This is a genomic window from Streptomyces odontotermitis, from assembly GCF_050510915.1.
Lineage (GTDB): Bacteria > Actinomycetota > Actinomycetes > Streptomycetales > Streptomycetaceae > Streptomyces.
Genome location: NZ_JBNJLS010000029.1, coordinates 1 through 103,082 on the forward strand (window position 1 = coordinate 1; position 103,082 = coordinate 103,082).

Annotated in this window: 83 protein-coding genes, 11 tRNA genes, 1 other RNA gene and 1 riboswitch; of the genes, 49 read left to right on the forward strand and 46 right to left on the reverse strand. The window is 71.9% G+C overall.

Annotated features, from left to right (window positions below):
• Positions 1-582: 582 nt before the first annotated feature.
• A complete protein-coding gene (locus tag ACQB60_RS42160; protein WP_496931403.1) occupies positions 583-795 on the forward strand; it encodes a hypothetical protein in 213 nt (70 codons plus the stop codon).
• 57 nt (positions 796-852) lie between these two features.
• Here ACQB60_RS42160 and ACQB60_RS42165 read toward each other — a convergent pair whose 3' ends face one another.
• The 9 genes from ACQB60_RS42165 to ACQB60_RS42205 form a co-directional block, all read right to left on the reverse strand.
• Positions 853-1,152 (reverse strand): hypothetical protein, encoded by a 300-nt coding sequence (locus ACQB60_RS42165; RefSeq protein WP_384828972.1) that lies wholly within the window; start codon positions 1,150-1,152, stop codon positions 853-855.
• Positions 1,153-1,806: 654 nt separating this feature from the next.
• The gene (locus ACQB60_RS42170) at positions 1,807-2,685 is read right to left on the reverse strand and encodes an RNA polymerase sigma factor SigF (RefSeq protein ID WP_384828970.1); all 879 of its coding nucleotides are present in this window, start codon (positions 2,683-2,685) and stop codon (positions 1,807-1,809) included.
• 244 nt (positions 2,686-2,929) lie between these two features.
• Positions 2,930-3,766, reverse strand: coding sequence for an RNA polymerase sigma factor SigF (locus tag ACQB60_RS42175; RefSeq protein WP_496931404.1), 837 nt, complete (start codon positions 3,764-3,766; stop codon positions 2,930-2,932).
• A 214-nt stretch (positions 3,767-3,980) separates the two neighbouring features.
• Entirely contained in the window at positions 3,981-4,274 is a 294-nt protein-coding gene (locus ACQB60_RS42180; RefSeq protein WP_384828966.1) for a Dabb family protein, read from the reverse strand.
• 53 nt (positions 4,275-4,327) lie between these two features.
• Positions 4,328-4,513, reverse strand: a complete 186-nt coding sequence (locus ACQB60_RS42185; protein WP_384828964.1) for a hypothetical protein — start codon at positions 4,511-4,513, stop codon at positions 4,328-4,330.
• Positions 4,514-4,986: 473 nt separating this feature from the next.
• Positions 4,987-5,071: transfer RNA gene (locus ACQB60_RS42190), tRNA-Ser, on the reverse strand.
• Between the two features lie 10 nt (positions 5,072-5,081).
• Entirely contained in the window at positions 5,082-5,540 is a 459-nt protein-coding gene (gene tadA, locus ACQB60_RS42195) for a tRNA adenosine(34) deaminase TadA (RefSeq protein WP_496931471.1), read from the reverse strand.
• Positions 5,541-5,597: 57 nt separating this feature from the next.
• The gene (locus ACQB60_RS42200; RefSeq protein WP_496931405.1) at positions 5,598-6,149 is read right to left on the reverse strand and encodes a tRNA adenosine deaminase-associated protein; all 552 of its coding nucleotides are present in this window, start codon (positions 6,147-6,149) and stop codon (positions 5,598-5,600) included.
• A 204-nt stretch (positions 6,150-6,353) separates the two neighbouring features.
• Positions 6,354-6,533, reverse strand: coding sequence for a hypothetical protein (locus ACQB60_RS42205; RefSeq protein WP_496931406.1), 180 nt, complete (start codon positions 6,531-6,533; stop codon positions 6,354-6,356).
• A gap of 102 nt (positions 6,534-6,635) precedes the next feature.
• Here ACQB60_RS42205 and upp point away from each other — a divergent pair, with 102 nt between their 5' ends.
• Positions 6,636-7,271: a uracil phosphoribosyltransferase gene (gene upp / locus ACQB60_RS42210; protein ID WP_384828958.1), complete on the forward strand. Its 636-nt coding sequence runs from the start codon at positions 6,636-6,638 to the stop codon at positions 7,269-7,271.
• A gap of 2 nt (positions 7,272-7,273) precedes the next feature.
• On the opposite strand, the gene ACQB60_RS42215 is transcribed toward upp, so the two are convergent.
• The gene (locus ACQB60_RS42215; RefSeq protein ID WP_496931407.1) at positions 7,274-7,933 is read right to left on the reverse strand and encodes a LytR C-terminal domain-containing protein; all 660 of its coding nucleotides are present in this window, start codon (positions 7,931-7,933) and stop codon (positions 7,274-7,276) included.
• 159 nt (positions 7,934-8,092) lie between these two features.
• The gene (locus tag ACQB60_RS42220) at positions 8,093-8,389 is read right to left on the reverse strand and encodes a type II toxin-antitoxin system VapB family antitoxin (RefSeq protein ID WP_003955420.1); all 297 of its coding nucleotides are present in this window, start codon (positions 8,387-8,389) and stop codon (positions 8,093-8,095) included.
• Positions 8,390-8,794: 405 nt separating this feature from the next.
• Between ACQB60_RS42220 and ACQB60_RS42225 the strand changes: the two genes are divergently transcribed.
• Entirely contained in the window at positions 8,795-10,333 is a 1,539-nt protein-coding gene (locus ACQB60_RS42225) for a helicase HerA-like domain-containing protein (RefSeq protein WP_496931472.1), read from the forward strand.
• A gap of 63 nt (positions 10,334-10,396) precedes the next feature.
• On the opposite strand, the gene ACQB60_RS42230 is transcribed toward ACQB60_RS42225, so the two are convergent.
• The 3 genes from ACQB60_RS42230 to ACQB60_RS42240 form a co-directional block, all read right to left on the reverse strand.
• Positions 10,397-10,546 carry a hypothetical protein gene (locus ACQB60_RS42230; protein WP_496931408.1) on the reverse strand — a complete coding sequence of 50 codons (150 nt, stop codon included), beginning with the start codon at positions 10,544-10,546 and terminating at the stop codon, positions 10,397-10,399.
• 56 nt (positions 10,547-10,602) lie between these two features.
• A complete protein-coding gene (locus ACQB60_RS42235) occupies positions 10,603-10,944 on the reverse strand; it encodes a hypothetical protein (RefSeq protein WP_496931409.1) in 342 nt (113 codons plus the stop codon).
• 269 nt (positions 10,945-11,213) lie between these two features.
• Positions 11,214-11,810 (reverse strand): HhH-GPD-type base excision DNA repair protein, encoded by a 597-nt coding sequence (locus ACQB60_RS42240; RefSeq protein WP_496931410.1) that lies wholly within the window; start codon positions 11,808-11,810, stop codon positions 11,214-11,216.
• 177 nt (positions 11,811-11,987) lie between these two features.
• On the opposite strand from ACQB60_RS42240, the gene ACQB60_RS42245 reads away from it, so the two are divergent.
• A complete protein-coding gene (locus ACQB60_RS42245) occupies positions 11,988-13,589 on the forward strand; it encodes an ABC-F family ATP-binding cassette domain-containing protein (protein WP_496931411.1) in 1,602 nt (533 codons plus the stop codon).
• Between the two features lie 38 nt (positions 13,590-13,627).
• Here the strand turns inward: ACQB60_RS42245 and ACQB60_RS42250 are convergent, their stop codons facing one another.
• Positions 13,628-14,842 (reverse strand): cation:proton antiporter, encoded by a 1,215-nt coding sequence (locus ACQB60_RS42250; protein ID WP_496931412.1) that lies wholly within the window; start codon positions 14,840-14,842, stop codon positions 13,628-13,630.
• Positions 14,843-14,908: 66 nt separating this feature from the next.
• On the opposite strand from ACQB60_RS42250, the gene ACQB60_RS42255 reads away from it, so the two are divergent.
• Positions 14,909-15,886, forward strand: coding sequence for a PrsW family intramembrane metalloprotease (locus ACQB60_RS42255; protein ID WP_496931413.1), 978 nt, complete (start codon positions 14,909-14,911; stop codon positions 15,884-15,886).
• A gap of 338 nt (positions 15,887-16,224) precedes the next feature.
• Positions 16,225-17,499, forward strand: coding sequence for a PucR family transcriptional regulator (locus ACQB60_RS42260; protein WP_496931414.1), 1,275 nt, complete (start codon positions 16,225-16,227; stop codon positions 17,497-17,499).
• Between the two features lie 116 nt (positions 17,500-17,615).
• Here the strand turns inward: ACQB60_RS42260 and ACQB60_RS42265 are convergent, their stop codons facing one another.
• Together ACQB60_RS42265 and ACQB60_RS42270 are read right to left on the reverse strand one after the other, a co-directional pair.
• The gene (locus ACQB60_RS42265; protein ID WP_496931415.1) at positions 17,616-18,821 is read right to left on the reverse strand and encodes an SPFH domain-containing protein; all 1,206 of its coding nucleotides are present in this window, start codon (positions 18,819-18,821) and stop codon (positions 17,616-17,618) included.
• Between the two features lie 11 nt (positions 18,822-18,832).
• Positions 18,833-19,084, reverse strand: a complete 252-nt coding sequence (locus ACQB60_RS42270; RefSeq protein WP_496931416.1) for an NfeD C-terminal domain-containing protein — start codon at positions 19,082-19,084, stop codon at positions 18,833-18,835.
• A 194-nt stretch (positions 19,085-19,278) separates the two neighbouring features.
• Between ACQB60_RS42270 and ACQB60_RS42275 the strand changes: the two genes are divergently transcribed.
• Positions 19,279-19,653, forward strand: coding sequence for a hypothetical protein (locus tag ACQB60_RS42275; protein ID WP_496931417.1), 375 nt, complete (start codon positions 19,279-19,281; stop codon positions 19,651-19,653).
• Here ACQB60_RS42275 and ACQB60_RS42280 read toward each other — a convergent pair.
• Positions 19,628-20,584, reverse strand: coding sequence for a hypothetical protein (locus ACQB60_RS42280; protein WP_496931418.1), 957 nt, complete (start codon positions 20,582-20,584; stop codon positions 19,628-19,630). The genes ACQB60_RS42275 and ACQB60_RS42280 overlap by 26 nt on opposite strands.
• Positions 20,572-21,240: a TetR/AcrR family transcriptional regulator gene (locus ACQB60_RS42285; RefSeq protein ID WP_496931419.1), complete on the reverse strand. Its 669-nt coding sequence runs from the start codon at positions 21,238-21,240 to the stop codon at positions 20,572-20,574. Before ACQB60_RS42285 ends, ACQB60_RS42280 begins: the two co-directional genes overlap by 13 nt.
• 159 nt (positions 21,241-21,399) lie before the next feature.
• Between ACQB60_RS42285 and ACQB60_RS42290 the strand changes: the two genes are divergently transcribed.
• Positions 21,400-22,968, forward strand: a complete 1,569-nt coding sequence (locus ACQB60_RS42290) for an MDR family MFS transporter (protein WP_496931420.1) — start codon at positions 21,400-21,402, stop codon at positions 22,966-22,968.
• A gap of 142 nt (positions 22,969-23,110) precedes the next feature.
• On the forward strand, positions 23,111-24,847 hold the full coding sequence (locus ACQB60_RS42295) for an ABC-F family ATP-binding cassette domain-containing protein (RefSeq protein ID WP_496931421.1): 1,737 nt from the start codon (positions 23,111-23,113) through the stop codon (positions 24,845-24,847).
• Between the two features lie 108 nt (positions 24,848-24,955).
• Here ACQB60_RS42295 and ACQB60_RS42300 read toward each other — a convergent pair.
• Positions 24,956-25,040 (reverse strand) — tRNA-Ser (locus tag ACQB60_RS42300).
• Positions 25,041-25,160: 120 nt separating this feature from the next.
• On the opposite strand from ACQB60_RS42300, the gene ffs reads away from it, so the two are divergent.
• The 6 genes from ffs (at position 25,161) to ACQB60_RS42330 (ending at position 34,360) form a co-directional block, all read left to right on the forward strand.
• Positions 25,161-25,259, forward strand: an RNA gene (gene ffs, locus ACQB60_RS42305) — signal recognition particle sRNA small type.
• A gap of 66 nt (positions 25,260-25,325) precedes the next feature.
• A complete protein-coding gene (locus ACQB60_RS42310) occupies positions 25,326-27,815 on the forward strand; it encodes a DNA polymerase III subunit gamma and tau (protein ID WP_496931422.1) in 2,490 nt (829 codons plus the stop codon).
• A gap of 429 nt (positions 27,816-28,244) precedes the next feature.
• On the forward strand, positions 28,245-29,498 hold the full coding sequence (gene purD, locus ACQB60_RS42315) for a phosphoribosylamine--glycine ligase (protein ID WP_496931423.1): 1,254 nt from the start codon (positions 28,245-28,247) through the stop codon (positions 29,496-29,498).
• A 334-nt stretch (positions 29,499-29,832) separates the two neighbouring features.
• On the forward strand, positions 29,833-31,656 hold the full coding sequence (locus tag ACQB60_RS42320) for a hypothetical protein (RefSeq protein ID WP_496931473.1): 1,824 nt from the start codon (positions 29,833-29,835) through the stop codon (positions 31,654-31,656).
• A 194-nt stretch (positions 31,657-31,850) separates the two neighbouring features.
• Positions 31,851-33,344, forward strand: a complete 1,494-nt coding sequence (locus tag ACQB60_RS42325; RefSeq protein ID WP_496931424.1) for a N,N-dimethylformamidase beta subunit family domain-containing protein — start codon at positions 31,851-31,853, stop codon at positions 33,342-33,344.
• A 119-nt stretch (positions 33,345-33,463) separates the two neighbouring features.
• Positions 33,464-34,360, forward strand: coding sequence for a phosphoribosylaminoimidazolesuccinocarboxamide synthase (locus tag ACQB60_RS42330; protein WP_496931425.1), 897 nt, complete (start codon positions 33,464-33,466; stop codon positions 34,358-34,360).
• A gap of 47 nt (positions 34,361-34,407) precedes the next feature.
• Here the strand turns inward: ACQB60_RS42330 and ACQB60_RS42335 are convergent.
• The 8 genes from ACQB60_RS42335 to ACQB60_RS42370 all read right to left on the reverse strand — a co-directional run bounded on the left by ACQB60_RS42335 (position 34,408) and on the right by ACQB60_RS42370 (position 39,098).
• A tRNA-Gly gene (locus ACQB60_RS42335) sits at positions 34,408-34,483 on the reverse strand.
• Positions 34,484-34,507: 24 nt separating this feature from the next.
• The gene (locus tag ACQB60_RS42340) at positions 34,508-35,116 is read right to left on the reverse strand and encodes a response regulator (RefSeq protein WP_496931426.1); all 609 of its coding nucleotides are present in this window, start codon (positions 35,114-35,116) and stop codon (positions 34,508-34,510) included.
• Positions 35,113-36,489 carry a sensor histidine kinase gene (locus ACQB60_RS42345; protein ID WP_496931427.1) on the reverse strand — a complete coding sequence of 459 codons (1,377 nt, stop codon included), beginning with the start codon at positions 36,487-36,489 and terminating at the stop codon, positions 35,113-35,115. The genes ACQB60_RS42340 and ACQB60_RS42345 overlap by 4 nt, the downstream gene beginning before the upstream one ends.
• A 17-nt stretch (positions 36,490-36,506) precedes the next feature.
• A complete protein-coding gene (locus ACQB60_RS42350) occupies positions 36,507-37,310 on the reverse strand; it encodes an ABC transporter permease (RefSeq protein ID WP_496931428.1) in 804 nt (267 codons plus the stop codon).
• Positions 37,307-38,281, reverse strand: coding sequence for an ABC transporter ATP-binding protein (locus ACQB60_RS42355; protein WP_496931429.1), 975 nt, complete (start codon positions 38,279-38,281; stop codon positions 37,307-37,309). Before ACQB60_RS42355 ends, ACQB60_RS42350 begins: the two co-directional genes overlap by 4 nt.
• A gap of 138 nt (positions 38,282-38,419) precedes the next feature.
• Positions 38,420-38,495 (reverse strand) — tRNA-Gly (locus ACQB60_RS42360).
• Between the two features lie 79 nt (positions 38,496-38,574).
• Positions 38,575-38,646 (reverse strand) — tRNA-Gly (locus ACQB60_RS42365).
• A 134-nt stretch (positions 38,647-38,780) separates the two neighbouring features.
• Positions 38,781-39,098 carry a histone-like nucleoid-structuring protein Lsr2 gene (locus tag ACQB60_RS42370; RefSeq protein ID WP_384828908.1) on the reverse strand — a complete coding sequence of 106 codons (318 nt, stop codon included), beginning with the start codon at positions 39,096-39,098 and terminating at the stop codon, positions 38,781-38,783.
• Positions 39,099-39,454: 356 nt separating this feature from the next.
• Here ACQB60_RS42370 and purS point away from each other — a divergent pair, with 356 nt between their 5' ends.
• The 5 genes from purS to ACQB60_RS42395 all read left to right on the forward strand — a co-directional run bounded on the left by purS (position 39,455) and on the right by ACQB60_RS42395 (position 44,171).
• Positions 39,455-39,727 carry a phosphoribosylformylglycinamidine synthase subunit PurS gene (gene purS, locus ACQB60_RS42375; protein ID WP_496931430.1) on the forward strand — a complete coding sequence of 91 codons (273 nt, stop codon included), beginning with the start codon at positions 39,455-39,457 and terminating at the stop codon, positions 39,725-39,727.
• Positions 39,724-40,404 carry a phosphoribosylformylglycinamidine synthase subunit PurQ gene (gene purQ, locus ACQB60_RS42380; RefSeq protein WP_496931431.1) on the forward strand — a complete coding sequence of 227 codons (681 nt, stop codon included), beginning with the start codon at positions 39,724-39,726 and terminating at the stop codon, positions 40,402-40,404. The genes purS and purQ overlap by 4 nt, the downstream gene beginning before the upstream one ends.
• Positions 40,401-42,680 (forward strand): phosphoribosylformylglycinamidine synthase subunit PurL, encoded by a 2,280-nt coding sequence (gene purL / locus ACQB60_RS42385; protein WP_496931432.1) that lies wholly within the window; start codon positions 40,401-40,403, stop codon positions 42,678-42,680. The genes purQ and purL overlap by 4 nt, the downstream gene beginning before the upstream one ends.
• 97 nt (positions 42,681-42,777) lie before the next feature.
• The gene (locus ACQB60_RS42390) at positions 42,778-43,284 is read left to right on the forward strand and encodes an ArsR/SmtB family transcription factor (protein ID WP_496931433.1); all 507 of its coding nucleotides are present in this window, start codon (positions 42,778-42,780) and stop codon (positions 43,282-43,284) included.
• A gap of 26 nt (positions 43,285-43,310) precedes the next feature.
• Complete coding sequence (locus ACQB60_RS42395) at positions 43,311-44,171, forward strand: M23 family metallopeptidase (RefSeq protein ID WP_496931434.1); 861 nt, start codon at positions 43,311-43,313, stop codon at positions 44,169-44,171.
• On the opposite strand, the gene ACQB60_RS42400 is transcribed toward ACQB60_RS42395, so the two are convergent.
• Positions 44,116-45,612: an MFS transporter gene (locus ACQB60_RS42400; protein ID WP_496931435.1), complete on the reverse strand. Its 1,497-nt coding sequence runs from the start codon at positions 45,610-45,612 to the stop codon at positions 44,116-44,118. The genes ACQB60_RS42395 and ACQB60_RS42400 overlap by 56 nt on opposite strands.
• Positions 45,613-45,729: 117 nt before the next feature.
• Here ACQB60_RS42400 and ACQB60_RS42405 point away from each other — a divergent pair, with 117 nt between their 5' ends.
• From ACQB60_RS42405 to ACQB60_RS42415, 3 genes are all read left to right on the forward strand, one after another.
• A complete protein-coding gene (locus tag ACQB60_RS42405) occupies positions 45,730-46,368 on the forward strand; it encodes a TetR/AcrR family transcriptional regulator (RefSeq protein ID WP_496931436.1) in 639 nt (212 codons plus the stop codon).
• Positions 46,369-46,378: 10 nt separating this feature from the next.
• Positions 46,379-47,173 (forward strand): maleylpyruvate isomerase family mycothiol-dependent enzyme, encoded by a 795-nt coding sequence (locus ACQB60_RS42410; RefSeq protein WP_496931437.1) that lies wholly within the window; start codon positions 46,379-46,381, stop codon positions 47,171-47,173.
• A 154-nt stretch (positions 47,174-47,327) separates the two neighbouring features.
• Positions 47,328-48,179: an META domain-containing protein gene (locus ACQB60_RS42415; protein WP_496931438.1), complete on the forward strand. Its 852-nt coding sequence runs from the start codon at positions 47,328-47,330 to the stop codon at positions 48,177-48,179.
• Here the strand turns inward: ACQB60_RS42415 and ACQB60_RS42420 are convergent.
• Entirely contained in the window at positions 48,139-49,497 is a 1,359-nt protein-coding gene (locus ACQB60_RS42420) for an LPXTG cell wall anchor domain-containing protein (protein WP_496931439.1), read from the reverse strand. The genes ACQB60_RS42415 and ACQB60_RS42420 overlap by 41 nt on opposite strands.
• A gap of 214 nt (positions 49,498-49,711) precedes the next feature.
• The gene (locus ACQB60_RS42425) at positions 49,712-51,148 is read right to left on the reverse strand and encodes a sulfatase family protein (protein WP_496931440.1); all 1,437 of its coding nucleotides are present in this window, start codon (positions 51,146-51,148) and stop codon (positions 49,712-49,714) included.
• A 228-nt stretch (positions 51,149-51,376) separates the two neighbouring features.
• On the opposite strand from ACQB60_RS42425, the gene ACQB60_RS42430 reads away from it, so the two are divergent.
• From ACQB60_RS42430 to purM, 3 genes are all read left to right on the forward strand, one after another.
• On the forward strand, positions 51,377-52,147 hold the full coding sequence (locus tag ACQB60_RS42430) for a hypothetical protein (protein WP_496931441.1): 771 nt from the start codon (positions 51,377-51,379) through the stop codon (positions 52,145-52,147).
• Positions 52,148-52,257: 110 nt separating this feature from the next.
• Positions 52,258-53,784, forward strand: coding sequence for an amidophosphoribosyltransferase (gene purF, locus ACQB60_RS42435; RefSeq protein ID WP_496931442.1), 1,527 nt, complete (start codon positions 52,258-52,260; stop codon positions 53,782-53,784).
• Between the two features lie 36 nt (positions 53,785-53,820).
• Positions 53,821-54,894 carry a phosphoribosylformylglycinamidine cyclo-ligase gene (gene purM, locus ACQB60_RS42440; RefSeq protein ID WP_496931443.1) on the forward strand — a complete coding sequence of 358 codons (1,074 nt, stop codon included), beginning with the start codon at positions 53,821-53,823 and terminating at the stop codon, positions 54,892-54,894.
• A gap of 113 nt (positions 54,895-55,007) precedes the next feature.
• On the opposite strand, the gene ACQB60_RS42445 is transcribed toward purM, so the two are convergent.
• Positions 55,008-55,265 carry a DUF3073 domain-containing protein gene (locus ACQB60_RS42445; protein WP_496931444.1) on the reverse strand — a complete coding sequence of 86 codons (258 nt, stop codon included), beginning with the start codon at positions 55,263-55,265 and terminating at the stop codon, positions 55,008-55,010.
• Positions 55,266-55,596: 331 nt separating this feature from the next.
• Positions 55,597-56,694, reverse strand: coding sequence for a Leu/Phe/Val dehydrogenase (locus ACQB60_RS42450; protein WP_496931445.1), 1,098 nt, complete (start codon positions 56,692-56,694; stop codon positions 55,597-55,599).
• A 233-nt stretch (positions 56,695-56,927) separates the two neighbouring features.
• On the opposite strand from ACQB60_RS42450, the gene ACQB60_RS42455 reads away from it, so the two are divergent.
• Positions 56,928-57,803: a DUF8083 family protein gene (locus tag ACQB60_RS42455; protein ID WP_496931446.1), complete on the forward strand. Its 876-nt coding sequence runs from the start codon at positions 56,928-56,930 to the stop codon at positions 57,801-57,803.
• 538 nt (positions 57,804-58,341) lie between these two features.
• Positions 58,342-58,548 (forward strand): developmental transcriptional regulator BldC, encoded by a 207-nt coding sequence (gene bldC / locus ACQB60_RS42460; protein ID WP_003949541.1) that lies wholly within the window; start codon positions 58,342-58,344, stop codon positions 58,546-58,548.
• A gap of 548 nt (positions 58,549-59,096) precedes the next feature.
• Here the strand turns inward: bldC and ACQB60_RS42465 are convergent.
• The 3 genes from ACQB60_RS42465 to hrpA form a co-directional block, all read right to left on the reverse strand.
• Complete coding sequence (locus ACQB60_RS42465; protein WP_384828876.1) at positions 59,097-59,285, reverse strand: DUF6274 family protein; 189 nt, start codon at positions 59,283-59,285, stop codon at positions 59,097-59,099.
• Between the two features lie 127 nt (positions 59,286-59,412).
• Positions 59,413-59,487: transfer RNA gene (locus ACQB60_RS42470), tRNA-Asp, on the reverse strand.
• Positions 59,488-59,604: 117 nt separating this feature from the next.
• On the reverse strand, positions 59,605-63,594 hold the full coding sequence (hrpA, locus tag ACQB60_RS42475; RefSeq protein WP_496931447.1) for an ATP-dependent RNA helicase HrpA: 3,990 nt from the start codon (positions 63,592-63,594) through the stop codon (positions 59,605-59,607).
• 121 nt (positions 63,595-63,715) lie between these two features.
• Here hrpA and ACQB60_RS42480 point away from each other — a divergent pair, with 121 nt between their 5' ends.
• On the forward strand, positions 63,716-64,807 hold the full coding sequence (locus ACQB60_RS42480; protein WP_496931448.1) for an ABC-2 transporter permease: 1,092 nt from the start codon (positions 63,716-63,718) through the stop codon (positions 64,805-64,807).
• A 101-nt stretch (positions 64,808-64,908) separates the two neighbouring features.
• Here the strand turns inward: ACQB60_RS42480 and ACQB60_RS42485 are convergent.
• From ACQB60_RS42485 to ACQB60_RS42500, 4 genes are all read right to left on the reverse strand, one after another.
• Positions 64,909-64,982 (reverse strand) — tRNA-Phe (locus tag ACQB60_RS42485).
• Positions 64,983-65,008: 26 nt separating this feature from the next.
• Positions 65,009-65,083: transfer RNA gene (locus ACQB60_RS42490), tRNA-Asp, on the reverse strand.
• A 39-nt stretch (positions 65,084-65,122) separates the two neighbouring features.
• A tRNA-Glu gene (locus ACQB60_RS42495) sits at positions 65,123-65,195 on the reverse strand.
• A gap of 81 nt (positions 65,196-65,276) precedes the next feature.
• Positions 65,277-66,914, reverse strand: a complete 1,638-nt coding sequence (locus ACQB60_RS42500) for a metallophosphoesterase family protein (RefSeq protein ID WP_496931449.1) — start codon at positions 66,912-66,914, stop codon at positions 65,277-65,279.
• Between the two features lie 59 nt (positions 66,915-66,973).
• On the opposite strand from ACQB60_RS42500, the gene ACQB60_RS42505 reads away from it, so the two are divergent.
• From ACQB60_RS42505 to ACQB60_RS42570, 14 genes are all read left to right on the forward strand, one after another.
• The gene (locus ACQB60_RS42505; RefSeq protein WP_384829408.1) at positions 66,974-67,324 is read left to right on the forward strand and encodes a metallopeptidase family protein; all 351 of its coding nucleotides are present in this window, start codon (positions 66,974-66,976) and stop codon (positions 67,322-67,324) included.
• 84 nt (positions 67,325-67,408) lie between these two features.
• Entirely contained in the window at positions 67,409-67,939 is a 531-nt protein-coding gene (locus ACQB60_RS42510; RefSeq protein WP_496931450.1) for a hypothetical protein, read from the forward strand.
• Between the two features lie 219 nt (positions 67,940-68,158).
• Positions 68,159-70,426 carry a DEAD/DEAH box helicase gene (locus tag ACQB60_RS42515; RefSeq protein ID WP_496931451.1) on the forward strand — a complete coding sequence of 756 codons (2,268 nt, stop codon included), beginning with the start codon at positions 68,159-68,161 and terminating at the stop codon, positions 70,424-70,426.
• 135 nt (positions 70,427-70,561) lie between these two features.
• Positions 70,562-72,151, forward strand: coding sequence for an amino acid permease (locus ACQB60_RS42520; RefSeq protein WP_496931452.1), 1,590 nt, complete (start codon positions 70,562-70,564; stop codon positions 72,149-72,151).
• Positions 72,152-72,240: 89 nt separating this feature from the next.
• Positions 72,241-72,313, forward strand: a tRNA-Lys gene (locus tag ACQB60_RS42525).
• Positions 72,314-72,404: 91 nt separating this feature from the next.
• Positions 72,405-73,304, forward strand: coding sequence for a glycosyltransferase family 2 protein (locus tag ACQB60_RS42530; RefSeq protein ID WP_496931453.1), 900 nt, complete (start codon positions 72,405-72,407; stop codon positions 73,302-73,304).
• Positions 73,305-73,399: 95 nt separating this feature from the next.
• On the forward strand, positions 73,400-74,638 hold the full coding sequence (locus ACQB60_RS42535; RefSeq protein ID WP_496931454.1) for an alginate lyase family protein: 1,239 nt from the start codon (positions 73,400-73,402) through the stop codon (positions 74,636-74,638).
• Between the two features lie 54 nt (positions 74,639-74,692).
• Positions 74,693-74,766 (forward strand) — tRNA-Met (locus ACQB60_RS42540).
• A 176-nt stretch (positions 74,767-74,942) separates the two neighbouring features.
• Positions 74,943-75,272 carry a hypothetical protein gene (locus ACQB60_RS42545; protein ID WP_496931455.1) on the forward strand — a complete coding sequence of 110 codons (330 nt, stop codon included), beginning with the start codon at positions 74,943-74,945 and terminating at the stop codon, positions 75,270-75,272.
• A gap of 69 nt (positions 75,273-75,341) precedes the next feature.
• The gene (locus ACQB60_RS42550; protein ID WP_496931456.1) at positions 75,342-76,565 is read left to right on the forward strand and encodes a PLP-dependent cysteine synthase family protein; all 1,224 of its coding nucleotides are present in this window, start codon (positions 75,342-75,344) and stop codon (positions 76,563-76,565) included.
• Positions 76,562-77,827, forward strand: coding sequence for an MFS transporter (locus ACQB60_RS42555; protein ID WP_496931457.1), 1,266 nt, complete (start codon positions 76,562-76,564; stop codon positions 77,825-77,827). Before ACQB60_RS42550 ends, ACQB60_RS42555 begins: the two co-directional genes overlap by 4 nt.
• A 276-nt stretch (positions 77,828-78,103) precedes the next feature.
• Positions 78,104-79,387: a PP2C family protein-serine/threonine phosphatase gene (locus ACQB60_RS42560; RefSeq protein ID WP_496931458.1), complete on the forward strand. Its 1,284-nt coding sequence runs from the start codon at positions 78,104-78,106 to the stop codon at positions 79,385-79,387.
• Positions 79,388-79,608: 221 nt separating this feature from the next.
• A riboswitch (cyclic di-AMP (ydaO/yuaA leader) is annotated at positions 79,609-79,756 on the forward strand.
• Positions 79,757-79,767: 11 nt separating this feature from the next.
• Positions 79,768-80,853, forward strand: coding sequence for a M23 family metallopeptidase (locus ACQB60_RS42565; RefSeq protein ID WP_496931459.1), 1,086 nt, complete (start codon positions 79,768-79,770; stop codon positions 80,851-80,853).
• Between the two features lie 215 nt (positions 80,854-81,068).
• Positions 81,069-82,013: an aldo/keto reductase gene (locus tag ACQB60_RS42570; protein WP_496931460.1), complete on the forward strand. Its 945-nt coding sequence runs from the start codon at positions 81,069-81,071 to the stop codon at positions 82,011-82,013.
• A 10-nt stretch (positions 82,014-82,023) separates the two neighbouring features.
• Here ACQB60_RS42570 and ACQB60_RS42575 read toward each other — a convergent pair whose 3' ends face one another.
• Entirely contained in the window at positions 82,024-83,382 is a 1,359-nt protein-coding gene (locus tag ACQB60_RS42575; RefSeq protein WP_496931474.1) for a PrsW family intramembrane metalloprotease, read from the reverse strand.
• Between the two features lie 316 nt (positions 83,383-83,698).
• Between ACQB60_RS42575 and trmB the strand changes: the two genes are divergently transcribed.
• A complete protein-coding gene (trmB, locus tag ACQB60_RS42580; protein ID WP_496931461.1) occupies positions 83,699-84,517 on the forward strand; it encodes a tRNA (guanosine(46)-N7)-methyltransferase TrmB in 819 nt (272 codons plus the stop codon).
• Here the strand turns inward: trmB and lhgO are convergent.
• Together lhgO and ACQB60_RS42590 are read right to left on the reverse strand one after the other, a co-directional pair.
• The gene (gene lhgO, locus ACQB60_RS42585; RefSeq protein WP_496931462.1) at positions 84,514-85,719 is read right to left on the reverse strand and encodes an L-2-hydroxyglutarate oxidase; all 1,206 of its coding nucleotides are present in this window, start codon (positions 85,717-85,719) and stop codon (positions 84,514-84,516) included. The genes trmB and lhgO overlap by 4 nt on opposite strands.
• A gap of 158 nt (positions 85,720-85,877) precedes the next feature.
• Complete coding sequence (locus ACQB60_RS42590; protein ID WP_496931463.1) at positions 85,878-87,314, reverse strand: NsdA family TPR-like regulatory protein; 1,437 nt, start codon at positions 87,312-87,314, stop codon at positions 85,878-85,880.
• 815 nt (positions 87,315-88,129) lie between these two features.
• On the opposite strand from ACQB60_RS42590, the gene ACQB60_RS42595 reads away from it, so the two are divergent.
• Positions 88,130-90,223 carry an asparagine synthase-related protein gene (locus ACQB60_RS42595; protein ID WP_496931464.1) on the forward strand — a complete coding sequence of 698 codons (2,094 nt, stop codon included), beginning with the start codon at positions 88,130-88,132 and terminating at the stop codon, positions 90,221-90,223.
• A gap of 378 nt (positions 90,224-90,601) precedes the next feature.
• Entirely contained in the window at positions 90,602-94,135 is a 3,534-nt protein-coding gene (locus tag ACQB60_RS42600) for an AfsR/SARP family transcriptional regulator (RefSeq protein WP_496931465.1), read from the forward strand.
• Between the two features lie 107 nt (positions 94,136-94,242).
• Here the strand turns inward: ACQB60_RS42600 and ACQB60_RS42605 are convergent, their stop codons facing one another.
• Together ACQB60_RS42605 and ACQB60_RS42610 are read right to left on the reverse strand one after the other, a co-directional pair.
• Positions 94,243-96,177: a sigma-70 family RNA polymerase sigma factor gene (locus ACQB60_RS42605; protein WP_496931466.1), complete on the reverse strand. Its 1,935-nt coding sequence runs from the start codon at positions 96,175-96,177 to the stop codon at positions 94,243-94,245.
• Positions 96,178-96,377: 200 nt separating this feature from the next.
• The gene (locus ACQB60_RS42610; RefSeq protein ID WP_496931467.1) at positions 96,378-97,175 is read right to left on the reverse strand and encodes a TetR/AcrR family transcriptional regulator; all 798 of its coding nucleotides are present in this window, start codon (positions 97,173-97,175) and stop codon (positions 96,378-96,380) included.
• 374 nt (positions 97,176-97,549) lie between these two features.
• Here ACQB60_RS42610 and ACQB60_RS42615 point away from each other — a divergent pair, with 374 nt between their 5' ends.
• Both ACQB60_RS42615 and ACQB60_RS42620 read left to right on the forward strand, forming a co-directional pair.
• Complete coding sequence (locus ACQB60_RS42615; RefSeq protein ID WP_496931468.1) at positions 97,550-98,941, forward strand: NAD(P)/FAD-dependent oxidoreductase; 1,392 nt, start codon at positions 97,550-97,552, stop codon at positions 98,939-98,941.
• A 142-nt stretch (positions 98,942-99,083) separates the two neighbouring features.
• Positions 99,084-100,748: an ATP-binding SpoIIE family protein phosphatase gene (locus tag ACQB60_RS42620; RefSeq protein ID WP_496931469.1), complete on the forward strand. Its 1,665-nt coding sequence runs from the start codon at positions 99,084-99,086 to the stop codon at positions 100,746-100,748.
• A gap of 41 nt (positions 100,749-100,789) precedes the next feature.
• On the opposite strand, the gene ACQB60_RS42625 is transcribed toward ACQB60_RS42620, so the two are convergent.
• A complete protein-coding gene (locus tag ACQB60_RS42625; protein WP_496931475.1) occupies positions 100,790-102,058 on the reverse strand; it encodes an MDR family MFS transporter in 1,269 nt (422 codons plus the stop codon).
• Between the two features lie 116 nt (positions 102,059-102,174).
• On the opposite strand from ACQB60_RS42625, the gene ACQB60_RS42630 reads away from it, so the two are divergent.
• Complete coding sequence (locus ACQB60_RS42630) at positions 102,175-102,723, forward strand: MarR family winged helix-turn-helix transcriptional regulator (protein WP_496931470.1); 549 nt, start codon at positions 102,175-102,177, stop codon at positions 102,721-102,723.
• Positions 102,724-103,082: the final 359 nt, after the last annotated feature.

The following is a 103,082-nucleotide window of genomic DNA, read 5'->3' on the forward strand; positions in this document are numbered from 1 at the left end:
GGGGGGGGAGGTGAGGGGGGGTGGGAAGGGCGCGGGCGGCCTGCGGATGCCTGAGGGTCATGGGGTTGGGGCGTGGGGAATGCGGACGCGTGACGGCCACGGGGCCGGGACAGGTGGAAGCGTGGCCGGAATGGGGTGTCGGCCTGCGGACGCGTGAGGGTCATGGGCTGGGGCGTGGGGAAGCGTGGCCGGAAGGCGGGTCGGCCTGCGGGCGCGTAATGGCCATGGGGCTGGGATACGCGGAAGTGTGGCCGGAATGGGGGGACGGGCTGCGGACGCGTGACGGTCAAGGGGGTGGGGCCCGCCCCGCGCAGCAAGGTGGGACGGCCTGCAGACGGAGGACCGGCGCAAGGGGTGGGGACGCGGCGGTATGTCCGCCCGCAGTACAGCACCCCACCCAAGCCAGTACTCGTGTACTCGCACAGCGCCCGAGGCGTTTCGAGGACGGACATACCGCCGCGTCCCCACCCCGCCCCACCACCCACCCGCACCCGCCCACCACCCGCACCCGGCGACGGACACACCACTGAGCCCTCACCCCGCCCTCGCCGCAAGCCCCCACATTCGCTAGGGTCCTGGCCCATGGCACACAACCCCCACGCCCCCCAGGGCCCCGAGGGCAACCACGACCCCGCGGGCAGCACGCAGATGTTCCGCGCCTTCGTCGACGAGGCCCCGCAGACGACCCGCACCCAGCAGAACGCCGCGCCCACCGGCCCCCGCGTCGGCCTGATCCTCGGCGTGATCCTCGGAATCGCCGTCGTAGCGGGCGTGGCCTGGCTGGCCCTCAAGTAACCAGCAGCCCCGGCAACTTCACAGCCACCAGCGACTTCACAGCTGCTTCAGGTCGCTTCACTTCCACTTCACGGAGACGTCCCGCGTCTCGATGTGCATGCCCAACGGCACCCGCCAGGCGTCCACACACACCGACCAGGTCTTCTCCTTCTTCTGCCCGGCGCCGATCGGCGCCGGCAGCTTCTCGGTCGACTCGATCGTGGCCCAGTCAACCCCGAGCGCCCCGATGACATGCGTGGCAAAGGTGACCGTCCCCGAACGCACGGGCGCACCGCCGGTGTTACGGAAGGCGACGGTCACCTTCTCGCACCACCGGTCATCGGCAGCGGCCCGCTCGGGCTTACCGACCTTGAGCACGGCGGGCCCACCGCCCGAGGGCTCACCACTATCTCCAGGCGCCGAGGGCGTCGTACCACCGGACCCTCCCGAACCACCGCCCCCCGAGCCGGATGACGGCGAAGACCCTCCGGACGGCGAGGAAGAACCCCCCGAGCCACCAGACCCACCAGACCCACCCGAGCCACCCGAACTCCCGCCCCCACCCGGCGACTTCCCCTGCAACCCACCGGACCCCTCACCGGAGCCGGACCCCCGCGCCCCAGAACCACCCCCGGACCCGGGCCCGGACCCGGCCCCGGAAGGACTACGGGCCTCATCCCGCACTCCACTCCGCACCCCACCCCGCCCCCCACTCCGCGCCCCATCCAACGGCACCAACGTCACATCCCCGCTGGGCCCCACACCTTTCCCGGGCGCCCGCTCAGGCGAGGCCCCCGCCGCCCCCGTGGCCACATACCCGTCACCGCTGTCACCGCCGCACGCGGCCAGCATCCCGCCCAGGCACACCACGGCCGCCCCGGCGCCCAGCACATTCCGAACACCACGTCGCATCGCGCCAGTGTGGCTGACGGTCCGTCAATTAGGAACCCCGTCAGCAACACCGCTCACACACGCAAGAGTTGACCCGCCGCCCAGCAACGGGCCACCTCTCAACCGCCGATCAGTCCCCGATCAGTCCCCGATCAGTCCCTCCCGCAGCTGCGCCAACGTCCGCGTCAGCAGCCGCGACACATGCATCTGCGAGATCCCGACTTCCTCACCGATCTGCGACTGCGTCATGTTCGCGAAGAACCGCAGCATGATGATCCGCCGCTCACGCGGCGGCAGCTTGGCGAGCAGGGGCTTCAACGACTCCCGATACTCGACGCCTTCGAGGGCGGAGTCCTCGTACCCGAGCCGATCGGCGAGCGACCCTTCACCACCGTCATCCTCCGGGGTGGGCGAGTCCAGCGAGGACGCCGTGTACGCGTTCCCCACCGCGAGGCCGTCGACGACGTCTTCCTCCGACACCCCGAGCGCCGCGGCGAGTTCGGGCACGGTCGGCGAGCGGTCCAGCTTCTGGGCCAGCTCGTCGCTCGTCTTCGTCAGCGCGAGGCGAAGCTCCTGCAGCCGCCGGGGCACCCGCACCGACCACGACGTGTCGCGGAAGAAGCGCTTGATCTCACCGACGACCGTCGGCATCGCGAACGTCGGGAATTCCACGCCCCGTTCGCAGTCGAAACGGTCGATGGCCTTGATCAGGCCGATGGTGCCGACCTGGACGATGTCTTCCATCGGCTCGTTCCGGCTGCGGAAGCGCGCCGCCGCGTACCGCACCAGAGGGAGGTTGAGCTCGATCAGCGTGTCACGTACGTAGACGCGCTCCGGGCTGTCCTCGTCGAGTGCGGTGAGCCGCAGGAACAGGGAGCGGGACAGGGTGCGGGTGTCGAGCGCACCGGTGGTCACGGAGGAGGCGGGAGCCTCGGTCGCCGCCGAAGTGTTCGGCGCGTCAGGCGTGGACGCGCTCTTCGTGAGTGTGAGCACCTTCGAGCTGCCCTGGTCTGCGGACATGCCACCCCCTTGAGGTCGCGGACGGTCACGGCGGGCGCTCCCGTCGGAGGAACGCAGCCTCCACCTGAATACCGGAGGCGGAGCTGCGCCAAACGCGGTTCCAGCAGAATGTCACATGTCGGCAACACGCTGTAGTTACTTGTCGACAAAGAAGGGTGACATCACCGCAGGAAGGAGGGGGTTTGAAGCGTCATCGCGGGCGGACGCGTCGGAAAGGTTCCGAACGGCAGTCCACCCGCAGCGGTTACGCCTCGATTCGATTTGCGGATCGAAGCCGCGCGAAGCTTCTGGCCAGCAGTCTTGACACATGCATCTGGGAAACGCCCAACTCGGCGCTGATCTGAGATTGCGTCAGATTGCTGTAGTAGCGCAGCAGCAGGATCCGCTGTTCCCGCTCGGGCAGTTGGACCAGGAGGTGCCGTACGAGATCGCGGTGCTCGACGCCGTCCAGGGCCGGGTCCTCGTAGCCGAGCCGGTCGAGCAGGCCGGGCAGCCCGTCGCCCTCCTGGGCCGCCTCCAGGGACGTGGCGTGGTACGAGCGGCCCGCCTCGATGCAGGCGAGCACCTCGTCCTCGCTGATGCGCAGCCGCTCGGCGATCTCCGCGGTCGTGGGCGAGCGCCCGAAGGCCGTGGTGAGGTCCTCGGTCGCGCCCGTCACCTGCACCCACAGCTCGTGCAGGCGCCGCGGTACGTGGACGGTGCGGACGTTGTCGCGGAAGTACCGCTTGATCTCGCCGACCACGGTGGGCATCGCGAAGGTGGGGAACTGCACGCCCCGGTCCGGATCGAAGCGGTCGATCGCGTTGATGAGGCCGATGGTGCCGACCTGGACGACGTCCTCCATCGGCTCGTTGCGGCTGCGGAAGCGCGCGGCCGCGTACCGCACGAGCGGCAGGTTGGCCTCGATGAGCGCACCGCGCACCCTGCCGTGCTCGGGACTGCCCGGCTCAAGGCCCTTGAGCTGGGCGAAGAGCACTTGTGTGAGGGCCCGGGTGTCGGCGCCCCGAGTGCTCGTGGTGCTTCTTGCCGCCTTCGCGGGTGGTGCTTCTGGCGCAGTACTGGCCGGCACGGTCAACGCCACCCCTTCTGGATCAAACTGGGTCGACCCCGTTCAACCACGGTCAACTCATCCGTCAAAAGCGGTCATAGCATCACAAGACATGTGCACTGTGTGCAAGCACCGCATAACGCCGTGTTGAGGGGCAAGTTGGGGCGTGAGACGCAGAAGGGCCCCTCACCGTTCCAGTGAGGGGCCCGATTTCGTACGCGGGGCGTGCCCCGGGCGTACGGACGGCTCAGAACTCGTAGTCCGCGATCACCCACGTGGCGAACTCGCGCCAGAGGGCCACACCGGCCTGGTGGGCCGGGTGCTCCAGGTAGCGCTTCAGCGCATCGGTGTCCTCGACCGCCGAGTTGATGGCGAAGTCGTACGCGATGGGGCGGTCCGTGATGTTCCAGTCGCACTCCCAGAACTTCAGCTCCGGGATGGCGCCGCCGAGTTCACGGAACGCCTTGACGCCCTCCACCACGCGCGGGTCGTCGCGCCGCACGCCGTCGTTGAGCTTGAAGAGGACCAGATGGCGGATCACAGGGCACTCCTAGGCGATAAGGGTTCAGCGCGCGTGGGCGGCGTGCGGGACGCTCACTTGTCGCCGCCTCCGTTGGCGACCCAGGTCATGAAGTCGCCGATGCTCTTGGCGGCGCTCGAAACGCCCTCGAACCCTATCTGCACGTAGTCGGCGGCCTTGGCGGGGTCCGTGATGATCACGTACAGCACGAAGACGACCAAGACGAACAGAGCGATCTTCTTCGGCTCCAACACGCTCATGGCCTCCCCTTTTCCCCTGCGCCCCGTGTGACCCCTGTGCAGGGCGTGAGTCTAACCCGGGGCCCCTGACGATCACCTTTCCCGGCCCCTTTCCTCACTTGGCCTTTAAGGACCAACGACCCGGCAGCACAGGCCCTTTGCCTGGCTGTGAGCGGTTGCGGGAGGAGCAGGATGGGTGATGAGCCCAGCGGATCTGGCAGGAATCCGCGGGCCAGGGACTGGACTCCACTGCGGGGTCCGCGCCGTCTGCTTCCCCCCTGACGGCGGTGTGGACTTGAGGGTTCCAGTCCTCGTCGGGGGAAGCGGCTTGTCCCCCCGATGCCGCTTCCCCCGTCCTAGCGGGATGAGCCCCGGCGCCTTAGCGGAGCGCCGGGGCTCTCGCGTATGCCCGTACGCCCGAATCTCCTCCACTCCCGAATCTCCACGGGAAACGAAGAAGGCCCCGTCCTCGCGGACGGGGCCTTCTTCAAGAGCGGTAGCGGAGGGATTTGAACCCTCGGTGACTTGCGCCACACTCGCTTTCGAGGCGAGCTCCTTCGGCCGCTCGGACACGCTACCGAGAGGAACTCTAGCCCAAGGTGGGCCGTGTTCTGAAATCCGTTTGGCGGAAGAAGCGACGCAGGGGTTCGGCGCACTCCTCGACGAGTACGCCCTGGATGACTTCGGGGCGGTGGTTGAGCCGCCGGTCGCGGACGACGTCCCAGAGGGAGCCGACCGCTCCGGCCTTCTCGTCGCGGGCCCCGTACACGAGGCGGCCGAGCCGGGACTGCTGGATGGCGCCCGCGCACATCGTGCACGGCTCGAGGGTCACCACGAGCGTGCACTCCGTGAGCCGCCACGCGCCGAGCCTGGCGGCCGCCCGGCGCAGCGCGAGCACCTCGGCGTGGGCGGTGGGGTCGTGGGCCGCCTCCCGTTCGTTGTGGCCCGTCGCGAGCACCGTCGCGCCGTCCGGGGACAGCACGACGGCGCCGACGGGCACGTCGCCGCCCCGGACGGCCTGCTCGGCCTCGGCCAGGGCGAGCCGCATCGGCGCCCGCCAGCGATCGCGTACGGGATCGGGGGTCTGGTCGTTCACATGGGGAACCTAGCGGACCGTTTCCAGCACCTCCGCCGCCCCGAGGACCTCGGCGATCTCGGAGAGCGCGTCACCGCTCTCCAGGCTGAGCAGGTTCTTCTCGGAGACACCGAGGTCGGCGAGGATCTCCGTGTCGCCGAGAGGACCGGCCGGGACGGCGTCGTCCGATCCGCCCTCTCCCTCGTCCTCGTCGTCGACGGAGTCCTCTCCGTCCTCGGTGCCGTCGAGGTCGAGGGCGTCCAGTTCGTCCGCCCCGTCGTCGCCCGGCTCACGGCCGAGCATCTCGTCGGTGAGCAGGATCTCCCCGTACGAACTGCGGGCGGCCGCGGCCGCGTCCGAGACGTAGACGCGCGGGTCCTCCTCGCCGTCCACGCGGACGACGCCGAACCAGGCGTCTTCCTGTTCGATGAAGACGAGCACTGTGTCGTCGTCGGCTTCGGCCTCCTCCCGGTGTTCCCGGGCCAGGTCGGCCAGATCCGACAGGGTCTCCACATCGTCGAGCTCCGTGTCGCTCGCTTCCCACCCGTCTTCGGTGCGCGCGAGCAGTGCGGCGAAGTACACCGTGACTCTCCCACTGGTCATAGGCAGTGCCGGTTGGCGGTTTGGGGTCCCCCCGGCGGAGGTCGGGGAGCGGGGAATTCCTGTTCCAAGCCCCGCCCACTCGGAATCGTGGCAGAAACGACGGCTTCAGGAGAGGTCTTCCGCCCGCTGTGTCCGCGTCCGGTTTCCGCGGGTGGGTCCCGGAGGCCGTCCGAAGGGCCTCGGTCACCAGCGGAACGTACGCATGCGCATCGCCTGTCGCATGCGTGCCGCCCGTGCGCGGCGCGGCTTCACACGGTCGCGCAGCTCGCGCGCCTCGGTCAGGTCGCGCAGGAACTGGGCGCGGCGCCTGCGGCGCTCCGCGTCCGTCTCACGAGAGCCCTGTGCGTTGTTCCGGTCCGGCATCGGCACACCACCCCAGTCAGTCCCTCCACTTTCCCCCCGATGGCGCGTTTGATGCCAGCGCGGAGGGATTCGGGGGTCTTGCGTGCCGGTTACTGTTGAGGCATGCGGATCCACGTCGTCGACCACCCGCTGGTGGCGCACAAACTCACCACGCTGCGCGACAAGCGCACCGACTCCCCGACCTTCCGGCGCCTCGCCGACGAGCTGGTCACCCTGCTCGCGTACGAGGCGACGCGGGACGTGCGCACCGAGCAGGTCGACATCGAGAGCCCGGTCGCGCAGACCACCGGCGTGAAGCTCTCCTACCCGCGGCCGCTGGTCGTGCCGATCCTGCGCGCCGGGCTCGGCATGCTCGACGGCATGGTGCGGCTGCTCCCCACCGCCGAGGTGGGCTTCCTCGGGATGATCCGCGACGAGGAGACGCTGCAGGCGTCCACGTACGCGACGCGCATGCCCGAGGACCTCTCCGGCCGCCAGGTGTACGTCCTCGACCCGATGCTGGCCACCGGCGGCACCCTGGTCGCCGCGATCCAGGAGCTCATCAAGCGCGGCGCCGACGACGTGACCGCCGTGGTGCTCCTGGCCGCGCCCGAGGGCGTCGAGATCATGGAGCGCGAGCTCGCGGGCACGCCGGTGACGGTGGTGACCGCCTCGGTCGACGAGCGGCTCAACGAGCACGGCTACATCGTGCCGGGCCTCGGCGACGCCGGGGACCGCATGTACGGAACGGCCGAATAGCGTCAGCAGTTCTTGCCGGACGACGAGGGCGTCGGGGAGGGCTTGGCCAGTGCGGTCAGGGCCTTCGCGGCGTCCTCTTTCTTCGCCAGGTCCTTGAACTCCGCGCCGAGGATCAGGTCGACGGCGGCGTCCTTGCGGGCGTCGGTCCTGCGCTCGGCGCCGCTGAGCTGGGTGGCGAGGACGGGGAGCGCGGTCTCGGCCTGGGACTTGGGGCCGAGCAGTATCCCGGTGCCCTTGACCTTCTTGTCGAACTCCTTGGTCGCGTTGCCCACCTTGCCGATGCGGAAGCCGCGCTTCTTCAGCTCGTCCGCGGTGTCCTTGGCGAGGCCGCCGCGGGGCGTGGCGTTGAAGACGTTGACCGTGATCCGGCCCGGCTCGGGCAGCGGCTTCGGCTTCGTGGCCGAGGGGCCCGAAGGCTTGGCGGAGGGCGCGGACTTCCCGGCGCAGCCGGACTTCGGACCGGCCGCCGTGGCCTTGTCACCGCCGCCCGTGAACACGTCGATGAGCTGCAGCGTGCCCCAGCCGACGAGACCGACGGCGACCGCGGACGCGATGACCGCGAGCACGATCCTGCGCCGCCCGTGGCCGCGGCGCATGCGCGGATATTTGTCCCCCGTGATGCGGTATTTGCCGCCCATGCCGGGGGGAGTGAGCATGCTCATGGGCGCAGCGTAGTGCGGCTCGGCAACGATGCCTACTAAATGATCATTACCTGACGCGCAGTCCAACCCAAAAGGGCCAATGCGGACTTGAGGCCGCGTCAGACGGCCTGCCTATGGGGTCTCCCCTGCTCGAACGGAGCTGAGAGCTTGGGGAAGGGATCAGCCCAGTTCGAGGACGCGGGCGTGCAGGACCTGGCGCTGCTGGAGCGCGGCGCGGACGGCGCGGTGCAGGCCGTCCTCCAGGTACAGGTCGCCCTGCCACTTCACGACGTGCGCGAAGAGGTCGCCGTAGAACGTGGAGTCCTCGGCGAGCAGGGTTTCCAGGTCGAGCTGGCCCTTGGTCGTCACGAGCTGATCGAGGCGGACCGGGCGCGGCGCGACGTCCGCCCACTGCCGGGTGCTTTCCCGGCCGTGGTCGGGGTACGGCCGGCCGTTTCCGATGCGCTTGAAGATCACACGGAAAGCCTACCGGGCGAGGCTCTCCGGGCGCAGCCATGGAGACGGAGTGCGACCCTGGGAAATGACGCCAGATTTCGGGGCAAACCGGGAACTCTCAAGCCGGGAACAGGGGCCGAAGTGAGCGAGAGCCAGCCGATACCGTCCACGCCGGACGAAGTGAACCGCCCGAACGAGTCAGGATCCGGCGCCGAGGTGACACCCGGAACTGGTTCCTCCAGATTCGTCCCGCCGACGGCTGCGGCCGCCGCTGCGGGTGGTGCGGGTGGTGCGGGCGGTGCGGAGGGCGGTGCGGCTCCTGCGGGCGCGGGCACGGGCGCGGGGGCGGGGGCCACCGCCACGGCCGCCGAGCCCGCCGTGCACCCGGAGTCCGTGACGTCGGCGGCCGCGCTGCCGCAAGAAGCCATGGAGATCGCCGCCGGGTACGCCTTCACGGGGCCCGCGCTCGACCTGGGGGCGCTGCTCTGGGACGGGCAGTGCCTGCCCGACGCGCAGATCCGCATTCCGCTGCCCATGCTCAACCGGCACGGGCTCGTCGCCGGGGCCACCGGTACCGGCAAGACGAAGACCCTGCAGCTCATCGCCGAGCAGCTGGCGGCGCAGGGCGTGCCCGTGTTCCTCGCGGACATCAAGGGCGACGTCTCCGGGATCTCGGCGCCCGGAGAGGCGAACGACAAGGTCGCGGAGCGGGCGCGGGACGTGGGGCAGTCGTGGGAGGCGACGGGGTTCCCGTGCGAGTTCTACGCGCTGGGGGGCATCGGGACCGGGATTCCCGTACGGGCCACCGTCACCAGCTTCGGTCCGGTGCTGCTCAGCAAGGTGCTGCAGCTCAACCAGACCCAGGAGCAGTCGCTCGGCCTGATCTTCCACTACGCGGACCAGAAGGGGCTCGAGCTCTTCGACCTGAAGGACCTGCGGGCCGTCGTCACGTTCCTGACCTCCGACGAGGGCAAGCCCGAGCTCAAGGAGATCGGCGGGCTCTCGTCGGTGACCGCCGGAGTGATCCTGCGGGCGCTCACGACCTTCGAGGCGCAGGGAATGGCCGACTTCTTCGGGGAGCCGGAGTTCGACACGAGCGAGTTCCTGCGGACGGCGCCGGACGGGCGGGGGCTCGTCTCGGTGCTCGAGCTGCCCGCCGTGCAGGACAAGCCGCAGCTCTTCTCGACCTTCCTGATGTGGCTGCTGGCCGACCTCTACAACGACCTGCCGGAAGTGGGGGACGTCGAGAAGCCCAAGCTCGTCTTCTTCTTCGATGAGGCCCACCTGTTGTTCAACGGGGCCTCCAAGGCGTTCCTCGAAGCGATCACCCAGACCGTCCGGCTCATCCGGTCCAAGGGCGTCGGCGTCTTCTTCGTGACCCAGACCCCGAAGGACGTGCCCGCCGACGTGCTCGCCCAGCTGGGCAACCGCGTCCAGCACGCGCTGCGCGCCTTCACGCCCGAGGACCAGAAGGCGCTGAAGGCGACCGTGAAGACCTTCCCGAACTCGGCGTACGACCTGGAGGAGGTCCTCACCGGGATCGGCACCGGTGAAGCCGTCATCACCGTGCTGAGCGAGAAGGGCGCCCCCACGCCGGTCGCGGCGACCCGGCTGCGGGCGCCGGAGTCGCTGATGGGGCCCGTGGACGCGGGGGCGCTCGACGCGGCGGTGAAGGGGTCGCTGCTGTACTCGCGGTACGCCGACGCCGTCGACCGGGAGTCCGCGTACGAGAAGCTGACCGCCCAGGAGGCCGAGACGCAGGCCCGCAAGCAGGCCGAGCTGGAGGCCCTGGAGGCCGAGAAGGCGGCTCGGGCCGCGGCGCGGGCGAAGCCGCAGGGGGATGGGTCCGTGGTGGAGCAGGTGGTGGGGAGCGGGATGTTCAAGTCGCTGCTGCGGTCGATGGGGACGCAGATCGGGCGGGAGATCTCGCGGTCCGTGTTCGGGACGGCTCGGAGGCGGCGTTGAGCGGGTGAGCTCCCGCTGGGGGCGCCGGGTCCGGGTGGCCCGGCGCCCCGCTCTGTTCCGGTGCTACTTCTCCTTGTCGTCCTGCCTGTTCTCCTTGCTGCGGTGCTCCGGCGCTGTGCGCTCCGCGGAGTCCGCGGGAGTGTCGCCGGGCGCGCTGCGGGATGCCTCGGCGCGCAGGAGGGCGCGCAGGGCCGCGTACGGGTCGATGGGCATGGCTGAGTGGTCCCTCTGCTGATGTGGGGGGTGAACAGGTCCGGGGGCGGGGCCTGTCAGCAGCGGAGGACCACCGTGCGGAGGATCTGCGCGGAGTAGGGGCGGCGGGGCGCGGAGCGGGCGTGGGCGTGGGGATCCTGAGGGCGTACGGCTGCTGCGCGCGGGGTGGTGCGGGGGGTCGGCTCGGCCGGGCGCGGGGAGTCCGGGGTGCGGGGAGCGGGGGCTTCCTGCTGGAGTTCGCCGGAGGGGTCGGGTGCGGGCTCGGGCGCCGGCGCGGTGGCGTAGGCGTAGGCGGGTGTGGCCGGGATGCCGTACGAGGGGAGGGTGGCGCAGAGGAGGGCGAGCAGGACGATGAGGAGCGTCCGTGTTCGCGGGGGTGTGGGTCGCCTGCGCCTCATGAGGGGCAATGTCCCCCATGGGCGGGGGGTTGTTGATCTATAGGCGGGGAGATCCGCCCTCTTGGGCTACGGAGAGGGTGCGCGGGTGACGCTCTCTCTGTCCGTCGTCGGTGGGGCGGGGTGGGGACGCGGCGGTATGTCCGTCCTCGAAAAGCCGGAGGCGCTGTGCGAGTACGAGTACTGGCCTGGGTCGCTTGCTGTACTGCGCGCGGACATACCGCCGCGTCCCCACCCCTTGCGCCGTCGATCGGCTGCGGGGCGGCCTCCGCTTATGCCTTTGCCGCCTTTGCCGCCGCCTTCATCTCCTGTTTGTGGGCGCGGACCTTTGCCAAGGTCTCGGGGTCCTTGATGTCCGCCACCGAGCGGAAGGACTTGGGCTCGCCGTAGGCGCCCGCCGCCTCTTGCCAGCCCTTGGGGCGTACGCCCATCTGCTTGCCCAGGAGCGCCAGGAAGATCTGGGACTTCTGCTTGCCGAAGCCGGGGAGGTCGTTCAGGCGCTGGAGCAGTTCCTTGCCGGTGGTGGCGTCCTCCCAGAGGGCCGTGGGGTCGCCGTCGTAGTGCTCGACCAGGTACTGGCAGAGCTGCTGGACGCGCTTGGCCATGGAGCCGGGGTAGCGGTGCACCGCCGGCTTGGTGGAGAGCAGTGCGGCGAAGGACTCGGGGTCGTAGGCCGCGATCTCGTGGGCGTCCAGGTCGTCCGCGCCCAGGCGCTGCGCGATCGTGTACGGGCCCGCGAACGCCCACTCCATGGGGATCTGCTGGTCGAGGAGCATGCCCACGAGGGCGGCCAGGGGGCTGCGGCTGAGGAGCTCGTCCGCCTCGGGCTGCTGGGCGAGGTGGAGGGTGACGTCGGCCTTGGCATTCATGTCTGCATGATCTCGCGGGGTGCGGAGTGGCGCGCTCCGGCGGCGGAAAATCCGGTGCGTCTGTCGCGGGGGCGCGTTAGCCTCGGATTCATGTCTACGCCCCGCATCTCTTAGCCAGGACACCCGCTTCCACGCCACACGTGTGTCCTGAGCCAAGAGTTTTTCGGAGCGACAACCATGATTACCGTCCGTGACGCGGACGTGCGCGTCGGTGCGCGTCTGCTGCTGTCCGGCGTTTCCTTTCACCTTGCCCCCGGCGATCGCGTCGGCCTCGTCGGCCGCAATGGGGCGGGCAAGACCACTTTGATGAAGGTGCTGGCGGGGGAGCTCGCGCCTGCTGGCGGAAGTGTTCGCCGCACGGGGTCCCTGGGGTATCTCTCGCAGGATCCCGGTGCCGCCGATCCCGAGGTCAGCGTGCGGGACCGGATTCTGTCCGCCCGTGGGCTCGATCGGGCCGTGCGGGAGCTGCGTGCTGCCGAGGGGGTGATGGCCGCTGCGGGCGGGGGCGCCGAGCTGGAGCGGGCCATGGGGCGGTACGTGCGGGCCGAGGAGGAGTTCCAGGCCCGGGGCGGGTACGCGGGGCAGGGGGAGGCCGCGCGGGTCGCCGCGGGGCTCGGGCTGCCCGAGCGGGTGCTGGGGCAGGCCGTCGGGGAGCTGTCCGGTGGGCAGCGGAGGCGAGTTGAGCTCGCCCGGATTCTCTTCGCCCGGCATGACGTGCTGCTGCTCGACGAGCCCACCAACCATCTCGACGCCGACTCCGTTGCCTGGCTGCGGAGTTATCTGGCTGGCTATCCGGGGGGTGTTCTTCTTGTCAGTCATGATCGGGAGCTGCTGGGGGGTGTCGTCAATCGGGTCTTCGCGTTGGATGCGGGGCGGGGTGTCGTCGACGTCTACAACACCGGGTGGGACGTCTATCTCGAGCAGCGCGACGCCGCTGAGCGGCGGCGGGTGCGGGAGCGTGCCGCCGCCGAGCGCAAGGCCGCCTCGCTGCGCGCCCAGGCCGCCACGATGCGGGCCCGTGTCTCCACCGCGACCCGCGCCAAGAACATGGAGCGCAGGGCCGGGCGCATGCTCGACGCCCTGGAACCCGTACGCCGGGTGGACAAGGTCGCCCGGATCCGGCTGCCCGAGCCCGCGCCCTGCGGGCGGATGCCGCTCGGGGCCGTCCGGCTCGTGAAGGCGTACGGGGGCCGGAGCGTTCTGGGAGGGGTTGACCTTGCCGTTGACCGGGGGGCACGGTTGGTCGTTCTCGGGCTCAACGGGGCCGGGAAGACCACCCTGTTGAGGCTTCTCGCCGGGCAGGAGCAGCCCGACTCGGGGCGGGTCGTGCACGGGCACGGGCTGCGGCTCGGGTACTTCGCGCAGGAGCACGACACCCTGCGCGCCGACCTGACCGTGCGGGAGAACCTCGCCGGGGCCGCGCCGCATCTGACGGACGGGGAAGTGCGGGGGGTGCTGGGGTCCTTTCTGTTCGGGGGCGATGACGCCGAGAAGGCCGTCGGCGTCCTGTCCGGGGGCGAGAAGACGCGGCTCGCGCTCGCCGGGCTCGTGCACTCGGGGGCCAATGTGCTGCTCCTGGACGAGCCGACGAACAACCTCGACCCGGCGTCGAGGGACGAGGTGCTCGGGGCCGTCGGCACGTATCCCGGTGCCGTCGTGATGGTCACCCATGACGAGGGGGCCATCGACGCGCTGCGGCCCGACCGGGTCCTCGTCCTGCCGGACGGGGTCGAGGACCTGTGGAGTGCCGACTATCGGGAGCTTGTCGCTCTTGATTGAGCCGCCTCGGGCTCGAACTGCCTTGTGGCGTGCGGGAGTTACCAGGTCTGTGAACCCTGCATCGGGCGGGGGAGGGGCTTTGTCTCCTTCCCCGACCGGCGCAGGCGCAGGGCGAGGAGGGGGAAGACCAGGACCGAGACCATGCCCGCGCCGACCAGGGCCGCCGCCTCGCCCGCCGTCAGGACCTTGTCGTCGAGGCCGATCGTGGTGATGGCGACGACGAGGGGGAGCGCCGTGGCGTTGTGGAGGAGGAGCGCCGTGCGGTCCCTGCGGTCGAGGTCGCGGGGGGCGAGGGCGTACGCGGGCAGGCCGCGGACCAGGAGGAAGAGCAGGACGAAGGCGGGGAGGAGGAGCAGGGAGCGGCCGCCGTGCAGGAGGGCGTCCAGGTCGAACTGGATGCCCGTCACGATGAAGAAGATCGGGACGAGGAAGCCGAAGCCCATCGCCTCGATCTTGGAGAGGATCAGCTCGCTGCTCTCCGGGGCGGCGCCGTTCAGGACGAGCCGGGTGAGCAGGCCCGCCGCGAAGGCGCCGAGGAGCGTGTCGAGGCCGAAGGCGGCGGCGAGGCCGAGCATCGCCGCGAGCAGCAGCATCACGAAGCGGACCGCGAACTGGGCGCTGCTGTGCAGGGTCCTGGCGATGACGTCGGCGAACCAGGGCGGGCGCGGGCGCAGGGCCCAGAGGACCGCGGCGGCCGTCACGGCGGCGAAGGCGGCGAGCAGGACGGTGGAGCGGCCCGGGTTGCGGCCGCTGAGGAGCAGCGACATCGCGATGATCGGGCCGAATTCGCCGACCGTCCCGAACGCCATCATGACCGTCCCGAAGCGGCCCTTCAGGTCCCCGGAGTCGCGCAGGATCGGCAGCACCGTGCCGAGCGCGGTGCTGGTCAGGGCGGTGCCGATGACGAAGCTCTTGGTGACCGCGCCGCCGGTCAGCGCGAAGGCGATGCCGAGCCCGGCCGCCAGCGAGATCCCCCAGGCCCCCACCGAGCGGCGCAGGGTGTCCCCGCGCACGGCCGCGAACTCGATCTCGTACCCGGCGAGGAAGATCAGCATCGACAGGCCGAGGTGGGAGAGGACGTCGACGGCCTCCTCGTGGTGGGTGAGGCCGAGCGCGTCGGGGCCGATGAGGATGCCGAGGAGGATCTCGAAGATCACGAGCGGGACCGGGATCCAGCGGCCGATGCCGTACGAGAGGAGGGGGGCGAGCACCGCGATGCTCATGATCAGGATCAGCGTCCCCGGCTGCGACATAGTCCGTATCTAACAGTAAAGTCGGGCAAAACGGTCAGTCGGACTCTGTGGCGCGTGAGGGGATCCATGAGCCAGGACGTGGACGAGAAGGCGGACGAGAAGGCGGACGAGAGGAACGGGGGCGTTCCGGCGGTGAAGCCGGGGCTGTGGAAGCGGTGCCTGTGGGGCGGGCTCGCCCTGTGGCTGCTGACCGCCGTCATCACGTACGCCACCAAGAACACCAACCTGCTGCCCACCCTCATCCTCCTCGGCAGTTTCCTGGTCCCGGGTGTCTTCGTGCTCTGGGCGTACGAGAAGCACGGCCGCGACCTCGGGCTCGGGGTGCTGCTCAACTGCTTTGTGGTGGGCGGCGTCCTGGGGGTGCTCGGGGCCTCGGTCATGGAGTACTACCTGGTGCATCCCTCGGTGTGGATGTTCGTCCTGGTGGGGCTCATCGAGGAGGCCGTGAAGCTGGCCGCGCTGATGTGGGTGCTGCGGCGGTTCCGGCGGCTGCGCGGGGTGCGGGCCGGGATGGTGCTCGGGGCGGCGGTCGGCTTCGGGTTCGCCGCGTTCGAGAGCGCGGGGTACGCGTTCAACGCCGTCGTCACGATGCGCGGGCTCGACCTGCGCTCGCTGATGGAGACGGAGATCCTGCGGGGGCTGCTCGCGCCGTTCGGGCACGGGCTGTGGACGGCGATCGCGGGCGGGGTGCTGCTGAGGTTCCGGGAGCCGGGGGGCCGCTTCCGCTTCCCGGGCGCCGTCGTCCTCACGTATCTCGGCGTCTCCCTGCTGCACGCCCTGTGGGACTCGATGCACGGCATCGCCATCTGGCTGGTCACGCGCGTCACCGACACCGGACTGCAGCGCCAGCTCTTCGCGCAGGGCTATATGCCCGAGCCCACCCAGCAGCAGAAGCACCTGTTCACGGCCTTCTCGGACGGAGGGCTCGTCCTTGTCTCGCTGGTGGGGGTGGCGTGGCTTCTCAGCCTCGCGCGATCGGGCCGGTCGGGTCCGTCGGACGGGCCGGGCCGGCCGGGGAGCGCGAGACGCCGGCCGGCTCGCTAGCGTCGGAACGCCGCCGAGGCCAGCCCGAACTCGCCCCGGGGCAGGCCGAGTTCGTGCCGGATCGGCTTCGTCGCGAGGCCCATCACCGTCTTGTCACCGTCTTGTCGGCGAAGTTGACGAGCACGAACGCGAGCAGGGTCCACGTGGTGCGCCAGGCGGCGCCGGTGCCGCTGCTCCTGTGCTCCGTCATAACCCGCGCTCCCCTTCGTCGACGACGGCTCGGGTCCCGCGCAGCGGCCCCGCACCGCCTCGATCCTGTGGCGGCCGGGGCGTGCGCGGCAGGCGCCGGGGTCACAGTTCCGGGGGCCGGTTAGTGTGACGTGTCACAAGGAGGAGCCATGGGGGACACAGAGGCTACAGAGGCTACGGAGACGGATCCGCTCCCGGAGCTGAGTGACGCGGCCCGCGCCCTCGCCGCCCGCTGCGAGCCCCGGGTGAACGAGCTGGCCCGGCGCATGAGCCAGGGCGCCTTCGGGCGGCTGCGCGGCTACGACCGGCTCCCGTCCGACGTGAGGGACGTGGAGATCGCCGCCACCGCCCGGCACGGCCTGCGCCTCTTCCTCGACCGGGTCGGCGGCGGCGAGGGCGCGCACCCGGCGGGCGACTACGACTACTTCCGCGAGCGCGCCGCCCAGCGCGCCGAGGAGGGCATGCCCCTGCACCTGCTCCTCGGCACCCACACGCTCGGCGCGCACGTCCTGTGGCGGGCCCTGCGGGACGCGGCGCGCCCCGGCGAGGAGGGCGCCCTGGCCGAGCTGAGCGACTACCTCTTCGGCGCCCAGCAGCGCATCGTCACCGCCGTCACCGAGACCTACCTCGACGAGCAGACCGCCATCGCGGCCGAACGCAGGGAGGAGCGGCGGTCGTTGGCGCGGGCCCTGCTGGCGGGCGCCGGGGGCGCCGGGGGCGGCGGGGGCGGCGGGGGCGGCGGGGGCGGCGGGGGCGGCGGAGTCGAGGGGCCGGTCCTGGTCCTCTGTCTGCGGTTCCCCCCGGGCTCCGTTCCCGCGCCCTCGCCCACTCCGGCGCCCGTGGCCGCGCGCCGCCTGGCCCGCCGGCTCCAGGCCGCCCTCGACCGGGCCTTCGGCGCCGAGGCGCTGACGCTGGTGGACGGGGGCGGCGGGCACGCCCTGGTGCCGGGACACACCGACGTACCCGATGAACTGCCCGCCCTGCTCAGGGAGTTGAGGGAGATCTGCGGACCGGGGCTGCGCCTCGCCGCCGCCCGTGCCGAGCGCCCCGCGGACATCCCGGAGGCCGCCCGCACCACCACGGAGATCGTCCGGGTGGCCCGCGCCTGCGGCCGCCCGCCGGGCCTGCACCGGCTCGACGACGTGCTGCTCGAGTTCCACCTCTCCCGGACCGGCGCGGGCAGCGAGCGGATCGCCGCGCTGCTCGAACCGGTCGCGGACCGGCCCGAGTTGACCGAGACGCTGCGCACCTACCTGGAGGCGGGCCAGGACCGCAGGGCCACCGCGCGGCGGCTCAGCCTGCACCCCAACACGGTCGACAACCGCCTCACCCGCGTCGCCGCCCTGACCGGCATCGACCTCACCACGCCGCACGGGACCGCGCTGGCCCTCGCGGCCCTGCTGCTCCGTATGCGGACGGAGTGATGGAATCCCGTACGGCATGACGGATTCCCGCACGACGTGACGGATTCCCGTATAGCGTGACGGATTCCCGCACGACGTGACGGATTCCCGTACGGGAGGACCCGCCTGCGTACGGGCTATTCGATCTCGACGGCGCCGCCGGACGACTGGCCCGCCTCGCCCCGGTCGCCCCGGTTCGCCTGACCGCCCAGGTACCGCTGGATCGCGGTGCCCGGCCCGTCGGCGCCGGACTTCTCCGCCCCGTTGCCCGAGAGGTTCGTGCGCACCGAGTCGAGGATCGTCAGGCCCTGGCCGACGAGGCCGGCCGCGATCTCGCCGAGGCCGTCGGCGCCGTTGAGGACGTTGACGTTGGCGCCGGAGAGGCCCGCCGACGCCTCCTTGACGATCTGCGGGAGCTGGTCGATCAGCATCCGGTCCAGCGCCACCCGGTCGTACGAGGCGGCGGCCTCGGCCTGGATCTTCATCCGCTCGGCCTCCGCCATCGCGAGCACCCGGATCCGCTCGGCGTCGGCCTCGGCGGGCTTGACCACCTCGGCGACCAGCTGCTGCTGGCGCAACTCGGCCTGGCGCTGGGCGAGTTCGGTCTGCGCGTCCAGGACCTCCTGCTGTGCGTGCGCGTCCGCGAGCGGGCCCGCCTGGGCGGCCCTGGCCTGGGCGCGGTCCACCTCCGCGGTGTACTCGGCCTGCACGACGGCGGTCTGGCGGGCGTACTCCGCCTGGTTGCGGGCGGCCACCTGCTCGGCCTCGGCGGCGGCCTGCTTCGCCTTCGCCTGGGCGATCTGGGCCTGCTGCTGGATGGCCGCCTTGTGCGGGGCGGACATCGCCGCGATGTAGCCGGTGTCGCCGTCGTCGATGGACTGGATCTGCAGCGAGTCCACGTGCAGGCCGATCTTCGCCATCTCGGCCTTCGAGGTGTCCAGGACCTCCGTGGCCAGCTTCTGCCGCTCCGTGACGATCTCCTCGACCGTCATCGAGCCGATGATGGACCGGAGGTGACCGGCGAAGATGCGCCCGGTCAGGACGGACATCTGGTCCTGGTCGGAGAGGAAGCGCTGCCCCGCGTTGACGATCGACTCGTCGTCGTTGCCGACCTTGAAGGCGATCACGGCGCGCACGGTCAGGGCGATGCCCTGCCGGGTCACGCACTTCTCGACGACCTCCGCCTCGCACATCGCGAGGGTGAGGAAGCGGGTCTTGCGGAAGACCGGCAGCACGAACTTGCCGTGGCCCGTCACGACGCGGAACGGCGCGCCCTTGAGCCCTCGCCTGCCGCCCGAGATCAGCATCGCCTGGTCGGGTGCGGGAACGCGGTAACCGAACATGGATCGTCTCCTCAACCTGCGTCGCCGGACCCGCCGGTCAACGCGTCCAACGGATCAGCCCATGCGATGACGGCGACCTGACGGCTGCCCCGCGACTCGATCACCAGCACGGTGGCGCCATGGGGGAGCGGCTCGTCGGACCAGGCGAGGAAGGTCTCGGAGCCCCCGCGGACCCGTACCAACACCTCACCCGGTCCCGCGACTCCACGGGTGCCGATGACCAGCTCCCCCGTGAGGCCGACGACAGCCTCGTCCGGCGCCATGGGCGGCCGCCCCCTTGTCGTGCACATACGTCATGCCTGGTCCGTGTGCCTGGTCTGCCAGCTGTCATGCCTGGCCCTGGATCCTGACCTTAGCGCTCCAGACACCAAGGGCCCACGGTTGGTTCCCGGTTACCCAGTCGCCCTTGAGTACGCGCACTCATGTGGGCGCCGGGGCCGCAGAGTTGACTGGTCCCATGTCCGAGACCACCGCTCCCGCGCAGCCGGCTCCCCGGCAGGCGACCGCGGCTCCCCGCTCCTGGGTCGCGCCCCTGGTCGCGTCCCTCATCACCCTGCCCCTGATGGGCCTCGCCTACCTCAGCGCCGGGTTCTCCTCGATGGCCTGCGACGCCTGCTCGAGCGCGGAGGCGGCTCCGTTCGAGTCCAGCTTCGAAGTGGCGTTCCTCCTCCTCCAGTTCGGCCTGTTCATCCCGGCGGGCATGCTCGTCGCCAGCTGGTCCATGCCCGCGCAGCAGCGCTACGAAGCGAAGCGGGCGCTGGTGGCGTTCCTCGCCCCGGTCGTCGTGGTCTTCGAGTTCCTGCTCTTCATGGCGCTGGTCGACTGGCCGTGACCGCGGACGTGGGCGTGGGCGTGACCGTGGCTGTGACCTTCTGACGCCGACGGTGTACGAGGGCCAGGGCGAGCGCCACGGCCACTGCCGCCAGGTGCTCGCGGCCCGCGAGGTCGGGGCGGGCCACTGAGCCGATGACGGTGGACAGCGCCCCCGCGGCGAACAGGGCGGTGGACCCGCGGACCGCCGCCACATAGACGAAGAGCCCCACGATCGCGGCGGACGCCCCGGTGTCCACAGCCTGTGCGGTGTCGGCGGGCAGCCCCACGCGCTCCGGCCCGAGCGCCACCATGAGGCGCGCCGTCACGGTTCCGGCGAGCGTCACGCCGTACGCGACGAACAGGGTCCGCGCCCACCCGAGCAGCAACTGCCCGAGCGCGAAGGCGAAGAAGAGCCGCGGCAGTCCGCCCCACGCCGACAGGTCCCGCGCGGGGACGAAGAGCGAGACCGGGGTGCGCAGCAGGGACACCCAGAACGGCTGGTCCGCGCGCACCTCGCTGAGCACGCGCAGCGCGGCGTCCCCGGCGGGCGTCTGCTGCCAGGCGTGCAGGCCGACGACGGAGACGACGGCGAACAGGGCCAGCGAGATCCCGGCGACGCCGCGCACCCGGAGCGCACGCCAAGCGGCGACCGGGACGGCCCGCCCTTCGTGACGGAGAGCGGTCCGGAGGGCGGCGGCACAGCGCAGGAGCCGGGGGACGGTCCGCCGCGGGGCCCCGGCAGCCTGCCCTTCGTACGCCTGTCCGGTGCTCGATATGCCGCCGTCGACGTCGCCCGCGCCCGCTGTGTCCGTGCTCGCACCGTCGACGTCGCCCGCGCCCGCACCGTCGACGTCGCCCGCGCCCGCTGTGCCCGCGCTCGCCGCGCCTTCGCTCGCCGTGCCCGTGTCCGCCGTGCCCTCGGTGGCGCTCTCCGCCGCTATCCGCGACACCCGCCGCCCCCGTCCTTGTCCCCGCTCCCGTTCCCGTTCCCGTTCCCGCTCTCCTCGCCACGGGCGCCGTCCCAGCCGCGTTCGAGGAGGGCGAAGCCGCGCTCGACGGCGGCGCGGCGGGTGTGCGGGCCGCTGGCGATGTCGCCCGTCTGGAGGGCGAAGCGCGCCAGGGCCGCGCAGAGGAGGTCGTCCTCGGGGGCGCCCTCGGCCTCGGCGACGGCGCGGGCCAGGGCCGTCTCGTGGCGCATCCACATCCGTCGGCCGTAGTCGTGCAGGGCCGGGGTGTTCTCGATGAGCGCGACGAAGTCCTGCTGCTCGGGCTCGTCCCGCGCCGGGTCCGTGAGCTCCAGGATCCGCTCGCGCAGGGCCGCGAGGACCGACTGGCCGGGGCCGCGGTCCCGCACGGCCGAGACCAGGTACTCCTCGATCTCCGAGTCCCGGTCGAAGACCAGCGCCTCCTTGCTCGGGAAGTGCTTGAAGAGCGTCGTCGTGGAGACGTCGGCGGCGTCCGCGACGTCCTTCACGCTCACGCGGTCGTAGCCGCGCTCCAGGAAGAGCCGCAGCGCCGCGTCGGCCAGGGCCTTGCGGGTGGCGGCCTTCTTGCGCTCGCGGCGGCCCGGGGCGGGGGCGGGGGGCTGCGGCGTGGTGTCGGTCATGGTCCGAGCGTACCCCTCTCGGTTGCCCCGCTTTAAAAGTTGTCTCGTTGCACTTATTTAGTGAGTGTGCTTTTCTGATGGCGTCGAGGGTGCCCGGATCCGCCTCTCGCCCCTTCTCCTTCTTCCTCCCCGCTGCCTCCCTGAAAGGGGTGATCAGCCATGTCCGCACCCAAGAACATCCGTCTCACGCTGCTCGGCGTGATGCTGGCGATGCTGCTCGCGATGCTCGACAACGCGATCGTGGGTACGTCGATGCCGACGATCGTCGGCGACCTGGGCGGCCTCGCCCACATCTCCTGGGTGGTGACCGCGTACACCCTGGCGACCGCCGCCTCGACCCCCGTATGGGGAAAGTTCGGCGATCTCTTCGGCCGCAAGCGGGTCTTCCTCGCCTCGGTCGTGGTCTTCCTGCTCGGCTCGGTGCTGTCCGGGGCCGCGCAGTCGATGGGCCAGCTCATCGGGTTCCGGGCCGTCCAGGGGCTCGGGGCCGGGGGTATCGCGGCGCTCGCGTTCGCCCTCATCGGCAGCCTGGTGTCCCCGCGTGAGCGCGGCCGCTACCAGGGCATGACCGCCACCGTCATGGCGGTCGGCACCGTCGGCGGCCCCCTCGTGGGCGGCCTGGTCGCCGACCACCTGGGCTGGCGCTGGGCGTTCTACGTCAACATCCCGCTCGGCCTGCTCGCCCTCGTCTGGTGCGCGGCGCTGCTGAAGCTGCCCGGCCAGTCGACCCGGGGCCGGGCCCGCGTCGACTGGCCGGGCATCGCGCTGATGACCCTCACGATCAGCTCGGTCGTCCTCGCCGCCACCTGGGCGGGCACGCGCTACGCGTGGGGTTCCTGGCAGATCCTGGGCCTCGCCGCCACCGCCGCGGCCGGCCTCGCGCTCTTCCTCGCCTCCCAGCGCCGGGCGCCCGAACCGGTCCTTCCGCTGCGGGTGTTCGCCGACCGCAACTTCCGGCTCGCCTGCGTGATGGTGTTCGGCGCGGGCGCGGTCATGTTCGGGGCCACGCTCTATCTGCCCCTCTTCCAGCAGAGCGTCCAGGGCGCGTCGGCCACCAACTCGGGCCTGCTGCTCCTGCCGCTGATGCTGCCGATCGCCGTCGTCTCCAACATCGCGGGAAAGGTGATGTCGAAGACCGGCAAGTACAAGATCTTCCCGGTCCTGGGCGGCGCCTTCCTCACCGTGGGCTGCGCCCTGCTCGCCACCATGGACACCGGTACGTCGCGTGCCGTCTCCGGCGTCTACATGGCCCTGGTCGGCATCGGCCTCGGCTTCCTGATGCAGATGACCACGACGATCGCGCAGAACAGCGTCGAGATGCGCGACATGGGCGTGGCCTCGGCGGGCGTCACCCTCTTCCGTACGATCGGCGGCTCGCTCGGCGTCGCGGTGTTCGGCTCCCTGTTCAACCACGCGACGGAGGCGGCCCCCGAGGGCGGCCACGGCCACCTCTCGGCGATCGCCACCGGCACCCACCAGATCTTCCTGGTCGCGGCCGGACTGTGCGCCCTCGCCTTCGTGGCCGCGCTCTTCATCAAGGAGGTGCCGCTCCGCGGAAAGCCGCCGTCGACGCCGACGCCGTCGACGCCGCCGATTCCTCCGACGCCGCGGACATCTCCGATGCCTGCGGCGCCTGCGTCGCCTACGTCGCCTGCGTCAGCTCCGGTGACGCACGTCACTTCACGAGACGAGACGGATCGTATTGCCAAGGATGTCTCGCGCCCGTAGAGTGCTGCGCATGGGTTCCCTGTGATGTTGACCGCCGCGCCGATGGCCGCGTAGAGCCGAGCTCCGCCGCCTCCGCGCACGCCGCCCGTCATCGACCGACGACCCACGGCCGGCTCAGCCGCCGAGAACAGGGGGCGCACCCATGCACACCTCATCACCCACGACCACCACCGCGGCCGGCATCGCACAGCTGGCCTTCCACCACGTCACCAAGCGCTACTCCGACGCCCCGGTCCTCGACTCCGTCTCCCTCACCGTCACGCCGGGCGAGAAGGTCGGCGTCATCGGGGACAACGGCTCGGGCAAGTCGACCCTCCTGAAGCTGATGGCGGGCCGACTGGAGCCGGACAGCGGCGAGTTGACGGTGCACGCACCCGGTGGCACGGGCTATCTCGCGCAGACCCTGGAACTGCCGCCCGCGGCCACCGTGCAGGACGCCGTCGACCTCGCCCTCGACGACCTGCGCGACCTCGAGGCACGCCTGCGCGCGACCGAGGCCGAGCTGGCCGCGGGGCTCGGGGGCCCCGGCCTCGACGCGGCCCTGACCTCGTACGGGGAGCTGGTCGAGCGCTACGAGTCCCGCGGCGGCTACACGGCCGACACCCGCGTCGACACCGCCCTGCACGGACTCGGACTGCCCGGCCTGGCGCGCGACCGGCGCCTCGGGACGCTCTCCGGCGGCGAGCGCTCCCGCCTGGCGCTCGCCGCCACGCTCGCCTCCCGGCCGGAGCTGCTCCTGCTCGACGAGCCGACCAATGACCTGGACGACCAGGCCGTGCACTGGCTCGAGGAACACCTGCGCGGCCACCGCGGCACCGTGGTCGCGGTCACCCACGACCGGGTGTTCCTGGAGCGGCTGACCACCACCGTCCTCGAAGTCGGCGCCCGCACGGTGCGGCGCTACGGGGACGGCTACGAGGGCTACCTCGCGGCGAAGGCGGCCGAACGGCGGCGCAGGCTCAGGGAGTACGAGGAGTGGCGCACCGAACTCGCCCGCAACCGGCGCCTCGTGGACACCCACACGGCCCGCCTCGACGGGATGCCGCAGAAGATGTCGCTCGCGGTCTTCGGCCACGGGGCCTTCCGTGCCCGCGGCCGGGGCCACGGCGCGATGAGCCGCATCCGCAACGCCAAGGCCCGCCTGGAACGCCTGACGGACACCCCGGTGGCCCCGCCCCCGGTTCCGCTCACGTTCACGGCCCGGATCACGACGGCAGCGGAGAAGGGGCCCCATGAGGGATCAGGCGTGGAGACGGCGGTCGTGACGGTGGCCGGGACGGGGGCCGAGACGGCGGTCGTGACGGTGGCCGAGACGGGGGCCGAGACGGCGGTCGAGATCGAAGACCTGCGCGTCGCGGGCCGCCTGCACCTCCCCGAGCTGCACCTGGGGGCAGCCGAACGCCTCCTGGTGACCGGCCCGAACGGCGCGGGCAAGAGCACCCTGCTGCAGGTGCTCGCGGGGGAGCTGCGCCCGGACTCCGGTGCGGTGCGGGTGCGCGGCCGCGTGGGCCACCTGCGGCAGGAGGGGACGCCGTGGCCCCCGGCCCTGACGGTCCTCGCCGCCTTCGCCCGGGGCCGCGTGGGCACCCCGGACGAGCACGCCCAACTCCTGCTCTCCCTCGGCCTGTTCGCCCCGGCGGAGCTGCGCCTGAAGGTGGGCGGCCTCTCGTACGGCCAGCGCCGCCGCATCGAGCTGGCCCGCCTGGTCACCGAGCCCACCGACCTGCTCCTCCTCGACGAGCCGACGAACCACCTGGCCCCCGCGCTCGTCGAGGACCTGGAGCAGGCCCTGGAGCACTACGAGGGCGCCCTGGTGCTCGTCACCCACGACCGCCGCACCCGCTCCCGCTTCAGGGGCTCGCACCTGCGGCTGGGGTGACAGGGAGATCCGTCCGGAGTGACGGGGGAATCCGCCCGGACCCGGAAACGACGAAGGCCCCGATCACTGAGTGATCGGGGCCTTCTGTTCGCCCTTGGCGGGCGACTGCGGAGGATACGAGATTCGAACTCGTGAGGGGTTGCCCCCAACACGCTTTCCAAGCGTGCGCCCTAGGCCACTAGGCGAATCCTCCGCCGCAAACAATACAAGACGTTGAGGAGTGCTCGCGAACCCGTTCCCGGTGAGGGGGTCCGATGCGCTCCTGTCCGGGGAGCGGACTCGTTCGCACCCCCGGGGATCGGCTACTGTGTGGGTCAGCCCCTCACGTGGCGCTATCTGACTGAACTCCCCCAGGGCCGGAAGGCAGCAAGGGTAGGTCGGCTCTGGCGGGTGCGTGAGGGGCGCTTTGCGTATCCACGCGGGGCCGGATCGGTTCGGGCGGTTCGGGTTGTCAGTGGGCGCCTATAACCTCGTATGCGTGTCGTCTCTCGCGCTGTACCGCCGCTATCGCCCGGAGTCGTTCGCCGAGGTCATCGGGCAGGAGCATGTGACCGACCCGCTGCAGCAGGCGCTGCGGAACAACCGGGTCAACCATGCGTACCTGTTCAGCGGCCCGCGCGGCTGCGGCAAGACGACGAGCGCGCGGATCCTGGCCCGCTGTCTGAACTGTGAGGAAGGTCCCACTCCGACCCCCTGCGGGGAGTGCCAGTCCTGCCGGGACCTGGCGAGGAACGGACCGGGGTCGATCGACGTCATCGAGATCGACGCCGCTTCTCACGGTGGTGTGGACGACGCGCGTGATCTGCGGGAGAAGGCGTTCTTCGGTCCGGCGAGCAGCCGGTACAAGATCTACATCATCGACGAGGCCCACATGGTCACGTCGGCGGGGTTCAACGCCCTTCTGAAGGTCGTCGAAGAGCCTCCGGAGCACCTCAAGTTCATCTTCGCCACGACGGAGCCCGAGAAGGTCATCGGGACGATCCGCTCGCGCACGCACCACTACCCCTTCCGTCTCGTCCCGCCGGGGACGCTGCGGGAGTACCTGGGCGAGGTGTGCGGCCGCGAGCAGATGGCCGTCGAGGACGGGGTGCTGCCGCTCGTCGTGCGGGCCGGGGCCGGGTCCGTGCGTGACTCGATGTCCGTCATGGACCAGCTCCTCGCCGGTGCGGGTGAGGCGGGTGTGACGTATGCCATGGCCACCTCGCTGCTCGGGTACACGGACGGCTCGCTGCTCGACTCCGTGGTCGAGGCGTTCGCCTCCGGGGACGGGGCAGCCGCCTTCGAGGTCGTGGACCGCGTCATCGAGGGGGGCAACGACCCGCGCCGGTTCGTCGCCGACCTGCTGGAGCGGCTGCGCGACCTGGTGATCCTCGCGGCGGTGCCGGACGCGGCGGAGAAGGGGCTCATCGATGCCCCGGCCGACGTCGTGGAGCGGATGCAGGCACAGGCGGGCGTCTTCGGCGGCGCCGAGCTGAGCCGCGCCGCCGACCTCGTCAATGAGGGACTGACCGAGATGCGGGGCGCCACCTCGCCCCGCCTCCAGCTGGAGCTGATCTGCGCGCGCGTGCTGCTCCCCGCGGCGTACGACGACGAGCGCTCGGTCATGGCCCGCCTGGACCGCCTGGAGCGCGGCGGGAACTTCATGCCGGGCGGCCCCGGCGCGGGCCCCGCCATGGGGTACGTCCCCGGGCCCGAGGCCCACGCGGGCGTGCAGCAGCCGGGCGTCGGGATGCCCGGGGGCGGCATGCCGGGCGGCGGGCCTTCGGGGCCCTCCGGTCCGCCGATGCCGCCGGTGCCGCCCGGGGGCGGGCCCGCTGCGGCCCGGGCCGCTGTGCGGGGTGGCGGTGGAGGAGGCGGAGCCGCCGAGGCGCCGCCCGCCGCGCCCGCCGCGCCCGCGGCCCCCGCCCCCGCCCCCGCTGGACCTCCCGTAACTCCGGCTGTTCCGGAGCCAGTTGCTCCTCCGGCCCCGTCGGCTGCGGCCCCTGAGCCCTCCGCCCCGGCTCCTGCCCCGGCCGGAGAGCGCCGTCCCGGCGGCTGGCCCACGGCCTCCGCACCGGGCAGCGGACCCTCTGGACCCTCCGGGCCCTCTGGACCCTCCGGGCCCTCTGGACCCTCTGGAGGGGGCGCCCCGTCAGCTGCCCCGTCCGCCCCGGAGGGCAACCGCCCCGGCGGCTGGCCCACGGCGGCACCCGCGGGCGGCGGCGCCCCCGCGCCCCAGCCGTCCGCCTCCCAGCCGTCCGCCCCCCAGGCCCCGGCCGCGCAGCCCCAGGCCGCCGCGCCCATGGGCGGACCCGACCCCCGCTCCCTGTGGCCCAACATCCTCGAAGCGGTGAAGAACCGCCGCCGCTTCACCTGGATCCTGCTCAGCCAGAACGCCCAGGTGGCGGGCTTCGACGGCACCACGCTCCAGCTCGGCTTCGTCAACGCGGGAGCGCGGGACAACTTCGCGAGCAGCGGCAGCGAGGACGTCCTGCGCCAGGCGCTGAGTGAGCAGTTCGGCGTCCAGTGGAAGGTCGAGGCGATCGTCGACCCCTCGGGCGGCTCGGCACCCCCGCCCGGCGCGGGCCCCGGCTTCGGCGGCGGCGCCCCCGCGGGCGGCGGCTTCGGCGGATCAGGCGGACCGGCATCCGGCGGTGGCTTCGGCGGCGGTGGCGGGTACGGCGCCCCCTCCGCGCCCGCCCCTCAGCGCCCCGCGCCCCCGCAGCAGCCCGCGGCCCAGCCCTCCGCCCCGCCCCAGACACAGGCCCCGTCCGCCCCCACGGGATCCGCCCCGTCGGCCCCGGCCGACCGGACCCCCGACGCACCCCCGCCCCCGGAGCCCCCCGCCCCGGAGTACCACCACGTCGCCCCCGAGGACGACATCCCCGAGGACGACGACCCGGACCTGGTCGAATCCGCCCTGTCCGGCCATGACTTGATCATCCGTGAGCTGGGCGCGACGGTGGTCGACGAGTACCCGAACCAGTAACCGCCGGGGGGCGCACAGGCACACCGTCGCTTGTCCGGGACCCGACCCGATCCGACCCCGATCGGATCCGACCCCGATCGGATCCGACCCCGATCGGATCCGACCCCGATCCGATCCGATCCGATCCGTCCGGGGCGGGCCCGGAGGCACCGTTCGTCGCGGGCGTCGCCGCCGCGATGCCGACCGCCGGCCCACCCCTCGCCCCACCTCTTTGCCCGTCCCGGCCGCCGGACCGACCGGTCCCTGGTCCGCGGGTGGCGCTCGTCGCAGGCGTCGCCGCCATGCGGGCCGCAGGGCGCCCGGCCCCTCCGTCGCCAGTCCCAACCCCGTCCGGCCCCGCCCCCACCTGGAGAAACCCACAAACCCCCCTCCGCCCCCAGCTTGGGAACCCGTACAAGAGTGGTGCGTGGGCCGGGCTACCCTGGCCCCGTGAAGGTCCTAGTCATCGGCGGCGGTGCCCGCGAACACGCCCTGTGCCGCTCTCTGTCCCTCGACCCCGGCGTCACCGCCCTGCACTGCGCGCCCGGCAACGCGGGCATCGCCGAGGTGGCGCAGACGCACCCGGTCGACGCTCTCGACGGCGCCGCCGTGGCCGCGCTCGCCACCGGGCTCGGTGCGGAGCTCGTCGTCGTCGGCCCGGAGGCACCGCTCGTCGCGGGCGTCGCCGACGCCGTGCGCGCCGTGGGCATCCCGTGCTTCGGGCCCTCGGCGAAGGCCGCCCGGCTGGAGGGCTCGAAGGCGTTCGCCAAGGACGTGATGGCGGGCGCCGCCGTGCCCACCGCGCGCTCGTACGTGTGCACCACCCCGGCCGAGGTGGACGAGGCGCTCGACGCCTTCGGGGCGCCGTACGTGGTCAAGGACGACGGGCTCGCCGCGGGCAAGGGCGTCGTCGTGACCGAGGACATCGAGGCCGCCCGCGCGCACGCGAACGCCTGCGACCGCGTCGTCATCGAGGAGTTCCTCGACGGCCCCGAGGTCTCGCTCTTCGCGATCACCGACGGCACCACGGTCCTGCCGCTCCAGCCCGCCCAGGACTTCAAGCGCGCGCTCGACGGCGACGAGGGCCCCAACACCGGTGGGATGGGCGCCTATTCGCCGCTGCCGTGGGCCGACCCGAAGCTGGTCGACGAGGTCATGGCGAGCGTCCTGCAGCCGACCGTCGACGAGCTGCGCCGCCGCGGCACCCCCTTCTCGGGACTGCTGTACGCGGGGCTCGCGATCACCAGCCGGGGCGTCCGCGTCATCGAGTTCAACGCCCGCTTCGGCGACCCCGAGACCCAGGTCGTCCTGGCCCGTCTCCAGACCCCGCTCGCCGGCGTCCTGCTCGCCGCGGCCGACGGCACCCTCGCCGACCTGCCCCCGCTGCGCTGGAGCGACGACGCCGCGGTCACCGTGGTCGTCGCCTCGCACAACTATCCGGACACCCCGCGCACCGGCGACCCCATCGAGGGGCTCGCGGATGTCGCGGCGAAGGATGCCCCGGACGCGTACGTCCTGCACGCCGGGACGAAGCAGAGCGGCGCGGACGTCGTCAGCGCGGGCGGCCGTGTGCTCTCCGTGACGGCGACCGGGACCGACCTGGCGCAGGCCCGTGAGCGGGCGTACACGGCGGTCGCCCGGATCCGGCTCGACGGCTCCCAGCACCGTACGGACATCGCGGCGAAGGCGGCCGGAGGGGCGTAAGCAGGCGTAAGCCACACCCCGGCGAATCTCGGACAACTCTCGGACAACTCCCGGGCAGCCCCTGGACTGCCCCGCCTCCCGTCACCCAGCTTTGCCCAAAGCCATTCCATCGGGTGACCACTGCCCCATCCGGCTGACGCTGCGCCGCACCCCAACTAGGGTGCGGCGCAAGACTTCCGGCGCCCAGAAGCCAAACAGACCACCGGCATTGCGATGTCAGTGGCGGGTGCCACAGTGGGGGAGTGAGCAACGCAAGCCTGTGCGGTCAGACATCGGCTCCGGCCGGGGGCCGAGCCGCAGTGGGCAGTAGGGGGTGACATCGCTCGTGTCCGGTATGGGTACAGGGGGTGCTGAGGGCACGGAGGTGGGCGCGCAGGCCGCGCGCTCCCGGGCCCTCGCCGTGCTGCGCATCCGCAGCAGGGCGCTGGCCGTGGCCCTGCTGCCCGCGGCCGTCGCCGTCGTGCTCATCGCCGGCGGACTCACGGGCCATATGAGCGGCGGCAGTTGGGGCGCCGCGCGCTGGGTCGTGACGGTCGCCGCCGTGCTCGTGCTGCTCGCCGCGGCCGGCATCGCGCTCGTGGTGGCCCGCGCCCGCCCGGCCGTGAGCCCCACGGTCCCGATCGCCGAGACCGCCGCCCCCGACCTCTACCGCATGGTGCGCGACCTCGCCGACCGCCTGGACGTGCCGGCCCCCTCGGCCATAGCGCTCACCCCGGACTGCGACAGCTGGCTGGAGGACCGCACGCACCCCGCGCACGGCCCGCCCACGCCCCAGGAGATCCCGGGCACGCCCCCGGGCCGCGCGAGCGGCACCCGCGAGCCCACCGCCCCCGTCCTGGTCATCGGCTCCCCCTTCCTGTGGTGGATGCGGGTGGGCGAGCTCCGTGCCGTCCTCGCCCCCGTCGTGGCGGGCACCGGACCCTCGGCGCACCCCGACATAGCGGCGGCCCGGCGCTTCGTGCGCGGACTCGACGCGGCCGTCGCGGTCGCCTCCGCCCCCGGGCGCGGCCCGCTGACCCGCTCGGTCCTCGGCGGCGTCGGCTGGGTGGCGCGGCTCCTGCTGCGCAGCTGTCGCGGGCATGCCGCCGAGATGGAGCGGGGCGTCGCCGCGGCCGCCGCCGAGCGCGCCCAGGCTGTGGACTACGGGGTGCGGATCGTCGCCCAGGAGCAGGTCGGCCTGGCCTACGCGGGCTGGGACCGGCTCCTGACCCGCGTCGCGCTGCCCGCCTGGCGCATGGGCCGCTGGCCCTCCCGCCTGGACGCGGGCGTGGTCTCCGCCCTCACCGAGCTCTCCCGCCGCGACCGCCTCGCGGAGGGCTTCACCTCCCGCCTCGGCGAGCGCCCCGCCTGTGACCTCCTGGAGGAGCCGGGTTCGGTGGACGAGGCGGCCTCGCTGCTCGCCGCCCGCCTCTTCCACGGCGGCCCCGCGGAGCCCGGCCCCGGCTGGGCCCCGGTGGCCTGGCAGGAGTATCCGGACGAGGTGGTGGACCGCAAGTGGCGCACCGACGCCGCCCGCCTCCACCGCGTCCTCGACTCCCTCGGCGTGAGCCACTCCGCCGACTCCACCGCCCCCGACCCCGAGGGCCCCACCCTCAGCCGCGTCCTCGACCACCTCACGGCGGCCCCCGACACCCGGGCCGCCCACCGGCCGGGCCCCACCCCGGTGAGCCCCGCCCCGGAGCCGGTCCCAGAGCCGGTCCCGGTCCCGGAGCCGGTCCCGTTCCCGGAGACCGACGAGGAGGACCCCACGGACGGGATGGACGGCCACGGCGGCATCCTCGCCGCGAGCCTCAGCGCCGAGCTGGCCCGCGAGGAGGCCGCCGCCCCCGCGCCCCCGGCCCCCACGGGCACGTCACCGGACGACGCGCTGTGGGACGACGGCCTGCTCCCTCTCTTCCCCCTCCAACCCCCGCGCACGGGACGCGAGTTGCTCGCCGACCACGTGACCGCCATGGTCTGCTGCGCGGCCGTCGACACCGCGGGCGCGGCCCCCGGCCTGGACTGGCTGGACGGCCCCTCCCTGTTGGTCAACGGAGAGCGGGCGGTCGACCTCACCCCCCGCGTCCTCAGCCTGGTCGAGGACGGCGACCCCGAGCCCCTGCGCGGCTGGCTCACCACCCTCGGCGTCCGCCCGGAGAAGCCGGTCCGCCTGGTGTGAGCCAGGCCGGGCTTGCAAAGTTGCACCGGAGGGAAACGTTCCGGTCACGTCAATCCGCGACAAACGGTGACGGAGTGCGTGCGTAATGTGATGTGCTGGGGTCGGTCACTGACAGCGCACCAGGGCACGCCACCCCAGCCGTACGGGGCCGGGGCGGAGCCCGTCGCTCGGGGGAGCGAGGGAGGGGAAGAACCATGGGGTCGGAGGGCGCGCACATCCGGCGGTGGGAATCGGGCGCGCTCGCGCATGCCGTGACGGACCCCTTCGGCCAGGGCCCGCTGCCCTGGCTGCGCGGCGCGGAGCACTACTTCGACGACACCGGCCAGGTCGTCCCCTGGTACGTGGACCACGTCCCCGCCCCCGGCGCCGCCGAGATCCCCGCTCCCCGCGCCGACACCACGGGCCCGCGCACCGCCGACGACGTGCGCTGCCAGATCAAGGGCTTCACCTCCACCGGAGCCGCCGCCCCCGGCGAGGCGATCGACTTCCACATCACCGTCGACCCGCCCCAGCAGTTCAGCGTCGACATCTACCGGATCGGGCACTACGGGGGCGACGGGGCCTCGAAGATCACCACCAGCCCCCGCCTCTCCGGCATCGTCCAGCCCGCCCCGCTCACCGCGGACCGCACGGTCTCCTGCCACCACTGGTGGCTCTCCTGGCGCCTGCAGATCCCGAGTTACTGGAACATCGGGGCGTACGTGGCGGTCCTCACCACCGCCGACGGCTACCGCTCGCACGTCCCCTTCACGGTCCGCGACAACCACCCCGCCGACCTCCTGCTGCTCCTGCCCGACATCACCTGGCAGGCGTACAACCTCTACCCGGAGGACGGCAGGACGGGCGCCAGCCTCTACCACGCGTGGGACGAGAAGGGCGGCCTCCTCGGCGAGAGCGAGGCCGCCGTCACGGTCTCCTTCGACCGCCCGTACGCGGGCGCGGGGCTGCCCCTCCACGTGGGCCACGCCTACGACTTCATCCGCTGGGCCGAGCGCTACGGCTATGACCTGGCCTACGCCGACACCCGCGATCTGCACGCGGGCCGCATCGACCCCACCCGCTACCGGGGCCTGGTCTTCCCCGGCCACGACGAGTACTGGTCGGCGAACATGCGCCGCACCACCGAGCTGGCCCGTGACGGCGGCACCTCGCTCGTCTTCCTCTCCGCCAACACCATGTACTGGCAGGTGGAGTTGGGCCCCTCGCCCTCCGGCGTCCCGGACCGCCTGCTCACCTGCCGCAAGCGCCGTGGCCCCGGCCGCTCCGCGCTCTGGCGCGAACAGGACCGCGCGGAGCAGGAGTTGCTCGGCATCCAGTACGCGGGCGGCGTCCCCGAGCCGCACCCCCTCGTCGTGCGCAACGCCGACCACTGGCTGTGGGACGCGACGGGCGCGCACGAGGGCGACGAGATCGAGCACCTCGTCGCGGGCGAGGCCGACCGCTACTTCCCGCGCACCCCGCTCCCCGAGCACCAGGGCCGCATCCTCCTCGCCCACTCCCCGTACGCGGACGGCGAGGGCGGCGTCCGCCACCAGGAGACGTCCCTGTACCGCGCCCCCTCGGGCGCCCTCGTCTTCGCCTCCGGCACCTTCGCCTGGTCCCCGGCGCTCGACCGACCGGGCCATGTGGACACCCGCGTCCAGCGCGCCACGGCCAACCTCCTCGACCGCATCTGCAAGCGCGACTGAGACCCACCCCGCACAAGAACCGAGACCCATCCCACCCCGGACAGGAACTACCCCTGACCAGGGTGGGCACCCGCATACGGGAGAATCGAGGGACTCGTACAGAACCACGGGGAGGAACCGTGTCCGGATTCGTCGAAAAGCCCGAGCCCGTTGAGGTTCCGGGCCTGGTGCACCTGCACACCGGCAAGGTGCGCGCGCTGTACCAGAACGAGGCGGGCGACCTCGTCATGGTCGCGAGCGACCGCATGTCCGCCTACGACTGGGTGCTGCCCACGGAGATCCCCGACAAGGGCCGCGTCCTGACCCAGCTCTCGCTGTGGTGGTTCGACCAGCTCGCCGACCTGGTCCCGAACCACGTGCTCTCCACGGAGCTGCCGCCCGGTGCCCCCGCAGACTGGGCGGGCCGCACGCTGATCTGCAAGTCCCTGGAGATGGTCCCGGTCGAGTGCGTGGCCCGCGGCTATCTCGCGGGCTCGGGCCTGGTCGAGTACAACGACTCGCGCACCGTCTGCGGCCTCGCCCTGCCCGAGGGCCTGGTCAACGGCTCGGAGCTGCCCGCCCCGATCTTCACGCCCGCCACCAAGGCGGAGGTCGGCGAGCACGACGAGAACGTGAGCTACGAGGAAGTGGCCCGCCAGGTCGGCGCCGAGACCGCCGCCCAGCTGCGCCAGACGACCCTCGCGGTCTACGGCCGGGCCCGGGACATCGCCCGCGAGCGCGGCGTGATCCTCGCGGACACCAAGTTCGAGTTCGGCTTCGAGGGCGAAGACCTCATCATCGCCGACGAGGTCCTCACCCCGGACTCCTCGCGCTTCTGGCCGGCCGACCAGTGGCAGCCGGGCCGCGCCCAGCCCTCGTACGACAAGCAGTACGTCCGCGACTGGCTGACCTCGCCGGCCTCCGGCTGGGACCGCAGCGGCGAGCAGCCGCCGCCCGCGCTCCCGCAGGATGTGGTGGACGCCACGCGCGCGAAGTACGTCGAGGCGTACGAGATGCTGACGGGCACGGCCTGGTAATCCAGGTACGAAGAAGGCCCCGGTCGATTCGACCGGGGCCTTTCATCTGGAGCGGACGACCAGGTTCGAACTGGCGACCTCAACCTTGGCAAGGTTGCGCTCTACCAACTGAGCTACGTCCGCGCTGCGCCGTAAGCGCGAAGGCAACTATACCCAACCTCGCTCGCGTGCGAGACGCACTGCCGCATGACGGTTCTCGGCACCGGTCTTCGAGACGGCCGACGAGAGGTAGTTGCGGACCGTCCCCTGGGAGAGCGCGGCCCGCTCGGCGATCTCCGCGACGGGCGCCCCGTCGGCGGCGAGTTCCAGGACCTCGGCCTCGCGAGTGGTGAGCGGGGAGTCCCCGGCGGAGATCGCGTCGGCCGCCAACTCCGGGTCCACATAACGGTTTCCGTCGTGCACGGTGCGGATGATCTCGGCGAGGCGCTGGGCGCTGACCGTCTTCGGCACAAACCCGCGCACACCCGCCTCAAGGGCCCGCTTGAGGTGGCCCGGCCGGCCGTGGCTGGTCACGATCATGGTCTGGCAGTCCGGGAGTTCGGCCCGCAGCGATGTGGCCACCCTCACACCGTCGGCGCCCGGCATCTGCAGATCGAGCACCGCGACGTCGGGCCGGTGGGCGCGGGCCATGGCGAGGGCCTCGGGTCCGGAGGCGGCCTCGGCGACCACCACGAGGTCGTCCTCCAGGGCCAGCAGCGCGGCCAGTGCGCCACGGATGAGGTGCTCGTCGTCGGCGAGCAGGATGCGCACGGTCACGCGACGCTCCGTTCCGAGGGCTGGTGCTCGTGTCGTACGCGGGTGGGGCCGGGCTTCTGCTCTTCGGCGCCTGTCGAGTGGTCGCCCGTCGAGCGGTCACGCTCCAAGTGGTCGCCCTGCGAGGGGTCCCGCTCCGGCAGGGGTACCTCCGCCGTCAGCAGGAACTCGGACTTCCCCGCCGGCCCTGCGGTCAGGGTGCCGGCCACGGAGGCGAGCCGCTCCCGCAGGCCCGCGAGCCCGGAGCCGCCGGAGCGGGCCGCCGTGGTCGCGGTGGCCTCGGGGACGCCGTCGTTCTCCACGGTCAGGACGGCCCGCTCGCCCGCGACCCGCAGGGTCACCCGGCACTCCGTGGGGTCGCCGTGCCGCAGCACATTGGTCGCCGCCTCGCGCACCACCCAGCCGAGCGCGGACTGCACCGTCGGGGGCAGCCTGTCGGCGAGGTCCGCCCCGGCCACCCGGCACTCGATCCCGGCGGCCGCCAACACGCCCTGTGCGCCGACGAGTTCGGCTCCGAGCCCGGTGGCGCGGTAGCCCCGTACGACCTCACGGACCTCGCGCTGCGACTCCTGCGCGATGCGCTGCACCTCGACCATCTGGTCCACCGCCTCGGGCCGTCCGCGCCGGGCCAGCTGCACCGCGAGCTCGCTCTTGAGCGCGATGACCGCGAGGTTGCGGCCCATCACGTCGTGCAGATCGCGCCCGAAGCGGAGCCGCTCCTCGGCGACCGCGAGCCGGGCCTCGACCTCGCGGGCCCGGACGGTCTCCCACATCACGGAGAGGGTCCAGGCGCCGCAGCGCGAGCAGAGCAGGGCGAGGAGGGCGCCGAAGGCGAACGGGCCCGCCACCAGGACGAGCCGCTCGTCGCGCGCCCCGACCGCGGCGAAGGCGGCCACGAGCACGGCGTCGAGGGCCAGCATGCGCAGCATGTACGTCCGGATCGGCACGGTGAGGCAGTACGCCCCGCCGAAGGGCAGGACCGGGAACATCACGATGAGGCCGAGCAGCCCGTCCTTCATGCCGTGCACCGCTTCGAGTGCCACGAGGAGGGTGAGCGTGATGCCCAACAGGGCGGCCGACACGGCGAGGTCGCGGCGCGTCTCGGCCTCGCCCCCGCGCCCGAGGAAGCGGTCGAGCGAGCGCCGCACGGTGTAGTTGACGTGCACGCACTGGGCCGCGCCCGCGGCGAGCAGGGCCCCGCCGACGGCGATCGGCGCGGGCTCGGGGCGCAGCGCGGGCGCCAGGGGCAGGGCGCCGTAGCAGGCGAAGAAGATCCACGGCACGAGATGCCACATGATCACGCTCTGCAGCTCGACCTTCTCGACCTTGCTCCGCTCGTGCCAGCCGCGCCGCACGCCCCACATCCGCCCGACCACCTCGGTTTCCTTCCCCTTCAGCGCCGCGGTTCCCAGCGGAACCACCGCTGACCAGCAAACACCGCGAGGACGATCCAGGCCACCGCCACGGCGAGCGCGCCCAGCGCTCCGGCCGCCGACAGGTCCCCGGTCCAGCCACCGCGCACCAGCTTGATCACGGGGGTGAGCGGGAGCAGCTCACAGACGTCGGCGAGCTTGTCGGGCATGACCTCCAGCGGGATGAACAGGCCCGAGCCCAGCATCGACAGGAACATCAGGGGCATCGTCATGACCTGAGCGGACTCGGTGCTCCGGCTGAAGGCCGAGGTGACGGCCGCGAGCGCGGTGAACAGCACGAGCCCCGCCAGGATCCCCAGGACCGTGAGGTGGATCGCCTGCGGCGCCCCGGCGTCGAGCAGCACGGCGCACCCGACCGCGAGGACGAGGCACTGCACCACGGCGATGGCGAGCGACGGCAGCGCGGCCCCGGCCAGGATCTCCGGGTCCCGCAGCTCACCGGTGCGCAGCCGCTTCAGTACGAGTTCCTCGCGCCGGGCCACGAAGACGCTGGTGATCGTCGTGTAGACGGCGAAGAGCAGCGAGAAGCCGATGCCCGCGGACAGGGCCAGCGTCGCGCTGTCGAGCCCGTTGCCCTTCAGGTCCATCCCGGACGTCGCGGAGCGGGTGCTCAGCGGCATGATGAGCGGCACCACGGCCGCCGCGAAGAGCGTGCCCTTGTTCCGCCCCAGCAGGGTGAGTTCGGCGCGTGCGAGGGCCCCCAGGCGCCCCGCCGGGGTCGTGCGCGCCCCGCCGCGCGCCGTCACAGCCGTCGTCGCGCTCATGCCGCGACCTCCTTCTTCTCCCACTGCCCCAGGGATCGTCCCTGCTCGCCGTCCTCCTGCGCCCGCTGTGCGATCCGCAGGAACGCCTCCTCCAGCGAGGCCGCCCGCACGTCGAGCCCGCCGAGCTCGACGTTCGCGTGCCGGGCCCACAACAGGAGCTCCGTGGCGGCCCGTTGCAGCTCGCTCGTGCGCAGCCGCACCCGGCGGCCGGTCATGTCGTGCCCGGTCACGCCGAGCTCCGCGAGCGGCGGCAGGTCGCCGAGGTAGTAGCCCTCGGGCAGGTCGAAGGCGACGTGCGAGGGCTGTGCGGCGACGACGTCGGCGACGGTCCCCTCCGCCGCGATGCGCCCCTCGTGCAGGATCGCGAGCCGGTCGGCGAGCTGTTCGGCCTCTTCCAGGTAGTGCGTGGTGAGCAGCACGGTCGTGCCCTCGTCGCGCAGCGCCCGCACCAACTCCCAGGTCCCGCGCCGCCCTTCGGCGTCCAGACCGGTCGTGGGTTCGTCGAGGAAGAGCACCTCGGGCCGCCCGAGCAGCGCGAGCGCCAGGTCGAGCCGCCGCTTCTCGCCGCCGGAGAGCTGCTTGACGCGCACCCCGTGGCGCTTGCCGAGCCCCACGATCTCCAGCGCCTCACCCACTGGCCGCGCCCCACTGGTGCAGCCGGCCCACATCCGTACGGTCTCCAGAACCGTCAACTCCGAAGGAAATCCGCCCTCTTGGAGCATCACGCCGATGTGGGGGCGCACCTCGGCGCGCTCGGTGTACGGGTCGCGCCCGAGCACCCGCACCCGCCCCGAGGCGGGGGCCGCGAGCCCTTCGAGGACTTCGAGGGTGGAGGTCTTGCCCGCTCCGTTGGTGCCGAGGAGCGCGAAGAGCTCGCCCCGGCCGACGGCGAACGAGATGCCCCGGACCGCCTCGAAACCTCCCCCGTACACGCGCCGTAGCTCGGACACGTCGATCACTTGGTCAGTCATGTGTCGAGCGTCCCCCGTGGATCGGGGCGCGGGCAGTGCGCGCTGTCACCGGCCCGCATGACAAATGTCAGAAGGCCGGGTCCGGGAACGGCGCGCACACGTCGAAGGCCCCGGTCCAGTGGACCGGGGCCTTCTATGTGGAGCGAACGACGAGGTTCGAACTCGCGACCTCAACCTTGGCAAGGTTGCGCTCTACCAACTGAGCTACGTTCGCATTGCCTCCGACCGGCTTTCACCGATCGGTGCGTCCACCAGCCTACCGCACCCCGGAGGGTGGTCGGTCGGCGGTGCGGAGCGGGTGACAGGAATTGCACACTGCGCCTTCCCCCTGGAAGGGGGATGTTCTACTACTGAACTACACCCGCACGACTCCGTGAGGTTTGGCCTTTCGGCCTCGCCCCTCGGCGTGCTCCAGACTCTAGCTGACCAGCGGGGGTGCAATGCAAGTCGGCTGCTGGAGCCCGCTGTCGGAGTCCGGCCCGCGGTGGGCGGGGCCGGGTCAGTTGGCCGCTTCGAAGGCTTCGTAGATCCGCTTCGGGATGCGGCCGCGGGGCGGGACCTCCATCTGGTTGGAGCGGGCCCAGGCGCGCACCGCCGCCGGGTCGGGGCTCACCGCGGTGCGGCGGAAGGTCTTGCCCGACTTCGACTGCTTGCGGGCGGCCTCGAGGTAGGGCGCCAGGCTCTTGCGCAGTTTCTTGGCATTGGTTTGGTTGAGGTCGATCTCGTACGACTTGCCGTCAAGTCCGAAGGCGATTGTTTCCGCCGCTTCCCCGCCGTCGATGTCGTCAAAGAGAGTGATCACGACACGCTGCGCCACGAATATCGGTCCCTTCGTGCGGCATCCCCGCGTTGACGTGCGCTGATGCCGACTGTCCGGCTGTTTTGGGGCAAAGTATCGGCTAAAGCCAATTCCTTTGTACAGGGCCCGGCATTGCATTGTGAAGCCCGACTTAATCTGCCCGCGTGTCCGAGGGCAATGCGGTGGGGCGATTTTTTCCAAGTGTTTTCCGTGAAGGTGTCGTGTTCGACGCCTTGATGGGTGTCCGAACGTGATGGCGGTCACGTAGGTTGCTACGAATCTACGCGAGTAGAAATTTTGTGCCGGTAGTCTGAAGGAACCTGCTCAGCGCACCGCAAGCAGCACATCGCAAGGACCACACACCGGGAGTGCCAGTGGCACGCGTCGTAGTCGACGTCATGCTCAAGCCGGAGATCCTCGACCCCCAGGGACAGGCGGTGCAGCGTGCGCTGCCGCGCCTCGGATTCCAGGGCATCTCCGACGTACGTCAGGGAAAGCGCTTCGAACTGGAAGTGGACGGGCCGGTGGACGACGCCGCGCTCGCCCGTATCCATGAGATGGCGGAGACCTTCCTCGCCAACACGGTGATCGAAGACTTCGTCGTAAAGGTCGAAGAGCTTGAAGAGGCCGCCGGGGGCGAGAAGTGACTGCTCGAATCGGAGTCGTCACTTTTCCCGGAACGCTCGACGACCGCGACACCCAGCGGGCCGTCCGGGTCGCCGGTGCCGAGGCCGTGCCGCTGTGGCACCGCGACAAGGACCTCAAGCAGGTCGACGCCGTGGTGCTGCCCGGTGGATTCTCGTACGGCGACTATCTGCGGGCCGGGGCCATTTCGCGCTTTTCGCCCGTCATGGAGTCGGTCATCGAGCAGGCCAGGGGCGGCATGCCGGTCCTCGGGATCTGCAACGGCTTCCAGGTTCTGACCGAGACGCACCTGCTGCCCGGCGCGATGCTGCGCAACAACCACCTGCACTTCATCTGCCGCGACCAGAAGCTGCGGGTCGAGACGGACAGGACCGCCTGGACCGCCGACTACGAGGCGGGGCAGGAGATCTCCATCCCGCTCAAGAACATCGACGGCCGGTACGTCGCCGATGAGCGCACCCTCGACATGCTGGAGGCCGAAGGCCGCGTCGCCTTCCGGTACTTGGACATGAATCCGAACGGCTCGCTGCGGGACATCGCGGGCATCACGAACGAGGCGGGCAACGTCGTCGGGCTGATGCCGCACCCCGAGCACGCGGTCGAGCCGCTGGTCGGCACCGGTCGAACGGACGGCCTCGGATTCTTCACCTCGATCCTCAAGAAGCTGGTCAGCGCATGACTCTCGACACCGTCAAGCACGCCGCCGAGACCCCCGAGTCCGCCCAGCCCTGGAAGGAGCTCGGCCTCAAGGAGGACGAGTACACCCGGATCAGGGAGATCCTCGGCCGCCGCCCCACCGGCGCCGAACTCGCCATGTACTCCGTCATGTGGAGCGAGCACTGCTCGTACAAGAGCAGCAAGGTCCATCTGAAGCAGTTCGGCGAGAAGGCTCCCGAGAGCGACGCCATGCTGGTGGGCATCGGTGAGAACGCCGGTGTCGTGGACGTCGGCCAGGGCTACGCGGTCACCTTCAAGGTCGAGTCGCACAACCACCCCTCGTACATCGAGCCCTACCAGGGCGCGGCCACCGGCGTCGGCGGCATCGTCCGCGACATCCTCGCGATGGGCGCGCGCCCGGTCGCCGTCGTGGACCCGCTGCGCTTCGGTGCCGCCGAACACCCGGACACCAAGCGGGTGTTGCCGGGCGTCGTCGCCGGCATCGGCGGCTACGGCAACTGCCTGGGGCTGCCCAACATCGGCGGCGAGGTCGTCTTCGACTCCTGCTACCAGGGCAACCCGCTGGTCAACGCCGGCTGCATCGGCGTCATGAAGCACGAGGACATCCACCTCGCGCAGGCGTCGGGCCCCGGCAACAAGGTCATCCTGTACGGGGCCAGGACCGGCGGCGACGGCATCGGCGGTGTCTCGGTGCTGGCGAGCGAGACCTTCGAGTCGACCGGTCCGGCCAAGCGGCCCGCCGTCCAGGTCGGCGACCCCTTCCAGGAGAAGCTCCTCATCGAGTGCACCCTGGAGATCTTCAAGGAGAAGCTCGTCGCGGGCATCCAGGACCTGGGTGGCGCCGGACTCTCCTGTGCGACCAGCGAGTTGGCGTCGGCCGGCTCCGGCGGCATGCGCGTCGAGCTCGACACCGTCCCGCTGCGCGACTCCTCCCTCTCGCCCGAGGAGATCCTCATGAGCGAGTCGCAGGAACGCATGTGCGCGGTGGTCGAGCCGCAGCACGTGGACCGCTTCATGGAGATCTGCGAGAAGTGGGACGTCATCGCCACCGTCATCGGTGAGGTCACCGAGGGCGAGCGCCTGGAGATCTTCTGGCACGGCGAGCAGATCGTGGACGTCCCGCCGCGCACGGTCGCCCACGAGGGCCCGGTCTACCACCGCCCGTACGAGCGTCCGCAGTGGCAGGACGCACTGCAGGCGGACGACGCGGGCAAGCTGCCGCGGCCCGCGACTTCGGAGGAGCTGCGCGAGCAGGTCCTGAAGGTCGTGGCGTCCCCGAACCAGGCGTCCAAGGCGTGGATCACCGACCAGTACGACCGCTTCGTGCAGGGCAACACGGTGCTCGCGCAGCCCGAGGACGCGGGCATGGTCCGCATCGACGAGGTGTCCAACCTCGGCGTCGCGATGGCCACCGACGGCAACGGCCGGTACGCGAAGCTCGACCCGTACGCGGGTGCGCAGCTGGCCCTCGCGGAGGCGTACCGGAACGTGGCGACGACCGGCGCCAAGCCGCTCGCCGTCTCGGACTGCCTGAACTTCGGCTCGCCCGAGGACCCGGCGGTGATGTGGCAGTTCGCCGAGGCGACCCGTGGACTGGCGGACGCCTGCCTGGAGTTGGGCACCCCCGTCACCGGCGGCAATGTCTCGCTGTACAACCAGACCGGCGACACCGCGATCCACCCGACCCCGGTCGTGGCCGTGCTCGGCGTCATCGACGACGTCACGCGCCGCACGCCCGTCGCCTTCACGGAAGAGGGCCAGCTCCTCTACCTCCTCGGCGACACCCGGGAGGAGTTCGGCGGCTCGGCCTGGTCCCAGGTCGTCCACGACCACCTCGGTGGCCTGCCGCCCCAGGTCGACCTGGAGCGGGAGCGGCTGCTCGGCGAGATCCTGATCTCCGCCTCGCGCGACGGCATGATCGACGCGGCGCACGACCTCTCGGACGGCGGCCTGGTGCAGGCGGTCGTGGAGTCCTGCCTGCGCGGCGGGAAGGGCGCGCGGCTCGTCGTGCCGGACGGCCTTGACGCCTTCACCTTCCTGTTCAGCGAGTCGGCCGGGCGCGCGGTCGTCTCGGTGCCGCGCAGCGAGGAGCTCCGCTTCACCGACATGTGCGGGGCACGGGGCCTGCCGGTCGCGCGCATCGGCGTCGTCGACGGCTCTGTGTCTGATGCAGAGTCTGATGCAGATGCAGTGGTGGACGTGCAGGGCGAGTTCGTGCTGTCGCTGAGCGAGCTGCGGACGGCGCACGAGGAGACGATCCCGGGCCTGCTCGCCTGATCCGCCTTCTCGGGAGCCCCCGTTCGGACCTGGTCCGGGCGGGGGCTTCGTCGTTCATGGGTTGCGCGGGATTACGTAATTACGTAATCTCGCAGTCATGGATCTGGAAGAGCGGGTCGCCGAGCTCGAACGGCGCGTGGCGGCCCTGGAGTCCGAGGACGAGGCCGCGCCCCCCGTCGGCGAGGGCGACTTCTGGGCCCTCGACGCGCTGAAGGCGCGCCACCCGGTGTCCGACGACGCGGACGGCGCCGTCCTGTTCACCGGAGCGGTGCGCGTGCCGACGGGGCACCGGTACGAGTGGCAGTACGGACTGCTCACCGAGACGGTGTTCGAGGGCGACTGGTCCGAGGTGGCCGAGTCCTTCGCCGCGCTCGGGAACCCCGTACGGCTGCGGCTGTTGAAGGAGATCCTCGACGGCAGGCGCACGGCCGCCGAGCTGGCCTCCCTGGAGGACGTCGGGACGACCGGCCAGATCTACCACCACCTGCGCCAACTGACCGGCGCGGGCTGGCTGCACACGCCGGGGCGGGGCCGCTATGAGGTTCCGGCGGGCCGAGTGGTGCCGCTGCTGGTCGTGCTGACCGCCGCCCGACCGGTGACCTGATCGCATTCCGTACGAGGGGGAACTTCATGTCCGTACGCCAACGCAAGATCGCCGCCGTGGCCCAGCGCGTGCTGTGGCTGGTCTTCTTCGTCCAGTTCGTCGTCCAGCGGTTCGTGGACCTGCCGTACAACTACTGGGTGAGCTGGCTGCCCCTGCTCGGCGCGATCGCCCTCGCCCTCGCGACCTCGCGGTCCACCCGGCAGCAGATCGCGGCGGAGCCCCCGGCGCCGGTCGAGGTCGAGGCCCCGGTCACCGGCCGCTGGTCCGCCCTCAACAGCCCGGCCACCAAGGTGCCCAGCCACGGCACCCACCAGTTCGGCCAGACCTACGCCATCGACATCACGGCCGAGCCCGCCGAGGGCCCCGCCCGCCCCGCCCCCGTCTGGTTCTGGCCCGTCGCCCGGCACCCCCGTGACTACCCGGCCTTCGGGGCGCCGCTGCGCGCGGGGGCCGACGCCACCGTCGTGCACGCGGAGGACGGCCAGCGCGACCACTTCAGCCGCAGTTCCCTGGCCGGGGTGCTGTACTTCTGGCTGGTCGAGGGCATCGTCCGCAGCGTCAGCGGCACGCGCCGCATCGTCGGCAACCACATCGTGCTCGACCTGGGCGAGGGCACGTACGCCATGTACGCCCACGTCCGCCAGGGCTCCCTCAAGGTCCGCGCGGGCGACAAGGTCCTCGCCGGCCAGGAGCTCGCGGAGTGCGGGAACTCCGGCAACTCCACCGAGCCGCACGTCCACTTCCAGCTCATGGACGGCCCGGACCTGGACACGGCGCGCGGGGTGCCGTTCCGGTGGCGGGGGGTCGGGGTGCCCGCGAACAAGGAGGTGTTCACGGCCGGAGAGCGGGCTGGGGCCGCACCTCAGCCGGAGGTTCCGGCGCGCTGACCGGGTGGCGGGAGCCGGGGAGCCGCAGCGCCAGCAGCGTCCCGAGCACCATCACCCCCGCCCCGCACAGGAACACCACGTCCGTCGCGGAGACGAAGGCCCGCACCGCCTCGCCGTGCGGGCCTCCCGTGAGCCCGGCGATGGCGCTGACCTCGCCACCGGGACCGTCCGCCGCGTACAGCCGCAGCAGCAGCGTGCCGAAGACGGCGCTGCCCAGCGCGTTGCCCAGGGTCTGGAAGAAGCGGATGCCCGTCGTGGCGACCCCCAGCTGGTGGCGCGGCGCCGCGTCCTGCACCAACTGGACGAGCTGCCCGATGAGTTGGCCGAAGCCGATGCCCGCGAGCAGCAGCCCGCCCCGGACCAGCCACAGCGAGGTGTCCGGCCCGATCGTGGCGAGCAGCCCGAAGGCGAGCGCCGAGGTGAGCGTGCCGCTGACGGTGAACGTCCGCGCGGACCAGCCGCGTTCGGCGAGGCGTCCCGAGACCAGCCCGACCGCCGTCATGCCGGCCGCCATCGGGATCAGGTAGAGCCCGGCCGCCGAGCTGGAGATGCCGCGTGCCACCTGGAGGTAGAGCAGCGCGTAGTAGATGACGCACATCATCGCGGCGCCCTGCAGCCCCTGGATCGCGAAACCCCGGCGCAGCTGCGGGATGCGGAACATGGAGAGGGGCAGGACGGGTTCGGCGGCCTTCGCCTGCCGCCACAGGAACAGGGCGAGCGCCGCCGCCCCGCCCGCGACGAGCCCCAGCACGACCGGTGAGGACCAGGCGTAGTCCTTGCCGCCCCAGTCCGCGATCAGCAGCAGGCAGGTGGAGAAGGCCGCCGCGAGCGTGGCGCCGAGGTAGTCGACGGCGCGCCGCACGGGGTGCTCGGGCAGCTTCAGGACGAAGGCGGAGGCGGCCAGGACCACGACGCCGATCGGCAGGTTGACGTAGAAGATCCAGCGCCAGCTCGCGTGGTCGGAGAGGAAGCCGCCGAGCCAGGGCCCGAGCGCCATGCCGCCGCCCGCGACGATCCCGCCGAAGCTGCCGCCCTTGCCCTCGCCCTGCTCCCCGGGCCCCTTGAGGTGGGCGAGCACCACCATCGTGACGCTCATCAGGCCGCCGCCCCCGAGCCCCTGCACCGCGCGGGCCGCGATCAGCTGCCCCATCGACTGGGCGGCGCCGCAGAGCGCGGAGCCGAGCAGGAAGACCGCGACCGCGCCGGTGAAGACGCGCTGGGCGCCGAACACGTCGCAGAGCCTGCCGTACAGCGGGAGCATCGCGGCGCTCGCCAGCGCGTAGGCGCTGACCAGCCACGGGATCGCGGCGATGCCGTGTCGCGGGTCCAGGTCGTGGACGATCGGGACGCTGGCCGACGACACGATCTGCAGGTCGAGCACGGCCAGGACGATCGTCGCCAGGCAGATGACGAAGCCCGCTTTGCGCTGGCCTTCGGTCATGGGTTCCCCCCTTTTCCTCTCGGTCCTTCTCTCGGTCGGTGGCACCACCATGCCCAGAAATATATATCGGGTCAATATTTCTGCTCAGGCAAAAATTCATCCTGGTACAGTGACGGCATGGCAGAGGAGATGGGGCTGCGCGAGCGCAAGAAGAAGCAGACGGCGCTGCGGATCCGGCGGTCCGCGCTGCAGCTCTTCGTCGAGCGCGGCTACGACAAGGTGTCCGTCGCGGAGATCGCCGAGGCCGCCGAGGTGTCGAAGATGACCGTCTTCAACTACTTCGGGACCAAGGAGGACATCCTCGTCGCGCCGATGGAGGAGCACGTCGGCGACCCGGCCCGCGCGGTGCGCGAGCGGCGGCAGGGGGAGCCGGCCGTCGACGCGGTGCGCCGCCAGTTCATGGAGCAGATCGCCGCGCGCGACGCCTCGGTCGGGCTCAGCGACAGCGCGCTCGCCGTCAAGCTGCGCCAACTCATCAGCGAGACACCGGCGTTGAGCCACCGGCTGCTCATCTTCCAGCTGCGCGGACTCCAGCTCCTCACCGAGGCCCTCGCGGAGGACACCGGCGACCCGCTGCTCGCGCGCGTCGCCGCGGGCCAGCTCCTCGGCGCCCGCAACGCGGTCATCATGGAGAACCAGCGCCGCACCCTCGCCGGCGACCCGCTCGACCAGGTCGCCGAGGATGCCGCGACGTATGCGGGGCGCGCCTTCGACCTGGTGGAAAAGGGCCTGAAGGGGTACGCGGCGAAGCTTTAGTCTCGGACCCATGCCACCGGCCAAGAAGCGCACGCGCTCGTACGACTCCGCCAAGATCCGCCCCGCGGTCCTCGCCCAGTTCCGGCAGGTGCGCGACGCGGTCGCGACCCTCACGCCCGAGCAGCTCGACCGGCCCACGCGGCTCGGGGACTGGACCGTGCGCGAGCTGGCCGCGCACCTGTCGATGGTGCTCGGCTCGGTCGTGCGCTACCTGGACACCCCCGAGCCCTCGAAGCACGAAGTCCCGCTGATGGACTGGCCGTTCGCGACCCGGTCCGCCGCCGCCCAGGTCGACGAGGACGTGCGCGAGCTGGTGGCGGGCGCCGGGCTCGACGAGCTCTTCGCGACGACGCTCGCCCGCATCGAGGAGGCCCTGCCCGCCGCCCCGGACGGCCGCCTCGTGCCCTCCCGGTTCGGCGCCATGACGCTCGGGGACTTCATGGTCACCCGTACCGTCGAACTCGTCGTGCACACCGACGACTTGAACGCCGCGGTGCCGGGCCTCGACGTCCCCTACGAGCGGCAGGCCGTCGCCGCCTGCACCCGCCTGCTCGCCGACGCCCTCGCGGTGAAGGCCCCCGGCGGCTCCACCGAGGTGCGCGTCCCGCCGTACGCCGTGGTGCAGTGCGTCGAGGGCCTGCGGCACACCCGCGGCACCCCGCCCAACGTGGTCGAGACGGACCCCCTGACCTGGATCCGGCTCGCGACCGGGCGGACCGGGTGGCGGGCGGAGCTGGACGCGGGGACGGTGCGGGCGAGCGGGGAGCGGGCGGACCTCGGGGCGCTGCTTCCGGTCATGAGCTGAGGCGGGGCTCGGCGGGGCCCGGCCGACGTATCGGCGGGGCTCGGCTGATATATCGGCGGGGCTCAACTGACGTACCGGCGGGGCTCAACTGACGTATCGGCGGGGGCGACCGGCCTGGTGGAACCGGATTCCCCCCTCGCCCCGTCACACCGACATGCAGAAGCACCGTGTCACCCCAGCCCTCACCGCCCTGGCCGCCGCCGGGCTGCTGCTCACCGCCTGCGGTACGCAGTCCGGCAGCGGTGGTGCGGACCGTTCGGACGACCGCGGCGGCCGTTCCGTCGACACCGAGCTCCCGCTCACCGGCGTCCACTGGAACGTCGACAGCGTCACGGTCGGCGGCACCACCCGGCACGCCCCGGCAGGCGCCTTCGTCGAGTTCACGGAGAAGGGGCAGGCCGAAGGCAACTACGGCTGCAACAGCATGGGCGCCGACGTGAAGATCCACGGCGACGCCATCGACTTCTCGCAGACCCGGATGACCGACATGGGCTGCGACAAGGTCCCGATGCGGTTCGAGGAGACCCTCAGCAAGGCGCTCGGCGTCCAGAGCAAGATCAAGGCCAAGGTCGACGGCGACCGGCTGACGCTCACCACCGCCAAGGGCGACCGCGTGCGGCTCTCGTCCGAGCCCGGCTCCCCGCTCGTCGGCACCCAGTGGACCGTGACCGCCGTCGGCGACGGCAGGACGGCGACGTCCCTGCCGAAGGACGTGACCGGGAAGGTCCGGCTCACCTTCGGCAAGGACGGCAAGGTCCGCGGCAACCTCGGCTGCAACGAGGTAACGGCCAAGGCGAAGCCGCGCGACGGCCGCATCGCCCTCGGCCCGCCCGCGACCACCCGGAAGATGTGCCCGGGCGCCGCGATGCAGACCGAGCGCAAGCTCTTGAAGCTCTTCGACGGCACGGCCCGCTACGAGCTGAAGCACCGCTCCCTGACGCTGACCGCCAAGGACGGCACGGTGGTCAGCGCGAATGCCGCCCCGTCCGGTCAGCACCGGAAGTAGCCCTCGCCGTACGGCGGTTGCGGGACTTCAGCACGAAGGCGCCGCCCGCAGCGAGCAGCAGCGCGCCGCCGAAGGCGTACGGGAGCGTGGTGGAGGAGTCGGCCCCGGTCTCGGCGAGCTGTGACGAACCCCCTTCGGGGCGGGTGTCGTTGGCGTCGCCGTCCGTGGGCGCGGCCTTGGTGGGTGCGGCCTTGGTGGACCCGGCCTCACTGGGCGCGGGTGCGGCCTCCTTGGGTGCGGGTGCGGCCTCCTTGGGCGCCGCCACCCCGTCCAGGCTCACGGCCACCGTCGCCGACGTGGCCCCCGACCTCACGACCTTGACCTCGACCTCGCGCGCCGTGTCGGTGAGCTTCGCGCCCGCCTTCAGGGCGTCCGCGTCGGCGGCGGCGTCGGAGCCGGTGGTCTCGTCGGCGTCGGGCGTCGGGTCGAGGAGCGCCGACTTGGTGTAGTCCTTGGCGGGCACCCGGTAGGCGTGCACGCCCTGGATCTCGCCGTCGACGGTGCCCGACTTGTGCCGCAGCTCGACGACGAGCCGGTCCTCGCCCAGCGGGATGTCGAGCGCCCGCACCCCGCCCCCGCTGCCGTAGAGCGGACGCAGCGTGTACGTACCGGACTTGGCGACGTTCGCGAGCTGCCCGCCGGTCAGCCACTTGTTGTGGATCAGCTCGGGAGAGGTGAGCCCGGCCTCCCAACCGCCGCCTCCCATCGGGGTCTTGTGGCTGGTCCCGTCCTCTTTGCAGCCCTTGCCGAGGTCCCCCTCGGGGCAGCGAAGACGCATGTGGTGGCTGTAGCCGAAGTTGTGCCCGAACTCGTGGACCAGGGCGGTCATCGACATCTTGCCGTCGGCGCCGACCGGCATCCACGTGGTGCCGCCGCCGACCGTGCCGAGCGCCAGCCAGTCGCAGCCCGCCTTCTCGGACGGGTAGACGATCGACAGGTGGTCGTAGTCGGACTCCGCCACGCCTTCCTCGGCGAGCGCCTTCCGCGTCAGCTCGTTGATCTTGCCGGTGTCGCAGCCCGTGGCCGCGAGGTCGATGGTGACGGGGCCGGTCACGCCGTCGCCGTCGGCCGCCTTGAAGGTGGTCGCCCCATTGGTGACCTCGTTGTAGTACGAGGTCAGGGACTCGCTCTTGCCGAAGTAGTTCTGCTTCAGGGCGCCTTCGAGCTTCGTGGCGTCCGGGATCCGGCTGTCCGTGAAGTTCACCATCGCGACCTGGACCCGGCGCTCGGGCCGGTCGGCGGCGGTCGCCTGGGCGGTGGAGGCCGCGAGGGCGGCCGAACAGGCCAGGGGTATCAGGGCGGCACGGGACAACTTCATGGGGGAGCCTTCCGGGGCGGGGGGGCGAGGTGGCGAGGGCCAACTGACGCGCGCCCGAGGCACGTTATCGATCACCGCGCCGCCCGAAAGCCCTCCACAACGGCCGTTAGGGCCCGCTTAAGACTCCCTTCAGACAGCCGCTCCGGGCGCCCCCGCGGCCAGAGCCGGTCGGACGCCCGCGGTCAGCCAGCCGGTCCGGGCGCCCGCGGCCAGGTCAGGCCGCCGGATACGGCAGCAGCCCCTCGTCCGTCTTCTCCCAGGCCGCCTTCAGCTCACCGAGCAGCTTCGGCTCGTCCACCGCCCGGTCGGCCTGCTCCCGCCGGTCGGCGCCCAGGTCGAACAGCTGGTCCTTGCCGCCCTTGCCCCGGTAGTACTTCCACTGGCCGCGCCGCAGCGCCCGCTCCCCGCGCACCCGCCAGAACAGCTCCCGCTCGGCGAGCTCCTCGCCCCGCAGCAGATACCCGGCGAGGCTGGTCCCGTCGAGCGGATACGCGGGGTGCGGCCGCGCCCCGCCGACCTCCAGCAGCGTCGCCGTCCAGTCCGGTGTGAAGACCGGCTCGTGGCTGACCTGCCCGCCGTCGATCCGCGCGGGCCACCGCACGAGGGTGGGCACCCGTATCCCGCCCTCCTGGAGCGAGCTCTTGTTGCCGGACAGCGGCCAGTTGTACGAGAACCGCTCACCGCCGTTGTCGGAGGCGAAGAAGACGAGGGTGTCCTGCTCCTGCCCCGACTGCTTCAGCGCCCGCAGCACCTTCCCGATCGACCGGTCCAGGTCCTGGACCATCTCCGTGTACTTCTCGACCGAGCCGCCGTCCTGGTGCCACAGCGCGCCCTTCTGGCCCGCCTTGACCCGGCGCACGACCTCGGCGCTCTCCTCCTCGTCGCCGTCCGCGATCCACGGCCAGTGCGGGGTGGTGAAGTTGAGGTTCAGCAGCCACGGCTTGCCCCCGTGGTCGCGCCGCACGTAGTCGCCGGCCCGCTCGGTCAGGATCCGGGTGTAGTACCGCAGGTCCTTGTACTCGGCGTCGCCTTCCCTGACATCCCCCTCGTACAGGTCGTACTCGCCGCCGAGCCCCAGCTTCGAGTAGTACTCCAGGGCTCCGCCGAAGTTCCCGAAGAACTCGTCCCAGCCCGACTTGGTGGGGGAGTGGTCCGGGAGGTAGCCGCAGTGCCACTTGCCGATGAGCGCGGTCGCGTACCCGGCGTCGCGCAGCAGCGAGGCGAGCGTCGGGTGGTTCGGGTCGAGCCCCGCCGACCTGTCCGCGATCGGCTCGGCGAGCCCGCCCTCCGTACGCCCCGGGAAGCGCCCCGTGTACAGGCTGAACCGGGTCGGGGAGCAGGTCGCGGAGCCCGCGTAGGCGTCGGTGAACCGCACGCCCTGGCGTGCGAGCCGGTCCAGGTTCGGGGTCTTGATGTGCGGTGACCCGTACGAGGAGAGATCGGCCCAGCCGAGGTCGTCCCCGAGGATGAACAGGATGTTGGGCCGCCGGGACCGGGACCGGGTGTCAGCCCGGAAGGGCCGCTCGGCAGCGGTGGCGTGCGCGTTCTCGGCGGCCGCGGCACCGGGCACACCCACGGCGGCGGCCGCGGCAGTGGCACCGACGGCCCCGCCGAAGGCGCGCCGGGACAGCTTCTTCTCGTACGGGGACACAGCGAGCTCCAGGAAGAAGGGCGATCAGGGGGTGCCGGCCCCAGGAGCCTCACCGTCCCCTCAGCCACGCGTCAACGCGGAGCCCCACCTGTTCACAGGGCTGTCGTGCCTGTTCACAGCGCTGTCGTACTCCAGAAGAACCCCTTGAAATCGCGCGGACACGGAGCGTGGCGTGAGCTGACTGTACGTACACAAACCCCGCACGACCGACCAGCAAGGAGCCACACCATGCGTATAGCGCGCACCGCCCTCGCCACCGCCACCGTCCTCACCCTCGGCCTCGCCGCCCCCGCCACGGCCTGGGCCGCCGCCCCCGCCGACCCGCCCCCGAAGCCCGCCGGCGCCAAGAAGGACGTCCCCGTCGACGGCGGCTTCGTGAAGCTCACTCTCGACGCCTCGCTGCTCGACGGGCTCAAGGCCAAGGGCGTCGTCCTCACCCAGCTCACCAACGACTGCAAGGTCCCCAAGGCCCCCGACGGCAAGCCCTACGTGCCGCCCGTCACCGCGCTCAGCGTCGGCGTGAAGTCCGGCGCCGTGGCCGCCCTGGACGCCAAGGTCGGCGGCAAGCTGGCCCTCGCGGACACCTGCCTCGGCCTGGTGAACACGAAGACGAAGACGGCCGTCACCGTCTCCAACCTCTCGGCCGACCTGTCCACCGGCACCCTCCTCGCGTCCCTGCACGGCGCGAAGGGCGAGGCACAGGTGAGGCTCGGCACGTTCGCGCGGCCCGCCCTCGACAAGAAGACCGTCGACACCGCGGCCAACTCCGTCTCGCTCACCAGCGACGTCAAGGTCGACGCCGACGTCGCCGCGAAGATCAACGCGGACCTCGGGGTGGACGTCCTCGCCGCGGGCTCGGCGCTGCTCACCGCCAACACCGACCTGTCCCTGCAGGCGGACGCGGACCTCAAGCTCGACCTGGGCCTGAACGTGAACACCGAGGTCAACACGGGTCTCGACCTGGGCGTCATCCTCGGCGGCCTGCTCGGCCTGAAGTGATCACCGGGTGACCGCCGCGGCCCCGGCCCCACCGGGCCGGGGCTAACGCTCCGTACAAACCCCGTATCCCCAATTCGGACCAGTGGTCGATCTCGCCTACACTCGGTGCCGTGCCACGTGGTGACGGTCGACTCAATCACGATCTGCTCCCCGGCGAGAAAGGCCCCCAGGACGCTTGTGGCGTCTTCGGTGTCTGGGCTCCGGGCGAAGAGGTCGCAAAGCTCACGTACTTCGGGCTCTACGCCCTCCAGCATCGGGGCCAGGAATCCGCGGGAATCGCGGTCAGCAACGGCTCCCAGATCCTCGTCTTCAAGGACATGGGCCTCGTGTCCCAGGTCTTCGACGAGACCTCCCTCGGTTCCCTCCAAGGTCATATCGCGGTCGGTCACGCCCGCTACTCGACCACCGGAGCCTCCGTGTGGGAGAACGCCCAGCCGACGTTCCGCGCCACCGCGCACGGCTCCATCGCGCTCGGGCACAACGGAAACCTGGTCAACACGGCCCAGCTCGCCGAGCTGGTCGCCGACCTGCCGAAGGAGAACGGCCGCGCGACCCAGGTCGCCGCGACCAACGACACGGACCTGGTCACCGCGCTGCTCGCGGGCCAGACCGACGACGACGGCAAGCCGCTGACCATAGAGGACGCCGCCGCCAAGGTCCTCCCGGACGTGCAGGGCGCCTTCTCCCTCGTCTTCATGGACGAGCACACGCTGTACGCGGCCCGCGATCCGCAGGGCATCCGCCCGCTGGTCCTCGGCCGCCTGGAGCGCGGCTGGGTCGTCGCCTCCGAGTCCGCCGCCCTCGACATCTGCGGCGCCAGCTTCGTCCGCGAGATCGAGCCGGGCGAGTTCGTCGCCATCGACGAGAACGGCCTGCGCACCTCTCGATTCGCAGAAGCGAAGCCCAAGGGCTGTGTCTTCGAGTATGTGTACCTGGCCCGCCCGGACACCGACATCGCGGGCCGGAACGTCTACCTCTCGCGCGTGGAGATGGGCCGCAAGCTCGCCGCCGAGGCCCCCGTCGAGGCCGACCTCGTCATAGCGACGCCCGAATCCGGCACCCCCGCCGCGATCGGTTACGCGGAGGCGTCCGGCATCCCCTTCGGCGCCGGACTCGTGAAGAACGCCTACGTCGGCCGGACCTTCATCCAGCCCTCGCAGACCATCCGCCAGCTCGGCATCCGCCTCAAGCTGAACCCCCTCAAGGAAGTCATCAAGGGCAAGCGCCTGGTGGTCGTCGACGACTCGATCGTCCGCGGCAACACCCAGCGCGCCCTGGTGAAGATGCTCCGCGAGGCGGGCGCGGCCGAGGTCCACATCCGGATCTCCTCGCCCCCCGTGAAGTGGCCCTGCTTCTTCGGCATCGACTTCGCCACCCGCGCGGAGCTGATCGCCAACGGCATGACCATCGAGGAGATCGGCACCTCGCTCGGCGCCGACTCGCTCTCGTACATCTCCATCGACGGCATGATCGAGGCCACCACCATCGACAAGCCGAACCTCTGCCGCGCCTGCTTCGACGGCGAGTACCCGATGGATCTTCCCGACCCCGAGCTGCTCGGCAAGCAGCTCCTGGAGACGGAGCTGGCGGCGGGCCCCGCCGCCACGGCAGCGGCCGACGCGATCCGTCGCCCGTAAGCCCACGTAGTAACGACACGAAAGCTCTCACCCCTTATGTCTGAGACCACTGGTGCCAGCTACGCAGCGGCAGGCGTAGACATCGAAGCGGGCGACCGCGCCGTCGAGCTGATGAAGGAGTGGGTCAAGAAGACCCAGCGCCCCGAGGTCGCGGGCCTCGGCGGCCTCGGCGGCTTCGCCGGCCTCTTCGACGCCTCCGCGCTCAAGCGCTTCGAGCGCCCCCTGCTCGCCTCCGCCACCGACGGCGTCGGCACGAAGGTCGACCTGGCCCGCCAGCTCGGCGTCTACGACACCATCGGCCACGACCTCGTCGCGATGGTCATGGACGACATCGTCGTCTGCGGCGCCGAGCCGCTCTTCATGACCGACTACATCTGTGTCGGCAAGGTCCACCCCGAGCGCGTCGCCGCCATCGTGAAGGGCATCGCCGAGGGCTGCGTCCTCGCGGGCTGCTCCCTCGTCGGCGGCGAGACCGCCGAGCACCCGGGCCTGCTCGGCCCGGACGACTTCGACGTCGCGGGCGCAGGCACCGGCGCCGTGGAGGCCGACAGGCTGCTGGGCGCGGATCGTATCCGTAAGGGTGACGCGGTGATCGCGATGGCGTCGTCCGGCCTTCACTCCAACGGGTATTCGCTGGTCCGGCACGTGGTCTTCGACCGCGCGCACATGACCCTGGACCAGCAGGTCGAGGAGTTCGGCCGCACCCTCGGCGAAGAGCTCCTGGAGCCGACCAAGATCTACTCGCTGGACTGCCTGGCCCTGACCCGCACCGCCGAGGTGCACGCCTTCAGCCACATCACGGGCGGCGGCCTCGCGGCCAACCTGGCCCGGGTGATCCCGGACGGCCTGCACGCCACGGTCGACCGCTCCACCTGGACCCCGGGCGCGGTCTTCGACCTCGTCGGCAAGGCCGGCCAGGTCGAGCGCCTGGAGCTGGAGAAGACCCTGAACATGGGCGTGGGCATGATCGCGATCGTCCCCGAGGAGTCGGTGGACGTGGCCCTCACGACCCTCGCCGACCGCGGCGTGGACTCCTGGGTCGCCGGCGAGATCATGGACCGCGGCACGCACACCACGGGCGCTGAGCTCACGGGTGACTACCTCAAGTAGGCGCCGCCAGGCAGCACAAAACCCGGTCCGTCGGTGTCACCACCCCGGACCGGGTGAGGTGCAGTCGCTACGAGAAGTTCGAGAACTGCGAATGTGCTGCGAGTGCTACGCGGTCAAGCGCCGCGGCGCTGAGACGAAGGACCGGACTCGTCCGAGCCGTCATCGTCCTCGTCGTCGTTGTAGAGATCCGCGTACTGCGCGTACGGGTCGTCTTCCTCGTCCTCGTCCTCGAACGGCTCGCCATTCGGCGGCTGTTGCGAAGTCGAAGCGCCCAGCTCGTTGGCCAGACGCGACAGGTCAGTCCCGCCGCTGTTGTACTTCAGCTGGCGGGCGACCTTTGTCTGCTTGGCCTTGGCCCGGCCGCGCCCCATGGCTCGACCCCCTCGGTATCGGGGCTTCATGGCCCCAGAGTCTTGACACGCGTTCATGATCTAGAACGGGCTCTCCGCGGAGAGACCGGTCTGTAGGGCTTCCACGGTACCTGCTCCTGCGGCCATACGGTACGTCGCCCGCAGGACGCGCGTGAGCGCAGGACCCGCGAGGCGCCCTGTCCTCGCTGGTCAGCTGCGATTTTAACCTCTTCTTGGCGGGCGACCCGCCGACGGGCGTGAGTCTTGTCTCCCAGAGGCGTCCCAGGGGTGTCCCGGACGCCTCCCGGACGTCACTCGGCTGTGCGTCGGCGGGCCTTCGGCCGGGGGCCGGTCAGTGGCTGCCGCGCGCCTCCGCCATCTTCTGCTCGGCGATCCTGTCGGACGCCGCGGCGGGCGGAATCCCGTCTTCCTTTGCGCGAGCGAAGATCGAAAGCGTGGTGTCGAAGATCTTCGCGGCCTTCGCCTTGCACCGGTCGAAGTCGAAGCCGTTCAGCTCGTCCGCGACCTGGATCACGCCGCCCGCGTTCACCACGTAGTCCGGCGCGTAGAGGATGCCGCGGTCGGCGAGGTCCTTCTCGACGCCGGGGTGCGCGAGCTGGTTGTTGGCGGCGCCGCAGACCACCTTGGCGGTGAGGGCGGGCACGGAGTCGTCGTCGAGGGCGCCGCCGAGGGCGCAGGGGGCGTAGATGTCGAGGCCCTCGGTGCGGATGAGCGCCTCGGTGTCGGCGACGGCCGTGACCCGGCCCGCGTGCCGCTCGACGACCCGGCGCACGGACTCCGCGCGCACATCGGTGACCACGACCTCCGCGCCGTCCTCCATGAGGTGGTCCACCAGGTGGTGGCCGACCTTGCCGACGCCCGCGACGGCGACCTTGCGGCCGCGCAGCGTCGGGTCGCCCCACAGGTGCTGGGCCGAGGCGCGCATGCCCTGGAAGACGCCGTACGCGGTGAGCACGGAGGAGTCGCCCGCGCCACCGTTCTCCGGCGAGCGCCCCGTCGTCCAGCGGCACTCGCGGGCTACGACGTCCATGTCCGCGACATAGGTGCCGACGTCGCACGCCGTCACGTACCGCCCGCCGAGCGAGGCCACGAAGCGCCCGTAGGCGAGCAGGAGTTGCTCGGTCTTGTGGCGCTCGGGGTCGCCGATGATGACGGCCTTGCCCCCGCCGTGGCCGAGCCCGGCCATCGCGTTCTTGTACGACATCCCGCGGGCGAGGTTCAGCGCGTCGGCGACGGCCGCCTCCTCGTTCGCGTACGGGTAGAAGCGGGTGCCGCCGAGGGCGGGGCCGAGGGCGGTGGAGTGGAGGGCGATGACGGCCTTCAGACCGCTGGCGCGGTCCTGGCACAGCACGACTTGCTCATGGCCGCCCTGGTCCGAGTGGAACAGGGTGTGCAGGACATCAGCGGGTGCGCCGGTTACATCGGTCACTGTGGTGACTCCCAGGTAAGTAGCGGCAGTTGAGCGGGCTCCCGTGCGGGTGGCGGGCCCCGTTGGGCATGAGACTAGAGCCTGCGGCCGGGCATCGGCCGCGCAGTGCCGAGGATCACCCCCTCCCGGAGTACGAGCGGGAGTTCGGGCCGGAGCACGGGCGGGGGCGGCGCAGTTCGGCCATGGCACGCTGTGCAGTGTTTTCCAGCCGGTACGCGGGGGAGGGAGCAGCCGTGCCCAAGGTGTCGTCGTTGATCGTCCCGTACGCGTCCTACTTGCGGGTGTACGAGCCCCTAGCGGCCTTCCCGGAGCCGGAGCGCGGCCACTGGGCCCGCTATGCCCGCCGCCCGGACCTCCCCTCGTGCCAGGACGAACTGCGCGAGTCCCTGGCCGACTTGCTGCCCACACCGCCGATCCCGGTGCCGGTGCACGAGAGCAGCGACGCCTTCGTCCTGGAGGTCGACGGCGTGCTGTGCGTCTGCCCCTGGCGCACCCGGCTGCGCGGCTGGCAGGCCCTGGGCGACCTGGCCGAGCAGCTGCCGGCGCCGGTGCTCGACGCGGTGCTGCCGCCGGTGGTGCGCCGCCAGGCCACCGCGGACTACGAGCAGTGGCTGACCCGCAACCCCGACGCCCGCCCCTGGATCCGCACCTCGACGTGGCAGATCCCGCTGAACTGGTTCGTGCTCGTCTCGGAGGAGGAGCGCCACTTCGAGAAGGGGACGGCGGGCGCCGAGGGCGAGGGCGAGGACCCCGCCGTGGACCGGCTGCCGGTCCTTCGCTATCGCACCCCGATGGTGCAGGCGCGGCGCCGGGTCGCCCGCGGGCTCAAGGCACTGCGGGAGGCGATGGACGAGGGGCCGCTCATCGACGGCCTGGTCGACGTCGGCCGCTGGCTGGAGGAGTTCCACCCGCGCTCGCTCGTCGAGCTGGACTACGGCGGCCTGGTGCACGCGCTGCCGGTGGCGGACCTGGACGAGGACCACTCGGCGGCGGATGTGGCCGAGGGCATCGAGGCGCTGCGCAACGGCGACGGAGAGGTCGCCGGCGAGGCGTATGCGAGGCTCGTGGAGCGCTGGCGGGCGGTCCGGGACCGGCAGTTCTCCAACTGATCACGGCCGCGCCCCCGCCCTGAGACGGCCCACAAGCCGGGGGGCGGTCGCATAGTTGTCGGGGGCACCACATAAGTTATCGCTTACGCCCGCGAGGACCTACGTCCCGATCCGGGCCTTTGTGTCAAGCGTGACGGACCGCACTTACTTCGCCCTTGCGTCCATCGCCCCTCCTCGTGCCAAAATAGGACAAGGAGCCCGGGGAGGGCTCCTTCCGTCCAACTAAGGCCGGATTGCTCAGCATTGCACGCTATGGGGGGTCTGTTGACTCCTGATCGCTCTGTGACTGATCGTCACTGTGGCGTGACTGTCCGCTATGGCATGGTCCATCGGCTTCCGTCGCTGATGGACACCTGGGAGGGCAATTCCATCGGTTTGGCCGACGCGGCTGGACGGATGGTGTAGTTGTAGTGCCGAGGACAAGCCGTTCGTCCTATAACCGACTCGACTCGCGTCCGCCATTTCGGGCAACGCGGGTCAAGGTGCAGAATTTAGAGGAATGAACCGAGAAGGTTCGGTTCTCCCGAGGAGGCCGCTCATGACCGCTCGCACCCCTGATGCCGAGCCGCTGCTGACCCCGGCTGAGGTCGCCACGATGTTCCGCGTCGACCCCAAGACGGTCACGCGCTGGGCCAAGGCTGGCAAGCTCACGTCGATTCGTACGCTCGGCGGACACCGCCGTTACCGCGAGGCTGAGGTCCGCGCGCTTCTTGCGGGCATCCCGCAGCAGCGCAGCGAGGCCTGAACAGCAGCCGAAACACGGCACAAAAGCACAAATCGGGCGAAGAGCATGACCACTGCCGGGTCCCCCAACCTGGCCGTACGTCCGACATAGAGCTACACACGACGAGGGTTCCCGCCCCAACGGGGGCCCACGCCTGAACCTCATGGGTGCGTCGTCGATCGCGCTGGACTCCGCCGGGTCCAGCGCGATCTTTTTTGTGTGCCCCGTCAGCGCGGGGGAGGTGCTGGTGAGTGGGCCTGTTCGGCTCTGAGGGGCCCTGTTGGAAGTCCGTCGGGGAGGGCTCGGGGCGCCGTCCGGAGTGACGCCGGGTAACTCTGTGGGCCGCCCGTGAGGGTGGTGCAATTGCACATATTAAATTGACTCGTTGTAGGGAGGGTGTAAGTTCCGGGGTTTCCAAAACTCGAGCGGTGACACCCGTCACATGCTGGGGTCCTTGTTGCGTGGGACATTCCTGCGCTAGAGGAGGGCGCGGTGGTGTCCGGACGTGAGTACAAGGAGGTCCGGCTCCCAGCCTCCCACTCGGGAGGGGGTCTCAGGGTCGGCTTTGGTCATGCCTTGGGGGGACTTTCGTCCCCGCTCCCCACGATGGGCTCACAGGGCCCGGTCTGGGGCTCCAGGGCCAGGCGCAGCAGACGGTGGCAGATGGGGCAGTGGCGGGTGAGGTGGCGGTAGCCGGAGGCCGCGGAGAGGTGTGCGCGCAGCAGGGCGCGCGTCTCGTGCCGAACGGGCGTCGCCATGTACGGCCTCCTGGTGGAGCGTCCGACGGTCCTTGCTGTCTGGGGTACCCGGCGAATGTGACGGCGTCAAGGTTCGTGCGCAGACACGAGAAGGGCCCGCACCATCCGGTGCGGGCCCTTCTTCTTGCGGTCCTGACGGGATTTGAACCCGCGGCCTCCACCTTGACAGGGTGGCGAGCACTCCAAACTGCTCCACAGGACCAGGCTTTGCGGCGCCCCCGGCGGAGTCGGTAGTGGACTCTGCCTTCGTTGCGCTGCGAGATGAGACTGTACAGCAGTGCAGGCCCGGCGGTCGAACTCACCCTGTGTGGTTGGTTCGTTACGGTGCCGCCGCGTCGATCGCCTTCACGATGCGCTTGTCGGAGACGGGGTACGCCGTGCCGAGCGCGTGCGCGAAGTAGCTGACGCGGAGCTCCTCCAGCATCCACCGGATGTCCAGGACCTCCTGCGGGACGGGGCGGCCCTGGGGCAGCTGTTCCAGGAGCCAGGCGTACTCGTCCTGCATCTCGTGGACCTTTTCCATGCGCGTCGTGTCCCGCTGGACGTTCGTCGGCATCTGCTGGAGGCGGCGGTCGGCGGCGACCAGGTAGCGCATCAGGTCCGGGAGGCGGCGCAGGCCCGTCGCGGTGACGAAGCCGGGCTTGATGAGGGCGTCCAGCTGCGCCCGTACGTCCGTGAGGTTGGCGAGCAGCGTGGGGCTCTTCGTGGACTTCAGGCGGCGCTCACAGGCTTGCCAGGCGGCGAGGGCCTGCTGGACCTGGTCGACCGTGCGGACCGTCGTGTCGACGATCTCCGCGCGCACCTTCTCGTAGAGCTTGCGGTACGACTCCTCGTCCCAGGCGGGGCCGCCGAAGTCCGCGATCAGCTTGTCGGTGGCGGCCATGGCGCAGTCGGCGAAGAGGGCCGGCATGGAGCCGTGCGGATTCGCCGACAGGGCCAGCTTCTGCTGGTTGGTGAGCTTGTCCGAGGCGAACTTGGCGGGGTTCACCGGGATGTTGAGGAGGATGAGGCGGCGGGTGCCCTTGACCATCGCCTGCTGCTGCTCGGCCTCCGAGTCGAAGAGGCGCACGGAGACGGTGCCCGCCTGGGGGCCGTCGTCGACGAGGGCCGGGTACGCCTTCACCGGCTGGCCCGCGCGACGGGTCTCGAAGACCCGCGAGAGGGTGCCGATCGTCCAGTCGGTGAGCCCCTTGCGCTCGACGGACTCGCCGCCGGAGCGCTCCGCGGTCGCCTGGGCGGCCTTGGAGAGGGCCTGGCGGGCCTTCGGCTTCAGCTGGAGCTGCAGGGCCTGAAGGTCCTTGTCCTCCGCGAGCTTGCGGCGCCGCTCGTCGGTGATCCGGAAAGTGATCTTGAGATGGTCCGGGACGCGGGTCAGGTCGAAGTCCTCCGGGTGCACCGGGACGCCGACCATCTGCTGGAGCTCGCGGGCCAGCGTCACGTGCAGGGGCTCCTGCAGCGGCACCGCGCGGTCCAGGAACGCCCTGGCGAAGTTGGGCGCCGGGACGTAGTTGCGGCGGATCGGCTTGGGCAGGGAGCGGATCAGCTCGATCACGACCTCCTCGCGCAGGCCCGGGATCTGCCAGTCGAAGCCCTCGTCGGTGACCTGGTTGAGGACCTGGAGCGGGATGTGGACCGTCACGCCGTCCGCGTCCGCGCCCGGCTCGAACTGGTACGTCACCTTGAACTTGAGCGGGCCCTGGCGCCAGGAGTCGGGGTAGTCGGACTTGCTGACGTCCCCCGCCTTCTCGTTGATGAGCATCGACCGCTCGAAGTCGAGCAGCTCCGGCTCCTCGCGCTGCTTCTTCTTCCACCAGGAGTCGAAGTGGGCGCCGGACACGACGTGTTCGGGGACCCGCTGGTCGTAGAAGTCGAAGAGCGTCTCGTCGTCCACGAGGATGTCGCGGCGGCGGGCGCGGTGCTCCAGCTCCTCGACCTCGGTGAGGAGGCGGCGGTTGTCCGCGAAGAACTTGTGGTGGGTGCGCCAGTCGCCCTCGACCAGCGCGTTGCGGATGAACAGGTCGCGGGAGACCTCGGGGTCGATGCGGCCGTAGTTCACCTTGCGGTCGGTGACGAGCGGGACGCCGTAGAGGGTGACCTTCTCGATCGCCATGACGGCGGCCTGGTCCTTCTCCCAGTGCGGCTCGCTGTAGGTGCGCTTGAGCAGGTGCTGGGCGAGCGGCTCGACCCACTCGGGCTCGATGCGGGCGTTGACCCGGGCCCACAGGCGGGACGTCTCGACCAGCTCGGCCGACATCACGAAGCGCGGGGGCTTCTTGAAGAGCGCCGAGCCCGGGAAGATCGCGAACTTCGCGTTGCGCGCGCCCACGTACTCGTTGCGCCCGCCGCCGCGCTGCTTCGGGTCCTTGTCGCGGCTTTCCTTCGACTCCTTCACGTCTTTCATCCCGATGTGGGAGAGCAGGCCGGACAGGAGGGAGATGTGGACGTGCTGCTCGGGGGCGTCCTCGTCGTTGAGGTGGATGCCCATCTGCTTGGCGACCGTGCGGAGTTGGGTGTAGATGTCCTGCCACTCGCGCACCCGCAGATAGTTCAGGTACTCCCGCTTGCACATGCGGCGGAACGCGGAGGAGCCGAGGTCCTTCTGCTGCTCGCGGAGGTAGCGCCAGAGGTTGAGGAAGGCGAGGAAGTCGCTCGTCTCGTCCTTGAAGCGGGCGTGCTGCTGGTCGGCCTGGGCCTGCTTCTCCTGCGGGCGCTCGCGCGGGTCCTGGATGGAGAGCGCAGCGGCGATCACCATGACTTCCCGTACGCAGCCGTTCTTGTCGGCCTCCAGGACCATGCGGGCCAGGCGCGGGTCGACGGGGAGCTGGGAGAGCTTGCGGCCCTGCTGGGTGAGGCGCTTCTTGGGGTCCTTCTGGGACGGGTCCAGCGCGCCGAGCTCCTGGAGGAGCTGGACGCCGTCGCGGATGTTGCGGTGGTCCGGCGGGTCGATGAAGGGGAACTTCTCGATGTCGCCGAGGCCCGCGGCGGTCATCTGGAGGATGACCGAGGCCAGGTTCGTACGGAGGATCTCGGCGTCCGTGAACTCCGGGCGGGAGAGGAAGTCGTCCTCGGAGTAGAGGCGGATGCAGATGCCGTCCGACGTACGGCCGCAGCGGCCCTTGCGCTGGTTGGCGCTGGCCTGGCTGACCGCCTCGATGGGCAGGCGCTGCACCTTCGTGCGGTGGCTGTAGCGGGAGATGCGGGCGGTGCCCGGGTCGATCACGTACTTGATGCCGGGGACGGTGAGGGAGGTCTCCGCCACGTTCGTCGCGAGGACGATTCTGCGGCCGGTGTGCGGCTGGAAGACCCGGTGCTGCTCGGCATGGCTCAACCGGGCGTAGAGCGGCAGCACTTCGGTGAACTTGTATCTCTTCTTCTCCAGCGCGTCCGCCGTGTCGCGGATCTCGCGCTCACCGGAGAGGAAGACGAGGATGTCGCCCTTGCCCTCGGACTGGAGCTCCTCGACGGCGTCGGTGATCGCGGTGATCTGGTCGCGGTCCGACTCCTCGCTGTCCTCCTCCAGGAGCGGGCGGTAGCGCACCTCCACCGGATACGTACGGCCGCTGACCTCGACGATCGGGGCGTCCCCGAAGTGCCGCGAGAAGCGCTCGGGGTCGATGGTCGCCGAGGTGATGACGACCTTCAGGTCCGGCCGCTTGGGCAGGAGTTGGGCGAGGTAGCCGAGCAGGAAGTCGATGTTGAGGGAGCGCTCGTGGGCCTCGTCGATGATGATCGTGTCGTACGCGCGCAGCTCGCGGTCGGTCTGGATCTCGGCCAGCAGGATGCCGTCCGTCATCAGCTTCACGTACGTGTCGCCGCCGACCTGGTCGGTGAAGCGGACCTTCCAGCCGACGGCCTCGCCCAGCGGCGTGTCCAGCTCGTCGGCCACGCGCTCGGCGACCGTGCGGGCGGCGATGCGGCGGGGCTGCGTGTGCCCGATCATGCCGCGCACGCCCCGGCCGAGCTCCATGCAGATCTTCGGGATCTGCGTCGTCTTCCCGGAGCCCGTCTCACCGGCGACGATCACGACCTGGTGGTCGCGGATCGCGTCGGCGATCTCGTCCTTCTTCTGGCTGACCGGGAGCTGCTCCGGGTAGGTGATCGCGGGCAGGCGGCTGCCCCGCTCGGCCATCCTGGCCGCTCCCTTGTCGACCTCCGCCGCGATCTCGGCGAGGACGGCTGCGCGGGCCTCGGGCTTGCGGATCCGGCGGGCACCCTCGAGCCGGCGGCCGAGCCGGTGCTCATCGCGCAGCGAGAGCTCGGCCAGGCGCGGGGCGAGGGTGTCGAAGGTGAGGGCAGGCTGCGTAGACATACGCGGTCCAGGATCTCACCTCGGGGAAAAGCCTGGCGAATGCTTTTGGCCGGGCCCGGCGGCCGCACCCCGTGTCACCCCTCACCCGGTAGGTCCGTTATGGGTGGTTTAGCGTGTTCGTATGTCTGAGCACGAGCCTGAACAGGGGAAACAGCACGAACACGGCGCCCACGGGAAGGTGCCCACGTGGGGCGAGCGGTGGGCGGCCTTCAAGGAGTCGCCGTTCCTGCCCGCGAGCGTGCTGGTCCTGATCCTGGCGGCGGCCGCGGGGCTCTTCGCCGGCTCGTACACGTACTCCATGGCGAACCCGACGCCGCACCGGATCCCGACGGCGGTGGTCGGGGCGGAGAACGCGACCCACGGCAAGGCGTTCCTCGCGGGCATGGAGAAGGCACTGAACGCCTCGGTGGAGGTGCACCGCTACGACAGCCTGGCGGCGGCCCGGACCGGGGTCGACGAACAGCAGGTCTTCGCGATCCTGGACGTGGGCCGCGAGGACCGGGTGACGCTCGACGTGTCGGGTGCCTCGGGGGCGTCGGTCGCGCAGGTGCTCGCGGAGACGGCGCCGAAGGTGGGCAAGGACGTCGGGGTGCCGGTGGCGGTGCAGGACATCAAGCCGCTCCAGAAGGGCGATCCGTGGGGGCTCGCCATCTTCTACATCTCGCTCGCGGCGGTGATCATCGGCTTCGTGGGGGCGATCCAGCTGAGCGTGCACGCGCGCGGGCTGAACCCTGCGGAGCGGATCGCCGTGACGGTGGTCTACGCACTGCTCGGCGGGTTCGTGATCGCGGCGGTGGTGGACTGGTGGCTGGGGGCGGTGGATCTGCCCTTCGCGGAGTCGTGGCTGATCCTCGCGCTGACGATGTTCACGTCGGGGATGGTCTTCACGATGTTCAACACGCTGTTCGGGCGCTGGGCGATGATCCCGACGTGGGGGCTGATGGTGCTGCTCGGCAATCCCTCGTCGGGCGGGGCGGTGTCGTGGCCGCTGCTGCCGTCGGTCCTCGGGCACATCGGGCGCTGGCTGCCGCCGGGGGCCTCGGTGAACGCGCAGCACACGGCGGTGTACTTCGGGGGCCACCAGCACGCGTTCCCGTTCCTGGTCCTGGGCGGGTGGGCGCTGCTCGCCTGCACGGTCTTCTGGGTCTGGCGCCACCGGCACCCGGGCGGCCGCGAGGCGGGGCCGGTCCATGCGGCGGCCCCTGCGGGGTGAGTGCGCCTGCGGGGTGAGTGCTCCCGCCGGGCGAGCGGGTGCCCGTGCGGGGCGCGGGCACGACGAAGGCCCCGTCCGCTCGGACGGGGCCTTCGAGGAAGTGGCTGGGGCCGGGATCGAACCGGCGACCTATCGCTTTTCAGGCGATCGCTCGTACCAACTGAGCTACCCAGCCACGCAGTTCGCAGAGACGAACTGCAGCGGTCCTGACGGGATTTGAACCCGCGGCCTCCACCTTGACAGGGTGGCGAGCACTCCAAACTGCTCCACAGGACCAAGCGTTGTGCGAGAACAAGTCTCGCACAGGGTGTTGCGTGCCCCCAACGGGATTCGAACCCGTGCTACCGCCTTGAAAGGGCGGCGTCCTGGGCCACTAGACGATGAGGGCTAAGAGGCCCGCCGTGGGCGCTTCGCAGCGCGTCGGGGACGTGAGAAGCATATGGGATGGGGGGAGCTATCGCCAAAACGCTTATCGGGGGCCTGGGGGTCGCTCCCCGGATGGCTGGGCGGGGGAGGGAGTGGGCGGTGGGGTCGAGGGCGTCGCTCCGGGCTTGTTCTCCTTGGGGAGATGGCGGCTGACCTCGGCTTTCGTCAGGCCGAGCCCACCGAGTCTGATCTCGTCCCAGGCTTGGAGGCGCTTGGTCGAGCTGTCGAGATAGAGGACCGACGCCTCGACCGGGTCCGGGTGGGAGTCGTCGACCGCGCGCAGCCCGCTGCCTCCGGTGGAGCCCTCGATGCGGAGCCGGGTGCCCCGGTCCATGACCTCCATCTCCTGGTGGTGGATGTGGCCCGCGAGGACGAGGGGCACCTCGCCGTCGGTGGTGCGGGCGGCGGTGGGGTTGTGGGTGAGGGCGATGTCCACGGGGGTGCCCTCGGCGCGCTGGGTGCGCAGGGCGGCGGTGAGGGTGAGGCCCGCGGCCCGCTCGGCGTTGTCGCCCTCCGCCTTGACCGAGCGGTCCGGCGTGAACTGCGGGTCGCCCATGCCCGCGAAGCGCAGGCCCGCGACGGTGACCGCCCTGCCGTCGTCGAGGACGTGGGTGTTCTTGAGGCCCTTGAGGTAGCGCTGGGTGGTGAGCGAGTCGTGGTTGCCGCGGACCCAGACGTAGGGGGCGCCGAGGTCCTTGATCGGGTCGAGGAAGCCGTTCTCCGTCTTGCTGCCGTGGTCCATGGTGTCGCCGGTGTCGACGATCACGTCGATCCCGTACTGCTCGACGAGGGACGCGATGATGTGCCAGCTCGCCGGGTTGAGGTGGATGTCGGAGACGTGCAGGACGCGGATCGTGGAGGGGTCCGGCTGGTACGCGGGGAGCGTGGAGGTCACGTCGTAGAGCTTGGTGACGTTGGTGACCAGGCGCGCCAACTCCCGCTGGTAGACGTCGAATTCGCTGACGATGTTGCGGGCGTTGCCGACGACGGAGGGGGCCGAGGCGAGCAGGCCCGAGTACTTGGGCTCCAGGACCGAGTCGGGGTTCCACGTCGCGTAGGCCGCCGTGCCCGACGCGGTCAGCAGGGCCAGGGCCAGGCCGCCCGCCGCGAGGGCGCGGCGCGGGCGGCGGTAGACGGCGAGGCCGAGCGCGGTGGCGCCGGAGACGACGGCGACGCAGGAGCGGACGGCCAGGTCGGCGGTGCCGTGCACGACGTCGTGGGCGACCTCGTCCTGGAGCCCGGAGATGCGCTCGGGGTGGTCGACCAGGGCCTGCGAGCGCACCGGGTCGAGCCGGTCCACGTCCACGTCGAGGCGGACGGGCGCGGTGTGCGAGGCCAGCTGGAGCGAGCCGAGCGGGGCGACGTTGATCTTCGTGCCGCCGGTGAGGGAGGGCCGCAGGGTCATACGGGTGTCCATCGGGCCCACGGGCGCGTGCACGCTGCCGACGATCAGCAGGCCGAGCCAGGCGCCGAGCAGGACCACGGCGACCAGGCCGAGGGCCCTCCCGTACGGGTGCGGGGGGCTGACGAGCTCGCCGACCGGGTGGGTGTGGCGGGAGCGGTAGTGGCGGGCGAGGGCGGCGGGGGCGGCGCGCAGGGTGCGGGGCGTGCCGCGGATGCCGCCGCGCAGGGCGCGCAGGGCGCGTATGCCGAGCTGAACGACCGTGAAGTCGCGGGCCATTGGTCCCGTATGCCCAATTGGAGGGGTGTGTATGCGGGCTCGTGGATGACAATGAGGGGGTGCTGGAGATGACGCGCGAGGAGTTCGAGGAACTGGTCGCAGAGGCGCTCGACCGGATTCCGGCGGAGCTGACGCGGCTGATGGACAACGTGGCCGTCTTCGTGGAGGACGAGCCGCCCGCCGACGATCCCGAGCTGCTCGGGCTGTACGAGGGGACGCCGCTGACCGACCGGGGCGAGTGGTACGCGGGCGTGCTCCCGGACCGGATCACCATCTACCGGGGGCCGACCCTGCGGATGTGCGAGTCGCGCGAGGACGTCGTCGCGGAGACCGAGATCACGGTGGTCCACGAGGTGGCGCACCACTTCGGGATCGACGACGCGCGGCTGCACGCGCTGGGGTACGGGTGAGCGGTTGACCGGCGCGCGTGTCCTCTTGCGCCGCAAGGGAGTTGGGCAGGGCGTCTGTCTTCCCCGCGCCTCGGAGGTGCTCCCGTGCGCCAGTTGTACGTTCCCGTCCGATGGGCCGCCACGGTGGTGGCCGTCGCGGCGACCGCGGGCTGCATGAGCGTCGGCGACGACGGGGGCCACGCCGAGCCCTCCCGGTCCGCCGGGCAGCGGAGCGGGGCGGCCGCTCCGGACGGCGGGAAGGCGGGGCCCGAGGGAGCGGGGGCCGGGACCGGGCACGGGGGCGGGCCCGCGAAGGCGCGTGCGGGCGCCGGTCACGACGCCTCCGCCGAACCCGATGACGCGGCCTCGGGGTCCGCGTCCCCGTCCGAGTCGGCCTCCGGCTCCGGCTCCGGCGCCGAGCGCCCGTCCGCCTCGCCCACCAAGAGCGGCGGCGGGAAGCCGGGGAAGCCCACCCCGACGAAGTCCTCCGCGCGCCCCACCCCGACCCCGACGCCTCCGAAGCCGACGCCCACCCCGGAGCCGACGCCGAGCACCGCCGAGCCGTCCTCGTCGGCGCACGAGGGGGGCACGCCGCTCGCCGCGAAGGAGCCGTCGCCGCAGGCGGGACCCGCGTAGGGGCAGGTCAGGGAGGGTTCGGGGGGTTCGGTTTGCCTTGGGGGGTGGGGAGTGCGTATGGTGGTAGATCGTTTGATCCCATTTGCCCGGCGCCGAAACAGAAGAGCGCCGCGTGGCGCGTACTCTCCCTTGCCGTGGCTGACCGCATAGAGGCGGTCCATTGCGAAATCACGGAGTTGACGGGCGCGTGCCGAGACTCCGGAAGGTTTCGCATTTCGCATGTCCATTTCCAGTTCTGACCACGCCGTCCTGCCCGAGAACGAGATCGTCGAGGCCGCCGAGGCCGTCGAGACCGACGCCGTAGAGGCCGCCTCCGAGATCGTCGAGGACGTCACCGAGGTCACCACCGACGCCGACGCCGAGTCCGTCGAGGCCGACGCCGACGCCGAGCCCGAGATCACCTTCGGTGACCTCGGCCTGCCCGACGGAGTCGTCCGCAAGCTCGCGCGCAACGGCGTGCACACCCCCTTCCCGATCCAGGCCGCGACCATCCCGGACGCCCTGGCCGGCAAGGACATCCTCGGCCGCGGCCGCACCGGCTCCGGCAAGACCCTCTCCTTCGGTCTGCCGACCCTGGCCCGCCTGGCCGGTGGCCACACCGACAAGAAGAAGCCCCGCGCGGTCATCCTGACCCCGACCCGCGAGCTGGCGATGCAGGTCGCCGACGCCCTCCAGCCCTACGGCGACGTCCTCGGCCTGAAGATGAAGGTCGTCTGCGGCGGTACGTCGATGGGCAACCAGATCTACGCCCTGGAGCGCGGCGTCGACATCCTCGTCGCCACCCCGGGCCGTCTGCGCGACATCATCAACCGCGGCGCCTGCTCCCTGGAGAACGTCGAGGTCGCCGTCCTCGACGAGGCCGACCAGATGTCCGACCTGGGCTTCCTGCCCGAGGTCACCGAGCTGCTCGACCAGGTCCCGGCCGGCGGCCAGCGCATGCTGTTCTCCGCCACGATGGAGAACGAGATCTCCACGCTGGTCAAGCGCTACCTGGACAACCCGGTGACGCACGAGGTCGACGCCGCCCAGGGCGCCGTCACGACCATGACGCACCACATCCTCATCGTGAAGCCCCGCGACAAGGCGCCCGTCACGGCCGCCATCGCCGCGCGCAAGGGCCGCACGATCATCTTCGTCCGCACCCAGCTGGGCGCCGACCGCATCGCCGAGCAGCTGCGCGAGTCCGGCGTGAAGGCCGACGCGCTGCACGGCGGCATGACGCAGGGCGCGCGCACCCGCACCCTCGCCGACTTCAAGGACGGCTACGTCAACGCGCTCGTCGCCACCGACGTCGCCGCCCGCGGCATCCACGTCGACGGCATCGACCTGGTCCTGAACGTGGACCCGGCCGGCGACCACAAGGACTACCTGCACCGCTCCGGCCGCACCGCTCGCGCGGGCCGCTCCGGCACGGTCGTGTCCCTGTCGCTGCCGCACCAGCGCCGCCAGATCTTCCGCCTGATGGAGGACGCGGGCGTCGACGCCTCGCGCCACATCATCAACGGCGGCGGCACCTTCGACCCGGAGGTCGCCGAGATCACCGGCGCCCGTTCGATGACCGAGGTGCAGGCCGACTCCGCGGGCAACGCCGCGACCCAGGCCGAGCGTGAGGTCAAGGACCTCACCAAGGAGCTGGAGCGCGCCACCCGTCGCGCCGCCGAGCTGCGCGAGGAGGCCGACCGCCTCACCGCGCGTGCCGCCCGCGAGCGCGGTGACGACCCGGAGACCGCGGTCGCCGAGGCCACCGCCGCCGCCGAGGCCGCCGTCGCGGCTCCGGCGCAGCCCGCCGCCGAGCAGGCCGAGCGCGCCGAGCGCCCGGTCCGCGAGGAGCGGTCCTCCTCGTACGAGCAGCGCCGTCCGCAGCGCGACGAGCGCGGCAACTACGAGCGCGACCGCCGCGGGGACGACCGCCGTGAGGGCGGCTTCCGCCGCGACGACCGTCGCGAGGGCGGCTTCCGTCGTGACGACAACCGTGGTGGCGGCTTCCGCCGCGACGACCGTCGCGACGACCGTCGTGACGACAACCGCGGTGGCTTCCGTCGTGACGACAACCGCGGTGGCAGTGGCTTCCGTCGCGACGACCGTCGTGACGACAACCGCGGTGGCTTCCGTCGTGACGACAACCGCGGTGGCAGTGGCTTCCGTCGCGACGACCGTCGTGACGACAACCGTGGCGGCTTCCGTCGTGACGACAACCGCGGTGGCAGTGGCTTCCGCCGTGACGACCGTCGCGAGGGCGGCTTCCGTCGTGACGACAACCGTGGTGGCGGCTTCCGCCGCGACGACCGTCCGTCCGGCGGCCACCGGGGCAGCGACCGCCCGTTCAACCGCGACCGCCGCGACGACCGCCCCTCCGGCGGCTACCGCTCGGGCGGCCACGACCGTCCGTCGTACAACCGCCGTGACGACCACCGTGGCTCCGGCTCCGGCACCGGTTCCTTCGGCGGCCGCCGCGACGACAAGCCGCGCTGGAAGCGCAACGGCTGACACACGGCCGCGCTGAACTGAACGAAGGGCCCGCACGACGTCTGTCGTGCGGGCCCTTCGGCGTGCGCTGAGCGTAGGCATTTTTTGGCCAGGCGCGGCGCATGTCGTGCCCCCGGTGAGGGAATCGCTGGGGGCATGACAAGTGACCCCAGCGAACGGAAGCAACCACCGCCCACCGCACCGGTCCCGACGGCCGACACGATCCCTGCGGCGCCCGGCTCCGACGAGGAACGCCTCGCGCAGCTCGGCTACACCCAGGTGCTGGCCCGCCGCATGTCCGCGTTCTCCAACTACGCGGTCTCCTTCACGATCATCTCGGTCCTGTCCGGCTGCCTCACCATGTACCTGTTCGGCATGAACACCGGCGGTCCCGCCCTGATCACCTGGGGGTGGGTCGGGGTCGGTCTGATGACGCTGTTCGTCGGGCTTGCCATGGCGGAGATCTGCTCGGCCTATCCGACGTCCGCCGGGCTGTACTTCTGGGCGCACCGGCTCGCGCCCCCGCGGTCGGCCGCGGCCTGGGCGTGGTTCACGGGGTGGTTCAACGTGCTCGGGCAGGTCGCCGTGACCGCGGGGATCGACTTCGGGGCGGCGTCCTTCCTGGGGGCCTATCTGAATCTGCAGTTCGACTTCGAGGTGACCGAGGGGCGGACGATGCTGCTCTTCGCCGCGATCCTCGTCCTGCACGGGCTGCTCAACACCTTCGGCGTGCGCATCGTCTCCCTGCTCAACAGCGTCAGCGTGTGGTGGCACGTGCTCGGGGTCGCCGTCATCGTCGGGGCGCTGGCCTTCGCGCCGGACTCGCACCAGTCGGCGTCGTTCGTCTTCACGCACTTCGTGAACAACACCGGGTGGGGCAGCGGCTTCTACGTGGCGCTGATCGGGCTGCTCATGGCGCAGTACACCTTCACCGGGTACGACGCCTCCGCGCACATGACCGAGGAGACGCACGATGCGTCCACCGCCGGCCCCCAGGGCATCGTCCGCTCCATCTGGACCTCGTGGATCGCGGGCTTCGTGCTGCTGCTCGGCTTCACCTTCGCCATCCAGTCGTACGCGGGTGCGCTCGGCTCGAAGACCGGGGCGCCGCCCGCGCAGATCCTCCTCGACGCGCTCGGCGCGAGCGCGGGCAAGCTGCTGCTCCTGGTCGTGATCGGGGCCCAGCTGTTCTGCGGGATGGCTTCGGTGACCGCCAACTCCCGCATGATCTACGCCTTCTCGCGGGACGGCGCGCTGCCCTACTCGCACATCTGGCACTCCGTGAACCCGCGCACCCGGACGCCCGTCGCGGCGGTCTGGCTCGCGGCCGGCGGGGCGCTGCTGCTCGGCCTGCCGTATCTGATCAACCTGACCGCGTACACCGCCGTGACCTCCATCGCCGTCATCGGCCTCTACATCGCGTACGTCATCCCGACGCTGCTGCGGCTGCGCAAGGGGGACGCCTTCGAGCGCGGGCCCTGGCACCTGGGGCGCTGGTCCCGGCCGGTCGGGATCGTCGCGGTCGTCTGGGTGGGCGTCATCACGGTGCTCTTCATGCTGCCGCAGGTCTCCCCGGTCACCTGGAAGACCTTCAACTACGCGCCCGTCGCGGTCCTGGCCGTCCTCGGCTTCGCCGCGATCTGGTGGTTCGCCTCCGCCCGGCACTGGTTCCTCAACCCCGACCACGAGCGCACGACGGCCCGCGAGGCCGCCCGCGCGAACGCGCTGGAGCCGCTCGACCCCTGAGAGCCGGATGACCTGCTCGCACACCCCCGGGCCCGATACCCGATCGGATGCCGGGCCCGGTCCGGCTATGCTCGGGGGTGCGTCGGCGAGGACCGTTAGCTCAATTGGCAGAGCAGTGGACTTTTAATCCATTGGTTGTGGGTTCGAGTCCCACACGGTCTACCGATACGAGGGCCCCGACCAGCTTCGGCTGGCCGGGGCCCTGTTCGTTCCCCGCGCCGGCCGCCTCGCCCCGCTCAAGGAGGTCCCCGTCATGGCTCCCTCTCCGCCCCGCATCGGCGTCGCCCTCGTCACCATGGGCACCCGCCCGCGCGAGCTGGCCGCGCTCCTCGACTCGATCGCCGCGCAGGACGTCCCTGCGGTGCGCACCGTCCTCGTCGGGAACGGGGCGCCGCCGCTGCCCGGGCCCCGACAGCCCGCGCTCCCCGGCGAGTTGACCGTCATCGAGCTCGACGAGAACCTCGGCTGCCCCGGTGGGCGCAACGTCGCCATCGAGCGGCTGCGGGAGTTCGGCGACGTGGACGTCGTCGTGGAGCTCGACGACGACGGGCTGCTCGTGGACCGGGATGTGTTCCGGAAGGTGGGGGAGCTGTTCGCGGGGGACGGGCGGCTGGGGGTTGTCGGGTTCCGGGTGGCCGATGAGACGGGGGAGACGCAGCGGCGGCATGTGCCGAGGCTGCGGGCAGGGGATCCGATGCGGCGGGGGCTCGTCACCGCGTTCCTCGGGGGCGGGCACGCCTTCTCGATGCGGATGCTGGGGGAGATCGGTGACTGGCCGGGGGAGTTCTTCTTCGGGCACGAGGAGACCGATCTGGCCTGGCGGGCCATCGACGGGGGGTGGAAGGTGCTCTACGCGCCCGAACTGCTGCTTCAGCACCCCAGGACCTCGCCCGCCCGGCACGCCGTCTACTACCGGAACACCGCCCGCAACCGCGTCTGGCTGGTGCGCAGGCGGCTGCCCGCCGTGCTCGTGCCCGTTCACCTCGGGGTCTGGGTGCTGCTGACGCTCGTACGGGCCCGGTCGGTGGCCGGGCTGCGTGCCTGGGGCGGTGGCTTCACCGAAGGCGTACGGGCGCCCTGCGGGGAGCGGCGGCCCATGCGGTGGCGGACGGTGTGGCGGCTCACACGGCTCGGGCGGCCGCCCGTCATCTGACGCCGCCGGATTGCGGAGGGTGCCCGTCCGGGTGGTCCCGCCGTGCGGGGGGCCCGTGTGCGGGGGAGGCTGGGACGGCCGAACCGGAGGTGCACATGGCAGGCGTACGCGGGGCCCAGCGCGGGCGGGCTCGTGTGGGGGCCCTGGTGGTTGTGGGGTTGCTGGTTGCCGTGGGGGCTGTGGGGTGTGGGGGGTCGTCCTCCGGTGGCACCGCGACGCGCACCGCCGCCGCACGGCCCGCCGGAGAGCCCTTCGCACACCCCGGCGTCCTCGTCAGCAAGACCCAGCTCGACCGGGTCAAGGAGCGGGTCAAGGCCCATGAACAGCCCTGGTACGACGCCTATCGGCAGATGAGCAGCAGCAAGTACGCCGCCGCCGACTATCGGGCCCAGCCCTACGCCGTCGTCGAGTGCCCGCCCGACACCCGCCCCGGCCAGGGGTGCGTGGAGGAGCGCGAGGACGCCATCGCCGCGTACACGCAGGCCCTGCTCTACGACATCACCGGCGAGCGGGCGCATGCCCGTAAGGCCGTCGAGATCATGGACGCCTGGTCGAAGGTCGTGACGAAGCACACCGAGGCCAACGCCGGGCTGCAGACCGCCTGGGCCGCCTCCTCGTGGGCGCGGGCCGCCGAAGCCGTGCGGTACACGTACGACGGGTGGAGCGACGGGGACCTGCTGCGGTTCGAGCGGATGCTGCGCAACGCCTATCTGCCCCAAGTGCGCGACGGATCCGCCGACTTCAACGGGAACTGGGATCTCGTGATGGCCGACGCGACCATGAGCATGGCCGTCTTCCTGAACGACCACGCGACCTTCGACAAGGCCGTGCATCATTTCCGGACCCGGGTTCCTGCCTACTTCTATATGAAGTCGGACGGGAAGCTGCCCGTCTCGCCCGAGGGCAGCGGCATCGACACGGCGGCCGAACTGCAGAAGTACTGGTTCGGGCAGAAGACCTTCGAGGACGGGCTCTCCCAGGAGACCTGCCGCAACTTCAAGCACGCCAGCTACTCCCTCGCCGCCGCCTCGCACATGGCCGAGACCGCCCACCACCAGGGCGTCGACCTGTGGGGCGAGGCCAAGGACCGGCTGCGGGCCGCGTTCGAGTTCCACTCCACGTACCAGCTGGGCGCCGAGGCCCCGAAGTGGCTGTGCGGGGGCAAGGTGCAGCGCGACATGGGGCCCGACACGGAGGTGGGGCTCAACCATCTGCGCGGGCGCCTGAAGCTGGACATGCCGCAGACCGAGAAGTACACGGAGCAGCGGCGGCCCGAGGGCACCGACGATCTCTTCGTGGCCTGGGAGACGCTCACGCACGCGGAGAGCGCCTGAACGCCCAAGTGGTTCGACGCACCCCTCCGGATGGCGTAGTGTTGTCTTCACCGACGCGGGGTGGAGCAGCTCGGTAGCTCGCTGGGCTCATAACCCAGAGGTCGCAGGTTCAAATCCTGTCCCCGCTACTGAAGGCCGAAGGCCCGGAACCAACTGGTTCCGGGCCTTCGGTGTTTTTCAGTCTCCTTTTGGCCGACTCCGGCGTCCTTACGGGCTGTTGATCTCCCTACGTAGTTTCATGGTCACCATGAGTCGTGGGTGGTGTCACGGGCGCCGGGGAGCGCTGAGGCGGGGTTCCGCTCTCGTGCTGCTCCTCGCCTGGTGCACGCTGCTCGTCGGCGTCTGCCACAGCCACGGGGGACAGGGGCAGGACGCGGTCCGGGTGCCGGGCGTCGCCGCCGCCCCGCACGGCGCGCAGCACGACTGTCCGGCGCCGGGCCACGGCGAGCACGCCGACCCCGTGGAGTACGCCGCGGGACCTTCCCTCGACCGGCAGCTGCCCGAGAGCGGCGGCGCCCAGGTCAACGGCCGGGCGGTGCCCGAGAGTCGGCGCCTGACGTGTGCGCCGGTGCGGGCCGGGCCGCGGGCCGCCGGACAGCAGCTCCTCATCGCCCTCGGAGTGGACCGGAACTGAGCGGGACCGGGCGGGCCTTGCCCGTCCCGTCTCCGCTTCCGTATCCGCGTACCCGAAGGACAGACGCAGATGATCAGCAAGCTTCAGCCCGCGGCGGCCGCCGTGGGGAACACGCCCGTGCTCTGGATCGACGAACCCGCCCCCGCCGACGACCGCGGCGGCCGGGGCTTCTGGGCCAAGCTGGAGGGCTTCAACTTCGGCGGCATCAAGGACCGTGCCGCCCTCCACATGGTCGAACGGGCGCGGGCGCGCGGCCAGTTGCGGCCCGGCGCGCCCATCGTCGAGTCGACGTCCGGCACCCTCGGGCTCGGGCTCGCGCTCGCCGGGGTGCACTACGGGCACCCGGTGCACGTCGTCACCGACCCCGGCCTCGAACCCATCGTGGAGCGCATGCTGCTCGCGCACGGCGCCCAGGTGCACGTGGTGCGCGAGCCGAGCAGGGAGGGCGGCTGGCAGCAGGCCCGGGTCGACCGGGTCGCGGAGCTGCTCGCCGCGCCCTCGATGGGCGGCGCCGCCTGGTGCCCGGACCAGTACCACAACCCCGACAACCCGGCCGCGTACGGCGAGCTGGCCGCCGAACTCGCCGGGCAGCTCGGCCAGTTCGATGTGCTGGTGTGCGCGGTGGGGACCGGCGGGCACTCGGCGGGGATCGCGCGGGCGCTGCGCGGGACCGCGATGCCGGGGCTCGAACTGGTGGGGGTGGACAGCGTCGCCTCGACCATCTTCGGACTCGCCGCCGGGCCGCGCCTGATGCGGGGGCTCGGCTCCTCCATCCACCCGGGCAACGTCGACCACGGAGCCTTCGACGAGGTGCACTGGGTCGGCCCCGCGGAGGCGGTGCGGTGCGCGCGGCGGCTCGCGGAACGGCAGTTCGCCACGGGCGGGTGGAGCGTGGGGGCGGTGGCGCTCGTCGCGGGATGGCTGGCCCGGACGCGGCCGCGTGGCACCCGTATCGCGGCGGTCTTCCCGGACGGGCCGCAGCGCTACTTCGACTCCGTCTTCAGCGATGAATTCTGCGTGCGGGAAGGGCTGTTGGGGAGTGGCGCCGTGCCCGACGCACCGGAGGAGGTGGCCGGGCCCGGGGAGTGGGTGACGGGGTGGTCGCGGTGGCGGACGGGGAGGTCCGGGGAGGTCACGGGTTCTGCTGTGTCTGCCGTGTCTGCCGTGTCTGCTGAGGCCGGTGCCGGTGCCGGTGCCGGTGCCGGTGTTGGTGTTGGCTCTGGCTCGGCTGCGGGTGCTGCGGGTGCTGCGGGTGCTGCGGGTGCTGCGGGTGCTGCGGGTGGTGCCCGGTGATGGCCGTCTGGCGGCGGGCGCGGGCCTTCGAGCCCGCCGTGCAGCTGCTGTTCGTCAACCAGTTCACGATCAACCTCGGCTTCTACATGCTGATGCCGTACCTCGCCGCCCACCTCTCGGGCCAACTCGGGCTCGCCGCCTGGGCGGTGGGGCTCGTGCTCGGGGTGCGGAACCTCTCGCAGCAGGGGATGTTCCTGGTCGGCGGGGCGCTCGCCGACCGGCTCGGGTTCAAGCCGATGATCGTCGCCGGGTGCGCGCTGCGCACGGTCGGCTTCGGGGCGCTCGCGTTCGCGGACACGCTGCCCGTGCTGATCGCCGCGTCGGTGGCGACCGGGCTCGCGGGGGCGCTGTTCAATCCGGCGGTACGGGCGTACGTGGCCGCCGAGGCCGGGTCGCAGGAGAACCGGGTGGAGGCGTTCGCGCTGTTCAACGTCTTCTACCAGACGGGGATCCTGCTCGGGCCGCTCGTCGGGCTCGCCCTCACCGGGGTCGACTTCCGGCTCACCTGCGCGGTGTCGGCGGTCCTCTTCGCGGTGCTCTCGGTGGTGCAGGTGCTGCGGCTGCCGGTGCGCGGCCGGGACGTCGGAGGGGACGTCGGAGGGGACGTCGGAGGGGACAAGGGCGAGGGGCGCGGGCAGTGGGGCGTCGTGCTCGGCAACCGGTCCTTCTGGCTCTTCGCGCTCGCCATGACCGGCTCGTACGTCCTGTCCTTCCAGGTCTATCTCGCCCTGCCGCTCTCCGTGGAGCGGCTCCTCGGCGACACCGCCGGGGCCACCGTCGCGACCAGTGCGCTCTTCGTGGTCTCCGGACTCGTCGCGCTCGTCGGGCAGTTGAGGATCACCGACTGGTGCAAGCGGACCTGGACCCGGGAGCAGTGCCTCGTCGCGGGGCTCGGCCTGATGGGCGCCGCCTTCGTGCCGCCCGCGCTCGGGGGGAGCGGGTACGTGGGGGTCGCGGGGCTGCTGCTGTGTGCGGCGGGGCTCGCCGCGGCGACCGCGGTGCTCTACCCGTTCGAGATGGACACCATCGTCTCGCTCGCCGGGGACCGGTGGGTGGCCACCCACTACGGCCTCTACAACACGGTGTGCGGGATCGGCATCACGCTGGGGAACCTCGGCATGGGCGCGCTCCTGGACGCGGGGCGTGAGCTGCCCGCCTTGCCGTGGTTGACCCTGGCCGGGGTCGGCGGTGCTTGCACCGTGGCGCTGCGGGGGCTCGCCCGGTCGGGGCGGCTGGCTCCGGTGGTGACGACGGTGGCGTAGCCGGGTGAGCCGGGGAGGTGGGGTGGCCGCGTGGCGACGGGGGCGCCCCACCCTCCGTAAGCCCAAGAGCCCCCCAGCCCCCGCAGCCCGGCCCGTAACCCGGTCGGACCACATCAGGTCGCCCCCCGCCCCCGCTGCGGGAAGCCTTGGACGAGGCGCGGACATGGGCAGGCCATCGGGCGTGGCCGCGGACCTGGCAGGAGACGAGCGGTGGGGCAGCGAGGAGGCGGCAGCGGCGCAGGCAGGGGAGGCGGACGTGGCGGCAGACGTGGCGGCATGGGTGGCACGGGCGCCGGCGGTGGCCGTGGTGGCACGGGCGCCAGTGGTGGCCGTGGTGGCAGGGGCGACGCGTGTGACGGGGGGCGGGGGACCGGGGACGACGGGGCCCTCACCCGGGTCCAGGCATTCGTACGGGCCCTGCCCCTCTGCTTCCTCGCCTTCGGTGTCGTCTTCGACCTCTCGACGCCGCCCCGCTTCACCGCAGCCCCGCTCTTCGCGGCCGCCCCGCTGATCGCCGCCCCCTTCTACTCGCTGCTCGGCACCGCCCTCATCTGCGCGGGCTCCCTCGCCGCCGTCGTCTCGCTGCACCTCAAGAACAACACCACCACCGACGTCGAGGCCGTCACCGAGCTGCTCACCGTGGCGACCGTCGCGGTGCTCGCCCTCGTCATCAACCGCGTCGTCCGGCGCAGCGACGCCCAGCTCGCCTCCGCCCGCTCCATCGCGGAGGCCACCCAGCGCGCCGTCCTGCCGCTGCCGGACGCCCGGATCGGCGGGCTCGACATCGCCGCCCGCTACGAGGCCGCGCAGGCCGACGCCTTCATCGGGGGCGATCTGTACGCGGTGCAGGACACCCCGCAGGGCGTGCGGCTCATCGTGGGGGACGTGCGCGGCAAGGGGATGGGCGCGGTGGCCGCCGTCGCCGTCGTCATCGGGGCCTTCCGGGAGGCCGCCGAGCAGGAGAGCACCCTGGAGGCGGTGGCGCAGCGCCTGGAGCGGGCCCTCGCCCGGGAGGGCACGCGGCGCGACGGGCTCGACGCCTTCGAGGGGTTCACCACCGCCGTGCTCGCGGAGATCCCGCGCGGCCGGGACGTCGTACGGGTCATCAACCGGGGGCACCCGGAGCCGCTGGTGCTCCGGGGGGACGGGCGGATGTGTGTGCTCTCGCCGTCGGAGCCCGCGCTGCCGCTCGGCATGGGCGAGTTGGGGAGCTGGCCGGACCGGGCGGACGAGACGGAGTTCGCGCCCGACTCGACGCTGCTGCTCTACACGGACGGCCTGTCGGAGGCGCGGGACGCGAACGGGGAGTTCTACGACCCGGCGGCCCGGCTCGGCGGCCGGATCTTCGCCGGCCCCGAGGGCCCGCACACGCTCCTCGCGACGCTCGCCGAGGAGGTGCGGGAGCACACGGGGGGCGGGGCGACGGACGACATGGCGCTGCTCGCGGTGCGCAGGCCGACGGCCGAGGAGGGCTCCGCCCCGGCCGAGGACGGCTCCGCCACGGCCGAGGAGGGCCCCGCCGCTGCTGACGGAGGGGGCTCTGTCACCCCCCGTGACTGAACGGCGCCCCTCCGCTCAACAACTGACAGAACGTCAGTGGAATGTGAAGGTCCGGTGGGCAAAATCCTGCGGTCAACTCGCCCTGGTCCGGACCCCGGTGTCCCAATAAGTACGGGCCAAAGGCGTTAATGATCAGTGGGAACAGCTTGGAATCACGCACGGGTGTCTATTAACGTTCGATAACGCAGCGCGGTCGTCCCAGCCGGCACACGAGTCGGCTCCGTGCGCACACGCCTAATCCCGCAAGGGAGCCGGGGAACCACCAACTTGGGGTGAATCGGGCATCTGTGCCTCCGTGCCAGATGTTCGTAGGAGACCTTCCTGCTCCGAACCCGTCAGCTAACCCGGTAGGCGAGAAGGAAGGAAAGGAGTGCGCCCCAGTGGCGTCCAACCGGCCTGCCCCCCAAGCCGTGTACGTGCCGAATGACGACGACTTCGGCGGGTACGACGAGGAATCCTGGGAGGAGTGGAATCCGACCGAGGACTCCGTCCGCCCCGTCCGCGGCAGGCACCGTGTGCACAAGAAGGGCGGCGGGTTCGCCCGCAGCTCCACGGTCCTCGGCGTCGGCGTCATAGCCGCTGTCGGCGCGGGCGGCATCGCCACCGCGCAGGACGGCAAGTCGCCGGTCGCGATATCGATGCCCGACATACCGGGCGTGGACGCGGTCAAGGACTCGCTGCCGGAGGCCAAGTCCCTTCCCGGCGTGGGCTCTTTGATATCCGACTCGGACTCGTCCGAGCCCTCCGGCCCCGCGGCCGCCCCGCTCACCGGCGCCGGTGTCACCACTCAGGACGCCGAGCAGGGCACCACCGACGCGGGCGAGGCACTGCGCGCCCGCATCATGCAGCAGGCCGAGAACCAGCAGGACCAGGTCGACGACAAGGCCCAGGCGGCGGCCGAGGCGGCCGCCGTGAAGAAGGCCAACGAAGAGGCCAAGGCCACACAGGACGCCGCCGAGGCGAAGGTCGCCGCCGCGAAGAAGAAGGCGGCCGAAGAGGCCAGGCGCAAGGCCGAGGAGGCCAAGCGCAAGGCGGAGGCCGAGCGCCTCGCCAAGCTCGCGAAGAGCTACACGCTCCCCGTCGCCTCGTACACCGTCACCGGCACCTTCGGGCAGCCCGGCTCCATGTGGTCCTCCGGCTACCACACGGGCCTCGACTTCGCCGCCCCCACGGGCACCCCGATCAAGGCCATCCACTCCGGCACCATCAAGGAAGCGGGCTGGGCCGGGGCGTACGGCTACCGCACGGTCCTGGAGCTGGACGACGGCACCGAGCTGTGGTTCTGCCACCAGTCCTCGCTCAACGTCAGCGCCGGGCAGAAGGTCCGCACCGGTGACGTCATCGGCCGCGTCGGCGCCACCGGCAACGTGACCGGGCCGCACCTGCACCTGGAGGTCCACCCGGGCGGCCAGTCCACCGGTGTCGACCCCGCCGCCTGGCTCCGTGACAAGGGCCTCACTCCCTGACACCGCGGCGGCATGCGGCATGCGGTGAGCGGCATGCGGTGAGCGGTGTGCGGTGGGCAGCGAGCGGTCATCCGTGAGCGGTACTCACTCCTGATCCCCGGCGGTCCTGGCGGCAACCCCCCGACGTCAGGGCTGCCGGTCCGGCACGCCCGCGAACGGCCGAGAAGAGTGTACGGAGCATGGAATTCCCTGATCCGTAAGGGCGTTGACGGAGCATGACTTCTCTTCGCACGCTCGGCTCTTCCGGCCTCGAGGTCTTCCCTCTCTCCCTCGGCGGCAACGTCTTCGGCTGGACTGCCGATGAGGCGCAGTCCTTCGCGGTGCTCGACGCCTACACCGCCGCGGGCGGCAACTTCATCGACACCGCCGACGCCTACTCGGCGTGGGTGGAGGGCAACAAGGGCGGCGAGTCCGAGACCGTCATCGGCAACTGGCTGCGGGCGCGCGGCAGGCGCGACGACGTCGTGATCGCCACCAAGGTCTCCCGCCACCCCGAGTACCTGGGCCTGCGCGCCGACACCATCAAGGCCGCCGCCGACGCCTCCCTGCGCCGCCTGGGCACCGACTACATCGACCTGTACTACACGCACTACGACGACCCGGACGTCCCGGTCGAGGAGATCATCGGCACGCTCGACGAGCTGGTGACGGCGGGCAAGGTCCGCGAGATCGCCGCGTCGAACATCTCCCCCGAGCGGCTCCAGGAGTTCCTGGACTTCTCCGACCGCGAGGGCCTCGCCCGGTACGTGGCGCTGCAGCCGCACTACAACCTCGTCTCCCGCGACACCTACGAGGGCCCGCTCCAGGAGGTCGCGTCCCGCGCCGGCCTGGCCGCCGTCCCCTACTGGGCGCTCGCCTCCGGCTTCCTCACCGGCAAGTACCGCCCCGGCACGACGGTGGAGAGCCAGCGGGCCGCGGGCGCGGGCAAGCACGTCGGTACCGAGCGCGGCACGAAGGTGCTCGCCGCCCTCGACGAGATCGCCCTGGACCGCGGCGCCGAGGTCGCGACGGTCGCCCTCGCCTGGCTCGCCGCCCGGCCCACCGTGGCGGCGCCCATCGCCTCGGCGCGCACGGTGGAGCAGCTGCCCGCGCTGCTCGCGGTGGCGGACCTGGAGCTGACGGAGGCTGAGGTCGCGCGGCTCACGGAGGCAAGCGCCTGAGCGAGGCCCTTCAGCCGCCCCGGTAGGGGTTGTGGGCCGGGTCGTTGTACGAGGGGTGGGGCGCCGTCGGCTGCCCGTACGGGTATCCGTACGGGGGGCCGCCCTGCGCGGGGAACCCGTACGGTGCGCCGTGCACCGGCATCCCGTACGGCGCGCCCTGCACCGGCAGCCCGTGCGGCGGCGGCACCCGGACCGGCGCCGTGGCCTGTGCCGCGTACGCGAGGGCGGGGCGGGCCACCTCGCGGCGCTCCCAGAGCGCGTGCAGCAACTCCCGCTCCCGTACGACGAAGTCGGCGCCCGCCCGGCCGCGGCGGCCCCGGTGGCGCAGGAACGCGAGGGACGTCGCGTGCGCCTCGTACTGCGCGACCGTGCGGGCCGCCTGCTTGCCGAAGGTGTGGGCCGCGTAGTCGCGGGCGATGGCGCGGGCCCGCATCGAGCCGAGCGCGTACGGCTCCGGCGGGGTGAGCCAGCCCGTGACGACGTAGGCGGGCAGCTCGGCCCGGACCGTGCGCAGCTCGCGCTGGCGGGTCCAGATGATCAGCCAGGTGAGCAGCCCGAACGCGGGCACCATGAAGAGGCCGTAGACGGTGATGAAGCCGTAGTCGCCGTAGGTCGCCGAGCCGTTCCACAGCGCGTGCATGCCCATGGCCAGGAGCAGGCCGCCGACCGGGATCAGCGCGCGGCGCACGTGGTGGCGCTCCGCGCAGAGCGCGGCGACGCCGAAGCCGATGCCGGACAGAACGGTGAACAGGGGGTGCGCGAAGGGCGACATGACGACGCGCACGAAGAACGTCGCCGCCGTGACGGAGGTGGCGAGGCCGCCGTCGGCGCCGCTGAGCTGGTCGGTGCCGAAGGCGTTGCCGAGGTAGAGGATGTTCTCGGTGAACGCGAAGCCGGTGGCGGTGACCCCGGCGATGACCACGCCGTCGACGATGCCGGTGAAGTCGCGTCTGCGGAACAGGAAGATCAACAGGACCGCGGCGGCCTTGGCGCTCTCCTCGACGATGGGCGCTATGACCGTGGCGCCGAGGGTGTCGGCGCTGGTGGGGTCCGCGGTCGCGGTGGCTATCCAGCGGGTCGCGAAGCTGTTCGCGACGATGGCTATGAGCGCCGCCGCGCAGGCGCCCCAGGAGAACGAGAACAGCAGGTTCTGCCAGGGCCCCGGCTCCACCCGGTCCAGCCAGCGGAACGCCGCGACGAGCAGCGGCACCGGCAGCGTCGCGAGGCCGAGCCCCACCAGGAAGCCCTCGGTGCCGGTCTGTTGCCGCACCAGCGCGAGGATCACCAGGCCGGACAGGGCGAGCAGCGTCACCAGGGCGCCGGCCCGGACGGCCCGCCGCTGCCACCAGTGCGGGCGGGGCGTGCGCAGGCCGGGGTGCCCGGTGCCGTCGGGGGACGGAGCCGGGGGCGCGGGATGTGTCTCCGCGGGGTGCGTCCCGTACGCGTCGTACGCGTGCTGCGCGCCGTACGCCTCGTACGGAGAATCGGTGGCCACGGCGTCGACCCTAACGAGGGTGGGGGGCGGGGCGCGACGGTGCCTCGGGCCCTCGGCCGGGGCGCGGACCGCCGGGGCGGGTGCGGTGGCGTCGCAGGCCATCGGCCCGGACGTGGTCCGAGGGGGCGCGGGGCCCCGTGAACGGGGCGTGGCCCGCGGGGCCGCGAGGCCCCGTAAAATTGCCCGCACTGTGTCTGATTCCCAGCCTTCTCCCCAGCCCCCCGCCGAGTCCCCCCGCCCGCGGGGCGGCGAGCCGCGCTTCCCCGACGGCCCGTCCCCGGACCCCGCGGGCTCGCACTTCGAGCGCCGCATCCGCAGCTTCCAGCCGCGCCGCAGCCGGGTCACCACCAGCCAGGGTGAGGCGCTGCGGAAGTACTGGTCGGTGTGGGGGCTCGACATCGACGGCAAGCGCGTCCTCGACCTGGACGAGCTGTTCGGCGGGCGGGGGCTGCCCGTCGTCCTGGAGATCGGCTTCGGGATGGGGGAGGCGACCGCGCAGATGGCCGCCGACGACCCCGGCACCGGGATCCTCGCCGTGGACGTGCACACCCCGGGGATGGGCAACCTGCTGGGGCTCGCGGGGCGGAACGGTCTGGAGAACGTCCGCGTCGCCAACGGGGACGCGATCATCCTGCTCCGCGAGATGCTCGCCCCGGAGAGCCTGGACGGGCTCCGCGTCTACTTCCCGGACCCCTGGCCCAAGGCGCGGCACCACAAGCGGCGGCTCATCCAGCCCGAGTTCCTCTCCCTCGTCGCGCCCCGCCTCAAGCCGGGCGCCCTGGTGCACTGCGCGACCGACTGGGAGCCGTACGCCGAGCAGATGCTCGAAGTCCTCGGCGCGCACCCCGACTTCGAGAACACGCGGGAGGACGGCGGCTACGCGCCCCGGCCCGACTTCCGGCCGCTCACCCGCTTCGAGGGGCAGGGCCTCGACAAGGGGCATGTGGTGCACGACCTCCTCTTCCGTCGCAGGTCCGGTGGAACGTCCGGCACATCCGGCGGGGCCTAGAGCGCCAGCGCCGCGAGCGCCCGGCGGGCCACCTCGCGGCCGATGGGCAGCGATGCCGTGGCCGCCGGGGACGGGGCGTTGAGCACGTGCACCGCGTGCGGGCCCTCCTTGATGAGGAAGTCGTCGACCAGCGTGCCGTCCCGCAGCACCGCCTGGGCGCGCACGCCCGCCGTCGCCGGCACCAGGTCGTCCGCCTTCACCGAGGGCAGCAGTCTGCGCACCGCCGTCGTGAACGCCGACTTCGACGCGGAGCGGTGCAGCTCGCCCGCGCCGTAGCGCCAGTGCTTGCGGGCGAGCTGCCAGGAGCCGGGCCAGCCGAGGGTGCCGGCGAGCTCGCGGGGGTGGATCACCGACCAGTCGTAGCCCTCTCTGGCGAGTGCCGGGACCGCGTTCGGTCCCACGTGGACGCCGCCGTGGATGCCGCGGGTGAGGTGCACCCCGAGGAAGGGGAAGGCCGGGTCGGGCACCGGATAGACGAGGCCGCGCACCAGCTCGGGGCGGGCCAGGTCGAAGTACTCGCCCCGGAAGGGGACGATCCGCATGCCCGGCTCGTCCCCGGTGAGGCGGGCCACGCGGTCGCAGTGGAGGCCCGCGCAGTTGACGAGGACGCGGCCGCGGACGATCGCCCCGTCGGCCGTGCGCACCGCGACGCCGCGGCCCTGGCGGCGGTCGATGCGGACCACCTCGGAGCCGTAGCGCACCTCGGCGCCGGATGCCTGGGCCAGGTGCTCGGCGACCGTGCCGTAGTCCACGATGCCCGTCGTGCCGACGTGGATGGCGGCGAGGCCGCGCACCGACGGCTCGTACTCCGCGATCTGGGCGGGGCCGAGCTCGCGCACCGGGATCCCGTTCTCCCTGCCGCGCTGGACGAGGGCGTGGAGGCGGGGGAGCTCCTCGCGCTCGGTGGCGACGATCAGCTTTCCGGTGACCTCGTGCGCGATCCCGTACTCCGCGCAGAACTTGACCATCTCGGCGGCGCCCCGGACCGCGAACCGCGCCTTGAGGGAGCCCGGGGTGTAGTAGATCCCGCTGTGGATGACGCCGCTGTTGCGCCCCGTCTGGTGGCGGGCCGGGCCCGGCTCCTTCTCCAGCACCGTGACGCGTGTGCCCGGCGCGGAGCGGGTCATGGCATAGGCCGTCGACAGACCGACGATGCCGCCGCCGATCACCAGCACATCGCAGTCGTACGCGAACTCGGTCACCCGGCCTCACCTCCCACCACGAAACCTCCCACCACGAACAGCTGCCACCACGAATAGTGCACTGCGCCACTGACAACGCCGCCAAACCCGGTGCGGGCGCGGACGCGGACCGGCCGCCGGTTCGCCGGCGGCCGTTCACCCCCGGGCCACCCGGGGGTCTACGCCGGAGCCATCAGCAGCGGCCTGGCCCGCTCCCGCAGCTCCGCGACGCGGGGCTCGTCCCCGTACGGCTCCAGGCGGTGCAGCAGGTCCTTCACGTACTCCGTGGTCCGCGCGGACGAGATGCGGCCCGCGACCTCCACGGCCCGCACGCCCTGCGCGCACGCCGCGTCCAGGTTCCCGGACTCCAGCTCGGCGACCGCGGACACCACGAGCCTCAATCCGTGGGATCGCACGAACTCCTCCGTCGGCCGGGAGAGCGCCTGCTCGGTGAAGCGGCGGACCTGCCGGGGCGCCTTCAGGTCGCGGTAGCACTCGGCGGCGTCCGCGGCGAAGCGGTCGTAGCCGTAGAAGCCGAGCCACGACGGGTCGTTGTCCCCGTCCCGGGCGCGCTCCAACCAGCCCTCGGCGGCCTTCAGGGCGGCGCCCGCGGCGTGCGCGTCACTGGCGCGCGCGTGCGCGCGTGCCTCGACGAGACGGAAGAAGCTCATGGTGCGGGCGGTGGCCAGGCCCCTGTTGCGCTCCAGGGCGGCCTGCGCGAGGTCCACGCCCTCGTCGCCGAAGCCCCGGTAGGTCGCCTGGAGGGACATGGAGGCGAGGACATAGCCCCCGAGGGGCACGTCCGCCGCCGCGCGCGCGAGCCGCAGCGCCTGGATGTAGTAGCGCTGCGCGGCCTCCTGCTGGCCCGTGTCGAACGCCATCCACCCGGCCAGGCGCGTCAGTTCGGCGCTCGCCCCGAAGAGGGCGCGGCCCACCTCGTCCGAGTACGAGCCGAGCAGCAGGGGTGCCGCCTCGACCCGCAGGCACTCGGGGACCATCGACGAACGCCAGTCCCCGCCGCCGTACTTGGAGTCCCAGCGGCGCGCGTCCTCGGCGGCCTCGCGCAGCTTCAGGACGTCGCTGTGGCCCACCTTCATGGGGGCGCCGCTGTCCTCCGCGGGCGCGGCGTCCCGGGAGGCGTCCCGGGCGACCGAGCTGTCGGCCGGGGTTATCAGCCAGCGGGAGGCGGGCGTCGCGTACGCGCTGACGGCGAAGGAGCCCGCGAGGGACTGCCAGATGCCGCCGCTGCCCGCGCGCCGCCCGGCGAGGTCGAGGCGGTACAGCTCGGTGGCGGACTTCACCGCCGCTCCCACGTCGCGCGGGAAGGCGAGGCCCACTTCGGGGGCGGGGTCCGCGTCCGCCAGGCCGATCTCGTGGAGCGGCACCGGGCGGCCGAGTTTCTGCCCGATGGCGGCCGCGATCAGGTGCGGCGCGGCGCCCTGGGGCACCATGCCCTTGGACACCCACCGGGCGACCGAGGTCTTGTCGTAGCGAAGCGTCAACCCGCGTTGAGCGCCAAGGTCGTTGACCCTGCGCGCGAGTCCCGCGTTGCTGATTCCCGCGAGGGCGAGAACGGTGCCGAGCTTTTCGTTCGGCCCGCGTTGCTCCCTGGACATGCGCCACCCCTCGACACAGACGGCTGCCGGGCAGTGGCTCGACCGCGCGGCATTCGTGCTGCGTTCCCCCGGGGACAGCGTCACCTCGGCCACCCACCCGCCGTGGGGCAGCGCCCCGGAATACCGGCCTCCCGCAAGAGCACTTGGCCGAGCCCCGAGGTATATGCCTCCGCGAAAACATCAGCACACACAGCGTAGTTCGCCGCATCCCAAGCGTTAAGAGGCGCAGTTCCGTATGGCGAGATTGTTGTCCGTACGGAAGTACGGCGGCGCGGTGGTGTGCTCCGGTGCGTGTGGCCGTGCGCCCGTCCGTGCGCTCTTCTCCGGCCACAGGGGGAGCGCTTCCATGGGCGGTGCGTGGGTCGGCCCGCTGCGCTGGAGTCAGTGGGCTGGGGGACACCGCCGCCTCCATCCCCGCGGGCGGCGGACCGGTCCGGGAGGCGAACATCGCCTCCCGGGCTGTGCGTTGGACGAGGCCGCCCACGGGCGGTTCCGCGCTGCGTGCCGACCCGGCCGATTTGGCCGAAACACGACCCCTCTCCGAGCGGTGAAAAGCGCGCGCAACGGTATGCGCCCGCAAGGAGAGGGCCATGACCGCGTCCTGCGGCCCGGTCCCGTACGAGGATCAACCATGGCGTGTACGGGGCTCATGCGGGGCTCGCGCGGGGCTCAACTGCGGCTCTTCCGGGGCGCATTCAGGGGAGTGCGGCCAGCTCCGTAGCCCCTCCTGCACGCCGCCTTCGTGGCAGCATGGTGCCCACGTTCTTCGGTGCACTGGTTGTCCTGAGGTTTGTCCACAGCCTGTGGAGGCGGCGATGCGGTGGTTGGTGGGGTGGAGCAGTGCCACCGCAAGGAGTCCGCTGCCCGGAGCGGCCGGGACCACGGGTGACGACGGCGAGACCGTCCATCCCGTCGGCTCCCAACTCCTGTGGGGCGACCCGGATCCGCTGTGGGCCGTCGGCGACTGGCGCTCCGACGAGGTGCGGGTGGTCAAGGCCGACGCCGAGACCCGGATAGCGGTCCTCGGCATCTGCGGCGCCTCCGACGAGGAGCTCAGAGTGGCCCTCTTCGCCGCGCGCGGGGGAGCCCTGCGCCACCTCACCGCCTGGTCCGGCAGCTACACGGCGGTGGTCCAGGTCGGCCGCCGCGTCATGATCGCGGGCGATCTCGCGGGCGCACGGCCCGTGTTCTACACCCCCTGGGCACAGGGCACGGCCTACGCGACGGCCGCGCTGCCCCTTGCCGACCTCATCGAGGCCCACCTCGACATCGGCCACCTCGCGGCGCTGCTCGCCGCCCCCGACGTCCCCGAGGCGCTCCAGGACTCCACGCCCTACCAGGGCGTCCGCCGCGTCCCGCCCGGCCACGCGCTCATCCTCCGCACGGGCGCCCGCGAGATCGCCGGCTACGAGCCCGTGGCCTCGCTCGCCGTCGCGGCCCCCGCGGGCGACGCGAACAGCGCCGTGGACGGCGTACGGGACGCCCTCGTCGAGGCCGTACGGGCCCGGCTCGGCGCACCGCGCCACGTACCCGGCACGGACATAGACCCGGGCCCCGTCCCCGGCATGGGCCCCGCCGAACGGCGCGCGGCCCGGGGCATGCCGGTGCCCGGCATCGGAGCGGACCTCTCCGGAGGACCCGCCTCGGGAACCCTCGCCCTCCTTGCGGCCGGTCTCCCCGGCATGCCCGGCACGGTCCTGGGCCACGGAACGGGCGCGGGCGAACGCCTCCTTGCGGTCACCTTCAACGACCTGGCGGTCAACGGCCGCGAGGCCGAACTGGAGCGGGCGGGCGCCATCGCCTCCAACCCCCGTCTGCACCACGTAGTAGTGGCGGCGGGCGAAGAGGCCCTCCCCTACGCGGACTTGGACGGCCCCCTCACCGACGAACCCAGCTCCACCCTCATCGCCGCCCAGCGCCACCGCGCCCGCCTCGCCTCGGGCAGCGCCGACCACTTCACCGGCTACGGCGCCCGCCAGGTCCTCGACGCCCACCCCGCGCGCCTGGCCGACCTCCTCATGGACCGGCGCCGACGTCATCTGGTGCGCCCCATGGTGGCGTTGGCGAAGAGCGCGGACGCCAGCTCCGTCATGGTCCCCGCGCGCGTGTACGGCGCCGCGCGACGCCTCTCCAAGACCCCGCACCGCTCGGGCGTCGAGTCCCTCGCCGACCGTCTCCTGCACCGCCACTTCGACGAGCCGGGCGGCACCGTCGGCGCCTCCCTCGCCGCCCTGGCCTGGGCCCGCCCCGGCCCCGCCGCGCGCTGGCTGACCGGTGAGGCGCTCGCTGAAGTATCGGTTCGCCTCCAGGAGACGACGACCCGCCCAGGACCCGGACCCGGCCAGCGCCCCGGCGAGTTCCGCGCCCGCGCGGCCCTGGCCCGCCACGCCGCCGACCTCCGCGTCCTGGAGCAGGCCGCCGAGGTCCGCTTCCAGCGCCTGCACGCCCCGTTCCTGGACAACCAGGTCGTACGGGCCTGCCGCGCCCTTCCCGAGCCCCTGCGCGTCCAGCCCGGGGCCCGCGCCGCGATCCTCCGCACCGTCCTGGAGGGCGCGGGCGTGGCCGAGCTGCCCCCCGGCTGGGGCGCCCCCTCCCACGCCTCCTCGGCGGCGGCGGCCCGTACCGGACTCCGCGTCGCCGCGGACGACTTGATCGCCCTCTTCGACACACCGCTGCTCGCGCAGGCGGGCCTGGTCGAGGCCCGCGTCGTCCGCAAGGCCCTGCGGGCGGCGGCGGAGGGTGAGTCGCTGCCCCTGGACGGGCTGGCCGACCTGGTCTCCACGGAGCTGTGGCTGCGGCGGCTGCTGTCGCGGCGGGGCACGTGCTGGACGGGGACGCCGGCGCGGCAGCGGGCGGTACCGACGGGGACTGTCGTCCCCGAGAGGGGGGCTTTGGGGGCGGGGCGTTAGGGCGGGTGCGGGTGCCCCTGCCGGGAGCTTTTCCCCAACCCCGCCCCTTCCCGATACGGCGACTCCGTCGCCCCTGGCGCACCCACCCGGGGGCTGCGCCCCCAGACCCCCCATCGGCCTGAACGGCCTCGTCCTCAAACGCCGGACGGGCTGAAAGGCACCTCCACCGGCCTGCAGACGAGCCACCGGCGGGAGGGGTGGGGACGCGGCGGTATGTCCGCCCGCAGTACAGCACCCCACCCACTCCAGTACTCATGTACCCGTCGGGCGCCCGAGGCGTTTCGAGGACGGACATACCGCCGCGTCCCCACCCCGCCCCACCCGCGAACCCGCACCCATGAACCCGCACCCGCGAGCCGAACGGGCGAGAATGACCCGGTGCGGTACGGAATCCTGGGCGCCACAGAGGCGTACGACGACAACGGCAAGCCCCTCCCCGTGGGCGGCCCCCGCCTGCGCACCCTCCTAGCGGCCCTGGCCCTCCGCCCCAACCGAACGGTCACCGTCGACACCCTCATCGACGAGGTATGGGGCACCACGGCCACAGAAACCACCACCCCGACCACCCCCGCCGCCCCCACCGACGCCCCCGCCGCCCTCCAGGCCCTCGTGGGCCGCCTGCGCCGCGCCCTCGGCAAGTCCGCCGTCGCCTCGGAGAACGGCGGCTACCGCCTCACCACCACCCCCGACGACATCGACCTCTTCCGCTTCGAGCGCCTCACCCGCGAAGGCACCACCGCCCTCGAGCACAACGACCCGGAGACCGCCGCCCGCACCCTCCGCGCCGCCCTCGCCCTCTGGCGCGGCCCCGCCCTCGCAGACCTCCCCGACCGCTCCGCCGCCACCCGCCCCGAGGCCCGCCGACTCGAAGCCACGCGCGCGCGTATCGAGGCCGACCTCCTCCTGGGGCAAGCCATGGACGTCGTACCGGAGTTGAGGGAGCTCACCGCGGCACACCCGTACGACGAACCCCTGCACGCCCTCCTCCTCCGTGCCCTGCGCGCCGCGGGCCGCAACGCCGACGCGCTCGCCGCCTACGAAGACGCCCGCCGCATCCTCGCCGACGGCCTGGGCACGGACCCGGGCCACGAACTGCGCGCACTGCACACGGAGTTGCTGACAGCGACCCCCACCCCCACCCCCAGCCCCAAGCAGCCCTCCAGCCCCCCGAGCCCCTCTCACTCCGACCACCCCAACCGACCCGGCCACCCCAGCCACCCCGATCACCCCAGCCACCCCACCGGCCCCACCCGCCCCGACCCCCAAGGCAACCTCCGCACCCGCCTCACCTCCTTCGTGGGCCGGGAACCCGAACTGGCCTCCATCCGTTCGGACATGAGACAGGCCCGCCTGGTCACCCTCACCGGCCCCGGCGGCTCCGGAAAGACCCGCCTCTCCGAGGAAGTCGCCGCCAGCCACCCCCACGCCTGGCTGGTCGAGCTAGCCCCGCTCGACCACCCCGAGGCGGTCCCCGGCGCCGTCGTCAGCGCGCTCGGCCTGCGCGAGACGGTGCTTGCGACCAACGAGATGACCGCCCCGCACGACGACCCGGTCGCCCTGCTCATCGAGTACTGCGCCCAGCGCAGCCCCTTCCTGATCCTCGACAACTGCGAGCACGTCATCGGCGCCGCCGCCGAGCTCGCCGAGACCCTCCTGACGCACTGCCCGGACCTCACGATCCTCGCCACCAGCCGTGAACCCCTCGGCGTGCCGGGGGAGTCGGTGCGCCCGGTGGAGCCGCTGCCGCCGGACTCCGCGTACCGCCTGTTCACGGAGCGGGCCCGGGCGGTACGGCCCGGATTCGACCCCGACGGCGACTCCGAAGCCGTCGCGGAGATCTGCCGCCGCCTGGACGGCCTGCCGCTCGCCATCGAGCTGGCCGCGGCCCGTCTGCGGATGCTCACGCCCCGCCAGATCGCCGACCGCCTCGACAACCGCTTCCGCCTCCTGACCAGCGGAGCCCGCACCGTCCTGCCCCGCCAGCAGACCCTCAGGGCGGTCGTCGACTGGTCCTGGGACCTCCTGGACGAGGCCGAGCGGACGGTTCTGCGCGAGGTCTCCGTCTTCGCGGGCGGCTGGGACCTCGGCGCCGCCGAGGCCGTCTGCGCGGGCGCCGCGGAGTTCGGCCCCGTCGCCGACCTCATCGGCGCCCTGGTCGACAAGTCCCTGCTCCTCGCGGCACCGGTGGGACGCGGCGGCGACGGGGGCGAGGGCGGCATGCGCTACCGGATGCTGGAGACCATCCACGAGTACGCGCGCGAGCGCGCCGCCGAGACCCCGGACGTGCTCGCGGCCGCCGTCCGCCACCACGGCGCCTGGGTGCGCGCCCTCGTAGAGGAGGCCGACCCCCTGCTGCGCTCGGCGGAGCAACTCCCGTGGATCGCCCGCCTGGAGACGGAGCTGGACAACATCCGCGCCGCCCTCAGACGCGCCATCGAGGCCGCCGACGAGGAACAGGCGTTTGCCCTGGCCCTCGCCACGTCCTGGTTCTGGTGGCTGCGCAACTACCGCAGGGAGAGCGCGGACTGGGTGAGCCGCATCCTGAACATCGGCCACCCGAAGAGCCCGAACAAACTGAATGAACCGAACAAACCGAGTATCCCGAACAAACCGAGTATCCCGAACAAGCCAAATAACCTGAACAATCCGAATAACCCAAACAAGCCAAATGAACCGAATGCCCCGACCCTGAACGGCGACGCACCCGCAACCCTCCCCATCGCCACCGCCCGCACCACCTTCCACACCGCCCCCAAGGACCCGGACGACCCCCTGTACTGGCCGTCGATGACCCTGCGGCTGCTGCACCTCTTCGTCGTCATCGAGTCGCGCTCCGCGGCCCATGAGCTGAGCGACGAGGAGAACCTCCGCTACGTCAACGAGGTGCGTGCCGCCTTCGAGCACGGCGGCCCGGCCGCGGCCCGCTTCCCCGGCCTGGTCTGGCCGTTCCTGCTCTTCTTCAGCGGTGAGTCGGCGGAGACCGCGCGCGCCTCGGCGGACCTGGTGATCGCCAACTGCCGGCGCTACGGCGGTGACTGGGAGCTCGCCATCACCCTCATGTTCCGGGCCCACATGGCCGTCGACATGCCCGGCCACCTCAAGGGCGTCGACGGCTACCTCGCGGAACTGCGCACGCTCAGCCGCCGCGTGGGCGACCGCTGGCTGCGCGCCCAGGTGTGCAGCGCGGCGGGCGAGGCAGCGATGGCCCGCAGCTTGAACGAGGAGGCCCGCGAGGAGTACGAGGAGGCGCTGCGCCTCGCCTACGAAGTGGGGGCCTACGGGGAGACCCCCTTCCTGCTCGCCCGGCTCGCTGAGATCGCCTACCGCGCGGGTGACGTGGAGGTGACGGCGAAGGTCCTGGAGGAGGCGGGCGCCGAGGCCGACCGGTACGGGGTGGCGGACTCGCGCGCCTTCGTCAGCCTGCTGAGCGCCCTGCTCGCCCTGGAGGAGAACGACACGGCCCGGGCCCGCACCCTGCTGGTCGCGGCCCGCGCGGAGACCGAACGCGGCACGCCGCCACCGCAGTTCGACGCGGCCGGGTGCGCCATCGAGGCCCGCATCACCGCCGCCGAGACGGGCCCGCGCAGCGCGCTGCCCGTCATCGCCGAAGGGCTGCGCGCCGCCGTGGAGGCCCAGTGCGCCGAGGTCGTCCTGGCCTCCCTCGTGGACTGCGTCGCACACCTCCTCGGCTGCTGCGGCGAACACCCGCGCGCGGCACGCCTGTTGGCGGCGGGCGCGCGCCTGCGGGACGGCCACCCGCGTCCCATGCCGGAGCGGGCCGAGGCCGAGCGGGTGGAGGCCGAGGCGCTGGCCGCGCTCGGCCCCGAGCGGTACGAGGCGGAGTGCACCAAGGGCTCCGCCCTCACGGTGGAGGACGCGATCGCGGAGCTGGCCGAGTCGATGACCGACTGACCTGAAGCCGACGGACCTGAAGCTGACGGATCCGAAGCCGACCGACCTGAAGCCGACGGACCTGAAGCCGACCGACCCGAAGAGGCGCCCGGCCGATGGGGCGTGCCTCAGGTGCAGCGCATCCGCGACTGCGCCCAGTCCGCGAGGGCCACGGAGTCGAACGGCGTGTGCGGCTCCACGACCAGCCTGATCGTCTTGCGCCCGGTCAGACCCACCTGCACGGGCACCGCCGGGTCACCGCCCTTCATGATCGGCGACTGCCACAGCCGCGCCCCGTCCGCGTACACGGAGAACTGCACCGAGCCGAGGCCCAGCGTCATGTCGTCGATGCCGACCATCGCCTCATACGTGGAGCAGCTGCGGTTCAGGTCGATGGTGACCGAGGAGTTCCCGTGCACCGTCACGCCGTGCGTGTACTGCTTGTCGGCGATCGTCATGCCGTAGCGCTGCCACACCCAGCTGCTCTCGCCGAGCCGCATCTCGGGCTTGGTGCCGTCCCCGAGGGCGCCGTACTCCAGCTCGCTCCACTGGTAGACCTTCGGGGCCGGTGGCGGAGGCGGCGGAGGAGGAGGCTTGGGCTTCTCCTTGGTGGGGGTGGGCGTGGGCTTCGGCGGGGGCGGCGGCTTCGGCTTGGGCTTCTCCTTCGTCGGGGTCGGCTTCGGCTTGGGCGGGGGAGTGGGCTTCGGGGTCGGCTTCGGTGCGGGAGGCGGCGGCTTCGGCTTCGGCTTGGGCTTCGGCTTCTCGGGCGGCGGGTTCTGGACGACGGGGGCGGAGGACGAGTGGGCCGCCTTCGGCTTCTCCTTGGGCTGCGGGTCACCGGCGAGCGCGATCGCCACGGCGACCCCCGCCGCCACGACGACCCCCGCCGCGATGCCCGCCTTCGCCGGGGCTCCCAGCCCCTCGGAGGCCGCCGCACCGCCCGCGCCCGCACTGCCGGACGAGCCTCCGCTCGCGGCCGCCGCACCGGCGGCTCCGGCGGCACCCGCACCCGCGGCGCCACCGCCGATGAGCGCGGCCGCCTTCGCGTACCCGGCGGCACCGAACCAGCCGATGACGGCGATCGGCACGACACCGGGGATGCCGCTGGCGACTTCCTTGATCTGGCCCGCCGCGAGGCGGCACTTGGCGCACTCCTCCAAGTGCTTGCGCAGCCCGCGCTCGGCACGGGTCCGCAGGCTGCCCCGGGCGTACGCGCCGAGCCGGTCGGCGTAGCGCGCACACTCCTCGCTCTCGGTGAGCGTGGTGCTCACATGGGCCTGGAGGTACGCCTCCTTGAGGCCCTCGCGCGCCCGCTTGGCAAGGACTCGGGTGCCGTTGGCGTCGAGCCCGAAGAGCGTGGCCACCTCGCTCGGCGACTCGTCCTCGATCTCCGTGTGCCACAGCACCGCCTGCCAGCGCTCCGGCAGGGACCGGAACGCCTGCATGGCCATCGACTGCTCGGCCTCGTGCATCGCGCGGACGTCGGCACCCAGGTCCAGGGTGTCGTCGTCGGACACCTCGGAGCTGCGGGCGGCCTGCGCCGCGAACACGGCGAAGTCCTCGACCAGTTGCTCCCGCTTCGCGGACTTCGTCCACCCGGCCGCGACCCGGCGCACCGTGGTGAGCAGATAGGCGCGCACCGCGTGCTCGGGCCCGCTGCCGCTGCGGACGGCCTGCAGCATCCGTGCGAAGACCTCGGCCGTGAGGTCGTCGGCGGTGTGCGCGTCCCGGCAGCACGTACGCGAGTAGCGGCGCACCGCCTCGGCATGCCGGCGGTACAGCTCCTCGTACGCCGAGTCGTCGCCCGCGCGCATGCGGGCGATCAAGTCGGCGTCGGGCGAAGGGAGTTCACCCGCCCTGCCCGCGGCGGCCGGACCGGCCGGAGTGCCCGAAGGCTCCCTGCCGACCTCCCGCTGCGGAGGCACACTGGCGTCCTGCGGGCGCACACCGGCGTCGCCGCCGTGCGCTCCACCGCCGCCGATCGGACCGCCCTGGCTCGGCACCTGCCGCGAGGGCAGCGCTCCGGTCTCCGAGGACGGCTCGTCCCGCCCGTCACCACTCATCGCGGAAAGCCCCCGCTTGCACACTCAGACCCGACCACCGGGAAAGAGTGCCACAAGGGCGACCAGAGGTGGACAGAGATGTCCGGCAACCACTCATCCGGGGCGACTTCCCGCAAGCCAGCACTATCGTTCACCCTTGCGGGGAAGGCTCAACTACCGTTCGGTCAGGCGGAGTTGAGCCCTGTCGCCCGGCTGAGCCGTCACGCGGGACGCGACCGCAGCCCCTCCAGCAGGATGTCGAGCAGCCGCGACGAGGCCGCCGCCTGCTGAGCCGCGTCCGGCAGCGAGGGCGCCGCCGTCGCTATCACCAGCAGAACGTCCGCCACCGTCACGTCCGCGCGCAGCTCGCCCGCGGCCCGGGCCCGCTCGACCAGACGGCCGACGACCTCGAGCAGCTCGACCGCGCCCGCGTCGATCCCGGCGACGGCCTCCGCCGCCGAGGCGTCCGCCGCGAGGGTGTCCTCCGTCGGCTGGCGCTGCTCGATCAGGCGCAGCTCGCGCGGCGGCGTGGGCGACTGCCGCTGCTGCGGCACCCGTGCCTCGTCCTCGTGCCCCGCTCCTTCGTCGGCGACGCTGACCCGCAGCACCTGCGGCGGCAGCAGCCGGCCCGCGCCGGAGGCGACCGACGTCCGCAGGAAGCGCGACAGCGCCGACCACGGCTCGTCCTCCTGCCCCAGCGCCGCGCGCGCCTGGTCGGTGAGCCGGGAGGTCTCCTCCTCGGCTATGCGCCGCACCAGCACGTCCTTGCTGGGGAAGCGCCGGTAGACCGTGCCGACACCGACGCGCGCGCGGCGGGCCACGTCCTCCATCGGCGCGCCGTACCCCAGCTCGCCGAAGACCTCGCGGGCCGCGCGCAGTACGTGCTCAAGATTGCGCTGTGCGTCTACGCGCAACGGTGTCGTGCGCGCCCCTTCTCCGTGATCCCGTCCATTTCCGCCCGTGGCGACGGCTGCTGCCGACGCGGTCGCGGAAGTCCACTGAGAGTCCTGAATGTGCATACGTTCCCCCGGTAATGACGTCTCCCCCCGGAGACACTCCCCGCCATTGGCTACCGAAGTGTGCGGACTGAACGGTCGATGGGCCCGGATCTCCGGACCCGACGAGCGCATCCCCCGACACCCCGACGTCCCACGAACATAGTTGAGCGGGAGTCAATTCAGAAGAGGCGGGTTCCGCACGGACCGCCCCCCGATCGGAGTACGCACCGATTCCGACCCGATTGCACCCCCTCCTCTTCCCCCTTTCTCCCCCGCTGACCTGCACACCTTCTCAAGACCCGGACCTCCCGCCCACGGCGAGCCGCGCACCGCCTCCGGTCACACAAATTGCCGGGCCTGTGGACAAACCCGCTGCCCCAGTGCGTCATGGACGGGTGACGGCTGCCATCTCCCGGGGCACGACCCCCGCATCCCCACCCGGTACGCGCATTCTCGTGGTCGGAGGCGGCTACGTCGGCCTCTACACCGCGCTGCGTCTGCAGAAGAAACTGAAACCGGAACTGAAGCGGGGTGAGGCCGAGATCGTCGTCGTCACACCCGATCCCTACATGACGTATCAGCCGTTCCTGCCCGAAGCCGCCGCGGGCTCCATCTCGCCCCGCCACGTCGTCGTGCCGCTGCGCCGCGTCCTGGACCAGTGCCGCATCGTCATCGGCGAGGCCCGGTCCATCGACCACGAGAAGCGCACCGCGACCGTCACCACCCTCGCCACGGAAGAGGAGGGCACGGGCGCCGTCGACATCGCGTACGACGAACTCGTCCTGGCCCCCGGCTCCGTCTCCCGCACCCTGCCCGTGCCCGGCCTCGCCGACCACGGCATCGGCTTCAAGACCGTCGAGGAAGCCATCGGGCTGCGCAACCACGTCCTCGAGCAGATGGACATCGCCTCCTCCACCCGCGACCCGGCCATCCGCGACGCCGCCCTGACCTTCGTCTTCGTGGGCGGCGGATACGCGGGCGTGGAGGCGCTCGGCGAGCTGGAGGACATGGCCCGCTACGCCTCGCGCTACTACCACAACGTCAAGGCCGAGGACATGAAGTGGATCCTCGTCGAGGCGTCCGGCCGGATCCTGCCCGAAGTCGGCGCGGAGATGGGCACGTACACGGTCCGCGAGCTGCGGCGGCGCAACATCGACGTACGCCTGGAGACCCGGCTCGACTCCTGCGAGGACCGCGTCGCCGTACTCAGCGACGGCGCCCGCTTCCCGACGCGCACGCTCGTGTGGACCGCGGGCGTCAAGCCCCACCCGATCCTCGCCGCCAGCGACCTGCCGCGCACCGAACGCGGCCGCCTGAAGTGCACCGCCCAGCTGTCGGTCGACGGCGCCGACCACGCGTGGGGCGCGGGCGACGCGGCCGCCGTCCCCGACGTCACCGCGGCCGAGCCCGGCACGGAGTGCGCGCCGAACGCCCAGCACGCGGTGCGCCAGGCCAGAACGCTCGGCGACAACATCGTCGCTTCCCTGCGCGGACAGCCCCTCAAGGAGTACGAGCACAAGTACGTGGGCTCCGTGGCGTCACTGGGACTGCACAAAGGTGTCGCGCACGTCTACGGAAGGAAGTTGAAGGGCTACCCTGCCTGGTTCATGCACCGCGTCTACCACTTGAGCAGAGTGCCGACGTTCAACCGCAAGGCCCGTGTGCTCGCCGAATGGACCCTCTCCGGCCTGTTCAAGCGCGAGATCGTCTCCCTGGGGTCGCTCGAACACCCCCGTGCGGAGTTCGAACTCGCGGCCGGGGGCGAGCGCCCGAAGGAGTCCTCCTGACCGCAAGGAGGAACTCCCCGTACTGGACCGGCGTCTGACGGATGTCAGTCCGCTCGGCCAGACTGTTCGTGTGACCATGGGCGGGCCCGGACCGCCGGCCAACCCAGCCCGATCCAGAAGCGACATCACGAGGCCAACCGCAGTGAACTTCACGCGCTGGAGCGCCCGGCTCCCCGGAACGCAGCGCCGCGCCGCAGGGCGGACCGACCACAGCATCTCCCCGGCGCAGCGCGGCGAGAGCTCGGTGCCCGCGGCCCGCGCCGAGCACCTCGCGGACGAGGCGGCACCCGCCCCCGCCGTCGAGGACCTCCCGGTGCGCGAGATCCTCGACCGCATCCCGGCCCTGGTCGCCCTCGTGCACGGCCCCGACCACCGCGTCGCCTACGTCAACGACGCGTACGCCGCCGCCTTCGGCACCCGCCCCACCGGCGACCCCGCGCGCGAGGCGCTGCCCGAGCTGGAGGAGCTCGGCCTGCTGCCGCTCCTGGACCAGGTCCTGCGCAGCTCCAAGCCCCGCACCGTCAAATCCCGCAAGGCGCCCGGCGGCCGCTCCTACACGTTCACGTGCACCCCGGTGACGCTCCCGCTCGGCAGCTCCGCGAAGGACGCAGACGAGGGCGGGGTGCTCGTCTTCGCCGCCGACGTCACCGACCACGCGGAGGCCGCCGAGCGCCTGCGCGCCAGCGAGCGCACCCAGCGCGAGACGGCCGTCACGCTGCAGCGCTCCCTGCTGCCCCAGGAGCTGGAGCAGCCCGACGACCTGCGCATCGCGGCGACGTACCAGCCCGGCGGCACCGAGGCCGCCGTCGGCGGCGACTGGTACGACGTGATCACCCTCGGCGGCGGCCGCACCGCCCTCGTCATCGGCGACGTGATGGGCCGCGGCGTGCGCGCGGCGGCCGTCATGGGCCAGCTCCGCACCGCGGTCCGCGCCTACGCCCGCCTCGACCTGCCCCCGCACGAGGTCCTCCAGCTCCTGGACGGCCTCGCCGCGGAGATCGACGCAAGCCAGATCGCCACCTGCGTCTACGCGGTCCACGACCCGAACGAGGGGAGCCTGGTCTACGCCTCCGCCGGCCACCTCCCGATCCTCGTACGCGACGAGAACGGCACGATCCACCGCGCCGAGGAACCCACGGGCCCGCCGCTGGGCACCGGCGGCTGGCTGCACGCCTCCGGCTCCGTCCCGCTCGGCCCCGGCTCCACCGCGGTGCTCTACACGGACGGCCTGGTCGAGCGCCGCGAGGAGGACATCGACGAGGGCGTCGCCGCCCTGGAGCACGCCCTCGCGGGCGCCACCGGCACGCCCCAGGTGGTCTGCGACCGCCTCATCCGCGCCCTCGGCGTCACCGCGGACCACGACGACGACGTGGCCGTGATGGTCCTCCAGCACCCCGCCCGCACGGGCGGCGACGCGGAGCTGTTCCGCAACGCCGCCCTGGAGCTGCTCGGCGGGGTGGAGGCCGCTCCACGCGCGCGTGCCTTCGCCACCGGAGTCCTCGCCAGCTGGCGCTTCCCGGCGGAGCTGAACGACCTGGGGGTCCTCGCCGCCAGCGAACTCGTCGCCAACTCCCTGCAGCACGGCACCCCGCCCATGCGCCTGCGCCTGCGCCGCACGGACCGCCGGCTGATCATCGAGGTCACCGACGGCGACGACCACCTGCCGCGCCGCCGTCGCGCCGAGCCCGCGGACGAGGCGGGCCGGGGCATCGCCATCGTCGCCACGATCGCGTCGAGCTGGGGCTCGCGCCGCACCCCGGGCGGCGGCAAGGCCGTCTGGTGCGAATTCGCCCTCCCACGCGCGTAGGCCCCGGTTTCGGAAAACCGGGGCCTACGGAGAGGGGTGTTTCAGGAGCTCGCCGCCACCGGTTCGGCGGGGCTGCCCTGCGCCACGACGCGGCTGCGCTCCTTGTACGGGTGGTTCTGTGCGGGCGTGAGCCGCTTGCCGAGGCGCAGCGCCAGCACGGTGATACCGAGCGAGAAGAGCAGGAAGGTCACGATGTACGGGGCGTGCAGCGTGGCCCCCATCGGCCCGCCGACCGCCGGGCCCACCGCGAGCGCCAGCTGCTTGACCAGCGCGAAGGCCGAGTTGTAGCGCCCGACCATCGACTCCGGCGCCAGATCGGCGACCAGCGGCGCCACGGTCGGCGCGAGCATCGTCTCGCCGATCCCGAACAGCGCGTACGTCGAGATGAACGCGGCGGTGGCCATGGCCTGGCTGCCGTGCCCCATGCCCGCGTAACCGGCGGCGATCCACGCGACGGCCCAGATGAGCCCGACGGTCGCGATCACCCGCGAGCGCTTGCGCCGCTCGACGAACCGCAGGACCGCGAACTGCGCGATCACGATGGCGCCGGTGTTGGCGGCGAGCGCGATGCCGAGGGTGGAGGGGGAGATCCCGGCGGCCTCGACGCCGTAGGCGCTCAGGCCCGACTCGAACTGGCCGTAGCAGGCGAAGAAGAGCACGAAGCCCAGGACGCACAGCTGCAGCATGGTGCGGTTGCGGAAGACGTCCTTCATGCTGCCCCTGGCCTGCGGGGTGGCGTCCGCGATCCGCGCCGACCGCGGCATGCGCGCGGTCAGCATGACGGCTATCAGGACGAGGAAGATGGCCGTCTCGATCGCGAAGAGCAGCGTGAAGTCACTGGCCCGCTCGTGCTTGACGATCTGGCCGCCGATCAGGCCGCCGACGCCGAGCCCCAGGTTCTGCAGGAAGAACTGCATGGCGAACGCGCGCGTGCGGGTCTCCTGCGTCGAGCACTCCACGATCATCGTCGCGAGCGCCGGCTGCATCACGGCCTGTCCGGCTCCGAGCAGACCGGCCGACAGCAGGACCAGCTCCGGGCTGCTGGACAGCCCGAGGCTCATCGCGCCGACGGCCGCGGACAGCAGGGCGACGATCAGTACGGGCAGCGGCCCACGCCGGTCGATGGCCCGACCGGAGAAGGGCAGCACGATCAGCGCGGCCACGGCGAACGCGGCGAGCACGAGGCCCGCCGTCACAGCGCCGAGATCCCGGACCTGCGCCACGTAGACGTACAGGAAGGGGACGGTAAAGCCGAGACCGAACGCACTCAGTGCGTTGCCCACGTGGATCCGGCGCATCTGCGCGCCCATCGCCCTGGTCACTTTCACCTGCCTTAGGAGTGAAGACTTCGAAGCTAAAGTTAGGAGCTAAACAATACATACCGAAGGACTTCAATGCCAACCGAGGCCGTGCCATACTGCGGCCCATGGCTGACGCGCCCGGCTCAGGTGAGCCGACACTTGAAGAGCAGATCGCCGCGTACCAACGGGAGTTCCAGGGGCTGGACCCCCAGGTGGAACAGATCGTCTCGGCCCTCGGCCGCCTCAACCGCCGCATGAACGTCGCCTACGGCCGCCAGACCGCGACCCTCGGCATCAGCAACGCCGAGTGGGAGGTCCTCAAGGCCCTCGTCCTGTCCGGCCCCCCGTACCAAATGGGCCCGGGCGACCTGGCGAAGCGGCTCGGTCTGACCCCGGCGGCCATGACGCACCGCATCGACCGCATGGTCACGGAGGGCCTGGTCACCCGCGAGCGCGACGAGTCGAACCGCGTACGCGTGATCGTCGAGCTCACCGCGGAGGGCCGGGAGAAGTGGCTGGACGCGATGCGCCTCGCCTCGGTCTTCGAGGAGGACCTGCTCCAGGACCTCTCCCAGGACGAGCGCGGCACGCTCGGCGCGGTCCTCACCCGCCTCCTGCGCCGCGTGGAGCACGCCCAGCCCGACGCGGGCGGCCGCCTCACGGACCTGGACTGACGGGCACGACAGAGGTTCATCGAGGTTCACCGGAGGGGGGTTGACAGCCCCCCTCCCGATCCGTAAGGTTCTTCGGGTTGCCACGGAGCCGTAACGGTTCTGCGACAGCACCTCCCGCCGCTCAAGCGGCACACCAAACCATCAGCACAACTTCCCACGGGAACGAATTCGGCGTGCCCGAATTCAATTCCACGGCTCGATTATGAACCGCGGGAAGAATCCGCTAAGGTTTTGGACGTCGGAACGGCCCAACAGCCGCAAAGACAGCCCGAGTTGACCGGGAATCAGGCCCGAAAGGATCTGATAGAGTCGACACCGCCGGAAGGCCGAAAGGCCGGAAAGCGGAGCAGGACCCCGAG

What these genes read in the sequence shown, in the direction of transcription:
- ACQB60_RS42250 (WP_496931412.1), bottom strand. Translation starts at nt 14,842, where the DNA reads ATGTCGCAGCCGGGGACGCTGATCCTGATCATGAGCATCGCGGTGCTC.
- ACQB60_RS42515 (WP_496931451.1), top strand. Translation starts at nt 68,159, where the DNA reads ATGTCCATTTCCAGTTCTGACCACGCCGTCCTGCCCGAGAACGAGATC.
- ACQB60_RS42550 (WP_496931456.1), top strand. Translation starts at nt 75,342, where the DNA reads ATGATCAGCAAGCTTCAGCCCGCGGCGGCCGCCGTGGGGAACACGCCC.
- ACQB60_RS42520 (WP_496931452.1), top strand. Translation starts at nt 70,562, where the DNA reads ATGACAAGTGACCCCAGCGAACGGAAGCAACCACCGCCCACCGCACCG.
- ACQB60_RS42285 (WP_496931419.1), bottom strand. Translation starts at nt 21,240, where the DNA reads ATGACCGACACCACGCCGCAGCCCCCCGCCCCCGCCCCGGGCCGCCGC.
- ACQB60_RS42395 (WP_496931434.1), top strand. Translation starts at nt 43,311, where the DNA reads ATGTCCGTACGCCAACGCAAGATCGCCGCCGTGGCCCAGCGCGTGCTG.
- purL (WP_496931432.1), top strand. Translation starts at nt 40,401, where the DNA reads ATGACTCTCGACACCGTCAAGCACGCCGCCGAGACCCCCGAGTCCGCC.
- ACQB60_RS42355 (WP_496931429.1), bottom strand. Translation starts at nt 38,281, where the DNA reads ATGACTGACCAAGTGATCGACGTGTCCGAGCTACGGCGCGTGTACGGG.
- ACQB60_RS42400 (WP_496931435.1), bottom strand. Translation starts at nt 45,612, where the DNA reads ATGACCGAAGGCCAGCGCAAAGCGGGCTTCGTCATCTGCCTGGCGACG.
- ACQB60_RS42465 (WP_384828876.1), bottom strand. Translation starts at nt 59,285, where the DNA reads ATGGCGACGCCCGTTCGGCACGAGACGCGCGCCCTGCTGCGCGCACAC.
- ACQB60_RS42255 (WP_496931413.1), top strand. Translation starts at nt 14,909, where the DNA reads ATGAGCCAGGACGTGGACGAGAAGGCGGACGAGAAGGCGGACGAGAGG.
- ACQB60_RS42205 (WP_496931406.1), bottom strand. Translation starts at nt 6,533, where the DNA reads ATGCCGGACCGGAACAACGCACAGGGCTCTCGTGAGACGGACGCGGAG.
- tadA (WP_496931471.1), bottom strand. Translation starts at nt 5,540, where the DNA reads ATGCGGCTCGCCCTGGCCGAGGCCGAGCAGGCCGTCCGGGGCGGCGAC.
- ACQB60_RS42535 (WP_496931454.1), top strand. Translation starts at nt 73,400, where the DNA reads ATGGCAGGCGTACGCGGGGCCCAGCGCGGGCGGGCTCGTGTGGGGGCC.
- ACQB60_RS42325 (WP_496931424.1), top strand. Translation starts at nt 31,851, where the DNA reads ATGGGGTCGGAGGGCGCGCACATCCGGCGGTGGGAATCGGGCGCGCTC.
- ACQB60_RS42405 (WP_496931436.1), top strand. Translation starts at nt 45,730, where the DNA reads ATGGCAGAGGAGATGGGGCTGCGCGAGCGCAAGAAGAAGCAGACGGCG.
- ACQB60_RS42610 (WP_496931467.1), bottom strand. Translation starts at nt 97,175, where the DNA reads ATGCACATTCAGGACTCTCAGTGGACTTCCGCGACCGCGTCGGCAGCA.
- ACQB60_RS42530 (WP_496931453.1), top strand. Translation starts at nt 72,405, where the DNA reads ATGGCTCCCTCTCCGCCCCGCATCGGCGTCGCCCTCGTCACCATGGGC.
- ACQB60_RS42500 (WP_496931449.1), bottom strand. Translation starts at nt 66,914, where the DNA reads ATGGCCCGCGACTTCACGGTCGTTCAGCTCGGCATACGCGCCCTGCGC.
- ACQB60_RS42260 (WP_496931414.1), top strand. Translation starts at nt 16,225, where the DNA reads ATGGGGGACACAGAGGCTACAGAGGCTACGGAGACGGATCCGCTCCCG.
- ACQB60_RS42185 (WP_384828964.1), bottom strand. Translation starts at nt 4,513, where the DNA reads ATGAGCGTGTTGGAGCCGAAGAAGATCGCTCTGTTCGTCTTGGTCGTC.
- ACQB60_RS42240 (WP_496931410.1), bottom strand. Translation starts at nt 11,810, where the DNA reads ATGAATGCCAAGGCCGACGTCACCCTCCACCTCGCCCAGCAGCCCGAG.
- ACQB60_RS42480 (WP_496931448.1), top strand. Translation starts at nt 63,716, where the DNA reads ATGTCTGAGCACGAGCCTGAACAGGGGAAACAGCACGAACACGGCGCC.
- ACQB60_RS42275 (WP_496931417.1), top strand. Translation starts at nt 19,279, where the DNA reads ATGTCCGAGACCACCGCTCCCGCGCAGCCGGCTCCCCGGCAGGCGACC.
- ACQB60_RS42590 (WP_496931463.1), bottom strand. Translation starts at nt 87,314, where the DNA reads ATGTCCAGGGAGCAACGCGGGCCGAACGAAAAGCTCGGCACCGTTCTC.
- ACQB60_RS42225 (WP_496931472.1), top strand. Translation starts at nt 8,795, where the DNA reads ATGGAGATCGCCGCCGGGTACGCCTTCACGGGGCCCGCGCTCGACCTG.
- ACQB60_RS42430 (WP_496931441.1), top strand. Translation starts at nt 51,377, where the DNA reads ATGCGTATAGCGCGCACCGCCCTCGCCACCGCCACCGTCCTCACCCTC.
- ACQB60_RS42445 (WP_496931444.1), bottom strand. Translation starts at nt 55,265, where the DNA reads ATGGGGCGCGGCCGGGCCAAGGCCAAGCAGACAAAGGTCGCCCGCCAG.
- ACQB60_RS42420 (WP_496931439.1), bottom strand. Translation starts at nt 49,497, where the DNA reads ATGAAGTTGTCCCGTGCCGCCCTGATACCCCTGGCCTGTTCGGCCGCC.
- ACQB60_RS42160 (WP_496931403.1), top strand. Translation starts at nt 583, where the DNA reads ATGGCACACAACCCCCACGCCCCCCAGGGCCCCGAGGGCAACCACGAC.
- ACQB60_RS42630 (WP_496931470.1), top strand. Translation starts at nt 102,175, where the DNA reads ATGGCTGACGCGCCCGGCTCAGGTGAGCCGACACTTGAAGAGCAGATC.
- ACQB60_RS42570 (WP_496931460.1), top strand. Translation starts at nt 81,069, where the DNA reads ATGACTTCTCTTCGCACGCTCGGCTCTTCCGGCCTCGAGGTCTTCCCT.
- ACQB60_RS42290 (WP_496931420.1), top strand. Translation starts at nt 21,400, where the DNA reads ATGTCCGCACCCAAGAACATCCGTCTCACGCTGCTCGGCGTGATGCTG.
- ACQB60_RS42560 (WP_496931458.1), top strand. Translation starts at nt 78,104, where the DNA reads ATGGGTGGCACGGGCGCCGGCGGTGGCCGTGGTGGCACGGGCGCCAGT.
- ACQB60_RS42235 (WP_496931409.1), bottom strand. Translation starts at nt 10,944, where the DNA reads ATGAGGCGCAGGCGACCCACACCCCCGCGAACACGGACGCTCCTCATC.
- ACQB60_RS42265 (WP_496931415.1), bottom strand. Translation starts at nt 18,821, where the DNA reads ATGTTCGGTTACCGCGTTCCCGCACCCGACCAGGCGATGCTGATCTCG.
- purM (WP_496931443.1), top strand. Translation starts at nt 53,821, where the DNA reads ATGTCTGAGACCACTGGTGCCAGCTACGCAGCGGCAGGCGTAGACATC.
- ACQB60_RS42625 (WP_496931475.1), bottom strand. Translation starts at nt 102,058, where the DNA reads ATGGGCGCGCAGATGCGCCGGATCCACGTGGGCAACGCACTGAGTGCG.
- upp (WP_384828958.1), top strand. Translation starts at nt 6,636, where the DNA reads ATGCGGATCCACGTCGTCGACCACCCGCTGGTGGCGCACAAACTCACC.
- ACQB60_RS42390 (WP_496931433.1), top strand. Translation starts at nt 42,778, where the DNA reads ATGGATCTGGAAGAGCGGGTCGCCGAGCTCGAACGGCGCGTGGCGGCC.
- ACQB60_RS42415 (WP_496931438.1), top strand. Translation starts at nt 47,328, where the DNA reads ATGCAGAAGCACCGTGTCACCCCAGCCCTCACCGCCCTGGCCGCCGCC.
- ACQB60_RS42410 (WP_496931437.1), top strand. Translation starts at nt 46,379, where the DNA reads ATGCCACCGGCCAAGAAGCGCACGCGCTCGTACGACTCCGCCAAGATC.
- ACQB60_RS42270 (WP_496931416.1), bottom strand. Translation starts at nt 19,084, where the DNA reads ATGGCGCCGGACGAGGCTGTCGTCGGCCTCACGGGGGAGCTGGTCATC.
- hrpA (WP_496931447.1), bottom strand. Translation starts at nt 63,594, where the DNA reads ATGTCTACGCAGCCTGCCCTCACCTTCGACACCCTCGCCCCGCGCCTG.
- ACQB60_RS42215 (WP_496931407.1), bottom strand. Translation starts at nt 7,933, where the DNA reads ATGAGCATGCTCACTCCCCCCGGCATGGGCGGCAAATACCGCATCACG.
- ACQB60_RS42605 (WP_496931466.1), bottom strand. Translation starts at nt 96,177, where the DNA reads ATGAGTGGTGACGGGCGGGACGAGCCGTCCTCGGAGACCGGAGCGCTG.
- ACQB60_RS42245 (WP_496931411.1), top strand. Translation starts at nt 11,988, where the DNA reads ATGATTACCGTCCGTGACGCGGACGTGCGCGTCGGTGCGCGTCTGCTG.
- ACQB60_RS42320 (WP_496931473.1), top strand. Translation starts at nt 29,833, where the DNA reads ATGGGTACAGGGGGTGCTGAGGGCACGGAGGTGGGCGCGCAGGCCGCG.
- ACQB60_RS42595 (WP_496931464.1), top strand. Translation starts at nt 88,130, where the DNA reads ATGCGGTGGTTGGTGGGGTGGAGCAGTGCCACCGCAAGGAGTCCGCTG.
- ACQB60_RS42350 (WP_496931428.1), bottom strand. Translation starts at nt 37,310, where the DNA reads ATGAGCGCGACGACGGCTGTGACGGCGCGCGGCGGGGCGCGCACGACC.
- ACQB60_RS42170 (WP_384828970.1), bottom strand. Translation starts at nt 2,685, where the DNA reads ATGTCCGCAGACCAGGGCAGCTCGAAGGTGCTCACACTCACGAAGAGC.
- ACQB60_RS42295 (WP_496931421.1), top strand. Translation starts at nt 23,111, where the DNA reads ATGCACACCTCATCACCCACGACCACCACCGCGGCCGGCATCGCACAG.
- bldC (WP_003949541.1), top strand. Translation starts at nt 58,342, where the DNA reads ATGACCGCTCGCACCCCTGATGCCGAGCCGCTGCTGACCCCGGCTGAG.
- ACQB60_RS42230 (WP_496931408.1), bottom strand. Translation starts at nt 10,546, where the DNA reads ATGCCCATCGACCCGTACGCGGCCCTGCGCGCCCTCCTGCGCGCCGAG.